The following is a 110,145-nucleotide window of genomic DNA, read 5'->3' on the forward strand; positions in this document are numbered from 1 at the left end:
CGGTTGTAGCTCAGTTGGTTAGAGTACCGGCCTGTCACGCCGGGGGTCGCGGGTTCGAGCCCCGTCAACCGCGCCATCACCAGCCAAAATCGTCATGAAAAGCGCGGTTGTAGCTCAGTTGGTTAGAGTACCGGCCTGTCACGCCGGGGGTCGCGGGTTCGAGCCCCGTCAACCGCGCCATTTTCACCCTGTCATCATCCAGACCGCAATCAGCGCCATGCAGGCCGCGAAAACGCGATTCATCTGCCGGGCCATGGCCGGATTTAAAAAGATCGCAGCAAGGCATGTCCGGCGCTTGCCCGGATCAGGAAAGCCACCAGATTGTTCAGGGTGAAGATGACGCTGATGGTCACCGGTGAAAGACGGCTGGAAAACTGTGTCAGCATCAATGCGATGATGGCCCAGGCTTTGGGGTTCAGCAGCAACAGCAAAACACCGTCACAAAAGCCGATCGCGCGGGCCGGTGCGGCCCCGGCCGCCCCCGCCGTCCAGAAGCCCCATGCGATCCGCAGCACCCACAGCGCCCCCGCGATCTGGATCAGCCCGGCACTTCCCGGCAGGCCCGTCAGGGCCGCGCCCGAAGCCTGCGCCAGCAAAACCGTCACAGCCAGGGTCGCAAGGCTGTATCCGGCCAGCGCGGGGATCAGACCGGTCACGCCAAAGCGCGCGCCATTTGCCGCAAAGGTCAGGTTCCCCGGACCGGGGCTATAGGCCAGTGGGATCAGAAATATCAGCAGCGCGATCATCGTTTCGCCATTCATTTGCAACATATCGCGAACGTGGCATAAGCCGGGGGTTACAGCGCCGCAGAATCGGGCGTTTCATTCACAAGGGGACAAGGCAATGAGCGATATGGATGCAGCAACGCTGATCGACACCATGGGCCATGCTGCGCGCGCGGCAGCGGCGGACCTTGCCTTTGCGCCCGCCGCCAGCAAGGACGCGGCGCTGAATGCGGCGGCGCAGGCGCTGCTGGCGCGCAGCGATCAGATCATCGCGGCGAATGAACGGGATCTGGCCTATGCCCGCGACAAGGGGCTGTCAGAGGCGATGATCGACCGGCTGCGGCTGGATGCGGGGCGCATTGCCGCCATTGCCGACGGGCTGCGCGCCATTGCGGCACAGCCCGATCCGGTGGGCCGGGTGCTGGCCGAATGGGACCAGCCCACGGGGCTGCATATCCAGCGCGTCGCCACGCCGTTGGGGGTGATCGGGGTGATCTATGAAAGCCGCCCCAATGTCACCGCCGATGCGGGCGGGCTGGCGCTGAAGGCGGGCAATGCCGTGATCCTGCGCGGCGGGTCCGACAGCATCCATTCCAGCACCGCCATTCATGCCTGCATGACCGAAGGGCTGCGCGCCGCCGGCCTGCCCGAGGCCGCGATTCAGATCGTGCCCACCCGCGACCGCGCGGCGGTGGCGGCAATGCTGCGCGCGCAGGGGCTGATCGACGTGATCATCCCGCGCGGCGGCAAGGGGCTGGTCGGTCTGGTTCAGGCCGAGGCCCGCGTGCCGGTCTTTGCCCATCTGGAAGGGGTCTGCCACGTCTATGCCGATGCCGATGCCGATCTGGACAAGGCCCGACGCGTGGTGCTGAACGCCAAGACCCGGCGCACCGGCATTTGCGGCGCGGCGGAATGCCTGCTGATCGACCGCGGCTTTTTCCAGCGTCACGGCGATGTGCTGATCCGCGACCTTCTGGACGCCGGGGTCGAGGTCCGCGCCGGGGACGGGCTGGCCGATATTGCAGGCACCGTCCCGGCGCAGCCTGACGATTTCGGGCGCGAATATCTGGACAGCATCATTGCCGTGCGGCTGGTCGATGGGGTCGATGACGCCATCGCGCATATCCGCCGCTATGGGTCCGGCCATACCGAGGCCATCCTGACCGAAAACGACGCCACCGCGCAGCGGTTTTTCCAGCGCCTCGACAGCGCGATCCTGATGCGCAATGCCTCGACCCAGTTTGCCGATGGCGGCGAATTCGGGATGGGGGCGGAAATCGGCATTGCCACCGGCAAGATGCACGCGCGCGGGCCGGTCGGGGCGCAGCAACTGACCAGTTTCAAATATCTGGTCACCGGCGATGGGACGGTGCGGGCCTGATCCGCCGCCGCGACCGCAAACCGGCTGGCCCCCGCGCAGTCGCGCGGGGGCTTTGCGTTACAGCGTCAGCTCGGCCCCCTTGTCATCCAGCTCGACCACGGCCCGGCGCCCGGCCCCGGCCAGCGCGGCGGCCAGCAGCGGGAACTGCACCTCGGACGGGCGGCAGGCGGCCTCGGGCGTGGCGTCAAGCCAGCGCCACAGGCCGGTATCGGGCTTCATCCGCTCGGCCTCGGCCACCAGCCGCCAGCGCGGGCCGCTGCGGGCCGCCAGCACCCGCCCGCCCCAGGGCATGGCGTCTTGCAGGCACAGCAGTGCCAGAATCAGGATGCGCACCTCGGACCGGGGCAGGTCGGCGGGGTCGGACAGCTCGACCCGCAGGCGGCTGTCGGTTTGCAGATCGTCCAGCGCGTGGCGGATCTGGGCGCCGGACATGCGCTGATCGCCGGCGGCCTGCCCGAAAGCGATGCGAAAGATCTGCACCCGCGCCCGCGCCGCGCGCAGGCTGTCCGCGATCAGGGCCATTTCCGGGCTGTCCTTCAGCCCCGGCAGACCGGCCATTTCCAGCAATTCCACGCCGTTGCCGATGGCCCCCAGCGGCGACACCAGATCGTGACACAACCGGGAGCCGATCAACCCCGCCAGCATCGTCGCATCGGGGGCGGGCTGACTTGCCGCGCCGCTCATGCCGCTTTACCTTGTGCCGGCAGCAGAACAGGGGCCGCCATGAACGATTTTCTGGAACCCGGCATGATCGTGCGCCACCCCGCAGCGCCCGATTGGGGCGATGGGCAGGTGCAATCGCGCATTGGCAACCGCATCACCGTCAACTTTACCCAGGCGGGCAAGCAGGTGATCGACGGCACAAAGGTGGCGCTGGAACTGGTGGCGCTGGACAAGGGCTGATCCTCCTTCACGGTTTGGGGCAGGGTAATACAACCTATGCGATAGTCAACCGGGCGCAGGCGGATTTCCCGCCCGCCCGCCGCAGTTGCAATAACGGGCCGCTTTGCCTAGACAGTGCGAAACCACCGGAAACAAGGGCCTGCCATTGACCACGACCGATCCGTCCTATTTCCGCATCTGCATCGCGACCTCGCCCGAGGATCTGGCAGCGGCCCAAAGGTTGCGTTACCGCGTCTTTGTCGAGGAACTGGGGGCTGACGGCCCGCTGGTCGACCATCAGGCGCGGCTGGAACGGGATGAATTCGACGATGTCGTCGATCACCTTGTGTTGATCGACACCCGCCGGTCCAGCGCCGATCTGGACCATGTGGTCGGGGTTTACCGGCTGTTACCCGGCGCGCGCGCTGCGGAATTTGGCCGATTTTATTGCGACGAGGAATATGACCTGTCGCGGCTGCGCGCCTGTGGGCGGTCGCTGCTGGAACTGGGCCGGTCCTGCGTGCATCCCGATTACCGGGGCGGTTCAGCGATGTTCCTTCTGTGGAATGCGCTGGCCGATTACGTTCTGGATCTGGGGGTGGAATTGCTGTTCGGCGTGGCCTCGTTCCACGGCACCGACACGCAGGCGCTGGCCCAACCGCTGGCCTGGCTGCATCACCACCACCTGGCCCCCGAGGCGATCCGCCCCGTGGCCCGCCCCGCGGGCTTTGCCGCGATGGATATGATCGCCCCCGGGGCACTGGACCGGCGCGCGGCGATGGTCGGGATGCCGGCGCTGATAAAGGCCTATCTGCGCCTTGGCGGCATGGTTGGCGAGGGGGCGTTTATCGACCGCGCCTTCAACACCACCGACGTGTTTTTGCTGATGGACACCACGGCAATGTCGGCCAAGCACAAGCGGTATTACGAAAACCGCCATCAGAATGGCTGACGGCACCGGCCCGCGTCGCGACGATCCGCGCGCCGGGCGCGGCACGGCGACCTGGCGCGGGGCGGAACCGCCGGTTCTGGCGCGCCCCGGCCTGTCTGGCTGGCTGCGGGTGGCGCTGCGCGGGACGGCGCTGGCATCCTGGCTGATGCTGTGCGTGTTGTTGATCCTGCCGCTGCGGGGGTTGGAATCCCTGGTCGCGGGCAGGCGCCGGCCGCTGACCGGGCCTTATGTCCAGATGGTGTGCCGGGTGGCGCTGTGGCTGATCGGGCTGCGCTGGCAGCGCGTCGGCCAGCCTTTGCGCGGCCCCGGCGCGGTGGTCGCCAATCACGCCAGCTGGCTGGATATTTTCGTGATGAACGCGGCCCTGCCGGTGTTTTTCGTCGCCAAGGCCGAGGTCGCGGGCTGGCCCGGCATCAACATCCTGACCCGCGTGACCGACACCCATTTCGTGCGCCGCGATCCCCGGCTGGCGCGTCAGCAGGCGGCGGAATTTGCCGCGCGGGTCGAGGCCGGGCACCGGCTGTTATTCTTCCCCGAGGGCACCAGCACCGATGGCCATCGCGTCCTGCCCTTCAAGCCGACGCTGTTTCAGGGCTTTCTGGACCCGGCCTTGCCCGCCGATCTGGCGATTCAGCCGCTAAGCGTGTGCTATCACGCGCCCAAGGGGCAGGATGCGCGGTTTTACGGCTGGTGGGGCGATATGGATCTGGGGCCAAGCCTGCTGGCGGTGCTGGCCGCGCCCCGGCAGGGGCAGGTGCGGGTGGTGCTGCATCCGCCGGTCGCGGTCGCCGGGCAGACCCGCAAGACGCTGGCCGCGCAGACCGAGGCCGCCGTGCGCAGCGGGCTGGCGGGCGCTGTGACGGGGGCTGTGACGGGGTAACGCCGTCGGGGGCGTGGGCATTGGGTGGTTGGGCCGGTCCTCCGGCGGGGATATTTGGGCCAGGATGAAAGGCCACGCGCCGCCGCTGCGGCAACCGCCCTGATCAGCGCCGCAATGTGTCCAGCACGAACAGCCGCAGTGCCGTGGCCAGCCCTACCTGAGGCGGGCGGCCATGGTCGATGGCCGCGATCAGCGCGCCAAGCGACATGGACCGGCGGCTGGCGATCTGGCGCAGCTGGGTCCAGAATTCATCTTCAAGGCTGACCGATGTGCGGTGCCCGTCAATAGTGACCGAGCGTTTGACCGGGACCGACATGGGGGGCAGGTCAATCATCGTCGCGCCTGTGCTGGTCAAGGTGGTGACGGGCCTGTTCGGCGGTCTTTTCCTGAAGCTGTTTCTGCGCCCGGCCAAGGCCAAAGCGGGCGGCGTTTTCATCGCCTTTCCGGCGCTTGTCAGTGCGGGCCTTTTGTTTGCGAAACCGGGTCAGGTTGGTGATCTGGGTCATGGCGCCAGCATAGCCGCAATCGCGGGCTGTGGGAATGGCCGATCTGCGGGGCGTGGCATCCTTGATTGTTATAGTATAACAAACCCCTTGGGTCGCCCGTTGCGGCCCGGTGCAATGAGGAACCACGATGAGCAAGATGTTTTTCGCCCCCACTGTCGCGCTGGCCTTTGCCGCCGGGCTGGCGCTGAGCGCGCCTGCCATGGCCGAGGCCAGGCACGATCATGACCATGCCGCCCACGACCACGATCACAGCCCGGCGCAGGCCGAGATCGCCAAGGGCTATTTCGAGGACAGCCAGATCGCCCCGCGCGCGCTGTCGGACTGGGAAGGGGAATGGCAGTCGGTCTATCCGTTTCTGGTCGATGGCACGCTGGACCCGGTGATGGCGCATAAGGCCGAACATGGCGACAAGACCGCGCAGGAATATCGCGATTATTATGGCATTGGCTACAAGACCGATGTCGACCGCATCACCATTGCCGGCGATCAGGTGACCTTTGCGCGCAAGGACGGCGCGGTGACCGGGCAATATGCCGATGACGGGTTCGAGGTGCTGACCTATCCCAAGGGCAATCGCGGGGTCCGGTTCATCTTTAAAAAGGTCGCAGGTGATGAGGCCGCCCCGGCCTTTATCCAGTTCAGCGATCACCATATCGCACCGGAAAAGGTGGGGCATTACCACCTGTATTGGGGCGATGACCGTGCCGCCATTCTTGAGGAGCTGACCAACTGGCCGACCTATTATCCGGCTGCGCTAAGCGCGCAGCAGGTGGTTCAGGAAATGCTGGCGCATTAAGGCGCGGCAGGCAATTGCAGGGCGCGTTTGCGATGCGCCCTGTCGGCTGGCGGGCCGGGCAAGGCCCGACGCAAAGCGACGCAACACATTGCCCACCAGTAGGCGATGCGCGATTCCGACCGGCAGCATATAACGGCGCCTGAACCTGTGATGGACCTGAACCGAAGATGTGATGGCCACCCGGTCCGCCTGTGTCGACATGCAGGTCATCACGTCAGGATGCCGGTCCCTGCCGGTCAGCACCGGACTGTTGCCATCGCGATAATCGACCAGAAAGAAATCCAGCCGGTCGCCCGCCTGAACATATTCGCGTGGCGACCGCTGAAACCGCCGATCCGCCTGACCCCGAAACCTGCGGAAATGGCGTCGCGCAGCCGGAAGGTCAGACGCAGCGGGGGCTGTGGATGCGCCATAACGCTGTTGCTGACGAATACGGGGTCATGAAACCCGGCAAATCTGATGCTTTGGCTGTCGTAATTATCCAGACTGTCAGGCGCGGCCAGAACCCGGACGGCGGGGTCGCCCGGACAGACCATGGTCATGCGCCCTTCTGCCGTGATGGCAGAAATGAAAAACGCGCCCGAAGGCGCGTTTTCAGGGTGTGTCGGGATCAGTCTTTCGGCCCGATCATATCCTCGGGGCGGACGATGCGGTCGAACTCTTCCTCGGTGACGAAGCCCAGACCCACGGCCTCTTGCTTCAGCGTGGTGCCGTTCTTATGCGCGGTTTTCGCCACTTTGGTGGCATTGTCATAACCGATGGTGGGGGCCAGTGCGGTGACCAGCATCAGGCTTTCCTTCATCAGCTTTTCGATGCGCGCCGTGTTGGCCTGCGTGCCCGCGACCATGTTGTCAGTAAACGACCCCGCAGCATCGCCCAAAAGCTGCATGGATTGCAGCACGTTATAGGACATCATCGGGTTATAGACGTTCAGTTCGAAATGCCCCTGAGAGCCGGCAAAACCGACCGCGGCGTCATTGCCCATGACATGGGCGCAGACCATGGTCAGGGCCTCGGCCTGGGTCGGGTTGACCTTGCCCGGCATGATCGAGGAACCGGGTTCGTTTTCCGGCAGGATCAGTTCCCCCAGACCGGAGCGCGGGCCAGACCCCAGCAGGCGCAGGTCATTGGCGATCTTGAACAGGCTGGCCGCAACGGTTTTCAGCGCGCCCGAGAACATCACCATGGCGTCATGCGCGGCCAGTGCCTCGAACTTGTTGGGGGCGGTGACGAAGGGCAGGTCGGTGATGCTGGCGATTTCCGAGGCCACCGCAGTGTCCCAGCCCTTTTTCGTGTTCAGCCCGGTGCCAACGGCGGTGCCGCCCTGCGCCAGTTCGTAAATATCGGGCAGGCAGGCTTTCACCCGCTCGATCCCCTTGGCGACCTGATGGGCATAGCCGGAAAATTCCTGACCCAGCGTCAGCGGCGTGGCATCCTGCGTATGGGTGCGGCCAATCTTGATGATGTCGCGAAATTCATCCGATTTCGCGGCCAGTGCTTTGTGCAGCTTTTCCAGACCGGGCAGCAGCACGTCACGCGCCACCATGCCGATGGCGACATGCATCGCGGTCGGGAATGTGTCGTTCGAGGATTGCCCCATATTCACATGGTCATTGGGGTGAACCGGGTCTTTCGAACCCTTTTCGCCCCCCAGAATCTCGATCGCGCGGTTGCTGATGACCTCGTTGGCATTCATGTTCGACTGGGTGCCGGACCCGGTCTGCCAGACGACCAGCGGGAAGTTGTCGTCGAACTTGCCCTCGAACACCTCGGTCGCGGCCTGTTCCATGGCGCGGCCGCGTTTTTCGTCCAGCTTGCCCTCGGCCATGTTGATGCGCGCGGCGGCCAGCTTGATCGCACCCAGGGCGCGGATGATCGCGACCGGCTGACGTTCCCAGCCGATGGGAAAGTTCTGGATCGACCGCTGGGTCTGCGCGCCCCAGTATTTATCGGCGGGAACTTCGAGCGGGCCGAAGCTGTCGGTTTCGGTGCGGGTCGCGGTCATACAGGCCTCCTTGCGCCAAGATGCCCCGCCATGGGGGCGCGTCCTGCCCCGCGTTTTAGGCGGCGGGGCAGGGCTTGGCAATAATCATGCGGGGCGATTGCCGCCTTGTCCCAACAGGTTAGCGCCAACGGCCCGCCCCCGTCACTGCTGGCGAAAGGTATAGACCTGCGCCGGGGGCAGGTTGGCCCAGATACGGCGGCTGCGGGTATGGGTCAGGCCGAAATCGCGGCGCACACGTTCCGACAGCGGCGGCACGGTGCCATAGGTGATCTGGACAAAGGGCGCACCGGGGCGCAGCATTTTCAGCGCCGCGCCGACAATGGCGGCCTGTAATTCGTAAGGCATTGGCAGGGTCGGCACGCCCGAGATCACGGCCTCCAGCCCCTTGCGCCCGACATTGACCATTTCCTGCGCGGGCAGGTTATGCACGGTGCAGCGTGGAAAGCGCTGGCGCAGATGGGCGCAAAAGGCGGCGTTCAGTTCGTAAAGCTCAAGGTTTTCGGGGCGCAGGCCCTGCCGCAGGATGCCTTGGGTGATGGTGCCGGTTCCGGCGCCGATTTCAGCGACGGGGCCGGTGTCAGGCCCGATCAGCCGCGCCATTTCAGTGGCGCACACGCGCGAGGTCGGGGCGATGGCGCGGATCTGTGCGGGTTTGCGCAGGAACTGGCCGAAAAACAGCGACAGGTCGGACATGGACATCTCCGGTATCAGTGACCCGACCGTCTTATGTCCGTGTCGTGACAGGAATGTGACCGCCTATCTGCGCCACTGATCCAGGCTGACGACCTCGGCCCCTGCGGGGGCGTCGCTGTCGGCTTCGGCCCCGGCCTCGCCCCCGGTCTCGGGCGGGGTGTCGGCCTCGGGGTCGGGGTCATCCTCGGGGTCGGGCTGGCTGTCAAAGCGCAGGCCGAATTCGACCGAGGGGTCGACAAAGGTGCGCAGCGCGTCAAAGGGAATTTCCAGCCGTTCCGGGCTGTTGCCGAAATTCAGCGTAATGCCGAACCCGTCCGGGCGCACCGTCAGCGCGTCGAACCAATGCTGGATGACGATGGTCATATCCTCGGGATAGCGTTCGCGCAGCCAGTCCGACATTTCCACGCCGGGCTGGCGGGTGTCGAAGGTGATATAAAAGTGATGCGCGCCGGGCAGGCCACCATCGGCGATCACGGTCAGCACATCCGCGATCAGCCCCTGCATCGCGCGGTGCATCATCCCGCCATAGTCGATCTGACCGGTCATTCCCGAACCTCTTGTCTGTGCTGCCCGCGCCGGGGCCTTTGGCCGTCACAATAGGCAAAACGCGGGCAAAGAAAAGGGGCGGTGTCAGCGGCGGCGCTTGCTGCGCTTGTTGCCGCCGCGCTGACCGGCGCGGCCCGCCGTGGACCGGCCGCCGGCCCTGGTGGCGGTCTCGACCGCCTCGTCAATGGCCGATTGCCGGGCCAGCGGGTCATCTGCCACCGCCAGTTCGACCGCCTCAAGCCGCTTGACCTCGTCGCGCAGGCGCGCGGCCTCTTCGAATTCAAGGTTTTCGGCGGCTTTGCGCATCTGCGCGCGCAGGGCGTCCAGATGGGCGGCCAGATTGGCGCCAACCATCGGCTTATCAACTTTGGTTGTAATGCGCGCCTGATCGGTGTCGCCCTGCCACAGCCCGGCCAGAACGTCATCGACATTCTTGCGCACGGTTTGCGGGGTGATGCCGTGTTCTTCGTTATAGGCCGTCTGTTTCTGGCGGCGACGCTCGGTCTCGGCCATGGCGCGTTCCATGCTGCCGGTGATGCGGTCGGCATACATGATCACCCGGCCATCGGCATTGCGCGCCGCGCGGCCAATGGTCTGGATCAGGCTGGTCTCCGACCGCAGAAAGCCCTCTTTGTCGGCATCCAGAATTGCCACCAGCCCGCATTCGGGAATATCCAGCCCCTCGCGCAGCAGGTTAATGCCGACCAGCACGTCAAACGCCCCAAGACGCAGGTCGCGCAAAATCTCGATCCGTTCGATCGTGTCGATATCGCTGTGCATATAGCGCACGCGCACACCCTGTTCGTGCAGATATTCGGTCAGATCCTCGGCCATGCGCTTGGTCAGCACGGTGGCCAGCGTGCGATACCCTGCGGCGCTGACCTTGCGGATTTCGTCCAGCAGGTCGTCGACCTGCATCTCGACCGGGCGGATTTCGACCTGCGGGTCCAGAAGGCCGGTCGGGCGGATGATCTGTTCAGTGAACACGCCGCCCGCCTGATCCATTTCCCATTGGGCGGGGGTGGCGCTGACGAAAACCGATTGCGGGCGCATGGCGTCCCATTCCTCGAATTTCAGCGGCCGGTTATCCATACAGCTTGGCAGGCGGAACCCGTGTTCGGCCAGCGTGAATTTGCGGCGATAGTCGCCCCTGTACATGCCGCCGATCTGGGGCACGCTGACATGCGATTCGTCCGCGAAAACAATGGCGTTATCGGGAATGAATTCGAACAGGGTGGGGGGCGGCTCGCCGGGGGCGCGACCGGTCAGATAGCGGGAATAATTCTCGATCCCGTTGCAGACGCCGGTGGCCTCCAGCATTTCGAGGTCGAAATTCGTGCGCTGTTCCAGCCGCTGCGCCTCCAGCAGCTTGCCCTCATCATTCAGCTGCGCCAGCCGCTGTTGCAGCTCGGCCTTGATGCCCTTGGTGGCCTGCTGAAGGGTCGGGCGCGGGGTGACATAATGGCTGTTGGCATAGATGCGGATCTGTTTGTAATCGCCTTCCTTTGCGCCGGTCAGCGGGTCGAATTCGGTGATGCTTTCCAGATCGTTGCCAAAGAAATCGAACCGCCATGCCCGGTCTTCCAGGTGGGCGGGCCAGACCTCGACCACGTCGCCACGGACGCGGAAACTGCCACGGATGAAATGCGTGTCCAGCCGCTTGTATTGCTGCGCCACCAGCTGCCCCAGAAAGTCGCGCTGGTCATAGCTTTGGCCGACGACCATGTCCTGCGTCATCGCGGAATAGGTCTCGACCGAGCCGATGCCATAGATGCAGGATACCGAGGCCACGATGATCACATCATCGCGTTCCAGAAGCGCGCGCGTGGCGCTGTGGCGCATCCGGTCGATGGCCTCGTTGATCTGCGATTCCTTCTCGATATAGGTGTCCGAGCGCGGGACATAGGCCTCGGGCTGGTAATAGTCATAATAGCTGACGAAATATTCGACCGCGTTATCGGGAAAGAAGCCCTTGAATTCGCCGTATAATTGCGCGGCCAGTGTCTTGTTCGGGGCAAGGATGATGGCGGGGCGCTGGGTTTCCTCGATCACCTTGGCCATGGTAAAGGTCTTGCCGGTGCCGGTCGCGCCAAGCAGCACCTGATCGCGTTCGCCGTCCCGCACGCCCTGCGCCAGTTCCGTGATGGCGGTGGGCTGGTCGCCTGCGGGGGCGAACTGGCTGTGCATCACAAAGCGTTTGCCGCCTTCCAGCTTGGGGCGGGTCACCTCGGAAAAGCGCATCACCGGGGCGTTGGTGTTGTTGTGACCCATGGCGTCCCCCTGCAAGTCAGTTTCGGCTTTGTTCCGTTATGTGGGCGCAGGCCGGCGCATTGCAAGGGCAAAGCCGCGCAGGCGGCGGAAAGGCCGCGACAGGGCGCGGCCTTTCGACATGGGGGCGGTTATTTCGTGGCTTCGAACACACCACAGGCCGAGCGGTCGCCGGCATGGCCAGCGGGGTGGCTGGCATAATCATCGGCCCCGGCATGGATGATCACGGCCGAACCATCCTGATCCATGATCATCTCCTCGGTCAGGGCGGGGACGAAATATTCCACCGTCAGCTTGCCGTTTTCGGGGATGTGCAGGTTTGGCATATCGCCGGCATGAGGCCCGTTTTCCGACAGGATGCCATGTTCCTTCCCGCCGGTCAGATGCCCGCCCGAGGCCTTGAAATCGGGCGCGCAGGCCCCGGTTTCGTGGATGTGGATGGCCTGAACGCCCTGCGGCAGGCTGTGGACGTCGATCACCACATGCATCACCCCCGATGCGGTCGGGTCGGCGGTGACGGTGCCGACCTCCTGACCCTCGGGGTTTTTCAGAACGGCCATCATTTTCGGGGTGTGATCGGCGGAATGATCTTCGCCGCCATGGGCCAGCACGGGACCGGCGATCAGGGTGGCGGCCATGGCGAAAATGGTCAGTTTGGTCATCTTTTATCTCCTGAATGACTGAAATGATCATCAATCTTATGCGCGCCGGGGCCGCAAAGGCCTAGTCCCGGCGGGTCACAAGCGCTTGAAACATGCTTGAAATACCCGTGATGTTTGGCGATAACGCATCAGCCAGTCTGACAAGGAAAGCCGTCATGCGCGCCCGTATCTATCAGCCCGCCCGCAATGCCATGCAGTCGGGGACCGCCAAGACCAAAGGATGGATTCTGGATTTCCCGCAGGCCGATGCCCGCCGCATCGACCCGCTGATGGGCTGGACCAGCAGCGACGACACCCAAAGCCAGGTGCGCCTGCGCTTTGACACCCGCGAGGCGGCCGAGGCTTATGCCCGCGAAAAAGGTCTGGATTATCAGGTCGTTCAGGGCCATAGCCGCGCGCCGAACATCCGCCCGCGCGGCTATGGCGAAAACTTTGCCACCGACCGCCGCGCGCCCTGGACGCATTGACGCGGTGGGGCAGGATGCGGTGCGCATTGCGCAGGAATCGCCGCTGGGGGACGATCTGACGCTGCTGTTTCAGCGTCACACCGCCGATATGCACGCCGACACGCCGCCGGACTCCATCCACATGATGCCGCGCGAGGAACTGGAGGCCCCGCAGATCGCGTTTTTCGTCATGCGCGATGGCGACAGGCCGGTGGCGATGGGGGCGCTGAAAACCATCGAACCCGCCCATGCCGAGATCAAATCCATGCATGTTCTGGCCGAGGACCGGGGCCGTGGCCTGTCGCGCCAGATGCTGGACCACCTGATCGGCCATGCCCGCAAGGCGGGATTGGCGCGCATCAGTCTGGAAACCGGCATCCAGCCGACCTTTGTCGCGGCGCGGGGCCTGTATCGGCGCGCGGGCTTTGACGAATGCCCGCCCTTCAAAGGCTATGGCCCCGACCCCAACAGCGTGTTCATGACGCTGGAATTGCCTCCGCAGACCTGACGGCCCTTGCCTTTCGGGGCGGGGGACGGCAGATCAGGGGCAGCGGTCCCATAGCTCAACTGGATAGAGCAGCCGACTTCTAATCGGCAGGTTCGGGGTTCGAGTCCTCGTGGGATCGCCAACCAGCATTTCGGCCATTGTTTTTATTCAGTTTTCTGCCATTTTTGTATCAGCTTCGGCGGGTGATACTCTGTTCTGTTCCTCTTCCCCCGTTGTTTCCGGCAGCGTGCCGTGACGGCTGATCTGCCCGGCATTGCTGTGCCTTTTGGCGATTGCGGGGTTGGCATTGCGGCAAACTGTCGCTAACCAGCGGCCATCCATCTGGACCCGGTGAAATTCCGGGTGGCTCTTCCGGCCGCCGATCCGCCGGACAAACCTTGCCTGTTTGCGCGCCGGCCGCCCTGCGGACCCCTGACGGCGCAGCCTTGGAACGCTTATGATCTCACAGAATTACCGCGAAGAGTGGTTCGGCAATATCCGGCCTGACCTGTTATCGGGGCTGGTGGTGGCGCTGGCGCTGATCCCCGAAGCGATTGCCTTTTCCATCATTGCCGGGGTTGACCCGAAGGTCGGGCTTTATGCCTCGTTCTCGATTGCGGTGATCACCGCTTTTGTCGGCGGGCGACCGGGGATGATCTCGGCGGCGACGGCGGCGACGGCGGCGACGGCGGTGCTGATGGTGACGCTGGTGCGCGATCACGGGCTGCAATACCTGCTGGCGGCGACCGTGCTGGCCGGGCTGATCCAGATCGGCGCCGGGATGCTGCGGCTGGGGCGGTTGATGCGCTTTGTGTCGAAATCGGTGATGACCGGCTTTGTCAACGCGCTGGCCATCCTGATCTTTATCGCCCAATTGCCCGAGCTGGACCCGGCACGGGTCGGCCTGCTGACCTATGCGCTGGTGGCGGCGGGGTTGGCGATCATCTATCTGTTTCCGCTGCTGACGCGGGCGGTGCCCTCGCCGCTGGTGACGATCGTGATCCTGACGCTGGTGGTCTGGCTGACCGGGTGGGATGTGCGCACGGTTGGCGATATGGGCGCGCTGCCCGATACGCTGCCGGTGTTTCTGATCCCCGAGGTGCCGCTGAATCTGGACACGCTGCGCATCATCCTGCCTTATTCGGTCGCGGTGGCGGTGGTCGGGCTGCTGGAAAGCCTGATGACGCAAAATCTGGTGGACGAGCTGACCGACACTGCCTCCAGCCGCGATCAGGAATGCATCGGGCAGGGGGTGGCCAATGCCGCGACCGGGTTTATTGGCGGCATGGCGGGCTGTGCCATGATCGGGCAGTCGATGATCAACGTCAAATCAGGCGGGCGCGGGCGGTTGTCGACCTTTGTCGCCGGGGCGGTGCTGCTGGTGCTGGTGGTGTTTCTGTCCGATCTGGTGCGCATCATTCCGATGCCGGCGCTGGTGGCGATCATGATCATGGTGTCGGTGGGGACGTTTTCGTGGTCCTCGGTCGGTAATCTGCGCCACCATCCGCTGTCGTCATCGGTGGTGATGCTGGCCACCGTGGTGACGGTGGTCTGGACCCATAACCTTGCCATCGGGGTGCTGGCCGGGGTGCTGCTGTCGGGCAGCTTCTTTGCTGCCAAGATCGCCACCTTCTTTCGCGTCACGTCCGACCTGTCCGGGGATGGCCGGCACCGCACCTATCGCATTCAGGGTCAGATCTTTTACGCCTCGGTCGAGGATCTGATGAAGGCCTTCGATTTCCGCGAAGCGGTCGAGCGTGTCACCATCGACGTCAGCCGGGCGCATATCTGGGATATTTCCGCGGTTCAGGCGCTGGATTCCGCGGTTCTGCGCTTTCGCCGCGACGGCGCCGGGGTCAGTATCACCGGCATGAACGCGGCGTCCGAGACACTGATGGACCGGCTGGCGCTGCATGACCGGCCCGATGCGCCGGACCTGCCATCCGGCCATTAAGGCGCGCAGAAAAGAAAAGGGACAGACCATGAGCGACAAGATCATTGCCATGATTGATGGCTCGGCGTTTTCGACATCCGTGCTGGACCTGTCGGCCTGGGTGGCGCTGCGCAACAGGGTGCCGGTGCATCTGTTGCATGTTCTGCCGCCCAAAGAGGCACCGCAGGCCGACCTGTCCGGGGCGCTGCGGCTGGGGGCGCGGACGGCGCTGCTGGGGGAACTGGCGGCGCTGGACGAACAGCGCGCCAGGGTCGCCATGGCACAGGGCCGTGCCCTGCTGGATGACGCCACGGCGCGGCTGCATCAGGCCGGGGTTGAACAGGTCACGGCACAGTTGCGACAGGGCGATGTGCTGGACAGCGTGGCCACGCTGGAAGGCGACAGCGACCTGATCGTGATCGGAAAACGCGGCGTGTCGGCACAGCAGGCGCAGGGGCATCTGGGGTCGCATTTCGAACGCATCGTGCGCGCCAGCCGCCTGCCGGTGTTGATGGCACCACGGGAATGGCGCAATATCGCGCGGGTGGCGATTGCCTGTGACGGCAGCGCCTCGTCGCGGCGGGCGGTGGCGCGGGCGGCGGCGCTGCCGGCCTATCGCGGGCTGTCGGTCGATCTGGTGGGTGTGGGCGGCGATGCGGTGGCCGAGGCGCTGGAACAGGCCCGCGCGCTGTTATCCGGGGTCGGGATTGCCGCCGATACAGTGCTGATCGACGCGGCATCGGCCCGCGCCCATCCCGACCGCGCCATTCTGCGGCATCTGGATGACAGCGGCGCCGATTTTCTGGTCATGGGGGCCTATGGCCATTCGCGCATCCGAAACCTGATGGTGGGGTCAACCACCACGGCCATCCTGCGCGAGGCCCGGATTCCGGTGCTGCTGGTGCGCTGATCCGTCCCGGCAGCGGGCCTTTCCGGCAGATGTGATCACAAACCCCAGGTGCCCGCGCGCCGGGGTTTTTTCCGTGATCACAGGGGACAGCCGGGGGGTGGCGCAAAAAAAAGCCGGGCATGAAGCCCGGCGTAAGTCCAACAGGGAGGTTGAAGGGAAGGGGCGAAGCCGCCGTTTCCTTCACTGCCCGATCTATGGGCAGGGGCGGTGTCCTGCAACCCCGGATTGCCGAAAAAAGCAGCATATCCGCTATGCGAAAATGGAATGGCTTGGTCAGTCCAACTGGGCTTCGGTCTGCCAGCGGCGATGCGACTGGATTTCCTCGAGCACGAAATCACGGAAGGCAGAGACCCGGCGCGAGGTGCGCAATTCCTCGGGGAAGGCCAGAAAAACCGGCACATCGCCCGATTCCAGATCAGGGAAAACCCGCACAAGGCCGGGGAAATCGGCGGTCAGGTAATCGGGCAGGACGCCGATGCCGATATTGGCCAGCACCGCCTGCAAGACGCCGAAATAATTATTCACCATCAGGGTCGAGCGCGGGTTATGCGCCAGCAGCGCCTGCGACAGGCTGGCACCCGATGCGACTTGCGGCACGCTGGGGTTCTGACAGATCACCCGGTGCGCACCCAGATCCTGCACGGTTTGCGGGCTGCCGGCATCGGCCAGATAGGCCTCGGTCGCGTAAAGCCGCATCCGAATGTTCAGCAAACGCCGGCGGATCAGGTCGGACTGGCTGGGTTCCTTCATGCGGATGGCGACATCGGCCTCGCGCATGGGCAGGTCCAGCACCCGTTCCTCGAGCATCAGGTCGATCTTGAGGTCGGGATAGCGCGCATACAGCTTGTGCAGGCGCGGCACCAGCCACAGCGTGCCAAAGCCGGTGGTGGTGGTGACCTTCAGTTCGCCAAAGACGTTTTCTTCGCTGTCGCGAATGCGCGCGGCGGTGGTGTCCAGCTTGCGGGCCATGGCCTTGGTGGCCTCGAACAGCAATTCGCCCTGTTCGGTCAGGATCAGGCCGCGGGCGTGGCGGTGAAACAGCGTCGTCGCAAGCGATTCCTCAAGCGCGCGAATCTGTCGGCTGACCGCCGATTGCGACAGATGCAGCACGTCGCCGGCATGGGTCAGGCTGCCGGCATCGGCAACCGCATGAAAGATGCGAAGTTTGTCCCAATCCATTGTGATCTCGTGATAAAAGCGATTTCGTGATGGCAGCTATGCGGTCAGCGCAAATCTTATCACAGCCTCTGCCCGGCACAACGGGGCGCGGGCAAAAAGATTTTGCTTGTATGGCAGTAAAACTGACCTAAGCTGGGGAAAACAGGGTCCAGCACGGGGAGGGTGCCAGATGACTGTCGAGGGTTTCTCGCTGAATGATCGTTTCGATCTGACCAAGGGTCAGGTCTTGCTGAACGGCACGCAGGCGCTGGTGCGGCTGATGCTGATGCAGGCGGCGCGCGACCGCGCGGCGGGGCTGGTGACGGGGGGGCTGGTCACCGGCTATCGCGGCAGTCCGCTGGGGGCGGTCGACCTGCAAATGATGAAGGCGCAAAAACTGCTGAGCGCCAGCAATGTCCTGTTCCAGCCCGGCCTGAACGAGGATCTGGCTGCCACCGCCATCTGGGGCAGCCAGCAGGCCGAACTGCGCGGCGAGGGCAAATATGACGGTGTCTTCGCGCTGTGGTATGGCAAGGGGCCGGGGGTCGACAGGTCGGGGGATGTGATGCGCCATGCCAATATGGCCGGCACCTCCGCGCATGGCGGGGTGGTCATGGCGATGGGCGATGACCATACCGGCGAAAGCAGCACGGTTCTGCACCAGTCGGATTGGGCGATGATCGACGCCTATATGCCGGTGCTGTCGCCTGCCGGGGTTCAGGAAATTCTGGATTATGGGCTGTATGGCTTTGCCCTGTCACGGTTTTCCGGGCTGTGGACCGGGCTGAAGACGATGAAGGACACGGTCGAGGCGACAAGCGTCGTCAATGGCGACCCGCATCGGATGCGCTTTGTCCTGCCGCCCGATTTCCCCATGCCCGAGGGCGGGCTGAACATCCGCCTTGGCGACACGCCGGTGGTGCAGGAAGCGCGGATGATCGACCACAAGCGCTTTGCCGCCGAGGCTTTTGCCCGCGCCAACCGCATTGACCGCAAGGTCTGGGGGCGGGGTGATGCTAAGATCGGCATTTGCGCGGCGGGCAAGAACTGGCTGGACGTGGTTCACGCGCTGTCGCTGTTGGGTCTGGATCAGGCCGAGGCCGAACGTCTGGGCATCAGCACCTATAAGATCGGGCAGACCTGGCCGATGGATATGCGCAGTTTCCAGGACTGGTCCGAGACGCTGGATCTGGTGATCGTGGTCGAGGAAAAGCGCAAGCTGATCGAGGTGCAGGTCAAAGAGGCGATCTTTGACAACCGCCATGGCCGCCGGGTGATCGGCTGGCGTCATGACCGCACACATGCGGAGGTTTTCCCCACCCGATACGCGCTGGACCCGGTGATGATTGCCGAAAAACTGGGGGCGATCCTGATCGAGGAAGGGCGCGGCACCGAGGGCCTGCGCGCCTGTCTGTCGCGCATTGCCGACAGCCGCCGCGCCGATAACGCGCCCGAAATCGCGCAGCGCACGCCGTGGTTCTGTTCGGGCTGTCCGCACAATACCAGCACCCGCCTGCCCGAAGGCGCGCGCGCCTATGCCGGGATCGGCTGTCATTACATGGTGCAATGGATGGGCCGCGACACCGAGGGCTTTACCCATATGGGTGCCGAGGGCGCGAACTGGATCGGCGAGGCGCCGTTTTCGCGCCGCAAGCATGTGTTCCAGAACCTTGGCGACGGCACCTATAACCATTCCGGCAATATGGCGATTCGCGCGGCTTTGGCGGCGGGCACGCATATCACCTACAAGATCCTGTATAACGACGCCGTGGCCATGACCGGCGGACAGCCCAACGAGGGCGGGCTGACGGCGCCGCAGATCGCGCGCGAATTGCTGGCCATGGGGGTGAAGCCGCTGATCGTCGTGTATGACGAAAAAGAGGATGTCGACCCGCATGATTTCCCGTCAGGCCTGCGGTTCGAGACCCGCGACAAGATGCGGGCCGTTCAGGCCGAGCTGGAGGACGCGCCCGGCGTCAGCGCCATTCTGTATATTCAGACCTGCGCGGCGGAAAAGCGGCGGCGGCGCAAGAAGGGCACGTTCCCTGACCCGGACCGGCGGGTGTTCATCAATACCGATATCTGCGAGGGCTGCGGCGATTGTTCGGTCCAGTCGAACTGTGTCTCGGTGGTGCCGGTGGACACGCCGCTGGGGCGCAAGCGGGCCATCGACCAGTCCAGTTGCAACAAGGATTATTCCTGCCTGAAGGGATTTTGCCCCAGCTTTGTCACCGTCAGCGGCGCCCGGCCGCGCCGGCCCAAGGCGGCGGAATTCGACCTGCCGACGCTGGCCGAACCGGCACTGCCGGCCATTACGGGCACGCATAACGTGGTGATTACCGGTGTTGGCGGCACCGGCGTTGTCACCATCGGGGCGGTGCTGGCGCAGGCTGCCCATATTGACGGCAAGGGCGCGGGGATGATGGAAATGGCCGGTCTGGCGCAAAAGGGCGGTGCGGTGCATATCCACCTGCGTCTGGCCAACCAGCCCGCCGATATTTCCGCCATCCGCGTCGCCGTGGGCGAGGCCGATTGCGTCATTGGCGGCGATCTGGTCGTGTCAGCCGGGGCCAAAACCGTGGGGCTGATGACATCGGGGCGCACCGGCGCGGTGGTCAATGATCACGAGATCGTCACCGGCGAATTTACCCGCAACCGCGATTTCAGGCTGCCGACGGCGGATCTGAAACTGTCGCTGCAATCGCGGCTGGGGGACCGGGTGGCGTTCTTTGACGCCTCAAGCCTGGCGCTGCGGCTGTTGGGGGATTCGATCTATTCCAACATGCTGGTGCTGGGGGCGGCGTGGCAGCAGGGGCTGTTGCCGCTGACCCATCAGGCGATCATGACCGCGATCGAGTTGAACGGTGCCAAGGTGGCCGAAAACCAGCGCGCGTTCCAGATTGGCCGGTGGGCCGTCACCGACCCCGATGCGGTGGCAAAGCTGCTGGCCCCGCCAGTGGTGGCCGAAGTGCCGCGCGATCTGGTGACGGATCTGTCGGCGCGGCTGGTCGATTATCAGGACGACGCGCTGGCCGCACGGTTCCGCGATCTGGTCGATCTGGCACCCGCCGCCCTGCGCGCACCGGTGGCGCGGGGGTTTTACAAGCTGTTGGCCTATAAGGATGAATACGAGGTCGCCCGGCTGCATCTGGCCACCCGTGACCGCGTGGCCGAGGCGTTCGAGGGTGACAACCTGAAGATCACCTATCATCTGGCGCCGCCGGTTCTGCCGGGGCTGGATGCCGATGGCCGCCCGCGCAAGCGCGACTTTGGTCCGTGGATCGAGCCGCTGTTTCGCCTGCTGGCGCGGATGCGGCATTTGCGCGGCGGGGCGCTGGACCTGTTCGGCTATCTGCCCGAGCGCCATCGCGAGCGTGCGGCGATTGACCATTACGAGGCGCTGATGCGCGACATCCTGCCGCGTGTGACCGATGACACCACGGATATTGCGCGCGAACTGGCGGAATTGCCGCTGTCGGTGCGGGGCTATGGCTTTATCAAGGACCGGGCCGAACAGGCCGCGCAGGGGCGTCAGGCCGCCTTGCTGGCGCGGTTCAACGATGGCGGCGACCCGGTGCAGCAGGCGGCGCAGTGAATGTCACGATGCCGCCAGCCCTGACCGAAGTCATGGCCTTCCGGCCCCCCGCGTCGTAAGAGAACGCATCAGAGGGAAAGGACGGACATGGCTGTCGGGGTTTTCGATTCGGGGCTTGGCGGGCTGACGGTCTGGGACGCGATCCAGAAACGGATGCCCGACCTGCCGCTGGTCTATCTGGGCGATAACGCCCACGCGCCCTATGGGGTGCGCACGGCGGATGACATTTACAACCTGACCTGTGCCGGTGTCGAACGGCTGTGGGCCGAGGGCTGTGATCTGGTCATTCTGGCCTGCAACACCGCCAGTGCCGCGGCGCTGCGCCGGATGCAGGAACGCTGGCTGCCCGCCGACAAGCGGGTGCTGGGGGTGTTCGTGCCGCTGATCGAGGCCCTGACCGAACGGCAATGGGGCGACAATTCCCCGCCCCGCAAGGTCGCGGTGGAAAATGTCGCGCTGTTTGCCACCCCGGCCACGGTGGCCAGCCGCGCCTTTCAGCGCGAACTGGCCTTTCGCGCCATTGGCGTCGATGTCGAGGCGCAGCCCTGCGGCGGGCTTGTCGACGCGATCGAGGATGGCGACGAATTGCTGGCCGAGGCGCTGGTGCGGTCGCATGTCGAGGCCCTGCTGCGCCGGATGCCGCACCCGCAGGCGGCAATTCTGGGATGCACGCATTACCCGCTGATGCAAAAGGCATTTCAGTCGGCGCTGGGGGGCGATGTGCAGGTGTTTTCGCAGGCCGATCTGGTGGCGGAAAGCCTGGCCGATTACCTGTCGCGTCATCCCGGCATGATGGGTGCGGGGCAGCAGTCCCGTTGTCTGACCACCGGCGACCCGGCGCGGGTCGGGTCCAAGGCGACCCAGTTTCTGCGCCGCCCGGTCGGTTTTGAAAAAGCATAAAGAAATGGGGTTTGAGGTATGAAATCCCTCAAGAAAAAGCGTCGCATTCAGGTTCTTGTTATTGCCGCGCTGGCGCTTGTGCTGGCGACGGCGCTGATCGGTTACGGGTTTCGCGATGGCATCAACCTTTATCGCTCTCCGACCGAGGTCGCGGCCGAGCCACCCTCGGGCGACGAATATTTTCAGCTTGGCGGGCTGGTCAAGGATGGCAGCATCGTGAATGGCGATGGCGTGACCTTTACCTTCGTCGTGACCGATGGCGCGACCGAGATCCCCGTCGCCTATGTCGGGGCCGAGCCGCGCCCGGACCTGTTCAGCGAAGGCACCGGCACCATCGCCAAGGGCCATTTCGTCGATGGCGTGTTCCGTGCCGACAGCCTGCTGGCCAAGCATGATGAAAACTATATGCCGCGCGAGGTGATCGACACGCTGAAGGCGCAGGGCACCTATCAGGACCCGTCCAGCTGAGGCCCGCGCAACGCGCGCCGCGTTAACCACCGCTTAACCACGACGCCGCACAGTGTGACCCGTTTTCAGGCGAAAATGGGGGTGCGAATGCTGAGTGTCGAGGACATCGCGGCGCAGATCGTGGCGCGCGAGGGGGGATATGTCGACGATCCCGACGATCCGGGCGGGGCGACGAAATATGGGGTCACGATCGGCACGATGCGGCGGCTGGGGCTGGACCTGACCGGCGACGGGCAGGTCGGCAAGGCCGATGTGAAGGCGCTGACACAGGCGCAGGCGCGGCAGATCTTCTTGCAGCATTATTTCCGGCGGCCGGGGCTGGACCGGATGCCCGCCGCCCTGCAACCGGGGCTGTTTGACATGTATGTCAATGCCGGGGCGAATGCGGTGAAGATCCTGCAACGCATGGTGTCGCGCATGGGGTTTGACGCGCGCGATGACGGGGTCATCGGGCCGCGCACCATCGCCGCAGTTCAGGCCGCCGCCCGCGCAGCGCCGGACCATATCGCGGATGCCTATGGGATCGAGCGGCGCAATTATTACTATCGTCTCGCCGATGCCCGCCCGGCCAGCCGGAAATATGCCCGCCGCCGCGATGGCGGCAAGGGCGGCTGGATCACGCGGGCCGAACATTTCATCAGCGCGCGCTATCATCTGACGGATCGCGAACATCGGGAAAGGGTGGCGAAATGGGCATGATCGACAGGTTTCTGGGGGCTGGTCCGGCGATTGGCGCCATCGGGCGGGCGGCCAGCGACGTGGCCGGGGCCTTTACCCCCAACGCTACGCGCGAGATCGAGCTGCTGGCCGAGGCGCGCGCCAATGCGCTGGCGCAGATGCAGGCCGAATTCACGCTGGCCCCGGCGACGTGGTTTGACCGCTTTATCAATGGCATGAACCGCCTGCCGCGCCCGGCGCTGGCGCTGGGGACGATGGGGCTGTTTGTTTACGCCATGGCCGATCCGGCGGGGTTCGGGCTGCGCATGGATGGGCTGGCGCAGGTGCCCGAGCCACTGTGGTGGCTGCTGGGGGCGATTGTGTCGTTCTATTTCGGCGCGCGCGAGGCGCATTACCTGCGGCTGCGCCAGATCGCCCGCCGCCCCGCCGCGCCGGATGCGCCCGCCGACCCGGCGCCCGATCCGGCGGCCTTTACCGGCACGCCCGCGTCTGACGATTTTGCCGATAACGCGGCGCTGCGCGATTGGGCGGCCCGGCGCGGCTGACTATTGGCCCCGCGCGACGATTTGTGACAGCCCCCGCCTGTGCGGGGGCTTTTTTCATCCGGCCCGCGCGGTTAAGCTGCGCGCCAGAACAGGAGACCCCAGCATGATTGCCGAGCTAGGCCATTTCGCCCTGATCCTCGCCTTTGGCGTGGCATTGTTTCAGATGACCGTGCCGATGCTTGGCGCCGCCCGGCGCTGGCCGGTCTGGATGGATATGGCGCGCCCTGCCGCCGTGGCCCAGTTCGGGCTGTGCGGGCTGGCCTTCGCGGCGCTGATGCATGGCTTTGTGACCTCGGATTTTTCGTTGCAGGTGGTGTTTGCCAATTCGCATTCCGCCAAGCCGATGCTGTATAAAGTGTCCGGCCTGTGGGGCAACCACGAGGGGTCGATGCTGCTGTGGGTGCTGATTCTGGCGCTGTTCGGCGCGGCGGCGGCGGTGTTTGGCGACAACCTGCCACCCAGTTTGCGGGCGCGGGTGCTGGGGGTGCAGGCGGCCATCGGGGCGGCGTTTTACGCCTTTATCCTGCTGACCTCGAACCCGTTCGCGCGGCTTGAAATCGCGCCGTTTGACGGGCGAGACCTGAACCCGCTGTTGCAAGACCCCGGTTTGGCCTTTCACCCGCCCTTCCTGTATCTGGGTTATGTCGGGTTAAGCATGGCATTTTCCTTTGCCGTTGCCGCCCTGATCGAGGGGCGGGTCGATGCCGCATGGGCGCGCTGGGTGCGGCCCTGGACGCTGGCGGCATGGGTGTTTCTGACCATCGGCATCGCGCTGGGGTCGTGGTGGGCCTATTACGAACTGGGCTGGGGCGGGTTCTGGTTCTGGGACCCGGTGGAAAACGCGTCCTTCATGCCGTGGCTGCTGGCCGCCGCGCTGTTGCATTCGGCCATCGTGGTCGAAAAGCGCGAGGTGCTGAAAAGCTGGACCATCCTGCTGGCGATCATAGGCTTTGGCTTTTCGCTGATCGGGACGTTCATCGTGCGGTCGGGGGTGATTACATCTGTCCACAGCTTTGCCAGCGATCCGGCGCGGGGGGTGTTCATTCTGGCGATTCTGGCGGTGTTTGTCGGCGGCGGGCTGACGCTTTATGCGGCGCGGGCGGCACAGATGCAGGCGCGGGGCGTGTTTGCCCCGGTCTCGCGCGAGGGGGCGCTGGTGCTGAACAACATCCTGCTGGCGGTGTCGGCCTTCGTGGTGTTCATCGGCACCATGTGGCCGCTGATTGCGGAACTGTTCTGGGGGCGCAAGCTGTCGGTCGGGGCGCCATTCTTTAACCAGGCATTTACCCCGTTCATGGTGGCGCTGGCGCTGGTCCTGCCGATTGGCGCGATCCTGCCGTGGAAACGCGGCAATATCGCCCGTGCCATCCGGCCATTGCGCGGGGCGCTGGTGCTGACGGCGGCGGCGATGCTGGCGATCTTTGCGGTCTCGACCGGGCATTCGGCCATGGCGGTGATCGGTGCCGGGCTGGGGTCCTGGCTGATCTTCGGGGCCGGGGCCGAGCTGTGGCACCGCACCGGCAGTGGCGGCGCGGGGCGTTTGTTGCGCCTGCCGCGCGCCGACTGGGGCAAGGCGCTGGCCCATGCCGGTCTGGGGGTGGTGTTTATCGGCGTGTCGCTGTTGACGGCGTGGCAGCTGGAAAGCATCCGCACGCTGAAAACCGGCGAGGGGTTCGATATTGGCGCTTATCACGTCACCCTTGACGCAGTGTCCGACCAGCCCGGCCCGAACTATACCGCCACCCGCGCCACCATGACCGTGACCCGCAATGGCAGCCCGGTCGCGGTGATGCAGCCCGAAAAGCGCGTCTATCCGGTGCAGGCCATGCCCACCACCGAGGCCGCGATCGACAGCAATCTGTGGCGCGATATCTATCTGGTGATCGGGGATGCGCAGGAAAATGGCGGATGGGCGGTGCGCGCCTATGTCAAGCCTTTCGCGGGCTGGCTGTGGCTTGGCTCGGCGCTGATGGCGCTTGGCGGGCTGGTCAGCCTGTCGGACCGGCGCTGGCGGGTGGCCGCCGGGGAACGGCGCGCGCGTCGTCAGGCGGGGGTGGTGGCATGAAGCGGCTTTATCTGCTGGCGCTGCTGGCGCTGATCTGCGGCCCCGCCGCGGCGGTTCAGCCGGATGAGGTTTTGCCCGACCCGGCGCTGGAGCAGCGGGCGCGCGAGATCTCGCGCGATTTGCGCTGTCCGGTTTGTCAGGGCGAATCCATCGACGATTCGAATGCCGCGATCAGCCGTGACCTGCGGCTGTATGTGCGCGAACGGCTGGTTGCGGGTGACAGCAATGCGCAGGTGATCGACGCTGTGACCGACCGGTTCGGGGAATTCGTGCTGTTCGATCCGCGCCCCAGCGGCATCAACCTGATCCTGTGGCTGGCCGGGCCGGTGATGGCGCTGGTGGCGCTGCTTCTGGGCTGGCGCTATGTCCGTGCGCGGCGCAGCGACGATCAGGTCGCCCCCCTGACCGAGGCCGAACAGGCCGAGCTGGACCGCATTCTGTGCGACCGGTGACGTCGGGGCATCGCTTGCCCATCCTTTCCGCGCAGGTCAATCTGTCCCCCAACCAAGGAGGGACGAGATGAGCGATTACACCACCATCCGCTTTGATGTTGCGGACGGGATTGGCACGCTGGTGCTGAACCGCCCCGAGATGATCAATGCCCTGAACAGCCAGATGCGGGCCGAGATTACCAAGGTGCTGACCACGCTGCCTGCCGGTCTGGGCTGTGTGGTGCTGACCGGCGCGGGGCGCGGGTTCTGTTCGGGGCAGGATCTGACCGATGCATCGGCGGCGGCGGATATCGGCGGCACGCTGCGCCGCGAATACGAGCCGATGCTGCGCGCGATTACCGATTGCCCGGTGCCGGTGATTGCAGCGGTCAATGGCATCGCGGCAGGGGCGGGGGCCAATCTGGCGCTGGTGGCCGATGTGGTGATCGCGGCGCAATCTGCGGCCTTTGTGCAGGCGTTTTCGAAAATCGCGCTGATCCCGGATGCGGGCGGGACGTGGTTCGTGCCGCGCGCCGTGGGCCATGCCCGTGCCATGGGGATGATGCTGTTTGCCGACAAGATCAGCGCGCAGCAGGCCGCCGACTGGGGGCTGATCTATGAGGTGCTGCCCGATGACGAATTCGTCGCCGGTGTGGCGGCGCGGGCGCGGCATCTGGCCGATGGCCCGACCGGGTGTTTCCTGTCGATCCGGCAGGCGCTGCGGCAATCGGCGGTGAATGATCTGGACGCGCAACTGGCGCTTGAGGCCGATTTGCAGGATAAGGCCGGGTCCAGCGCCGATTTCCGCGAAGGTGTGATGGCATTTCTGCAAAAACGCCCGCCGCGCTTTGGCGGTCGTTAAGGCAGTTGCACGAAACGCGGCTGGTGGCCGCGATTGTCAAAGAAAGGCACGGTTGGCGGCGGCATCAGCGCCGCCCCGCGCCGGGCCAGGGCGTCGACCTCGGCCAGCACGACCTCGGTGATGAAGGGCAGGTTCAGCGCCCGCGCCTGTGACATCGGCACCCAGTGCAGATGCGAAAGTTCGTCACAGGCGGCGGAAAAATCGTCAGGATCGCCGGTGATCTGTGCCGCGTCCCCGACAAAGAAGCGCGCATCGAACCGGCGTGGCCGGCCCGGCGGGGTGATGGCGCGGAACACAAAGCGCAGCGCCGCCGCGCCGTCGCGCAGATGCAGGCCGGTTTCCTCGTGCAGTTCACGCAGCGCGGCGTTCAGCAGCGCCTCGGGCGGGGTGTCGCTGTCGTCGCGTGGCTCGGCGCGCAGGCGCGACAGGCACAGCGGATCGGCCTGCGGGGGTGCCATGTCGCGGTCCTCGGGGTCGACGGCCCCGCCGGGAAAGACATATTTCGACGGCATGAAGGCCGCCTTGGCGCCGCGCATTCCCATCAGCACCGACAACCCCGCCGCCTGACGGCGCAGCAGGATGATGGTGGCGGCATCGCGGATGCGGGTCTTGTCGTCGCTGGCTGTCATGGGGACCTCAGGAAGCGGTGTCGGGGCGGGGGCTGCGGTCAAAGCCATGCATCTGCCGCGCCCATTGCCAGCCGATCATGGCGCCCTTGATGCGGGGCAGCAGCAGAAGCGACAGCACCACCGCCCCCAGCGAAAAGCCGATCAGCATTGAGACCGCCGAAGGCCGGTAAAGCATGAACACCCACAGCAGCAGCGGCGCCCCCAGATGCGAGACCAGCAGGATGGTCAGATAGGCCGGGCCGTCATCGGCACGCTGGTGGTGCAGCGCCTCGCCGCAATTGGGGCAATGATCGTTAACAGTCAGATAACCGCGCAGCAGCCGACCCTCGCCACAGGCGGGACAGCGCCCCAGCGCCCCGCGCCGCATGGCCTGACCCAGCGGGCGTTCATCCGCTTGCGGGGCGGAACTGGCGCGGTGGGTCTGGGGATCGGGGTCGATCATGTCTGGCCTGTCGCTGTGAAACCGGTTGGGTTGGGGCAGGATGCGGTCTGGCGGCGGGTTTGACAAGCCCATCCGCGGTCCTGTCGCGGCCCTGTCCCGCGTGGCGGCGATGTCTGATGCGCCGCGGCGGGCCGGTGGGACGCGCCGGGGGACGAAAGCGGGTGTGACCTCAGGCGGCCTGCGCGGGGTCGTCGGTCATCACCCGGTTGCGACCGCCCTGTTTGGCCGCCATCAGCGCACGGTCGGCGCATCCCAGCGCGGCCTCGGGGTCGGTGCCGGTTGCCGGGTGGCCGGCGCGCTGATGGCTGACCCCGACCGAAACCGTCACCGCGATCCGGGTGCTGCCCTGGGGCTGGGGCACCTCGAACGGGCGGGTGCGGATGGCGGTGCACAGATCATGTGCCAGATCAAGGGTTTGCGCGGCGGAATGGCCGGGCAGAAGGACCATGAATTCTTCACCGCCGATCCGCGCCAGCAGCGCATCCTCGGGCAGGCAGCGGGCCAGACGGCGCGCGGCCTCGCGCAGGACGGCATCGCCGGCGGGGTGGCCATAGCGGTCATTGACCGATTTGAAATGGTCCAGATCCAGCGCCAGAATGCCGGTCCCCTGCGGCAGCGGTGTCGCCAGCGCCCGGCGCAGCGCGGGCATGGCGGCGCGGCGGTTGGCGGTATCGGTCAGCGGGTCGATATAGGCCAGCTGAAGCTGTTGCCGGGTGCGCGCCTGCATCGCGTCGCGCTGGTGTTTGCGGTGCAGGTGGCGGGCAATTAGCAGGGCGGCGATTTCGGCGTTTTCTGGGCTGTCAGGGTCGATCCTGACGATGTCGGCGGCGCCCAGATCCAGCGCCACCGGCACCAGCGGGTCGTTGTCTTGCCGGGTGGCGACCAGACACACCCCCCCGCGCGAGGCCGGGCGGGCCTGCAATTCTGCCAGCAGCCGCAGCCCGTCGCCGGGGCTGTCAAGCGTGCTGGCCAGCAGATAAAGGTCGGCGGCGCGGCCATGGGCGACCGAGGCCAGAACCTCGTCTGGGGCGGCAAGGGTAAAATCGGCGGGGCAGCTGCGCGACAGGTGGCGCTTCCAGTTCAGCCCGGTGACCCGGTCGGGGGCCAGCAGGGTGATCCGGGGCCGCGCGGGCGGGGCAAGGGGGGCAGGCGGGGCCTCTTCGGGCATTGCGGCGGGGGGCTGGCGATTACGCAGGCAGGCGCGCAGCCGCGCAAAGATGGCCATTTCGTCGCCTTTGGGGGGCAGGACGGTTTCGGCGCCGGCGTGAAGGCAGGCCAGTTCCTCGGGCGGGTCGGCCAGCACCAGCAGGTTGGGCTGGCCCAGACCCGCCAGCACCGCGCAGGTCTGGGCGCGCGACATCCCGTCCAGACCCGCCATCACCAGCACCGCGTCATGTTGCTGCGCCACGATGCGGCGCCCGGCCTCGGCCAGCGAGGTCGCGGTCGTGGTTTCGTGACTGGCGGCGGCCAGACGCACCTTCATCATGATTCGGCGCGCGGGATCGGGGTCGCAGATCAGAACGGTCGATGCCATCATGCCCTCGGGGACTCGCTTCCCGGACGAAGATGGCGCAAAAAGGTTAACAAAAGGTTTCCAGAACCGGGATGAACAGATGATTTCACGACAGGCGGCCCTGGATCTGGCGCAACAGGCCTTCTTGTTTCTGGCCGATGACCCCGAGACTCTGGCGGGCTTTCTGGGGGCCAGCGGGCTGGATGCGGGGCAATTGCGCGACCAGATCGGGCGGGCAGAATTTGGCGAATCGGTGCTGGATTTCCTGTTGCAATCGGACCAGCAGGTGCTGGCCTTTGCGCAGGTCTGCGGCGTGCCCGCACAGCAGGTCTTGCAGGCGCAGGCCGTGCTTTCACAGCGTGTCGGGTCGGATTTTTGAAAAAAGATCGCTGCGGTTGAGGGAATTTTAACGTCTTGGCGCTAAGCCGGTGGGGCAAGGAGGCGTCATGATCAGTTTTCTCAGCCGCTCGGTCGAGGCATTTTTGCGCCATACATATGGCCGGACCTTCGCTGAAGGGACGGGTGCCGCGCCGGACCGGCAGGCCATAGACGGGGATGCAATGGGCTTTGTGTTGCCGCTGTTACAGGCGGCGGGGGCGCAATTACACAAACCGGTCGAGGAATTGACCGAGGATTGGGCCGCCTGGCTGGCCCGGCACGAGGCCGTGCGCCGCTTGCTGCGCTTCAGCGGGGCAGAGTTTCGCGATTTCATCGCTGCACTTGGGGAATTGCCGGGCCGGGTGCGGATGGTGTTGCCGGCCAATGCGCCGCCCCGCGTCCGGGTGGTGCCGCAGGGCGAAGGGCCGCAGCAACTGGTTGTGGAAGGGGCGGACATCTGGGCGCATTTTCTGGCCGGAATGGTGCGGGCCATGGCCGATGATTATGGCTCGCTGGCGTTGGTCTCGGTCGAGGGCAGCACGGTGATGGTGGATGTGTCGCTGGATCGTTTCGTGTCCGGGCGCGGATTTGACCTGGTCAGCGATGTCGCCTGAGCGGATCGTGCTGGACGACGCGGCGCTGGCGGTGCTGATGCCGATGCATCTGCGGCTGAATGCCAGCGGGCGCATAACCGGCACCGGGCGCACCGCAGCGCGGTTCTTTCCCGGTCACAGCCGTTTTGGCACCGACTGGTTTTTGCGCACCAGCAGTGGCCAGATCCGCGACATGCCCGCGCTGGCGGCGGCGATCGGGTCTGGGGCGCGGCTGTTTCTGCGGCTGCGCGGTCTGGATCTTGATGAAATGCGCGGGCATGGTGTCCGGCTGGCTTCGGGGGCGCTGTTGCTGAATTTCGGCTTTGCTGTCGGGCTGCGGGATGCGGTCAGGACGGCGGCGCTGACGGATGCCGATTTTGCGCCCTCGGAACTGGCGATGGAGCTGTTGTTCCTGCAAGAGGCCAACAGCGCCGTCATGGATGAGCTGGCGCATCACAATCACCAACTGGAACAGGCGCGGATCGCTGCGGAACGCGATGCCCAAAGCGACCCGCTGACCGGGTTGGCCAACCGCCGCGCCCTTGACGAGGCGCTGGCGAGGGCTGTGCATCACAGCGCCGGGGGCGGTCCGGGATTTGCCTTGGTTCATCTGGATCTGGACCTGTTCAAACAGGTCAATGACACCTTCGGTCATGCCGCCGGGGACAGTGTGCTGCGCCATGTTGCCGGCATTCTGCGCCATGCGCTGCGCAGCGTGGACACGGTGGCGCGCATCGGTGGCGATGAATTCACGCTGATCCTGTCGGGTCTGTGCAACCGGGCCGATCTGACACGCCTGTCGCGGCGCCTGATCGCGGATATCGAAAAGCCGATCCATCTGACCGAGGGGGTCTGTCAGATTTCGGCCAGCCTTGGCATTGCGATTTCGACCGATTATGCGATGCCTGATCCGCAGCGCATGTCTGCCGATGCGGATGCCGCGCTGTATGATGCCAAGCGTGCCGGGCGCGGGCGCGCGGGCTTTCTGGAGGTGCCTGACGGATGACGGTCAACATCAGATCGGCCCTGCCGGTAACGGTGCCGGGGATGCGTGTCGGGCTGTTGGGCGGGTCGTTTGATCCGGCACATGCCGCGCATCTGGCGATCAGCCAACAGGCGCTGGTCCGTTTCGGTCTGGACCGGGTGTGGTGGCTGGTGTCGCCGGGCAATCCGCTGAAGGCGCGTGGGCCGGCTGCGCTGGCGGCACGGATGGACTGGGCGCGTGTGGTGGCCCGCGATCCGCGGATTTTTGTAACCGATATCGAGGCCCGGCTGAACACGCGGCGCACCATCGACACCATTACCGCGCTTCAGAACCTGTGCCCCGCGCTGCGTTTCACTTGGCTGATGGGCGCCGATAATCTGGCCCAGTTCCATTTGTGGGAGGATTGGCGCGGCATCGCGGCACGGGTGCCCATCGGGGTGTTGGCACGACCGGGGTCGCGTATGGCGGCGCGGCGTTCACCGGCGGCGCGGGTCTTGTGGCAGTCGCAGTTGCGCGGACAGGCGGTGCGCGGGCTTGGCGCGGCGCGGCCACCGGCCTGGGCGATGATAAACGTGCCAATGTCGGGGCAGTCGTCGACGCGGATCCGGGCGCAGCTGGCGCGCGATGGGCAGGACTGGACAGCCGCGGGACCGGCGATGCGGCACAAGGTTGTGGGTGATGGCTGAACCGTCGCGACGTGCGTTTTTGTGGGGGGCAGGGCTGTGCCTGTCAGGGATGGGGGTGCGTGCGGAGCCGTTGCGGCAATCACTGTGGCCGCCGATCGCCCCGCCGCCACGGCTGGACGATCTGTTGTCGGCTCAGGCGTTCTCGGGGCACGTCGGCTGTTTGGCGTTGGCGGGCGATGGCCGGGTTCTGGCGGCACAGTCACAGGATCAGGCCTTCGCGCCGGCCAGCACGCTGAAAATCGTCACCGCGCTTTTCGCGCTGGACCGGCTGGGGGCCGGCCACCGCTTTGCCACGCGGGTGCTGCGCAAGGGTGATACGCTGATTCTGGCGGGGGGTGGCGATCCGGTTCTGGACAGTGATGGGCTGGCCGTTCTGGCCGCGCGGCTGGCCGCGCTGCGGCCCGAAGGGGTTCGCCAGCTGCTGGTCTGGGATGGTGCGCTGCCGCATCTGCCGCAGATCGCGCCGGGTCAGCCCGAATATCTGGCCTATAACCCGGCTGTGTCCGGGATCATGCTGAATTTCAACCGTGTCGAATTAAGCTGGCATTGTCAGTCATCCTGTCGTTTCGAGCTTCAGGCCAGTGCGCAACGCCACCGCCCCAAGGCGTGGACTGTGTCGGCTGGTCTGGGGGGCGGGCCGATCAGCCATCACCAGACCCCGCAGGGCGAGCACTGGAGCCTGCCGCGCTGGATGCTGGGACAGCAAGGGCGTCGCTGGCTGCCGGTGCGCCAGCCGGCGCTTTATGCCGGGGATGTGTTTCAGACGCTGTGCCGGGCGCGGGGACTGGGGCTGCCACGCCCTGAGGTTGTGACGGAGCTGCCCGAGGGCGATGAACTGGCGCGGATCGACAGTGTGCCTTTGTCAGATATCCTGAGGGATATGCTGGCCTATTCGACCAATCTGACCGCCGAGGCGGTCGGGCTTGCCGCCAGCGGCGCGCCGGATCTGGCGGCATCGGGGCGGGCAATGCGGGACTGGGCTGCCGGTCAGGGCGCGCAGGGTCTGGTCTGTGCCGACCATTCCGGTTTGTCGGCCCAAAGCCGGGTCACGGCGCGGGCGATGGTGGCGCTGCTGGAGGGCGCCGGGCGGAGGCAGGGACTTGCGGGGTTGCTTAAGTCCGGGGCGGTCTGGCCCAAAGCGGCGTCCGGCTGGGCCGGTGCTGGCCTGTTGGCGAAAACGGGAACGCTGAATTTCGTCTCGAACCTGGCGGGGTATGTTCAGGCTGGCGGGGATATGGCGGTTTTTGCGATTTTTTGCACCGATCCGCTGCGCCATCGGGAAAGCTCGGGTCGGGATCTGCCGGGTGGGGTTCTGGGCTGGACGGGGGCGGCGAAGGCGATGCAGCAACAGATGGTGGATAGCTGGGCAATGGCGCTGAGCCGTCGCCAGCGGCAGGCAGTGACGCCGCCTTTGCCAGAGGGGGCGGGGTAATGGCTGTGGCGTCAGATCTGGCGGTGGCGGGCCTTGGCTGCCAGTTCGATCGCTGCGGCATGAAGCCGGTCGATATCCAGCTCGGCCCGGATTTCGGCCAGCATCTCAGCCTCGGCATCGGTCAGGCGGCCATCGGCAGCCGCCACGTCGCAGGCCAGCGCATAGGCGGTGTCGAACAGAATATCCGGCAGGCTTTCGCGGATCAGTCCGAAAAAAGCGGCAAGGCCGTCCTCTTCTTCAAAGAGCGAGATGACGGTTTGCGAAACGGCGCGGATGCGGTCGATATCGTAGGTGGCAAAGATCGGGGTGTGGTCGACGATCCGTTCGATGGCGATCAGTTCGGAGGTGCGGATATTGCTGTCAGAGGCCGACACCGCGACCATCAGGGCCACAAGGGCATCGCAATGCGACAGCGAGGGCAGGTCGAAGGTCATGGCGTCAATCCCCGGTTCAGATCGGGGCAGATTATTGACGATCGGGGATTTGTTCAATACGGGGGCGGTTTGAACACTTCCCCATATTCCGTAACGGAGATGCAAAGATGACCGCGCTGCGCGATGCCGCCATGAAGAGCAAGGCCTGGCCTTTCGAAGAGGCGCGCCGGGTGCTGAAACGTTACGAGAAGAAGCCGCCGGAAAAGGGGTATGTGCTGTTCGAGACCGGCTATGGCCCGTCGGGGCTGCCGCATATCGGCACGTTCGGAGAGGTCGCCCGCACCACGATGATCCGGCGCGCGTTCGAGATGATCAGCGACATCCCCACGCGTCTGTTCTGTTTTTCCGACGATATGGACGGGATGCGCAAAGTGCCAGATAACGTGCCGCAGACCGATATGCTGCGCGGCCATTTGCAGGAACCGCTGACCACGGTGCCTGACCCGTTTGGGCAATATCCCAGCTTTGGCGATCACAATAACGCGATGCTGCGGCGGTTTCTGGACACGTTTGGTTTCGAATACGAATTCATCAGCGCCACCGATTTCTATAAATCCGGCCAGTTTGACGAAACGCTGCTGCGTGCCGCCGAGAAATATGACCAGATCATGGAGGTCATGCTGGCCAGTCTGCGTGAAGAGCGTCAGCAGACCTATAGCTGCTTTTTGCCGATCAGCCCCAAAACCGGGCGGGTGTTGTATGTGCCGATCAGGCATGTCGACGCCAAGAATGGCACGATCACTTTTGACGACGAGGACGGGCAGGAAATGACCCTGCCGGTCACCGGCGGGCAGGTCAAATTGCAGTGGAAGCCCGATTTCGGCGCGCGCTGGGCGGCGCTGGATGTCGATTTCGAGATGTATGGCAAGGATCATTCCACCAATACCCCGATCTATGACCGGATCTGCGAAATTCTGGGCGGTCGTAAGCCCGAGCATTTCACCTATGAACTGTTTCTGGATCAGCATGGGCAGAAGATCAGCAAATCCAAGGGGAACGGCTTGTCGATTGACGAATGGCTGACCTATGCCGCGACCGAGAGCCTGTCTTATTTCATGTATCAGAAGCCGAAAACGGCCAAGCGCATGTATTTTGACGTCATTCCAAAGGCCGTGGACGAATATCATCAGCAATTGCGGGCCTATGCCGGGCAATCGGTGGATCAGCAACTGGCCAACCCGGTCTGGCATATTCATGGCGGGGATGTGCCGGAATCGAAAATGGTGGTGCCGTTCGCGATGCTGCTGAATCTGGCTTCGGTGGCTGGTGCCACTGATAAAGACGGGCTGTGGGGCTTTATTCGCCGCTATGCGCCCGAGGCCAGTCCCGAAACCCACCCTGATCTGGATGCGGCGGCGGGTTTTGCCGTGCGCTATTTCCAGGATTTCGTGGCCCCGCAGCGTCAGTTCCGCCTGCCCAATGATGTCGAGCGTGCGGCTTTGACAGATCTGCGCGACAAGCTGGCTGCCTGGGACGGGCCGGTGGATGCGGAAGCGTTGCAAAGCATGGTGTTTGCCGTTGGCAAGGCGCATGGGTTCGAGCCGCTGCGCGATTGGTTTTCGGCGTTGTATCAGGTGTTACTGGGGGCCGATCAGGGGCCACGTTTTGGTGGCTTCATCGCGCTTTACGGGATCAGGGAAACGCAAGATCTGATCGACAGGGCACTTGCGGGCGAGCTGGTCTGACACAGGCAGGACAGGGTAGAAAAAAGGCGGGATATGTCCCGCCTTTTTTGAATCCGCTTAACGGTTTTTTCAGGGTTTTGTGGCAGTGTTTGGGTATGGGGCCAAAAAAGATGTCCTTTTGAAAGGAGGTGTTTGTGATGTGAGGGGTGCAACGCGCGCATGGTTCAGGTTTTGTTAACCCTTGCAGATCATTCTTCCGGCGATGTTGCGGCTGCGTGCCGAGTTGTCAGGGGAGAATGGAATGAACATTGCCATCACGGATGGGGTTCTGCTGTCGCCGCCGGATTTCAGTGCCGGTCTGAAAGTCTGGTCACGGCAGGATGGGACGCCGGGGTCGGCCACATGGCATGGTGCGGCAAACGCAGCCATCGTGCCCGCAGATCAGGATTTCGGCACCTGTCTTGAGATTGCAAAGACCGACAGTGTAACCCGCCTGCGGTTCATGGGTGAGACACCGCTGCTGCCGGGGTGCTATCTGCGGGTCTCGGCGCGGGTCAAGATGGTGGCGGGGACGCTGTGTTCGGCGCGAATCGCGGCCTTTGCCGGTAATGGCGCGCGCCAGCCGGTGCCGGGTGTGGTGACCACCGGGACGCAGGTGGCGCTGCCGGGCTATGGCAAGGTGGTCGAGGTTTCGGCCATTGTCGGCACAGGTGCGCGAAAAGGCGTGGATCTGAGCTGGGGCAGTCAGGCGGTCTATGGTCATTTCGGTCTGGACCTTACCGGGGCCAATGGCGGGTCGGTGCGTATCGAAAGCGTGAAGATCGAGGATATCACCGCGGCGTTTTTGCCGGGGCGGCTGGACTGGGTCGATGTGCGCGATTTCGGTGCAGTGGGCGATGGCGTTACCGATTGCCACGCGGCCTTCATGGCGGCGGATGCGGCGGCCAATGGGGGCGGTGTCATGGTGCCGCGTGGCGAATATCGTATTGGTCAAAGCCTGTCGATGAACAATGCGGTGCGCTTTGCCGGTCAGTTGAAAATGCCACGCGAGGCGCGGCTGGCGCTGCTGAAAAGCTTTGACTTTCCGACCTATGCCGATGCGTTTGGCGATGAAACCGAGGGTTTGAAACGGGCCTTGCAGGCGCTGTTCGGCTATACTGATCATACCACGCTGGATTTGTGCGGTCGCCGGGTCGAGCTGACCGAGCCGCTGGATATGGCTGCGCTGTCGCCGGGGCTGAGCAGTTTCAGCAATCGCCGGGTGATTGCGAACGGGTCCATTAATGTGATTGACGGCCCGGCCTGGGCAACCGGGACGGCGACCTCTCAGGGGAGCTATGATCCGGCGGCGCCGCGACAGCTGAGCAATGTTGCCAATATCGCCAATATCGAGATTGGCGCGCGGGTGACCGGGGTTGGTGTCGGGCGCGAGGTTTACGTCAACGGCAAGAACATGGCGGCCAAAACGCTGAGCCTGTCGCAGCCGTTGCATGGGGGTGCGGGAACCCGGATTTATGGGTTCGAGCGCTATCGCTATGCCTTCGATTTTTCGGGGGTGCCGCAGATGGACCGGGTCAATTTTGCCGATCTGGATATCAAGCTGAACGGTGTGGCCAGCGGTATCATGCTGCCGGTGGCGGGCAGCATGTTCCACATCCGCGATTGCTATATCGGTGCGCCGAAGGATCGCGGCATCACCTCGATCGGGCGGGGATGTCAGGATTTGCTGGTTGATCGCTGCCAGTTCCTGTCCAATGAAATGCAGGATCTGGCGCAGAACCGGCGCAGCATTGCCATCAATATCAATGCCAATGATTCCAAGATCCGCAATAACCGTTTCGTGCGCTTCGGGGCGTTTCTGGTGGTGACCGGGACCGGTCATATGATTGAGGGCAATCACTGGTTCCAGGGCGACGGTGCCAAGCCGGCGGTGCGGGGTGCGGGCCTGATTCTGGCCGGGCGCAATATGATGACCACCATCACCGGCAATTACGTCGATAACAATTTTATCGAATGGACGAATGAATATGACGCCGACCCGGATTTCGGGAACCAGTATTCCTTTGGCGGGCTGATCATCACCGGCAACACTTTTCTGGTGCATAATGTGGGACCGGATTTTGCCTGGCTGGTGGTCAAGCCTTATGGGCGGGGGCATCACATCCATGGCCTCAGCGTGACCTCGAACGTGTTCCGGGCGGAATATGTCAAGATCGACCGGATCGACCGTGTGGATCGCTCGGTCGCGGATCTGGATTACAGCCGGATGCGCAATATCCAGTTCGAGGCGAATATGTTCAACGGCGTGCGCACCTATGTTGCCAACCCGCTGATGATGACGGTGCAGCAGGCAACGGCGCAGCGGAACTGGCTGGTCCAGACCGAGGGGGCGCTGCCCTTTGGCGGCTGGACGCAGAAGGTGGAATCGGTGGTGGCCGAGGCGCCGCTGCTGAATGGCGCGGGGGCGCGGGTGGCCGATTTCCCGGTGATTTCCACGCGGCAGGGGGCGGATAAGCGCGCCTTGCAGGTTGGCTGGACGCAACCGGTGCAGGGGCAACTGGCCTTGCGGGTGCGCATGGACAGCCCGGACTGAGGCGCCTGAACCGGGCCTGATGGGGCCTGTCAGCGCGTATCCCCCGGCGGTTTCGACCGCCGGGGCTTTTTGCGTTACCCCTTGCGTCAGGCGGGCGGGCTGTCTGATGCGGGTGCCGGGGGCAGGTTTGTGTGCGTCAGCCGGAAGGCGCGACCGAACCCGGCGTTCCACAGCCCGGCCGTTACCGTCAGATGCCACAGCGCGAAATCGGGCAGGTCGATAAAGACCTGCGCCAGCGGGTCGCGCGCCAGCCAGTCATGGCGCTGTGCGGCGGTTGGCGGACCCTCTTTGCGGGCGCGGCATTGCAGCGACAGCCGGGCCGCGGCCATCGGGTTGCGGCTTTGGCCTGCCGCGGGTGTGATGAACAGCCCGGCGCGGGGGTCGGCGGCAAGGGCGTGGCTGTGCCCCGCAAGCCCCGACAGCAGCGCCATGATCCGGCCATCCGGCAGGCGCTGGCAGGCAATGCGCGACATCAGCGGGCCGTGGCCGGCGGGGTCATGGCAGGCCAGTATGGCATGGGTCATGCCGGCAATCGCGGTGTCGATCCGGGTCAGCGTTTCGGGGTCTGGCGTGCGATAAGGGTCTGGCGTCATGGCGGATCTTTCAGGCAGCGGGTGGAAAAGGGCAAAAGCGACATTTTAATGGCTTCGCGACAGATTATTGCGTCAGGCGGGCTTTACGCGACAGGGAAAACACCGTTTACTCGCCCATGGAAGGAGCAAGGCGTGACGCTGCGTCGCAGCGTGGCATCTTGCCAGCACATGCTGAGAGAGGGAGCAGCACTATGGCCGCAGAAACGATTGCCAAACAAGCCATTCCGGCCGGGGGCGAGGGTGCCCATGCAGGACCGGAGGATTACCAGCGGCTGTATGACGAATCGATTCGCGACCCCGAGGCGTTCTGGGCGCGCGAGGGCAAGCGTCTGGACTGGATCACCCCCTTCACCAAGGTGAAAGACACCGATTTCACCATGGGCAATGTCCATATCAAGTGGTTCGAGGATGGCGTCCTGAATGCCAGCGTGAACTGCATTGACCGTCATCTGCCCACCCGCGCCAACCAGACCGCCATTATTTTTGAGCCCGACGACCCCGAAACACCAGCACAGCATATCACCTATGCGCAGCTGTCCGACAAGGTGAACCGGATGGCCAATGTGCTGTTAAGTCAGGGCGTGATGCGGGGCGACCGGGTGGTGATCTATCTGCCGATGATCCCCGAGGCGGCCTATGCCATGCTGGCCTGTGCGCGGATCGGCGCCATCCATTCCATCGTGTTTGCCGGGTTCAGCCCCGACGCGCTGGCCAACCGCATCAATGATTGCGGGGCCAAGCTGGTGATCACCGCCGATACCGCGCCGCGCGGTGGCCGGCGCACGGCGCTGAAATCGAATACCGATGCGGCGCTGCTGCACTGTTCGGACCGGGTGCGCTGTCTGGTGGTCAAGCATACCGGCGACCAGACCACCTGGATTCAGGACCGCGACGTGGACCTGCTGTATCTGATGAGCCATGCCAGCCCCGAATGCCCGCCGCGCCCGATGGGGGCCGAGGACCCGCTGTTCATCCTGTATACCAGCGGCTCGACCGGCAAGCCCAAGGGTGTGGTGCACAGCACTGGCGGTTATCTGGCCTATGCGGCGATGACGCATGAATATGTGTTCGATTACCGTCAGGGCGATGTGTTCTGGTGCACCGCCGATGTCGGCTGGGTGACGGGGCACAGCTATATCGTTTATGGCCCGCTGGCCAATGGCGCCACCACGCTGATGTTCGAGGGGGTGCCGACATGGCCCGATGCCGGGCGGTTCTGGGCGGTCTGTGAAAAGCACAAGGTCAACCAGTTCTATACCGCGCCCACCGCCATCCGCGCGCTGATGGGGCAGGGGCCGGAATGGCCGGCGAAATACGACCTGTCCAGTCTGCGCATCCTTGGTTCCGTCGGCGAGCCGATCAACCCCGAGGCCTGGACCTGGTATAACGACCATATCGGCAAGGGCCGCTGCCCCATTGTCGACACGTTCTGGCAGACCGAGACCGGGGGCCATATGATCACCTCGATCCCCTATGCGATCGAGACCAAGCCGGGGTCAGCGACGCTGCCCTTCTTTGGTGTGCGCCCGGCGGTTCTGGATGCCAGCAGCGCCGAGGTGATCGAGGGGAACGATGTCGAGGGGGTGCTGTGCATCGCTGACAGCTGGCCCGGCCAGATGCGCACCGTCTGGGGCGATCACCAGCGCTTCATGGAGACGTATTTCCAGCAATATCCGGGCTTTTACTTTACCGGCGATGGCTGTCGCCGCGATGCCGAGGGCTATTACTGGATCACCGGCCGCGTCGATGACGTGATCAATGTCAGCGGTCACCGCATGGGCACGGCCGAGGTCGAATCGGCGCTGGTGGCCCATGCCAAGGTCGCCGAGGCGGCGGTGGTGGGCTATCCCCATGACCTGAAGGGGCAGGGGATTTACGCCTATGTCACGCTGATGAACGGGGTCGACCCCAGCGACGATCTGCGCAAAGAGCTGGAGCAATGGGTCCGCACCGAGATCGGGCCGATCGCCAAGCCCGACCTGATCCAGTGGGCGCCGGGCCTGCCCAAGACGCGGTCGGGCAAGATCATGCGCCGCATCCTGCGCAAGATCGCGGAAAACGATTTCGGCAGTCTTGGCGATACCTCGACCCTGGCCGAGCCGGGTGTGGTCGACGAGCTGATCGAAAACCGGATGAACCGCGGCTGATACCGGCTGCGCCGTCATACCCCCGCCCGGTGCCGTCGCGGGACGGGGGTTCACGAGGACAGGCGGCAACTGACCAGAGAGGGAGGGTCAAACCTGATGAGGGACAAACACGCCACAAATGCCTATTGGAAGGCGAACTTAAGGATCATCTATATCTGCCTGGCGATCTGGGCGCTGGTGTCGTTCGGCTTCGGCATTCTGTTCCGCCCGCTGCTGGCCGGCATCCCGGTCGGCGGGGCCGATCTGGGCTTCTGGTTCGCGCAGCAAGGCTCGATCCTTATCTTTATCGTGCTGATCTTCTGGTATGCCGCGCGCATGAACCGGCTGGATCGCGAACATGGCGTCGAGGAGTAAGCCATGGACCAGTTTACCCTTAACCTGATCTTCATCGGCCTGTCCTTTGCCGTCTATATCGGTATCGCCATCTGGGCGCGGGCTGGCTCGACCGCGGAATTCTATGCCGCCAACCGGGGCGTTCACCCGGTGATGAACGGCATGGCCACAGGTGCCGACTGGATGTCGGCGGCGTCCTTCATCTCGATGGCGGGTCTGATCGGTTTCACCGGTTATGACAACTCGACCTATCTGATGGGCTGGACCGGCGGTTATGTGCTGCTGGCGCTGCTGCTGGCGCCTTACCTCCGCAAATTCGGCAAGTTTACCGTGCCGGAATTCATCGGTGACCGGTTTTATTCCAAAACCGCCCGCATCATTGGCATGGTCTGCCTGCTGATCGTGTCGATCACTTATGTGATCGGGCAGATGACCGGCGTCGGCGTGACCTTTGCGCGTTACCTTGAGGTCAGCAACGAAACCGGCCTGTGGATCGGCGCGGCGCTGGTCTTTGTCTATGCCGTGCTGGGGGGGATGAAGGGCATCACCTATACGCAGGTGGCGCAATATGTGGTGCTGATCATCGCCTATACCATTCCGGCGGTGTTCATCTCTTTGCAGCTGACGGGCAATTTCCTGCCGCCGCTGGGGCTGTTTGGCACCCATGACGGCACCGGCGTGGCGTTCCTGACCAAGCTGGATCAGGTGGTCACGGATCTGGGCTTCAAATCCTATACCGGGCACCACAAATCGACGCTGGACATGGTGCTGTTCACGCTGGCGCTGATGATCGGCACCGCGGGTCTGCCGCATGTGATCATCCGCTTCTTTACCGTGCCGAAAGTGTCGGATGCGCGGTCTTCGGCGGGGTGGGCGCTGGTGTTCATTGCGCTGCTTTACACCGTGGCCCCGGCTGTGGGGTCGATGGCGCGCTTTAACCTGACCGCGACCATGTGGCCGGGCGCGCAGACCGGCGATACCTTCAGCCAGCCCGCCGTTTCGCTGTCCGATATCGAGACCCGCCCCGACCTGCAATGGATGCGGACCTGGGCCGATACCGGCCTGCTGGGCTGGGAGGACAAGAACGGCGACGGCCTGATCCAGTATTACAATGATACCGGCGCTGACGGGAACGAGACCCTGACCGCCAAGATCGCTGAAACCGGCATGACCGGAAACGAACTGACCACCGTGAACAATGACATCATGGTGCTGGCCAACCCCGAAATCGCCAACCTGCCGGGTTGGGTGATCGGGATCGTGGCTGCGGGTGGTCTGGCGGCGGCGCTGTCGACGGCGGCAGGTCTGTTGCTGGCGATCTCGGGCGCGGTGTCGCATGACCTGATCAAGGGTGCGCTGAACCCGACGATCAGCGAAAAAGGCGAGCTGATGGCCGCCCGCGTCTCGATGGCGGTGTCCATTCTGGTGGCGACCATTCTGGGTCTGCACCCGCCGGGGTTTGCTGCGCAAACCGTGGCGCTGGCCTTTGGTCTGGCGGCCAGTTCCATCTTCCCGGTGCTGATGATGGGCATCTTCTCCAAGCGCGTGAACAAGCAGGGCGCGATCTGGGGGATGCTGGCGGGGATTATCTCGACCCTCGTTTACATCTTCACCTATAAGGGCTGGTTCTTCATTTCCGGGACCAACCTGCTGGAAGATACGGCTGCCAACTGGGTGATGGGGATTTCCCCCGCCAGCTTTGGCGTGGTCGGCGCGGCGCTGAACTTTATCGTCGCATATGTCGTCTCGAACGCGACCGAGGACCCCCCGCTTGAGGTTCAGGATCTGGTCGAATCGATCCGCACTCCCGCCGGTGCCGGCGCGGCGGTGGATCACTGACACTGACCGGGTCGCGCCTTGCGGGGCGCGACCCATTTATCGGGGGCGTGGACCATGACCGACATTCTTGATTTCATTTCCGGCATTCACCCCTATGACGCCCTGTCGCGGGACGAGCTGGCGCGCGTCGCCGGTTCCTTCAGCCGCAGGGATTTCGCCGCTGGCGAAACCGTCTATCGCCATGGAGAGCCGCTGTCGGGCCTGTTCCTGATCGACAGCGCCGGGGTCGAGGTGACCGACCGCAATGGCGGGCTGGTCTCGGTTCTGGGGCGGGGCAACAGCTTTGGTGAACGCGGGCTGATGGGCGACGGGCTGGCGGTGACCAGCGCGCGGGTCACGCAGGCCGGCACGATGCTGATGCTGCCCAAGGCCGAATTTCTGCGCCTGCTGCATAATTCCCGGCCCTTCGCGCGGTTTTTCCGCCGGGGCCGCGCCGCCGAGGGGCGCGGGGCCGAGGTGGCAACGCTGAAAGTGGCCGACCTGATGGCCCATGCGCCGGTATCCTGCCCGCCCGACACCCCCATCGTTCAGGCCGCGCGGATGATGCGCGATGATCGCATCAGCAGCCTTGGGATCACCGATCCGCAGGGCGCGCTGCTGGGGATTGTCACGGTGCGCGATATGTCGGGCAAGGTGGTGGCGGGGGGCGTCGATCCGGCGCGGCCGGTCGGTGACATCATGACCGCCGACCCGATTGCGCTGACGCCGCAGGATCTTGGCTCGGACGTGCTGCACATGATGCTGGAACGACATATCGGGCATCTGCCGGTGGTCGAACATGGCCGTTTCGTCGGTATGGTGACACAGACCGATCTGACGCGTTTGCAGGCGGTCAGTTCGCAGGTGCTGTTGCGCGACATTGCACAGGCCAGCGACCCCGCCGCCATGGCGCAGGTCACGGCGCGCATTCCTGACCTGCTGGTGCAGCTGGTCGCCGCCCATCAGCGCCACGAGGTCGTGACCCGGCTGATCACCGATCTGGCCGACAGCGTCACCCGCCGCCTGTTGACGCTGGCCGAGGACAAGCTGGGACCGCCGCCCGCGCCCTATCTGTGGGCGGCCTGTGGCTCGCAGGGGCGGCGCGAACAGACCGGGGTCAGCGATCAGGATAACTGCCTGATTCTGGCCGATAGCGCCGACCCGGACCATCCGTGGTTCGCGAATCTGGCGAAATTCGTCAGCGACGGGCTGAACCGGGCGGGCTATGTCTATTGCCCCGGCGATATGATGGCGACCAACCCGCGCTGGCGGCAGCCGCGATCGGTCTGGCGCGACTATTTCCGCGGCTGGATCGAGCGCCCATCCCCCGAGGCGCAGATGCTGGCCAGTGTCATGTTCGACCTGCGCGCGATTGGCGGCGATGCCGGCCTGCTGTCGGGGCTTCAGGCGGAAACGCTGGATATGGCGGCGAAAAATTCCATCTTCGTGGCCCATATGATCGGCAACAGCCTGAAGCACCGCCCGCCTTTGGGGATGATCCGGGGCTTTGCGACCATCCGTTCGGGCGAGCATCGCAACCATATCGACATGAAGATGAACGGGGTGGTGCCGGTGGCCGATCTGGCCCGCGTCTATGCGCTGCAAGGCCGGATCGAGGCCGTCAACACCCGCGAGCGCCTGCTGGAGGCCGAGGATCGCGGCGTGATCTCGGGCAGCGGGGCGCGTGACCTGATTGCGGCCTATGACCTGATCCAGACGCTGCGGCTGGACAATCAGGCGCATCTGATCCGGTCCGGGCGCAAGCCGGATAATTACCTTTCGCCCTCGGATCTGCCCGATTTCGAGCGCAGCCACCTGCGCGACGCCTTTGTCGTGGTGCGCACGATGCAATCTGCCGTGGGGCATGGAAAAGGGGCCCTGACATGAGCGGACTTGCATGGGATTTCCTTGGCCTGCTGGCCGTGGGCATCGGGGCGGCGGCGCTGGTTTATGCGGCCATGCACGCGGCGCGCAAGGCCGGGCGGCCACTGCCGCGCATCCTGTTGCCGCTGGCCATTGGCGGCGCGATGCTGGGGTTTGCGGTCTGGAATGAATATACATGGTTCGACCGCGTGCGCGCGCAACTGCCCGACCGGGTTGTGGTTCTGGATCAGGGGGTTGCGCGGCAGGCCTGGCGGCCATGGACGCTGGCCTTTCCGGTGGTGGCGCGCTTTACCGCGCTGGACCGCGCGGCTTTGGTTCGGGGCACGGGGGCGATGCGCAGCGGCCAGATCCTGTTCGTGGAACGCTGGCAACCCACCCGCGCCGTCACGCTTGAGGTCGATTGCGACAGCGGACGCCAGCGCATGGTCGGGCCGTCGGGCGCGACCGGCGACTGGCTGCCCGCACAGGCCGACCACCCGGCGTTGCGCGCCATCTGTGACGCCGATCTGCCGGCGCCGGGGGCGGTGTGATGGCGGCGGCGTGGCATGACCGTCTGTCGCTGCGCCTGCGGGTTTTTCTGATCTTTGCCGGGCTGGCGCTGGGGGTTCTGGCGGTGATCGGCGCCGGGCTGTATGCGGCGGCGGACCGGCTGGCCAGCAGCGGCGTGGCGTTTCTGGGCCAGGCCGCGCCGGGGTCGGTCGATGCGCTGGCGCTGGCGGCGGTGATTGGCTGTTTCGGCGCGCTGGGGCTGATCGTCTGGGTCTGGTATCTGTTCGACCACCATGTCGCCCGCCCGATCGAGACCCTTGCCGGCGGCTTGCGCACCGGGGCTGCGCCAGCGCAGGGCGAGGGCCGCTATCTGGCCGATCTGGCCCCGGCGGCGCGCGATGTGTGTTTCCCGCCTGCGAATGCCGACAGCGAACAGGTTGCCGCGGTGATGGCCGATATTCTGGCCGATTGCGGCGCCGGTCTGGTGCTGCGCGATGCGGGCGGTCGTGTGGTGCTGGCCAATGCGGCGGCGCGCGCCGCCATGCCGGGCCTGCACCTGGGTGATCAGCCGCAGGGCTGGCCGGATGGCACCCGTCACCGTGTGCTGGCAGAAGGGGGCGGGCTGGCCATCATCCCCGCGCCCCCGGTCGCAGAGCCGCGTCTGGACCACCGGCTTGAGGCCGCCTTTTGTGCCCCGCCCGATGGTCTGGCAGGCGAAAGTTTCGTGGTGTTCGACACCGAAACCACCGGTCTGGACCCGGAAAATGACCGCATCGTTCAGATCGCCGGGGTCCGGGTCGAGGCCGGTCGCCTTGCCAGCGCGCATTTCGACATGCTGGTCAATCCGGGTCGCCCGATCCCGCCCAAATCGACGGCGGTGCATGGGGTGACCGACCAGATGGTGCAGGGCGCGCCCGACATCACCCACGCCATGCAGGCGTTTCGCGATTTCGCCGGCGACGCCATTCTGGTGGCGCATAATGCGCCCTTCGACATGGGGTTCCTGCGCGCCTGTCGCGACGAAACCGCCTGTCATTTCGATAACCGCATTCTGGATACGGTGCTGTTATCGGCCATGGTCTGGGGGCAGTCGGCGCCCCATTCGCTGGACGCGCTGCTGACCCGGCTGGGGATTGAATTACCCCCCGAACGCCGCCACACCGCGCTTGGCGATGCCGAGGCCACGGCACAGGCGCTGCTGCGTCTGTTACCGGCGCTGCGGGCCAAGGGGCTGGTTCATTTTCAGGATGTAACCGCGCAGGCCCGCAAACATCGCCGCCTGCTGGAGGACGCCAACACCCCCAAACCTGAACCGGCGCGGCCTTAGGCGATCAGGCAAGGGCGTGGTTTTGGGACGCGCCGACGGGCATGATGCCAGCGGTGATGCGCGCCAGCGCAGGTTGCGGCGGCGGTGCCGATGGGCGCTGTCTGATCCTTTCCGGCGCCGCCATGGTGCCGCATTTGATGCGGCTGGTCAGTTGCGGGGGCGGGTTTGGGGTTTCGCCGCCGCAATCTGCGTATCGGCGCACGGGGTTACAGGTTGATGCCGTTTTCGGGCAGTTGCCGCAGCAGGTCGCGCAGGCGGCCGCGCCCCTCGGCGTCAGGGGCGGGGGCGGATGGGGCCGGGCGGGTTTCGTGCGGCGTGACCATCCGGTTCAGGCGGTCGCTGACCGGGGGTGACGGCGGCGCGTCGCTGCGGCGGCGGATCAGGATGTCGCCGTTTTCCAGCCGCTGCGGCATCTCGTAATTGCGGATGTCGTCGATCAGTGTGCCGATGTCGCGCAGCGTGGGCGCCAGCGCATTGGCCGCGCCTTCCATGTCGCGGCCAAGATTTTCCAGATGCGGGGCCATATCACGCATCAGGTTTTCCATGAAATTGGTTACCCCGCGCTCCAGTGCATCGGGGGCCAGGGCATCGGGGGCCTCGGTGCTGGCGGGCGGGTCGGCGGGGGGCATGTCAAAGCCTTGGGCCAGTCCGGCCATGGGGGTGACAAGCGCGCACAGGGCAAGGGCGGGGGTCAGACGGGGCATGGCGATCCTTCGGGCGATGGCGTGGCGATGGCTGTGGGCGTCTGTCAGACCAACCTCGCCGCCGCCCGCGCGGTTCCCGGTTACCGCGCCGCGCGGGCGATCTGGTCGGGGCCAAGGCCGTGGCGCGGGCCAAAGCGCAGGCGGGCGGCGATCAGGCGCGGATCGTCTGGCGGCATCCCCAATGTGCGCATGAATTCCGCCCGCTGTGCTGATTTCAGGCTGTCGCGGTCAATGGCGGTGCCCATCGCCTTGTCGATCACCTCGCCCCCCGGCGAGACGTGGAACCAGCGGTTGAAATCGCGGAAATGATGCTGGTTATGCAGGGTGGTAACGTGACGCTCGACCCGTGTTTTGGGGACAGGCAGATGCGCGGTCATGTGAAACCATTCATAAGACAGAAAGGTGCCCACGCCCCCGGTCAGGGTCAGCGCACAGGCGATGCGCAGGCCAAAACCGGGCAGAACCGCCTCGGCAATCAGGGCGGCAAGGGCGAAATGCGCCGCCAGCATCGGCAGCGCCACCCACCACGGCACAAAGAACAGCCCCGGCACGGTCGGGAAATCGTGATGGCCGTAATGCGCCTGATAAAGCAGGTCAAAAGCCCATTGCCGGCGCGGCGGTGGCAGATGGAACAGAAAACGGTGCATGGCATATTCATTGCACATTTGCAGTGCCACGCCCAAAGGCACCAGCGCCCACAGCCAAAGCGGCCCGGTCAGCGTGACCGCCAGACCGGCCAGAAAGGCCAGCGCCATCACGGCGACCGGCCAATGCGACAGCATCATCGCAAGGCGATTAGTGTTCGGTGACATTGCACCCCCCCCCCTGTTTTCCCAAGGCTCGGGGGCGGGGTGGGGCGCTGTCAAGCCTGCCGTTACGTCCGCCCGGCCTGAAAATCGCGCCAGGCGGCGTTCAGGCGTTTGGTGCGGGCCTCGGCCAGACGCACGGCCTCGGGGGGCAGGCCGCGGGCGATGGCGCGGTCGGGATGCGATTCCCGCACCAAGTCGCGCCACCGCTTGCGGGCGACGGGCAGGGGGGTGTCGGGGGCGATCCCCAGCATCTCGCACGGGGCGCAGAAATTGCGCGGGTCGTGGCGGCGGCGGATGGCCAGCACGGTGTCGTCCGACAGGCCGAAGCGCCGGGCGACCTCGTCGATAAAGATCATCTCGGCCTCGTGGATGTCGCCATCGGCGGCGGCAATGATGAACAGCCCCTCGATCACGTCGGCCAGCACCGGATCGGCGGGCGGGAACAGGCGGGCGATGCGGTCTGCCCACAGCTCGAACCCGGCGACGTCCTGACGGGCCAGGTCAAAGACGCGGGCGGCGTTGGCCTCTTCTGCGCGGGGGATGACAAAGACCCGGCGAAAGGCCGCAACCTCGGATCGGGCGACGGTGCCGTCGGCCTTGGCCAGTTTGGCCCCCAGCGCGATCACGGCGATGGTGAAGGCGACCGATTTTTCCGGTGGCGAGGCCGGGCGCGCCACCGACAGCCACACCGCCAGACGGTCACCGATGCGCTGCCAGAAGCTGCGCGGGCGCGGCAATTCGGGCGCGGCAGGGCTGCCGTGCAGGGGGGTGCGGATATCCAACATGCCCCCAGTTTAGCGCAAAAGCGCCCTGCGGCCAGCGACAAATTCGTGATGCGACAACGGGTGGCAGCGGCGGCTGGGGCGGGGGCGTGTGGTGTGGGGGGCGGTGTGGGGGCGGTCAGGCGGAATGGGCGCCTGCGGCCAGCGCGCGCACGCGGTCCAGCACCTCGGGGACGGGTTTTCCCTCTCCGATCAGCTTGACGATGGCGCTGCCGACGACACAGCCATCGGCGGTGGCGGCAATCTCGCGCGCGGCTTCGGGGGTTGAAATCCCAAAGCCCACCACCACCGGCAGGCCCGCCGCCTTGCGGATGCGGGCGACCTGCGGGGCCACGGTATCGGCCTGTGCCGCCGCGCCCCCGGTGATGCCCGTGACGCTGACGTAATAGACAAACCCGCTGGTGTTTTGCACCACGGCGGGCAGGCGCGCATCATCGGTCGTGGGCGTGGCCAGACGGATGAAGTTCAGCCCCGCATCGCGGGCGGGCAGGCACAGTTCGGCGTCTTCCTCGGGGGGCAGGTCGACGATGATCAGCCCGTCCACCCCGGCGCGGGTGGCGCGGTCCAGAAACCCCGGCACGCCCCCCTGACCGGCATAGATCGGGTTGTAATAGCCCATCAGCACGATCGGCGTGGTGTCGTCGGTGTCGCGAAAGGCGCGCACCATGTCCAGCGTGGCCTGAACGCTGCCGCCCGCCGCCAGCGCGCGCTGGCCCGCCGCCTGAATGGTGGGACCATCGGCCATCGGGTCGGTAAAGGGCAGCCCCAGTTCGATAATATCGACCCCGGCGCCGGGCAGGCCGCGCATGATGTCAAGCGCGGTGTCATGGTCGGGGTCATTGGCCATGATATAGGCGACAAAGGCCTTTTTGCCAGCGGCGGACAGGCGGGCGAAAGTGTCGTCGATTCGGGTCATGGCGGCCTCTGGCGTTGGTATGCTGGGGGCAAGGGTTAGCGCGGCGCGGGGGTCAAGATCAACGCCGCAACCGCAGGGTGGCTGGACTTGGTGCGGTTTGGCCCATAAAAGCGCGGCGACCACACAGGAAAGGGTGCATCATGGGCTTTCGCATGGGGATCGTCGGGCTGCCGAATGTCGGCAAATCGACGCTGTTCAACGCGCTGACGAAAACCGCCGCCGCGCAGGCCGCGAATTTTCCGTTCTGTACCATTGAACCCAATGTTGGCGAGGTCGCGGTGCCCGACCCGCGTCTGGACAAGCTGGCCGAAATCGCGGGCAGCAAGCAGATCATCCCCACCCGCATGACCTTTGTCGATATTGCCGGTTTGGTCAAAGGCGCCAGCAAGGGCGAGGGTCTTGGCAACCAGTTTCTGGCCAATATCCGAGAGGTCGACGCCATCGCCCATGTGTTGCGTTGCTTCGAGGATGGCGACGTGACCCATGTCGAGGGGCGCGTGGACCCGCTGGCCGATGCCGAGACCATCGAGACCGAGCTTATGATCGCGGATATGGAATCGATCGAAAAGCGTCTGGCGAACCTGACCCGCAAGCTGAAAGGCGGCGACAAAGAGGCGGCCGAGCAGGAACGCCTGCTGAAAGCCGCGCTGGCCGTGCTGGAGGATGGCCGCCCCGCGCGCACGGTCGAGGTCGCGGAAGACGACCGCAAGCAATGGAACATGCTGCAATTGCTGACCGCCAAGCCGGTTCTGTATGTCTGCAACGTGGCCGAGGATGAGGCCGCCAACGGCAATGCGCTGTCTGACAAGGTGGCTGAAATGGCCGCCGCGCAAGGTGCCGGCCATGTGGTGATTTCGGCCAAAATCGAGGAAGAGATCAGCCAGCTGGACGACGAGGAAGCGCAGATGTTCCTGTCCGAGATGGGTCTGACCGAGGCCGGTCTGGACCGGCTGATCCGCGCCGGGCATGACCTGCTGGGGCTGCAAACCTATTTCACCGTCGGCCCGAAAGAGGCCCGCGCCTGGACCATCCGCAAAGGCACCGCCGCCCCGCAGGCCGCCGGGGTCATTCACGGCGATTTCGAAAAGGGCTTTATCCGCGCCGAAACCATTGCCTTTGACGATTACGTCCTTGGCAATGGCGAGGCCGGCGCGCGCGAGGCCGGAAAGCTGCGGGTCGAGGGCAAGACCTATATCGTCAAGGATGGCGACGTGCTGCATTTCCTGTTCAACGCCTGACCGGCATTGGGTCGCGGCATTAGGTCGCGGCTGCACCATCCGGGTCAGCCGCCCGGGGCCGCGCAGGATGTGCATGAAAAAGGGGCGCCGCCGGGCGCCCCTTTGTTTTGACGGTCAAGACCGATCAGAACTGATAGGACACGTTCACGCCAAAGGTGGTGGCGTCCAGATCCAGATTGTCGGTGTCGTTGAAGTCTTTGAATTTGTGCTTCAGGACTTCGGCGCCGACCAGAACATTGTCGGTAGCTTTGAATTTCGCACCGATACCATACAGATAGCCGTCGCCATCGACATCGCCCGATGCGCCGAAATCGTTTATTTTGGCTTTGGCGTAACCGATGGTGGCATAGGGCAGGAAGCGGCCCGCGTCATAGCCGGCCAGAACCTTGGCGCTGACTTTGCTGCCATCGACCTTGTCCGACAGACCGTCGATGTCCAGACCGTCCAGCTTGTCATAGGCGATTTCGCCACCCAGCACGAACTGGCCCATGTCATGCAGGTAACCGGCATGGATACCATAGGCATTGCCGGTGGCATCGCGGTCAGCGGTGTTGGGGAAGCTCAGCGAACCATCGAAGCGACCGAATTGCGCACCGGCATAGAAACCGGTCCAGTCGGTCATCGGATCGGTCACGACGACCGGGGCCACGACAGGCTCGACCACCGGGGCGACATAGCCACCGGCGAAAGCGGTGCTGCCGGTCAGGGCGGCGATGGCGAAGGCGGTGTAAGACAGTTTCATCGTCTTTCTCCTTAGTTTTGGTTTGATGGGTAAACGCACCTTTCCGGGGTCGGTTGCAACTCACGTTGTCGCGACAAAACGTGGTTGCGTTTTGGCCACATCTGCGCCGGGGTGACAGTTGTCCGGGACCTGCGCACAATGCTAAACCGCGCCGGAAACAGGGTGCGCGATGTATCATTATGACGATTTGCGCGTGGTGCATGTGGCCACGCATCACAAGACCGGGTCGGTGTGGTATTCGGCGGTGTTTCGCGATTTTGCCCGCAGAACCGGGCATTATTTCGTGCCGCACCGCGCCTTTCGGGCCGATCCGGGCCAGCATCTGGACCGGGCGCGGCGGGCGCGGGGGGTGCTGATCACCCTCAGCCAGCAAGGTGGTTATACGCCCGAGGAGGTCGCGCTGGGACGCGTCTTGCACATGGTGCGCGACCCGCGCGACCTGCTGGTATCGGCCACGAATTATCACCTGCACGCGACCGAGGGCTTTTTGTCGCGGCCCTGGCGGGATGCGACCGGCGGGGTCAGCTATCGGCAGCATCTGCGCGCCCTGCCGCGCGGCGAGGCCCGGCTGCGGTTCGAGATGTCGGCCCATACCGACACCACGCTGGCGCAATTGCGCGACTGGCTGGGGGCCGGGGCGCGGGTGATGACCCTGCGATACGAGGATTGCATCGACGATCCGCAGATGCGGGTCTTTGGTCAGGCGCTGCGCTTTGCCGGGTTCAGGGGCGCCGATTTCGCGCACGGGCTGGCGGCGATGCAGGCCAACAGCCTGTTCGGCGGGCTGCGGTCGGCCCGCCGCCGCGCCGTCATCCGCCCGGCCGGCACACCGCATATCCGGTCGGGCCGGGCAGGGGACTGGTGCCGCGCCTTCACCCCGGCGCTGGCCCGCGATTTCGCCGCGTTGCATGGCGATTTGCTGTCGGGCTATGGCTATGCGGCGGACGACACCTGGACCCGCGCCCCGGAACTTGTGGAAAACCGCTAAAAAGATGGCGCGGCGTCTTGCCATGCCCCGGAGCCATCGCTAAACGGGTCGGCGGAGACGTGGCCGAGTGGTCGAAGGCACACCCCTGCTAAGGGTGCAGGCGGGAAACCGTCTCGAGGGTTCGAATCCCTTCGTCTCCGCCACTTGCCCCAGCGAAAGCGTTCTCCCTATCCGGCTGCGGCCGGATTTCTCCGTTGTTTTCGAGGGTTATGCGGGAGGGGCTGAGCACTGGCGCAGGCGCCAGGAGGGCCGGAAGCGGTCTCTCAGGGCCGATATTCTCCCGACCTGTTAACCGATGGCTTTCCGGTGAACAGCCTTATACCATTGAAACAAATACGTAATTTATAAATGTCGCGTGAGGCAGGTTCTCAGTTCATTCCCCTCTCGGTCGGGTCTGGCATCGAACTCGTGAAGGATTAATGCCCACTTGACCTATGATTGTCGAGCGATGGTCAGATTAGCCCCACGATCCGGTTAGTTGCGACGGTGCCCAAGCGAAATAGCGTCTGCCGCTGGGCCGAGGCCAGCCGCCATGAGCGGGCGAGATCTGACTCCCAGGGGGTCACGATGAGTTCAAACGAGCCATCGGTCAGGCGGCGGAACATAACGGCTGTGTCGGGATATTCAAATCCACCCTGCGCGGCCGTGGGCAGATTCATCCGCTCCATCTTGTTGTTGCCGTGCCACGTCAATCGCCTGTCGTCCCATACGCGCGCGCCGCTGCGGAGGACGGGCTCACCAATCGTTAGATTATGCGGATAGTCATACTGGTCGAACACAAAGCCGAAGAACCGATGGCCCCCGCGCGGAAATTCCAGTTGGTTGCTCGATCCGCCCTGAAGGGCCTCACCGTGGACCCACATGGCCGCGTAATCGGCCGGGTTGATGGCTCCGTTCGCGATAGCGAGCCTGAACAGGGGCAGCGCGGCAGCGGCGACAGGTGCCGGCGCTGCTACAGGCTGCGCCTCCTGCTCGATCTCGGGCGGCGGCGGCTGGGCCTGGCGCAGAGCGGTATAGGCTGCGAGCAAGTCGTCGGTGAGAGCGGTCGTTTCAAAACGCGCCTTGTCAAAGGCGGCATCGGCATCGGCACGAGGAATGCTCTGCTGCACCCATGCCACCTCCGTGTTCACGCTAAAGCCACGGCTCGTAAGGTTCGCCGAGCCGACCAGCGTGCTGCATGTTTGGGGATCGCGGCCAAAGACATAAAGCTTGGGGTGAAAGGCACGCGGCGGCATAAGCGAACCCTGCGCCAGTCTCTGCGCGCCGGAGACGAAAACTGTGGCGTTCGCCAGCGCGCGCCAATGCTGCAATGTCTGTGGTTCGGTGAGGCCGAAATCGAAGGATGTAACAAGAGTCTTGGGCATCGCCGCGAACGCGGCAGGACCCACAGCGTTCGCGACGGCGGACAGCAGTATGTTTGCGCCGCCGAGCGTGACGTAAGCCGAGGCCACGCGAATATCGACCGTCCCCGCCGTGACGATATCGACGAGAGCGTTACGCAAGCTCGCCGGTTCCGCGGCATTCTGGACGATCAGCATGCCGGTGCCTGCGCCCCGCTGCCGCTCCCGCCGGTCGACGCGGTGGATGTGCCGGCAAGAGCAGACCGGGCCAGCGTTTCAAGCTGCACCAGGAGCGGCGATCCTTCGAGCAGCGCGCGCAATTTGCGGCGGCGCGCTGTCAGCGCTTTGGCAGGGTCGGCCAGATAGGGGTCGGTCGTGCAGTGGCCCTCGGCAAGTACGGCAATGTCCTTCGCGAGGGCCGCGATCTTCCGGTGGTCGCCATTGCCGGCATCGTATGCGGGCATCATCCTGTACGGCAGCGTGTGAAGATGCCTTTCGCCGAAATCTCCCTTCGGGTTGAACGCGAGGGTGGCGTTGGTCAGGGCCACGCTGTTGAGCATGCCGACCTGGTACCAGGCCTCGTCCGCGTCCACCACGACCTTCCAGTAGAGGGTCTGATCGACAACAAGATCCAAGGCCTGCGCCACCGGAAGGCACGCCGCGCAGATTATCTTGCCGCCAGCCCCGGCCAGAATGAGATGCCCGGCCGCCCCGAACACCTGTTTGGACAGCTTGCCCCGTTCGTCTATGCGCTGCTGGAGCGTTTTTCCTTTCCCGACCGTTTTGAGCTTCTGGTTGATCGCGGCGAAGCGCCGCGCGGTCTGGGTAAATCCCTGTCGGCGGATTTCAGACTCGTCGAGAATGCTCCATGTCCCGCCGGCCGCGCGCAGCGCCGGCAAAGCCATGGGCGCGCGATGGGCACCGAGAACGAATGGCAGCAGGTTTTCCGACTGCGCCATGCGATAGATAAAGCGCGGCGCGACATGGCCGGGAAAGCGCTCGGCCGCCATCTCCTTGGCGGATTTGATCGTAAACCCCCATGCGGAAGCGCGGGTCGGCGTATCGACACGGTATTCCGGCCCCGCATTCTGGACGATGTCCACGCATACCGCCGTGCGCGGCATAAGATCGGCCCCCTGCTGCGGCAGGTCTGCCCCGCCGCTGGCCACGGCCGCACCGCCGCCCTTTTCGAGCACCCAGGCGCTGCGCGCCGACCCGATGGTGCGAACTGAAAAGCCTGCGGCATCCAGCCCCGCATCGGTCGCGACGAAGCCCGCGAACGCGTTCTGCGGAAGCCCGGTCGTGTCCGCTCTCTTGTGTCCGACCAGCGCCGCGCCGGGATACTTGAAGGTGCCGGGCGCGACCTGCCAGACTTCTGCGATGTCGAACGGCACGGGACGGTCGCTTGCCAGGAAGTCATGCCGCCGCAGCCGCTCGTGATGGTTTCCGTTCAGCACAGTGCCGGGCACGAGACAGGCGACGCAGGCATCCGGCCCGAGATAGCGGTCGATGGCGTGAAGCATGTGCATCGTCCCCAGCTCAAGATGAAGGAAGGACTGTCCCGCCGGCTGGATGCCGTAGAGTTTCGCCCTGCCTTTCAGCAGGTCCCGGTAGGGATTGTCGGCCAGCCCGCTCATGGCGAGCCATGGCGGATTGGACACAAGCCCGTTGAAGTGGCCGGTCAGGAGTCCCGGCCTGTATGTATTGCGCAGGATGAACGCCCAGATGCCGTTGCGCCCTGCGACCGCCAGTTCAGCCATGCGATGCGCCAGCGGGAAAAGCGCGCCGGAAAGCTGTTTGTAAAGCTCCGGCGGCAATGTGATCCCGAACGCCTCGATCGTGCCGTCGAGAAAGCTGTCCGCGTCGGCCTTGCTGAAGCCCGCGACGGTCCCGCGACGCTGCGCATCGCGCGCTTCGTCGTAAGCCCAGTCCACGATCCGGTCGAAAAACTCCCGGTAGGCCGGCTGCACCAGCGCCGTCGGCAGCTGGATGGTCGTGCCGTCGAGGGAAACCGGAATGGTGTCGCTTTCGCCGACCAAGGGAACTGACGCGGAAACCGGCGTAACGGCGAACAGCGAGTCCGCGTGATAGACCGGGATGACGATTGGTTTCGTCGCCGCCTTGATCTCGGCCGACAGGCTGACGACCCATGTCGCCTTCGCGAGGCTGACGGCCAGCGGGTCGATATCAAAGCCGGTCGCAGCGTCCTCAAGCTGTTCGATCGCGACAAAGCCGAACCGGTCCCGCGTCGCTTTTATGATTTCCGCGAGCATCGTGCCGGACCCGCAGCACATATCGACGATCCGGGGGCTTTCCCCTGCCGGGAGGCCGTCGATGCAACGGTCGGCAAGCAGGCGGGCGAGCCAGTGCGGGGTCCATTCCTGGCCGAGCAGCTTGCGCTGGCTGCGCCGGGCGAGCTGCGCCATGAGGCGGCCGAACAAATCCTCTTCGGGATACCAGCTGAAATCGTAAGCATAGAGATCGCGCTGGAGGTCGCGGGCCACCGCGACGAGCCGGTCGATGTAGGACGGGCCGAGAAGCCAGCCGAAATAGTCCTGTTCGACCACATTCTCCAGCTGGAAATTGTTGCGGAAGAATGCGCCGTTCAGCATCGCCTTCAGCTCGTCGTCCGTGCTGAGCAGCGCCTTGCCCGTCAGCACGTTCGCGCTCAGCAGCCGCGCGAGCAGCGTCACGTAGGCTTCATCGACATACGCGGCGGTCCGGAAGGTGCCCGCCGGCCCCTCCAGGTGATCGACGAAGCGGGACCAGAGGTCGGTCGCCAGGCTCGCCGACGGATCGGCCTTGCGCCCCTCGTTCACCAACAGCGACAAAGGCCCCGCGCTGCTCTTATATGCGGCCGAATCCATGCCAAGATCGGAAGCGAGGAATTCGGCGCGCAGGGGCCGGGACTGTTCGCGCGCCAGATGCTTCCTGATGAAAGCGCCGAGCTGCTCGGCGGACAGGACGCTGTCATCGGCCAGCGTCAGTTCGTCAACGACGACGAGCGTGATATCGGCAGCGGTGCAGGCGGACGGATCGACACCCGGCGCAAGCACGGCATCGTAGGCGTACCATTCGACCGTGTCGGATAGCACGCCCCGGACCGTGGAAACCGGCATGCCTGCGCGGACGAGCCCCGCCGCCTGCTCCTGCACCTGCGCGTAGCCGGTGTCGCGCTTGGCCGTGTTGCGCAGGTCGGATTCGTATTCGATCGTGGTCGATCCCACGAGATTGTCTATGAACCGGGACGCGGCCTTGCCCGATCCCGTGCCGACCTTGGTGTGCGCCTCGGTCCCTTCGGTGTAGTTGTTGATCCAGGTTTCATGCGCGGTGTCGGGGAACATAAGCCGCAACCGTCCCTGGAACTCGCTGCGCAGAACCGCCTCGACACGGCCCGCGTCCCGCAGCATGCGGCAGCGACCGATGGTTTCACGAATGCGGGCAATGTCAGCTGTCATGGACGGTCCTTTGACGGGCGGCGCACGCGGCCTCGAGTCGGGAGTCGATATGGCGCGCCGCCTCTTTTAGGTCGTTTTCATCGCTGCCGGGCAACGCAGCGGCCAGGATGAACATGTCGATCTGGTCCCGGGCTGACGGCACGGCCGCGGCCAACTGCTGTCCTAGCGTGGCGAGTCTCTCGCAGTCCCGGTCGGACAATGGCGGAATCGGCACCTGGCGGATGTGCGTCGCTTCGAGTTTGAGCGCGCCGCCGCCAAGCGGCGTGCCGGCGGATTCCATCGCTGCCCGGCACCAGCTGCTGTGGAACAGGGCGTAGAGCGCGTGAACTGTCCATCGCCTCTCTTCCGCCCACAGGGTCGAGAAATTGGCATCGATCAGGATGGGCGGCTGGGTATTGAGCGCGACGGCCGGTGTCCCGTGATTGATCCGCGGAGTGAAGATCACGGGCAAGTGGCGCGCGGTGAAGGCTGGCAACATGTACCAGAAGCGCGGAACGTCGCGGCCGTTGGCCGGCCGGCGGACATTGGTGCGCACCGCCGATAGGTCGGGAATGCACCGTGCCGGCTCTTTGGGGTCCGGCGCATACCGGGCGGCGAGCCGCACGAACGATGCCAGTTCGGGCGGCATGACGCGCGGCACGGACATGCCCCGCCTGCGGTAAGCCTCCGCCGCTTCAGCGACGGCCGGCTGGTCTTCCGGCAGGACCCAGTCCGACAAATCGAGCACGCGTGTTACCGGAAGGTAGCCGCTCGCAAAGGCCTCAATATCCGCCTGGCGATGGAGAACGGGCCGCAGCGCCGCCGCCGGAACGCGGAAACGCATGTTCTGAAAGCTCTCCGACGCTTCGACGGTAACGGTTTCGTTCTCATCCTCACCGGCAAGCGTCACATAGAAAAACCGGTTGCAACCCGAACGCAGGCCCTGGCTGACCCGGATGCCCGCCCGTTCAAGCGTCTGGAGACGAACCGGCGTCGCGCCGGGCGGCAGCATTTCGCGCAATCCTTCCGGCATCGCCGCCGACCGTGCCTCCGCGACTGAAAAGAGCGGCAGCGCGTCGCGCCGGTTTTCGGCGTTCTGAAACCAGCTCTTGCGTCCAAGGCGCTGCTCCAGTGTTCGCCATTCCTCATCCAGCGCAAACGGGCGGCTCTCGATGCTCGGAACCTCCCGGTTCGCCGCGCTCGCCCAGGTTGCGAAATCCCGCTCTGGTTCCGGCCCGGGGAAGGCACGCCCCACCAGGGACCCTCCGCCCGCAGCCGCCGGCGTCACTTGCAGCCAGTGTGCGGCAGGCAAGGACGACCGATCCGACACGGGCGCTTGCGCTTCGTCCCATGAGAGCCGCCGCGCGATCACAAGATGCGTGCGCACCAGCGCGTCCGAAAACCAGCCGGGCTGCGTATCGGCGACGATGAATTCAAGGCGAAACGCCCGCAGCAGCACGTAGCGCACGACATTGGCGTAGTCGCGCGAGCGCCAGGTGGCGGGAACGACCAGGGCCAGGCGGCCGCCCGGACGCGTCAGCAGGGCGGACAGGAGCCAAGCCGGCACCGAAAGGTCGGCAAGGCCCGAATATCCTTCAACCAGCGCCTGCCAGAGCGCGCGTTCGCCGCCGGTCACGCGCGCGTCCACGATAGCGGACAGGCCCCGGCGCACGTCACCGATACCGGCACCGTTCCCGTTTTGCGACTGGTATCTCACATACGGGGGATTGGTAATGACAAGATCGTAGCCGGGCGCGTCTAGCTCAGCGACGATTGCTGGATCAAAGGCGCTGCCCGTGACAATGCGGGCAGCGGCGACGGCACCGTCCGCCTGCAACGCCGCGGTCCTACGGCCGCAGAAGGCGGACGTCTCAGGGTCGAGCTCGATGCCGTCCAGCCGGCCGAGCCGGGCACCTCGCGCCCGCGCCGTCAATGCAGCCGCGTCGAGTAGGTCGCCGTGACCGGCCATGGGATCGATTACGGCGCGCGCATCGGGGTCGAGCGCAATGTGCGCCAGCAGTGTCCCCAGCGGCAATCCGGTGAAGAACTGCCCTAGGCGCTTCCGCTGGGCGGGCGGCAGGCTTTCCTCGAAGGAGCGCGCCGAGGACCTGATCGCGCTGACCGCGTCAGTCGCCGGCACTGCATAAAACTCCCGGCAGCTTTTGTTCTGCATACCAGCGATAGAAGACATCAGCGTCGAGCGGGACTTGCTGATGATGGCTGAGGAAATGCGTTACGAGGCGGGAGTACAGCCTTTGCGCCGTCGCTTCGGCCGGATCTTGCGCGGCGGTCGCCGCGCGGTGAAGGGCCGTCGCGACGGTCCATACACAGTCGTCCGCCCCGGCCTTGCTTTCGATCCGGGCCTCGGCCTTGCGGCGCGGCCCCAAAAGGAGCACGGGGTCGCCGCGCACGGCCCCTTCGGTCGTGACCTGCTTGAAGCTGCCCTGCTTCTTGTCGAGAACCCCCGCGTATTCAACGTCGAAGCCGGCATCCTGGTAGGCGCGCTGCAAGGCGTTCCACACTTCGGCGGACGCGGAATGAAACACCATCGTGGCTTTGCCGGACGGTTTCAATATCCGGCGGGCCTCGCTGAACGACCGGGTCAGCAATTCCCTATACTCGTCGATGGCCTTGCCCTGATCCGGGCTCACGATGGCTTCGTCCGTGCGGTCGGTAAACGTCTTGAGCCAAGCCTCGTTTATGAAACTGAGTTCGGCATAGGGTATGTTCGCCCCGAAGGGCGGGTCCGTGAACACATAGTCGATGCTCCCTGATGGCAGCGCGACATCGCAACTGGAACCGTGGACAACTTCGACCTTGCCGCTGCCGCCGTGAATGGTCTCGAACGCCTGCGCAATCGTCGTCAGCTTGCGCCGCAATCCTGCAAAAAAGTTCTTCTCGACCGGCAGGCCGCTGACATACAGCACGCCGGGCTGGGCGCTGGTGACGACCAGGTCCTTCTGACCGGACTTCGCCACGACGCGCGTCATGATCGTGCCGTGCGCCGCGTTGTAGCTCAGCAGCCAGAAGCGCAGCCCCTCGCGGAGCGCGCCGCGATAGGATTCCACGCGCTCCCACATGCGGGCGAAAACGATGAGATTGCGCCGCGTGTAGAAATGATGAACGTGCGTAATGCCCTGATGGTAGCCCTTCCGGTAGAGGTCGCCCCAGGGGATCAGCGCCTGCGGCACGCATGACGGGATCGGCTCGGCCTCGATCTTCTTGATAAGCGTCAGGTCGGCGGCTGTGGCCGGACGCGACCAGCGTTTTTTCCCAGTCGAACCATAGACGCGGGCCATCGCCCGCCCGCGTAGGGCGCGCTGTTCGCCCAATACGTCGTCAAGTTCCTGCACCGTCACCCGCTGCACATCGTCCAGCGGCTCTTCATGGCGGCATTTCGGGCAGGAGAAGGTGGAGGAAATCTCCGCCGGATCGAGCGCGACGCACGCATCCCACAGGGTGACAACGCCCCGGCAAGCAGGGCAGCGCAGCTTGTCGCTCCAGATCAGATGACGAAGGGAGCCTTTCGCGCCGGAGGGGTCGCGCGCCTCGTACATCCAGCCGTCTTCGCTCTCGCCTGCGGCCAATACGTCTTCGGCCGCCTTCCTGAACGCGGCGGGATCGGGCGGATTGGTCAGGGTCCGTCCGACAAACGAGCCGAGCGCGCCCAGCTCATAGAGAACGGCGTTGCGGGCACCCCATTGAACGTTAAGGCCGAGGCGGACCGCTTCGGCGCGCAGTTCCGCGGTCGGCCGCTCACACAGCAACGCTGCAAGGCCGGTCGTCCCGCTGCCCCCGAACCCGTCAAACACGGTGTCGCCGGGTTTGGTGTGGGCGGCGATATACAGAGCGATTGCTTCTGGCGATATCTTTGTTGGATATGGAAAGGCGCCGTATAGGGCGCCAGTCCTCTTTGCAGCTAAGGGCCGCCTGTATAGCGCGTCCAGAGAAGCCTCCGACATCGAATGGGCCGATTTGGATGGCTCGGGCTGAATGTGAAGCATGTGGTAACTGTCCCCGGAAATTCTTCTTTTTTGTTACGTCAGTTGCGACGCGGTCGGTTGTTTTTCGGACGCAGGACTCTGTGCTGCCCGCACCGGCTGCCGATGCCGGCGCAGATACTCATCTATCGCGCGCCTTACCACCCAAGAGACAGACACATCATCCTTGTTGGCCAGCATGTTCAGGGCGTCGAAGTCTCCGGACGTAACGCTGACGGTGACCCGGGGACCGAGTTTCTTAGGTCGACGGTTCATGGAGCCCTCCGAATGTTCTACCAATGTTCACACTAACGATTCGCACGGTGATTGCAACAGAGTGCATCACTTTGACTCATTATTCGTCGGGTTCTAGCCGTGTGCGATGGCGCTGGGCAACGGATGGCTAGCGCGCTACGAAACTTTTCGATTTCGATGCAACCAACTCATCTGCTCTTGCCACTGAGCCGGGGCAGGCTCTCGCAGGGTCTCTAATGTGAGGTCTGCGGGCTGCCGTCCGTCTAGGATCGCCTCCACGATGTTCGGCGCAAGCAGTGTCATGCGAAGACTGCGGGAGAGAAAGGAGGGCGCGATTCCCTCGCGCTCGGCAAGCTCGGCTACGGTTGCGAACTCGCCAGACTCGAGTAGCCGCTTCCATCGAAACGCCCGTGCCAGCCCCTTGACCAGCGTGTTGTCGGTCCTGCGCGTCTGCGCGGCGCCGTCAGGTAGCCGCATCTCCTTGCGACCGCCGCGCTTCACGAGGCGGAACGGGACATGGAGCGTCACCGTCTCCGGGATCGTGGCCCGGCGAGTCACGCCGCTTCTCCAACGTTGCCAGCCAGCATTTCGCGCGCGAGGCCGCAGAGCCCGTCCACCCGGAGCCGGACGTTGAACCCGCCTGTGCCGATGCCCACACGCTCGACCAGCAGCGCCACTATGCGGGCCTGCTCGGCGGGGAAGAGTTCGTCCCACAACGGATCGAGCTTCTGGAGGGCTGCGCGAGCGTCGGCCTCGGAGATGTCGTCGGCGTGGGCACGCGCCGCCTTCCAGGTTCCCGCAACAATCTCCGGGTGGCGGAATACGGCGCGGAGCTGGTTGATGACCGCTGCCTCGATCTCGCCCGCGGGCACGCGACCAACCGGACACGCCCCAGCTCCATGCTTCAGAACCGTCTGGCTGACATAGTAGCGGTACAACCGCCCGCCCTTGCGGGTGTGGGTCGGCGAGAAGGCTGCGCCATCGGGACCGAACAGCAGCCCCTTCAGCAGCGCGGGCGTGTCGGCGCGGGTTCGCGCGGCGCGCGTGCGCGGGCTCTCCTGAAGGATGGCATGGACGCGGTCCCATGTCTCGCTGTCGATGATTGCGTCATGCTCGCCGGGGTAGCTGTCGCCCTTGTGCACCGCCTCGCCGAGGTAGGCGCGGTTCGAAAGCATCCGGTAGAGGTACTTCTTGTCGATCCGGTTGCCGCGCGGCGTGCCGAGGCCCCGTGCGCAGACCTCGCGGGCCAGAACCGTGCAGGAGCCGATCTCGATGAAGCGGGCGAAGATCCAACGGACATGCGCGGCGGCGGTCTCGTCAACCAGCAGCTTCCGGTTCTCGACACGGTATCCGAAGGGCGGTACCCCACCCATCCACATGCCCTTCTTCCGACTCGCGGCGACCTTGTCGCGGATGCGTTCGGCCGTCACCTCCCGCTCGAACTGGGCGAAGGACAGCAGGATGTTCAGGGTCAACCGCCCCATCGACGTGGTCGTGTTGAACGACTGCGTGACCGAGACGAACGTCACGCCGTTCCGGTCGAATACCTCGACCAGCTTGGCGAAATCGGCGAGAGAGCGGCTGAGGCGGTCGATCTTGTAGACCACCACCACATCGACCAGCCCGTCCTCGATGTCGGCCATCAGTCGCTTCAGGCCGGGGCGTTCCAACGTGCCGCCGGAGATGCCGCCGTCGTCATACTGATCGCGGACCAGCACCCATCCCTCGGACCGCTGGCTGGCGATGAATGCCTCGCACGCTTCGCGCTGGGCATGCAGGCTGTTGAACTCCTGCTCCAGCCCTTCCTCGGAGGATTTCCGGGTGTAGACCGCGCAGCGCAGCTTGCGGACGACGGGCTTCGTCATGTCCGCCCCCTGTGGTTCTTGAGGCCGAAGAACACCCAGCCGTTCCAGCGGGTTCCGGTGATGGCGCGCGCGATGGCGGACAGCGACTTGTAGGGCCGCCCCTGCCATTCGAAGCCGTCTGCGGTGACGGTCACGATGTATTCGACGCCCTGCCATTCGCGCAGGAGGCGCGTGCCGGTGATGGGACGGTCACGGTCGAGGCGAATTCCGCGCTTCTTCTTGTCGCCGCCGTCCAGTTCTTCGCCCAGCCGTTCCAGCCGCCGGACGGTCTCAGGCTTCAGCCCGCCATAGGCGAGTTCCTGGATGCGGTAAGCCAGGCGGGATTCAAGGTAGCGGCGGTTGAACGGCGGCGGCTCGCTGTCGAACAACTCGCGCCACTGCTGCTTCAGGTCGGGCGTCGGCGTGGTCTTCAGCGCCGCCAGGCGCCCGGGGATGGGATCGTGCGTCGTCATGCGTTCTCCGTTGGGTTCGGGGTTGCATGACGGCATTGGTCAGGCGGATAGTGTAGGCAACTTCCTCTAGTATCGTCAGATACTTCGCCCCCATCCCGCATCCGCAACCGAACCAGCCCGAGCGCCAGCAGGCCACACAGCTCGGCGCGGCGCTCAGCGGGCCTCATCTGATTGGGTGGGAGTGGATTGGGGCGTTTCATGCGGGCCTCGGAGCGGTCGTCTCCTTGGGCCTCTACTCACCGGGTTCGGCGACCGTCCCAACGATGGTCTTGAAAAGACACAAGAGGATCATGGGACTCGACTCTCGGTTGATTTCGCGGCAGGAACACAATAAGAACATTTTTCCTCCTCCCGAGGTGAATCGGCGTTATTGCACCCTTCGGTCCCCAGCGCGGTATTTCGCGCCCTGGCGTGCCGACCGGCGGTTCCTGAGCCGTGTTCTTTGTTCGGAATGAAGGGTTCAGGATCGTAGGAAGCACAAATGTCCAAAAGGATCAGGAATTTCGTCGACCGCGCGTTCTCGAGAACTGTGGATCTCGGGATGCTTCACCGTTTTCTTTCCCCGTATCTCGGGCAGATCGGATTGGACTGGGATTCGCTCCCCGATGACGAAGCGAAAAGGCGCGAGGCCATCTTCAATCTCTTCGCCAAAGCCGATCTGAATTTTCCGGCAAAGCTTCAATTCGCCCTCTACAACATTTCCACACTGTCCACGGAAGCCGGTGCCCGGATCATCCAGGAAATCGCGTCGGAATCGGGCGTCGACGTCCTGGCGGCCCATCGTGTCGATGGCAGCGCCGACGATCTGCGTTTCACGCCGCGCTTCATGGCCTTGGCGACATGGCTGGATCATCGTGTGCTTTTCGACAAGGCGCTGAGCGCGGCGGCCTTCCTCGCGCATTCGACCAAGCTCGAGCGCGACGCCGACCGCGAAGACGTCGAACCCCGGCATCAGGAAATCGGCGTGAAGGAAGCCTTCTCGGAAGCCGTGCGGCTGCATTTTGCCGGACGGTACAACGGGCATTACTGCGACGTGCGGTGGTTCGAGGAGGAGGATCTGCTGCGGGTGCTGATCCTGCATGGCTCCAAGCCGGAGACGAAGAATGTCGATCAGGAAGGCGCCGAGGATACCCTGAAGTTTCGGGAAATCGTCCAGTCGACCATCGAATACGATCCGCGCCAGGGGGCTATCGCCGTCGGCTCGAAGTCGGCAACCGATGCCAAGAAGCTTGTGAAGCTCTTCGGCGGCCACGTTCTGGGGGATGAGGATATCTTCGAGGCGTCGGCGAAGGAGCAGCTCTACACGCTCGTGCCGCTTCAGAAACAGGGCGCGGCGTTCAAGTTCCACTTCGACCCCGAAGGCGAAATTACCCATGTCGCCCTGCGCGAGGTGCGCGTCGATGAGGCCCAGATCACCACGACAGGTCGGTTGCGGCGCTCGCCGTGGTTCCTGACGCTCGGCGACTCCGAGAACGCGCTGAAGCGCCTGAAGGTCGTCGCACCGGAAATCGAGATCGACGATGTCCGCATTGTCCACGCAAAGATCGATGTGACGATCGAGGTGGACGACAGCGAGATTGTGGTCCCGGTGACGATCCGGCCGCCGCGCACCGTCAGCATGCGCGACCACTCGCACGAACGGCTCATTCTCGAGATGCTGGAAAACAATGACATTCGCAAACGCCGCAGAACTGATCAGGCTGCTGCTGCGGCAGAGTGATCGTCATCCGATCCGTGCCGTCGGTGCGGCCGAGCTTGAGCCCTATGATCCGCGCTTCGTCCGATCGCTGCGCAATATCGGGATCCTGGCAGACCGGGAGGATCAGCGCGACGATGGCACTGCAGTTCTCCAGGTGGTCGACAGTGAACTGATCGTCGTCGACCCCGAGACAGGCGAGTGCGAACGTCACGTCGATGCGCTGGATATCCAGTCGTTCGACATCGACATCGCTGCCCTCTGCCGCGCAATCCGTGAGCAGTCGGGACTGAAAGGGCCGGGTCCGGTTGCGATCTCGGCCAGGATTTGGCGGCTCGGTCGCCACGAACAGCATGGTCGAACTGCCGAAATCTGCCTCGTGCGGCGACTGCGGGAGGAGACGGCGCAAGAAATCGTGGACCATGCGCGCGGGGCCATCGACAGCGAAACGCCTGTTGCCCTGATCAGCCTCGGCGATTGCGACTTGCCGACGGCGGTCGTTCGCCAGCTCGACGGCCTCCGCCTGACGGTCACCCGTACCCTCGATCTGCTGCGCGACGACCCGGATCGCCCCTTCGCGCTCGACCTCGGTCGGGTTCGGGTGCCGACGGGACAGCAGGCCCCGGACGCGCGCCTCCAGATCGACCGTATCGGCCGCCGGGTTATCTTCGAAGGCATCGAAATCGACATCGAACCGCGAGACTTCGACGCCTTCGCCCTGCTCGCGGAGGAAGCCATGGCCGCCGGTGGCTGGGTGTCAAAGGACGCTCTGGCGGCAACGCTTCAGGCGAGCACAGGGCGGGAAAGCAATCCCGAACAGGTCGATCGCTGCATCAACCGGCTGCGCGACGCGTTCCGAAAGAACAAGCGGCTGAATGCGGTCCCGAGCAACGGATTCATCGATCGCAAGTCCAAGGTCGGCGCACGCCTCGTTCTCGCATCCTCCGGGATCGCGTTCATCGCGTAGACCCGTTTTCCGGCACCGGGAGGTTTTCGGGAGGTTTTCGGGAGAAGCCCGAGAGATAAAGTATTTCAACAGGTTGCATCTTCGACTGGTCAACGCAAACGACCAGGATCGAAACAGATGCTCCCTCCCATTTCCCACGACGACCTTGCCACGCTGATCGACGAGGCGGCCGTTGCCGCGCGCCGCCTGCATCGCAAGCTGGTACTGCCCGCCGCCGATCTCGACGATCTCCGGCAGGACCTGCTGGTCGATCTGATCTGCCGGTTGCCCGGCTTCGATGCGCGCCGGGGCAGCATCGGCGCCTTCGCCAACATCGTCCTGCGCAATCAGTCGTCGCGCATCGCGATCCGCCATCATCGCCAGCGTCGCGCGCAGGGTGGATCGCTGCTCTCCCTCGAAGTCCCGCTCGCCGGGAGCAAAGAGCCGGTCGGCGACACGCTGACCGAGGATGACGGGCTGGCCGCCTGGCATGGCCAAAGCTGCTGCGCCGTTTCCGTCAGCAATGAGCGCCGCGCGCTGGAGACAGCGCTCGCGCGGCTGCCGGTAGAGGACCGCCACTTCTGCGCGGCGCTGGCCGATCGCCCTGTTTCCGCGCTGGCGGCCGCGGGGTTCGCGAGCCGGTCGGCCCTCTACCGCCGCCTTGCCGATCTCCGCCACGTCCTCACCGCCCACGGTCTCGGTCCCGCCTGGGACGATCTCGTGGCGGCCTGAGTAGAGCTCGTGGCGGCCTGAGTAGAGGCGAAAGGAGGAGATCATGTTCATGGGCACCACCCCCTTCGTCACGGTCCGCGTCAGCCGACCGATCACCGAAATCGAGTTCTGCGCCTGGGTGGCGCAGGCGGTTCCGGGAGACCGGCTGGAATACCATCGCGGTTTTCTGGTCCTCGACATCTTCCCGATGCTCGGCCGCCTGTCCGACCAGCAGCGGGCGGAACTGTCGAGGCTGGGCTCGCGGGCCTTCTGGGCCGCCGAACAGGGCCTCGTGCATCTCGTGCAGCATCGCACGGGACCGGACCAGTTCGCCTACATCGCGGTCGCCCGCCCCAAGCCCAAGGCCGCTGCCGTCTCGCTGTCCGCGCTTCTGCTCGCCGAACGCGAGGCCGCCTGATGACCGCCTTCCATTCCCTTTTCGCCGATCATGGAGACCCTTTAATGCCGTTCCCCGAGAACGCCCCAACCTGCGACGACCTGCCGGGCCTCATCCTGCAGGACATCGCCCAACTGCCCGTCGAACTGCTCGCCATCCTGCAGCGAGAGGTCGACGAGCGCATGGCCCGGATCAAGGCCGCGAAGGCTCGCCTCGATGGCGCGTTGACGGTCCGCTACGCCACCCGCGCTGACGAGGAGCGGCGGGCCGCAGGCAAGGATACCGGGACGATCCGATTTGACGATGGCGACTTCACCGTCGTCGCCAATCTGCCGAAGCGGGTCGATTGGGACCAGGATCGCCTCACCGCCGTGGTCGAGCGCATCCGTGCCGCCGGGGACGATCCGTCCCAGTATGTCGATATCGCCTTCAAGGTGCCCGAGCGGAAATTCACCGCCTGGCCGGACGCGATCCGGGCGAGCTTCGAGCCCGCGCGCACCGTGCGTCCCGGCACCCTGAAGATCGAGATCCTGCCGCAGGGGGGCGACGCATGAGCCTCCCGATCATCAGCGCCGATCAGCGGCTGGCAGAACAACGCGGCATCAAGGGCTGCATCTTCGGAAAATCCGGCATCGGGAAGACCTCGCTGCTCTGGACCCTCGATCCGGGCCGCACGCTGTTCATGGATCTCGAGGCGGGCGATCTCGCCATCGAGGGCTGGGCAGGCGACAGCATCCGGCCGCGGACCTGGACCGAATGCCGGGACTTTGCCGTGTTCATCGGCGGGCCCAACCCTGCGCTGCGCGACGAGCAACCTTACAGCCCCGCGCATCACGCCGCCGTCTGCCAGAAGTTCGGCGATCCCGCCGCGCTCGACCGCTACGACACGATCTTCGTGGACTCGATCACCGTGGCGGGACGGCTGTGCTTCGGCTGGTGCAAGGGCCAGCCCGAGGCGCTGTCGGAGAAGACCGGGAAGCCCGATGTGCGCGGCGCCTACGGCCTCCACGGCCGGGAGATGATCGGCTGGCTCACCCATCTCCAGCACACGCGGGCGAAGAACGTGTGGTTCGTCGGGATCCTCGACGAGAAGCTCGACGACTTCAATCGCAAGGTGTTCCAGCCGCAGATCGACGGCTCGAAGACCGGGCTCGAACTGCCGGGGATCGTCGACGAGGTGATCACCATGGCGGAACTGAAGTCCGAGGGCGGCGAGCCCTACCGGGTCTTCGTCTGCCAGACGATCAATCCCTGGGGCTTTCCGGCGAAGGATCGCTCCGGCCGTCTGGACCGGATCGAGGAACCGCATCTCGGCCGCCTGATGGCGAAGATCCGGACGCCCGTGAGCCCGGCCTCCGCCCGGCTGACCTACACCCCGCCGCCCGCCGATCCGGCGCCGGCCGATCAACCCAACACGCAAACCTGATCAGAGAAGGAGGTTCCCCATGGGTTCCTGGAACGATTTCAACGACGCGCAGTTGAACACCAACCTCATCCCGAAGGGCACGCTGGCCAAGGTGCGCCTGACCATCCGCCCCGGCGGCTTCGACGACTCCTCGCAGGGCTGGACCGGCGGCTATGCCACGCGCGGCTCGACCGGCGCGGTGTATCTCAACGGCGAGTTCACGGTCACCGAGGGCCAGTTTGCCCGGCGCAAGATCTTCACGCTGATCGGGCTCTACAGCCCCAAGGGGCCGGACTGGGGCAACATGGGCCGTGGGCTGATCCGCGGCATGTTGAACTCGGCGCGCGGGATTTCGGACAAGGACCAGTCGCCGCAGGCTCAGGCGGCACGGCGTATCGGCGGTTTCGCCGATCTCGACGGGATCGAGTTCGTCGCCCGGATCGATGTCGGCACCGATGCAAACGGCGACGACAAGAACGAGATCAGGGCGGCCGTCACCCCGGATCACCGCGACTATGCCGCTGTCATGGGCACGGCGGGCCTCCAGTTCGGCGGTGCCGGAAGCACGCCCCAGCAGGCCACAACGGCCACCCAGCCCAGCCAGCCCGCGTCCGCCCCCGGCGCCGCCGGTCGGCCGAGCTGGGCGCAGTAGGGGGAGACCTGCCATGCGTCTGCGCCCCCGCCAGAAGACCTTCGTCGAGCGCAGCGTGGCTGCGCTCGCCTCCCGCGGCAACACGCTGGGCGTGGCGCCTACCGGTGCGGGCAAGACCATCATGCTCTCGGCGGTCACCGGCGAGATGATCGGCGAAGGCGCCAAGGCCTGCGTGCTGGCGCATCGCGACGAGCTGACGGCGCAGAACTGCGCCAAGTTCCAGCGCGTGGTGCCGGGCGTCGCCACCTCGGTGATCGACGCCACGGAGAAATCCTGGGGCGGCCAGGTGGCCTTCGCCATGGTGCTGACGCTGGCGCGGGCCTCGAACCTCGCGGACATGCCGCGCCTCGACCTGCTGGTAGTGGATGAGGCGCACCATGCCGTCGCCGACAGCTACCGCCGTATCATCGACCGCGTGCGGGAGGCCAATCCCGACGCCCGCATCTTCGGGGTCACGGCGACGCCGAACCGGGGCGACAGGAAGGGCCTGCGCGAGGTCTTCGACAATGTCGCCGACCAGGTCCGGCTGGGCGAGCTGATCGCCTCGGGCCATCTGGTGCCGCCGCGCACCTTCGTCATCGACGTGGGCGTGCAGGACGAGCTGCGTTCTGTCCGCAAGACGATGTCGGATTTCGACATGGCGGAGGTGGCGGGCATCATGGATCGCGCCCCCGTCACTGAAGAGGTGATCCGCCACTGGAAGGAGAAGGCGGGCGACCGGCAGACCGTGGTGTTCTGCTCCACCGTCGCGCATGCCGAACACGTCACCGACGCGTTCAGGGCAGCTGGCGTTTCCGCCGCGCTGATCCACGGCGATCTGACGGCCGAGACTCGGAAGGCGATCCTCGCCGACTACGCCACGGGGGACATCCGCGTCGTGGTCAACGTGGCGGTGCTGACCGAGGGCTGGGACCATCCGCCCACCTCCTGCGTCGTGCTGCTGCGCCCCAGCTCCTACAAGTCCACCATGATCCAGATGGTCGGGCGCGGCCTGCGCACTGTCGACCCCGAGGAACACCCCGGCATCGTCAAGACCGACTGCGTCGTGCTGGATTTCGGCACCTCGAGCCTGATCCACGGCACGCTGGAACAGGACGTCGATCTCGACGGCAAGACCGAGACCGGAGAGGCGCCGACGAAGACCTGTCCGACCTGCGAGGCGGAGATCCCGCTCGCCGCCACCGAATGCCCGCTCTGCGGCGAGGTGTTCCCGCGCGAGGATCTGGATGCGGGCGAAGGCGACGGTGCCGCGCCGCTCTCTGAGTTCATGATGACCGAGATCGACCTGCTTAAGCGGTCCAGCTTCGCCTGGGTCGACCTCTACGGAACGGACGATGCGCTGATGGCCACGGGCTTCGCGGCCTGGGGCGGCATCTTCTGGCTGGACGGGGTCTGGTACGCCATCGGCGGCGCGAAGGGCGAACGCCCCCACCTGTTGGGCGTCGGCGAGCGCACGGTCTGCCTCGCGCAGGCGGACGACTGGCTGAATACCCACGAGACGGACGAAAGCGCCTTCAAGACCCGCTCCTGGCTGCGCCAGCCCCCCACGGAAAAGCAGCTCCAATACCTGCCGCCCGAGTGCCGCCACGACTTCGGGCTGACGCGCTACCGCGCCTCCGCGCTGATGACCTTCGGCTTCAACAAGCGCGCCATCCGCCAGCTGATCGACACGGCCGCCCGGCCCGAACGGAGGGCGGCATGACCCATGTCCACCTGCACCACCATCAAGGCCGAGGACCGGCGGCGGCTCTGGCATCCGCGTGGGACGCTTTGTGCTGTCTGCCGGCAACCCACCCGTGGTTTTGGCTGGTTCGATCCGCACCGAATGAGGCGACCCCGGCCCTCGGTCTGGTTCTGCTCGATGCCCTGCCAGTCCTTCTGGACGCGCTTGGCGCGGGAGCGTTTCGCCATGGTTGACCTGACCGAGGAAGAGCGCGCCGCGATCACCGTCACCATGAAGCGCGTGGCGCTGCTGATGGACGAGATCGGCTGGGCCACCCCGCTCGGCGAACTGACCGAGGCGCAGGTGCGCGCGCTGATCGAGGAAGCCGTCGAGGGCTTCCGCGAGGCCATGTCCGACATCGTCCGGGCGCAGACGCCGGAGGTGCCGTTCTGATGTTGGACTACAATCACCGCCCCAGCTTCGCCGACCGGGTCAACGCCGCCGTCGATCGGGCGCTCACCGCGGAACAGGCGACGCGGCCGCCGCGCGAGTACCTTGGCGGCTCACGCCTTGGCCATGCCTGCGAGCGCGCCCTGCAATTCGAGTTCACGGCAACGCCGAAGGACGAGGGTCAGGACTTCAGCGGCCAGTCGCTGCGGATCTTCGCCATCGGCCATGTGCTCGAGGATCTGGCCGTCGCCTGGCTGCGCGGCGCGGGTTTCGACCTCTACACCCGCAAGGGCAACCGGCCCGATGGCGGCCAGTTCGGCTTCTCGGTCGCGGGCGGGCGCATCCGCGGTCATGTCGACGGCATCATCGCTGCGGGGCCCGAAGGCTTCGGTCTAGCCGTTCCCGCACTGTGGGAATGCAAGACCATGAACGCGAAGAACTGGCGGGCCTGTGTCAAGGACGGCGTGACGAAATCAAAGCCGGTCTATGCCGCCCAGATCGCGCTCTACCAGGCCTACATGGAAGGAACGGTCCCCGGCATCTCGGCCGCGCCTGCCCTCTTCACCGCAATCAACAAGGACACCGCCGAGATGCACCATGAGCTGGTGCCTTTCGACGCCGATCTCGCGCAGCGCATGTCCGACCGCGGTGTGCGGATCCTGCAGGCGACCGATGCGGGCGAGCTTCTGCCACGCGTCGCGACCACGCCTGACTTCTTCGAATGCCGCTTCTGCCCGTGGTCCGAGCGCTGCTGGGGGCTGCCGGCATGAGCGACGGGCCCAGCGATCCATCGAATCCCGGCGAGGACACACCCATGCGCGACGACAAACCGTCAGACGAACCGAAGGAAAATATCGTCCATTTCAACCCGTGGCGCGATTTCAACGATGCCGTGCCGCAGATCGATGTGTTCGGCGATGAGCCTGACCCGGAGCAGATCGCCCGGTTCGTCGACGTGGTCGTCGGCTATTGCGACGGGTTGCTTCCGGTCCGCAGCTTCATCGACAAGGGACAGGGCTTCGACGGCCGCCCACACAACATCTGGATCGAGGCTGACGCCTCGGCGTCCGAGAAGCTCTCGACCTTTGCCGCCTGGGCGGCGCGCGAAGGCGCGGCGGTCTATGTCATCCCCGGTACCGTCGCGGAGCCCGGACAGGCCAAATCGGCGGATGTTCTGCAGATGCAGACAGTGGTGGTCGATCTCGACACCGGCGACATCGCGGGCAAGCGCGCCCATCTCGAGCGCCATCTTGGCCCGCCAACCATGGTCGTGGAGAGCGGCGGCGTAACGCCAGAGGGTCAGCACAAGGCCCATGTCTGGTGGAAACTGACCGAACCGGCCGAGGGCAGCGACCTCGCGCGGGTAACGAAGCTGCGCGGCGACATTGCCGCCAGGGTCGGCGGCGACATGCATTTCCGCTCGGCGCACCAGCCGATCCGGGTGGCGGGGTCCGTCTATTACAAGAACGGCCTCAAGACGCAGGTGCGGATCGTCGAACTGAACGCCGACAACGAACGCGACCTGTCCGAGTTCATCGACGCCGTAGCTGACATGCCACCGGCGCAGGGCATCACGATGCAGCCGACGTTCACACATGCCGACAAGCCCGCAATGGACAAGGTTCTGGTCACGCCCGTGCGCGAGGGCGCGGTCGATGACTGGTCCCGTTTCGAGGGTGCTTCCGCGGCCATCGGCTACTTCATCCGCATGGTCCACGAGGGCCGGATGACGAAGGACGAGGGCTGGGAGGGCATCTGCGGCTACAACGCTGCGATGCTGCGCCCGCAATGGCCGGTCGAGCGGCTGAAGCGGGAATCCGAGCGGCTCTGGGAACGGCATGTCGAGAAATACGGCCCGCCGCTGATCCGGCTGGACTCCGGCGCGCCGGGACCGGTCGAAATACTCACCTTCACGTTGGGCGCATTGCTGGACGATCAGAGCCCGATGCCTGTGGACATCATCGCGCCCCGCGTGCTGACGCCTGGCGGACTGCTGGTGCTGGGCGGTGCGCCCAAGGTCGGCAAGAGCGACCTGCTGATCTCCTGGCTTGTCCACATGGCCGCTGGCGTGCCGTTCCTCGGCTTCACCCCGCCACGACCGCTGCGGATCTTCTACCTGCAGGCCGAGATCCAGTATCACTATCTGCGCGAGCGGCTGAAGAAGATCGCCCTGCCGGCCGACGTGCTGGGCGCCGCTCGCGACACCTTTGTCGCCACACCCAAGCTGAAAATGCTGCTCGACAACGAAGGCAGCGTTCGGGTGGCGCGGGCGATCCAGACGGCCTTTCCGGACTCGCCGCCGGATATCATCTGCGTCGATCCGATCCGCAACCTCTTCGACGGCGGGCCCGACAGCGGTGGCGAGAACGACAACGCCGCCATGATGTTCTTCCTGAAGGAACGGATCGAGGTGCTGCGCGACCACATCGACCCGGACTGTGGCGTCATCCTCGTTCACCACACCAAGAAGCTCTCGAAACACCAGGTGAAGGAGGACCCGTTCCTCGCCCTCTCCGGTGCCAGCGCGCTCCGCGGTTTCTACACCACCGGGCTGATCCTCCACCGTCCCGACGAGGAAAGCCCCGAACGCAAGCTGGAAATCGAGCTGAGGAACGGCCCCGCGCTGCCCGCAAAGCTCATCGATAAGCGGCATGGCGCGTGGGTTGAGATCAACCCCATGAACGAGCGCCTGGTGCGACAGGAGGTCGGCGCGAAACACGACGCCGAGCGCAATCGCAAGGGCGACGTCATCCTGAGCATCCTTTTCGAGGAGGCTGCCGAGGGGCGTCTCTACACCTCGACGCAGTTCGGGGCCGCCTTCGAGAACCAGCATGGTCTGGGAAGCGAGTTCACTATCCGGCAGCGCCTGAACGTTCTGGCGACGAAAGGTTTCGTGAAGTTCCGTCGCGATCTGGCCGAACATGGCTACCCGGCGACCCGCTCGCATTTCGGCTACCTCTGTGTCGAGAAGATGCGTTTCGGCCGCGATCCGGTGATCGATCCCGACACCGGCGAGGTCCTGGCGGAAGGCGCTCCGGTCCTGCCGACCCACTTCAAATGCCCCCATTCCGGTCGCGCGCGGGAGGTCGAGAACCCCGCGGTCTGGGTCTATCCGGAGGGTCTGGAGGAATGACTTTGTCATATGACAGAGGCCTCTCTCATCTTCATGCCTCTGTCATATCCGCAATGAAATCAATGGCTTGAGGATGAGCCATGACAGAGACCACTGTCATGCCCTCTGTCATCAAAATCAGGAGAAAACACCATGGAAACAGACACTTGCCGGTCCCGGATGAGGAAGAAGAGCAAGCCCCATACTTCGTATGGGGGCCACCCGAGGGGTGTGGCCCCCGATACGGCGCCGGGTGTTCCTGCAGGTGCCCAATCCTGACCACCCCAAGATCCGACGACGACGACCCGACACCGTCAGGCACCACGTCGCCGTCGTCCTTCCAATCGAGCAGCCAACCAGAAGAGGAGATCACCCATGGCTGACCTGACACCCGCCACCACCGGTCATGCAGCGGTTCCTGACATGCCGCCCGTTCTCCATTCCAGTCGGGTGATGCTTGCGCTCGATCTCGGCACCATGACGGGCTGGGCGTTGCGCTCCGCCGATGGGCTGATCACCTCGGGCACGGCGTCCTTCCGCCCAGGTCGCTTCGACGGCGGTGGCATGCGTTATCTCCGCTTCACCAATTGGCTGGCGGAGATCGACCGGCTGTCCGGTCCCATCGCTGCCATCTGGTTCGAGGAGGTCCGTCGCCACGCGGCCACCGATGCGGCCCACGTCCACGGCGGGCTGATGGCCACACTGACCGCATGGGCGGAGTTGCGCGGCATTCCCTACGAGGGCGTCCCGGTTGGAACGATCAAGCGCCATGCCACCGGCAAGGGCAACGCCCCGAAGGAGGCGATGATTGCTGCAGCCCGTGCGCGCGGGTTCTCGCCCGCCGACGACAACGAAGCCGATGCCATCGCGATCCTGCTCTGGGCCATCGAGACCTGCGGAGGTGCGCAATGAACGGCATGCGGTTCACGCCGAAGGGCTATGGCGGCCAGCGTCGCGGTCCCGACGAGGTCAAGCGCGACAGCTGGCGCGAACAGGGTCTCCTGGCCGTCGCCCTCGACGACGGCCGGCTGACCTGGCCGGAACGGGAACTCGTCCGCCAACTCGGCGAACGGCTCTACGGCAAGCGGGAAGAGGAGGCGCGCCATGGCTGACTGGACGACGACACGGGTTGAGGACCGGCTCGACGCGGCCGCCGATGTGTTTCGGTCGTTGCCGGAGGTGAAGCCGCAGGGCTTCTTCAATGCGTGGCCCGAGTATTTCCACAGCTTCGCCGATCAGGTCGGCCAGGAACCCCGAATGCGCAAGCCTCGGCCCGGCCCCCGCGACATCACGCAGGCGGAAGAGGCGCTGCTGTGGTTGCGCTGGCTCGAGGTCGACGACGCCCGGATCGTTTGGCTGCGTGCCAACCGCACGCCGTGGAAGCCGATTTGCTGGCAACTCGGCATCAGCCGTGCAACCGCTAACCGGCGATGGCAATACGGCATCGCGGTTATCGTGTGGCGGTTGAACGGCAAGCAGGTGCCAAAGAAGCGATCGATGGAGTTCGTAACTCGCGGCGTCACACAGTCGAGGCAATAATTTCGGCATCAAATCGTTTTATTGCCGCCTCGCCAAGACTCGTTGTGGGCTCCCCGTCACGCCGGAAATTTCTTCTGATGAACCTCACAGAGCATGATCTCGAATCGGAGTAGGTTGATTATTTGCAGAAAGAGTGTCGAGCACTTCGCGAGATATGCGGCGTAGCCCAATTCCTGCTCCGGGCCGGACCCGCCCTTCCCGGAGCGGTAAACAATCTTGTTTTCTGGCGTGATCAGCTTGATGGAGGCATGATGGGACGCATTCCTAATCTGGTTGTCTCTCTCCGAACAAAGATTCGCGAGCGCAGGCGTTCCATCAAAGGGGCCAAACCTACTTGATTTATCGAGTTCAAGGTACTTCTTCCGGGTCAAAGACTGAAATTGGTCAAAAGGACGTCCAGAGGCCACGTTGTTAAGGTAGGCTAAAATATCAACCAATGATGAGAAGGTTTCGAACGCGTTTCCATAGAACATCTTTGTCTTGCCGAATTGAGCCGAGGTCACTGTAGATGCGGCATCAACATCAAGACCTTTCTTGACGCGGAAAATGACTTGGGAGAAGTCGTCGTATGCGACAAAGAACTCTCGAATAATTGAAAGATACAGCTCCGCACGATTAGGTGCCAAGTTTTCTTCGTACTCTTTGAAAAAGGTCTTGAGCTCCGGCTTATCTCGATTGTCCTGCACGATTTTGAACGCCTTGCGAAATGGGTCTTCAAATGCGGGCTGACTGAAAAATAGACAGAAGCGCCAAAGCCAGTCGTTCAAGTTGTTGAGCGGGTCGTTGGCATAAAATTCCGCAGATCCTTCGGCGATCTTTCTTTCGCTAAGTTTCCTGTGGCCGTTTCTATGCAGGTTCCAAGCCTTCTTTAGAAGTTGCCACTCACCAGAGAAATCTGCGGACCGGTAAGGGCGAGAGTTCTGCCATTTATCGGGGAAGTCCTTGAAAGCAACTAGTGAACCATGCTCCTCAGCCACTTTCATCATTTCTTGCATTTGCGTAATGCGAGGGAATGAGACGTCCCTATGCCTTTCTTCCAAGGGTACAAGGAAGTTTGCATCGACGTTCACAACAGGTGAAGCAGCTTCTTCCTCTGAAAGTTCCACGTTTTCAACTGGCTCCCCAACAAAATGAGGGATGGGGCTTCCTTCGGGCCTGACTACACGCATACCCACTGTTAATTCCTCTCCGCATCCGGAGCAATGAAATGTGTGCGTTTGATAGTGACCTGCCCCCCGCGAAATCCCTCGCCTTAATGTAGAGTCTGCGCCAACTCTGAAGGAGCAGACGAATGCGAAAGAGCCGTTTCACCGAGGCGCAGATAATCGGGATGATCAAGGAGCAAGAGGCGGGAATGCCGACTGCGGAGGTGTGCCGCAGGCACGGCCTGAGCAGCGCGACGTTCTACAAGCTGAAGTCAAAGTATGGCGGCCTGGAAGTGTCCGAGGCGGCCAGGCTGAAGGCGCTTGAGGAGGAGAATGCCAAACTCAAGCGCCTGTTGGCAGACACCATGCTGGACAACGTCGTCCTAAAGGACCTTCTGGGAAAGAGCTGACGACATTGATCAAGCGGCGAGACGCGGCGCTCCGGGTGATGCGAGATCATGACATCTCGCAGCGCCGGGCCTGTCGGCTGGTCGGTGTCGATCCCAAGACAGTCCGGCGAGAACGTCCGCCGGACTGTGCTGGCATCCGCAAGGAGATGCAGGAGATTGCCGGCAAGCGGCGTCGGTTCGGCTATCGCCGGATCGGCGTGCTGCTGGAACGCAAGGGCATGAGCATGAATCACAAGAAGCTCTATCGCATCTACCGCGAGGAAGGTCTGTCGGTGAAGCGACGACGCGGCCGGAAGCGGGCACGCGGTACACGGACGCCGATGCCGGTTGCCGCGTGGCCCAACGCGCGCTGGTCCTTGGACTTCGTGTCTGACAGCTTCGGCGCCTCGCGGAAGTTCCGGATCCTGGCCGTGATCGATGATTGCACCCGGGAATGTTTGTGCCTCGTAGCGGACACCAGCCTGTCCGGCGCACGGGTTGCCCGTGAGCTCAGCGCGCTGATCCGGATCTACGGCAAGCCCGGTTGCATTGTCAGTGACAACGGGACCGAGTTCACCAGCCGGGCGATCCTGAAATGGGCCGACGAGAACGAGGTGCCATGGCACTACATCGATCCGGGCAAGCCCCAGCAGAATGCTTTCGTCGAAAGCTTCAACGGCAGCCTGCGAGACGAGCTGTTGAACGAGGAGCTCTTTGACAGCCTGGACGATGCGCGGCGGAAGCTGGCCCTGTGGCGCTACGACTACAACGCGGTCAGACCGCACTCCTCGCTGGGCAACCAGACCCCGCAACAAGCGCGCCGAGCGCTTGAGCAATTTGAGGGCTCCGCGCACAGCGCGCTTGCGTCCGACGAGGCGCCCGAATACCAAAATCCAACCAGCAGACTCTCGTTATGAATGAGGGACCCGTGGGGGGCAGGTCAATAGGTCTCATGACCAAGACCGATCCGAACGGTATGGTTTTGACCGCAGGTGGTGCATCGAAAAGAAGTTCGGACAATCATGTTTGGCTCGTTCACACTATTTTTCGGCTGTATTTGCCCTGCGGTCTTGTTGGGCGGATACGCGCTTGACAACCTTTGTTCCAGCCTGCGTCAGCACGCTATGTCTATTGCGGAACTCGAGGCACTACAAGGAAACGGCAAGGTTCGAAATGCTGCGGGGCGAAATGGCCAAGTTGACCGGTCAAGGGTCGCTTCGCGGTCGAGACACTTTCATGTGAGACACTGAACGCCAAGACAATCAGCCGTTCCGAGGCTATCAATGAGGGCATACTCGGGAGAGGAGCGCGCAGGCACTGGCCGCGTAGCCGGCTTCCGGGGTCCAGCGAGGGGACCAGTCAGGGCCCGAACTGCCAAGCCTTTGATATCTTGGTTCCTTCCTGGCCATATTCGTATGCTGGCGGGCGAAGCGCGGGACATCGCCAGCGACAGGGCCGGATTTTTGGGAAGCCACCCGGAAGCCGGAGCCTCGCGCGCCCCGCGCAAACACCAATGAACGCTGACCTTTCGACCGGACATCGCTGGTGGCCGCTGGACCCCCGTGTGGAGTCCAGCCCGGCATCCGGAATCCGCAAGCCACCGGCATCCACCCGACCGAGGAACCCTGCCCACCATGACGCTGAGCTTCGCCCCGGACGCGATAGAGACGTGGCCGCTGTCGCGCCTCCAGCCCTACGCGAAGAACGCGAAGGCGCATGGCGCGGACCAGGTCGCGAAGATCGCTGCCAGCATGGCCGAGTTCGGCTGGACGGTTCCGTGCCTGGTCGCCGAAGACGGAGAACTGATCGCAGGCCATGGCCGCGTGCTGGCCGCAACGCAGCTCGGGCTGACCGAAGCGCCGGTGATCGTGCTCGGGCACCTGACCGAGGCGCAGCGCCGGGCGTATCGGATCGCCGACAACAAGCTGACCGAGCTCGGCACCTGGGACGAGGCGCTGCTGTCGGCGGAACTGAACGATCTGCTGGCCGAGGATTTCGACTTGTCGCTGGTCGGATTTTCCGATGGTGAACTGGACAAGCTGCTGGCCTTCGTGCCGGAGGGGGACGGTGAAGAAGGTGGCGCCGGGGGCTCCGTGCCGCCGGTGACCATCCCCGAACCACCGCGCAATCCGGCGTCGCGGACGGGCGATCTCTGGATCCTCGGCGACAACCGCCTGCTCTGCGGTGACAGCACCAGCGCTGCCGATGTGCGTCGCCTGATGAGTGGCGAGCGGGCGATCCTGTTCGCGACCGACCCACCGTATCTGGTGGACTACGATGGCTCGAACCATCCGACCCGGAACAAGGATTGGTCCGCGTCTTATGGCACGACCTGGGACGACAGTTCGCAGGGGGCGGAACTCTACGACGGGTTCATCGCGGCGGCCGTGGCCGAGGCCATCGCCGAGGACGCCGCCTGGTACTGCTGGCACGCCTCCCGCCGCCAGGCGATGCTGGAAGCGTGCTGGGAGAAGGCAGGAGCTTTCGTCCACCAGCAGATCATCTGGGTGAAAGATCGCGGCGTCCTGACCCGATCGCACTACCTCTGGAAGCACGAACCCTGTTTCATGGGCTGGCGCCGCCCGAACCGGCCGCCGAAGGTGGCCGAGCAGACGCTGCCATCGACATGGGAATTGCCGTCCTTCGCCAGGGACGACCGCCCCGACCATCCGACGCCGAAACCGCTCGACGCGTTCGGGATCCCGATGCGCCAACATGTTGCCCGAGGCGGTCTCTGCTACGAGCCGTTTTCGGGTTCAGGGTCGCAGATCATGGCGGGCGAGGCCAATGGCCGCCGCGTCTTCGCGATGGAAATCAGCCCGGCCTATGTCGACGTCGCCGTGGAACGCTGGCAGGCAGAGACCGGCCGCGACGCGATCCTCGACGGCGACGGTCGGACCTTCGCGCAGGTGAGGACCGAGCGGCTGGGCGACGATGCCGACGCCCCAACCGATGCCGCGGCAACGGACGCCGCCCCCGAACCCGCGCGAAAGCGCAAGACCGCCGCGTGACATGCATGACCTGGCTTTACCTTCCTCCGGAGACGCTTCCGGAGCCAGAGACGTATGCCTCTTCGGCCTCTCCCTCTGCTCCGGCGCGGGCGGTCTCGACCTCGGGCTCGCCATCGCCTTCCCCGGCTATCGTGCTGTGGGCCATGTCGAACGGGAAACCTACGCCGCAGCCACTCTCGTGGCGCGGATGGAAGACGCGTCCCTGGATCAGGCTGTTGTCTGGGACGATGTTGCCAGTTTCGACGGCCGCCCGTGGCGCGGCGCGGTGGACATCGTCACTGCGGGCTATCCGTGCCAGCCGTTCTCGGTCGCTGGCAAGCGCCGGGGCGCGGACGACCCGCGCCACCTCTGGCCGCACGTCGCCCGCATCATCGGCGAGGTCGAGCCGCCCTTCGTGTTCCTCGAGAATGTCGCCCATCATCTCCGCCTCGGCTTCCCCGAAGTCGCCGCAGGACTGGTCCGCATGGGCTACCGCCTTGCGGCAGGCCTCTTCACGGCGGCGGAAGTCGGCGCGCCCCACAAGCGAGAGCGACTCTTCATCCTGGCCATCCGCGAGGGGGACGACCTGGCCGACCCCGCGCGCCTGCTCCGGCACCCGCTCGAGTGGCGGGAACCGAACGGAGCTGCTGCGGCTCTGGCCGACACCGAGGGCCAGCGCCAACGAGAACCGGCAGACGAAGCCGACGCCGTCTCAGGAGGCGGGCCAGCACGGGATGAACCTTGCGACCACGGCCGCGATGTGGCCGACGCCGCAGACCGACAGTTTCCGCAGCCGGGGCGGCGAACGACGAGACGAGAAGGGTCTGGACCGCATGGCGCGGGACTGGCCGACGCCGATGGCGAACGACGGCTGCAAGCCGAGCGCGGGCAACCGCAAGACGGCCGATCTGACCCATGCGGCGGGATTGTGGATGACGCCGACAGCGCGGGATCACAAGGATGGGGCCACGAGCCTTGCGAACACGCCGGTGAACGGGCTGCTTGGCCGCCAGGTCCTGGTGACACCGACGGCTGGGCCGAATACCTCCGACGTGCGCCGAACCTTGAACCCGCTGTTCGTCGAGGCGCTGATGGGCTGGCCCACCGGGTGGACCGGCTTCGCCTCTGTGGCAACGGCGTGGTCCCCCTGGTTGCGGCGCATGCGCTGCGAACTCTGGCGGCTGAATTGCTGGCCGATGGATGAGGTGGAGGCATGAAACAGTCGCGCCTCATGTCGCTGGTCGAAGCCGTCGCCAACGTGATCGTCGGCTACGGCGTCGCCGTGGTCACACAGATCCTGATCTTCCCGATCTTCGGCTTGCACACGACGCTGGCGCAGAACCTGAAGATGGGTGCGGTGTTCACCGTGGTGAGCATCGCGCGGTCCTACGTCCTGCGGCGTCTGTTCGAGGCGATCCGGATGCGGGGCGACTAGATGGAGTAGCTGCCGAAGGGCTTTCCGAACTTCTCAACGCCCGACTTGCCCAGCAACGTCAGCTTGTTGTGCAGCTTGTGCCCGGGAGATGCGTTTCGGGCCTCGCGAGCCCAGACCTTGGCGTCAATTTCCCAGACATCGAAGTTCGTTCCGTCCGGGGTGAAAGCACAGAGAACGACATCGATCCGCTCGAGAAGAGTGTTGAGACATCCCCATTGGGTGTTGCGTCCCTTCGCGGTGCGCAGCGTAGCTCGCCGACCGTCAGGTAGTTTGAGTTCTGTTGCCACAGGGCTGACGAGGTCGCCGATTTTGCTCGCAAGTGCCCGGCCAGCTGAGATGCCAAACTCATACCCCTCGCGGCCGGTGAACTCGTCCTGTCCGCCACCCGGCTTGGAGGGTTTCGTCGATACGACCTTGGGAGCCTTCGGCAGAAATTCGTCCAAGGCACGAGCGGCAACGGATGCAGCCGATAGACTAGGGTTCTGAGTCAAGAATTCGCCGAGACGGGATGCCAGATTGGGATCCAGTCTAACCGTGATCGAGTCTACCATGCGCGCCACCATTCAAGAGGGTTGATGCATCCATCTTGCAGGCCAACGATAGGATTCGTCAAGAGGTATGATTCATACCCCTTGACGTCTCGTGCTTCCGCGAAGCTGCGTCCAATCAAGCGATGCGGTAGACCCGCCCCCGATCCTCGACCTTCTCCGAGGTCACCTCGAGCCCGAGTTTTTTCTTCAGCGCCCCGGCCATCGCGCCGCGCACCGTGTGCGACTGCCAGCCCGTCGCGGCCATGATCTCCTCGATGGTCGCGCCATCCGGCGCGCGCAGCATGGCGATCAGGGTGGCTTGCTTGGTGCCCTCGCGCGACGTGCGCGTCTTGGGTGCGGCCTTCGGTTCCGTGGGAGTGTCCGGCACGGGCTCCTCGGTCGGCGCGTCCGTCGCGCCCGCAGGCGCGGGGTTCGCATCCTTAGTCTCGATGCCGATGGCGGCGAGGCCTGCGTCAGTGGCGACCAGCGTGGTGCCGTGGCCGTCGCCGGTTTCGCGCCACATGGGCTCGCCCTTGCGCATGTCGGTGTCGACCTCCTGCAGGAAACCCTTGGCGAGCAGCGCGCCGACCACCTTGGCGGCGGCCCCGCCGCGCAAGCTCTCGGGCAGCGGCAGGGCAGTGCGCTCGGGCCGCTGGGCGGCGGCGCTCAGGATCAGGGCTTGGGTGTCGGAAAGCTTGTTCATCGTCGTCTCCCGTATCGGGGCGCGCGGGATGCGGGCCCTTCTACGAGGTCGAGCCCGCCAGTCGGCGGGCGGGACCGGGAGCAGGTCGTCTCACTCGGCGTGTTCGCCTTCGCTGAAGGCCATGTCGGTGATCTCGCGCAGCTTGGCGCGGTAGTGGTTCAGGGTGCCGACATGGCCCCAGTTGATCTCGTCGGGGCTGGTCTCGAAGTGGTCGGCGCTGAGGGCGGCGAGCCGCTCCAGCATCGCGTCGATCTCCGTCTTCGCGGCGATGAAGGCGTCGAGGGCTTTCGTGTTGTCGGTCGCGCGGCGGGTCATCGTGGTGGCTCCGTGGTGAGTTGCATCGTCCTTCTGGAGACACGTTCCCTCTGTCGGCGACGCTTATCAACTCGGTAAGCACATGATTTGGAATGATAATCGGAGCTGTCGATGCAGGGCATGAGCGAGCGCCAGTACGCCGCCCATGTCGGGCTATCGCGGGGTGCGATCCAGAAGGCGAAGACGGCCGAGCGGCTGGTCCTCTATCCCGACGGCAGCATCAACGCGGCCGCGAGCGACGCCCGGCGCGCGGAGACGACGGACCCGTCGAAGACGAGGAAGCCGCCCGCGCCGAAGCTGAAGCCCGTCCCCGAGGCGGCGGTGGCGGCCGTCGGCGACACGCTGCGCGAACAGGGTCTGGCGGTGCCGGCGGTCGGCGGCGGCACGACCTTCCTGCAGGCCAAGACCGCGAACGAGGTGCTGAAGGCGCAGGAACGACGCATCCGTCTGCAGAAGCTGAAGGGGGAGTTGATCGAGCGGGCCCGCGCGCTGGCGCTGGTGTTCCGCCTGGCGCGGGAGGAACGGGACACGTGGGTGAACTGGCCCGCGCGCGCGGCGGCTCTGATGGCGGCCGAGCTCTCGGCGGCATCCAGCGACGCGACGGGCAAGCAGATCACCGTGGAGCCAGCCGCGATGCAGAAGGTCCTGGAGAAACATGTACGCGCCCACCTCGACGAACTCGCCGAGGTCCGGCCCGACTTCCGGTGATGATGATGGCCTGACGGACTTCGACGGCGCGGGCGAGATCCTGCGCGCCTGGGGCAGCGGGCTGCGGCCCGATCCGGACCTGACCGTCTCGGAATGGGCGGACCGGCACCGGATGCTCTCGGGCCGCGCCTCGGCCGAGCCCGGGCGGTATCGCACTGTGCGCACACCCTACATGCGCGAGATCATGGACCGGCTGTCGCCCGGCGATCCCACGCAGCGGATCGTGTTCATGAAGGCCGCGCAGGTGGGCGCGACCGAGGCGGGCAACAACTGGATCGGGTTCGCGATCCACCAGGCGCCGGGCCCGATGTTGGCGGTCCAGCCGACGGTGGAACTGGCCAAGCGTAACTCGCGGCAGCGGATCGACCCGCTGATCGACGAGAGCCCGGAGCTGCGGGAGCGGGTCAAACCGGCCCGGTCACGCGACGCGGGCAACACCATGCTGTCGAAGGAGTTCGCGGGCGGCATCCTGATCATGACCGGGGCGAACTCGGCGGTCGGGCTGCGGTCCACACCGGCGCGCTACATCTTCCTCGACGAGGTCGACGCGTATCCCGCGTCCGCCGACGAGGAAGGCGATCCGGTCACGCTGGCCGAAGCGCGGTCGCTGACCTTCGCGCATCGGCGCAAGGTGCTGCTGGTCTCGACGCCGACGATCCGTGGGCTGAGCCGGATCGAGCGCGAATACGAGGCGAGTGACCAGCGCCGGTTCTTCGGGCCCTGTCCGCATTGCGGGGCGATGCAGTGGCTGAAGTTCGACCGCCTGCGCTGGCAGAAGGGCCGCCCGGAGACGGCGGAATACCACTGCGAGGGCTGCGACGCGGCAATCGCGGAACACCACAAGACGGCGATGCTGGAGGGCGGCGAATGGCGGGCGACCGCCACCGCCGCCGATCCGACCACGGTCGGGTATCACCTCTCGGCACTTTATTCGCCGATCGGCTGGCTGAGCTGGGAGCGGATCGTGCGGGCATGGGACGCGGCTCAGGGGTCGGACGAGGCGATCAAGGCGTTCCGAAACACGATCCTCGGTGATACCTGGGTCGAGACCGGCGAAGCCCCCGACTGGCAGCGGCTCTACGACCGGCGCGAGCGCTGGACGTCCGGCATGGTGCCCGCGGGCGGGCTGTTCCTGACCGCCGGGGCCGACGTGCAGAAAGACCGTATCGAGGTCGATGTCTGGGCCTGGGGGCGCGGACTTGAGTCCTGGCTCGTCGATCACGTCGTGATCGAGGGCGGGCCCGACCGGCACGACGCATGGTCCGAGCTGACGGCGCTGCTGGATCGAAGCTGGCCGCATGCACGCGGCGCGCATCTCAGGATCGCGCGGCTCGCCATCGACACCGGCTACGAGGCCCCGGCGGTCTATTCCTGGTCGCGCGCACAGGGGTTTGGGCAGGTATCGCCGGTCAAGGGCGTCGAGGGGTTCAACCGCTCGAGCCCGGTATCGGGGCCGACCTTCGTCGACGCGACCGAGGGCGGGAAACGCCTTCGTCGCGGCGCGCGGCTCTGGACCGTGGCGGTGTCGACCTTCAAGGCCGAGACCTACCGCTTCCTGCGGCTGGCGCGGCCGACCGAAGAGGAAATGGCCGAGGGTGCCGCGTTCCCGCCTGGCTCGGTGCATCTGCCGCATTGGGTCGAGAATGAGTGGCTGAAGCAGTTCGTGGCAGAGCAGCTGGTGACGGTGCGCACGAAGCGCGGCTTCGCCCGGCTGGAATGGCAGAAGCTGCGCGAGCGCAACGAGGCGCTGGATTGCCGGGTCTATGCCCGCGCCGCCGCCTGGATCGCGGGCGCGGACCGCTGGCCCGACGCGAAATGGCGCGACCTCGAGGATCAGCTCGGGGCGGCCCCCACCGACACCGATCCCGCCGGGCAGATCAACCGGCCGGGACAGGCCCCACAGGGCAAACGCCGCTCCGACTGGCTCGGGCGGCGTGGAGGATGGTTTTGACATGACCGACTGGACGGAAACCGAGCTCTCGGCGCTGCGCCGCGCCTATGCCAGCGGCACGACCCGGGTGAGCTATGACGGCAAGTCCGTCGACTACGGCTCGGCCGAGGATCTGCTGGCCCGCATCCGCACCATCGAGCGCGCCATCGCGGGCACCACCCGGCCGCTGCCGATCGCCGGACTGGCTGGCTTCTCGCGCGGGGACCGGTGATGTCGGCGAACTGGTTCGACCACGCCATCGCAACCGTGGCGCCGCGGATGGCCGCGCGCCGCGTGATGGCGCGTCAGGCGTTCGAGACCCTGACGCGGGGCTATGACGGCGCGGCGCGCGGGCGGCGCACCGAGGGCTGGCGCGCGCCGGGATCCTCGGCCGACACCGAGATCGGCGTGGCCGGTGCGCTGCTGCGCGACCGGATGCGCGATCTGGTGCGCAACAACCCGCATGCGGCCAAGGCCGTCGCAGTGCTGGTCAACAACATCATCGGCGCGGGCATCATGCCGCGTGCCGCCAGCGGCGACGACACGCTCGACCGGAAGGTCGACGCGCTGTTTGAACGCTGGACGGCGGAGTGCGACGCCGACGGCCAGCTCGACTTCTACGGCCTGCAGACGCTGATCTGCCGCGAGATGGTCGAGGCGGGCGAGGTGCTGGTGCGCCGCCGCCTGCGGCGATCCTCGGACGGGCTGCCGGTACCGCTGCAGCTGCAGGTGCTGGAGGCAGACTTCCTCGACGCCACGAAATCCGGCGCCGTCGGCTCGGGACGCCTCGTGCAGGGGATAGAGTTCGACCCGGTCGGCAAGCGCCGGGCCTACTGGCTCCATGCCGAGCATCCCGGCGACGCCTACGGGGCCTTGCAGAACGGTCTGCAGAGCCGCCCGGTCCCGGCGACCGAGATCGCCCATATCTACGAGAAGCAGCGCACGCAGGCGCGGGGCGTTCCCTGGGGCGCGCCGGTCATTCGGTCACTGCGCGATCTCGACGATTACGAGGTGGCCGAGCTGGTCCGCAAGAAGACCGAGGCCTGCGTGACCGCCATCGTCTTCGGCGACGACGAGGCGCAGCAGGGCATCGCGCCCTCGGTGGTCGATGCCGATGGCAACCGCGTGGAGCAGTTCGAGCCGGGGCTGATCGCCTATGCCCGCGGCGGCAAGGATATCCGCTTCAACCAGCCCTCGGCCACCGGCGGCTACGGCGAATACAAGCGGGCGAGCCTGCACACGATCTCGGCCGGGTTCCGGGTGCCCTACGAGCTGCTGACCGGGGACCTGTCCCAGGTGAACTATTCCTCGATCCGCGCGGGTCTCGTGGAGTTCCGCCGCCAGATCGACGCCGTGCAGTGGCAGTTGTTCATCCCGATGTTCTGCGCGCCGGTGTGGCGTTGGTTCACCGAAGCCGCATGGGCGGCGGGCCAGATCCCGTCGCCGATCGTGCCGGTCGAATGGTCGCCGCCGAAGTTCGAGGCGGTCGATCCGCAGAAGGACGCGATGGCCAACCTGCTGTCGATCCGCTCCGGCACCATGACGCTGGCCGAGGTGATCGCGAAGCAGGGCCGCAATCCCGATGCGGTGCTGGCCGAGATCGCCGCGACCAACGCCAAGCTCGACGCGCTGGGGCTGGTGCTCGACAGCGACCCGCGCCGCGTCACCAAGACCGGCAGCGCGCAGACCAACGATCCGGCCACCGATCCGGATGCAGACGAACCGGCCGATGACCCCTCCGCCAACGCGGAAACCGACCCGGCGCAGGCCGACCAACAGGACTGACCTTCATGGACACGATGATCGAACTGCCGGCCATGCGCCGGTCGGCGGAGCTTGCGCGGAACACGGCCAACGCCGACAGCCGCACCGTCGAGGTGGTCTGGTCGGCAGGCGCCCGCGTCCGCCGCGCGACCTTCTTCGGCGAGCCCTACGACGAGGAGCTCAGCCTCGACCCGGCCCATGTCCGGCTCGACCGTCTGAACGCGGGCGCGCCGTTCCTCAAGGTGCACGAGCTCGACACGCTCGACGCGGTGATCGGCTCCGTCGTCCCCGGTTCCGCCCGGATCGAGAACGGCCGCGGCATCGCCTTGGTGCGGATCAGCGAACGCGCCGATGTCGAGCCGATCTGGCGCGACATCCAGGCCGGGCACATCCGCGCGGTCTCCATCGGTTACCAGGTCCACCGCTTCGAGGTCTCGAAACCCGAGGCCGCGCGCGAGCTTTGGCGGGCAGTGGACTGGACGCCGTTTGAGGTCTCCGCCGTCGCGGTCGGCGCCGACCCTGCCGCAGGCTTCCGCGCCCAGCACCCCCATCACGACTGCGTCCTCCACCGCCGGGACGCCCCCACACCGCAAGGAGCATCCCCGATGACGGACAAGACCGAGACCCCGGCGAGCGACGCCGCAATTCCCGCCACCCAGCCGACCGAGCCGGTCGAAACCGAGGACACCCCCATGACCGAGCCGAAACCGGCTGCGCCCGACCCGAAGGTCGCCGCCAGCGAGACGCGCAGCCAGCCAAAGACGCAGGCCACTCCCGCGCCCGACACGGAAGCGGTCGCGACGCGCGCCCGCGAGGCGGAGCGCGACCGCGTCTCCACCATCTACGATCTGGCCGGGCGGCTGAACCTCGAGCGCGGCTTCGCAGAGGACCTGGTCAAGCGCGGCGTCAGCGTCGACGAGTCCCGCCGCCTGATCCTCGATCAGGTCGCCGCCAAGTCCGACGAGACCCGGACCTTCGGCAATGTCTCCGTCACTCTCGGCGGCCGGGACGAGCGCATCACCCGCCGCGACGCGGTGGCGAATGCGCTGCTGCACCGATACAGCCCGACGCTGTTCCAGCTGGAGGACGCCGCCCGGCAGTATCGCGGCATGACCCTGCTGGAGCTCGCCCGCGAAAGCCTCGGCAATGCCGGGGTCAACACGCGGGGGCTGTCGCGCGACGAGGTGGCGACCCGCGCGCTGCACTCGACCTCGGACTTCCCCGAGATCCTCTCGGCGGTCACCAACAAGACCCTCCGGCAGGCCTACGAGGCCTATCCCCGCACCTTCATGCTGTTCTGCCGCCAGGTGCTGGCGACCGACTTCAAGGCCATGCACCGGGTCCAGCTCGGCGAAGCGCCGCAGCTGCTCGAGGTCGGCGAGAGCGGCGAATTCAAGCGCGGCACGCTCGGCGAGAGCAAGGAGAGCTACAAGGTCAAGACCTATGGCCGGGTGGTCGCCATCACCCGTCAGACGCTGATCAACGACGACCTCGACGCCTTCACCCGCATCCCGGCGATGTACGGCAACTCCATCGCCCAGCTGGAGTCGGACGTGGTCTGGGGCATCATCACCGCCAACCCGGCGATGGCCGACGGCAACGCGCTGTTCCACACCACGCACAAGAACCTCGCAGGCACCGGCGCGGCGCTCGATGTCGGCAGCGTCGGTGCGGCGCGCGCCGCGATGGCCAAGCAGACGGGTCTCGACAAGAAGACGGTGCTGAACGTCCGTCCGGCCTTCCTGATCGTGCCCGCTTCGCTGGAGCTGAAGGCCGAGCAGCTGGTGGCCCAGAACCTGGTGCCCGCCGCGACGTCCAGCGTGGTGCCGCAGTCGATCCGCACCCTCGCGCCGATCAGCGAGCCCCGGCTCGACGCCGCCAGCGAGACCGCCTGGTATCTGGCGGCCAGCCCGAACCAGATCGACACCATCGAGTACGCCTATCTCGAGGGTCAGCAGGGCGCCTACATCGAGACCCGCAACGGCTTCGACGTCGACGGGGTCGAGATCAAGTGCCGCCTCGACTTCGGTGCCAAGGCGATCGACTGGCGCGGTCTCTACAAAAATCCTGGAGCATAGGATCGGATGGCCGCAATGACGATCGATGATCGGCATGGCGCGGTGCCGATCCCCGGGTTCCCCGGATACCACATCGACCGGGTCGGTCGGGTCTGGAGCGCGCATCGCAAGGGCAGGATCCCGCACGGTGCACGCTCTGCCTGGCTGGATCGCCACGAGTGGACGCTGCGCAAGCCATGGTGTGACCCCGACGGATATCTGCACCACACGCTGGTCCGCGACGGCGAAGGCAACCGTCAGCGGATCGCCCTGCACATTCTGGTCGCGGCCGCGTTTCTGGGACCGCGACCGGAAGGACTGGTCGTCGCTCATCTCGACGGCGACAAGGCTAACAATCGGGTCGACAACCTCGCCTATGTAACGCAGCGCGAGAACATCGAGCACAAGCGCATCCACGGCACGATGCCCTGCGGCGACCGCTCGCATCTCTCGCGCATGACCGATCGCCAATGCACCCGGATGCTCGATTGCCTCGATGTGGGGTTCTCCCGTCGCGAGGTCGCCGGGGCTTTCGGCGTCACCGTCTCGCATGTCGCGGCCCTGAAAACAGGCCGCATCCGAAAGCACCTGACCAACCAGCGCACCTGAGAAAGGATCCTCCCCATGAAAAACTTCGTCCAGCCAGGCAACACCATCACCCTGACCGCGCCCTATGCCGTCGCCTCCGGCGATGGCCTGCTCGTTGGCTCCATCTTCGGCATCGCCGCAGGCGCGGCCGCTCTCGGCGAGACGGTCGAGACCGCGCTCGTCGGCGTCTTCGACATCACCAAGGTCGGCTCCCAGGCCTGGACCGTCGGCGCCAGGGTCTATTGGGACGACACCAACAAGCGCTGCACCACGGTGGCGACCGACAACACTCTCATCGGCGTGGCCGTCGAGGCGGTGGCGAGCGGCGCGGGCGACACCATCGGTCGGGTGCGCCTGAACGCGACGTTCTGATGAGCGCCTTCGCCGCCGCGGTTGGCGCGCTCTTCGCCGATCCGAACATCGGCCGGGACGCGGTCTACATCGCCGACGGCGGCGCGCCCGTCCTGGTGCGCGTCGTCGCCCGGCGTGCCGATGCGATCAGCGATTTCGGCGACGCGCGGCTCTGGTCCGAGACCACCCGCATTGACCTGCGCGTGGCTGAGGTGCCGACACCGCGTCCCGGCGACAGGATCGAGATCGACGGGGACGCATTCCTCATCCAGGGAGAGCCGGTTCGCGACCGTGAGCGCCTGGTCTGGACCGTTGATCTGCGCCCGGCATGAAACTGAAGCTCGACATCGATCCCGACATCGTCGCGATGATGGCGGCCGAGGTCGCGGCCGGCGAACGCGCGGTGACCGCCGCGATGCGCGAAGCGGGGACCGGGCTGAAGACGGCGTGGCGGCTGCAGATCACCGGTGCGGGGCTCGGCACACGGCTGGCCAACTCGATCCGCAGCCAGAACTTCCCAAGGTCGGGCGAAAGCCTCGACGCCGCAGCTTTGGTCTGGTCCAAGGCCCCGGTGATCGTCGGTGCCCATGACACCGGGCCGCTGATCCGCTCCAAAGACGGGTTCTGGCTGGCGATCCCGCTGCCTGCGGCGGGCAAGTCCCTGCGCGGCGGCCGGATCACGCCCGGCGAGTGGGAGCGGCGACGCGGGCTGCGCCTGCGCTTCGTCTATCGCCGCACAGGGCCAAGCCTGCTGGTCGCCGAGGGACGGCTGAACACTAAGGGCCAAGCGGTCGTATCGCGCTCGAAGACTGGTCGCGGCAGAATCACCGCGCCGATCTTCCTGCTGGTGCCGCAGGTCAAGCTGCCGAAGCGGCTGGACCTCGCGCGGGATGCCGAGCGAGCGGCGGACGGTGTGCCGGGGTTGATCGTGACGAATTGGGTTGAAGGTCGATTATCGTGAGGCCGTCGTTGCAGTCCTTTCCACATGACATCTGGAGACGCCTGCCTTGGATGTCGCTCAACCGGACCGGTGGTGCGTTACTCCGTCAGGCCCCAGAAATCCGCGATCCGGCGGGTCGAGGAAATACCGACCTCCAACATGTACTTGCCCTCTTCACCGAGGCCTTCGTCACCCTCACTGCTGATCGGCGTACCGTGGCCCATGTTCTCGATTATGTACTCCTCGATCACCACTCTTTCGTCAGTGTCGCACCAGACCCACCGCGGGACGCCATCGACTTTCTCCACGCGGGTGGGCGGTCCCTCGACATTGTGGATTTTTTGCCACTGCCGGACGATTGCGTCGGCATTGGAACTATCGACCGTCCGATCAAGGGCGCCGTGCCAGACCGAGATCGTCGGCCAAGGCCCGGCGAATTTCGAGGCATCGCGCACAAGCGCGTTGAGTTTTCGATCTGACGGACTGCCATACCCCTTCATGCGGACAATCGCCTGCATCAGGCTGTCTGCGCTGCCGTAAGCCAGACCAGCTATAATCGCGCCGCCCGCAAACACTTCGGGATAGGTCGCCAGCATCACGGATGTCATGGCCCCGCCCGACGACATCCCGGTGATGAAGACGCGCGCCGGATCAACGAGGTGATCATCAACGACCTGCTTGATCATGTGACGGATCGAAAGTGCTTCACCCTTGCCGCGGTGAATGTCGCCTGACTCGAACCAGTTGAAGCTGCCGAGGATGTTGTTGCTCTGCCTTTGTCCCGGAAACAGCAGCGCAAATCTCCGCTCGTCAGCGAGCTCAGACCAACCTGATCCGAGATCATAGCTCTCCGCTGATTGTGTGCTGCCATGCAGCACAACGACAAGAGCGCCGTTCTTTGTAAACTTTTCCGGAACATAGACGTCGGCACTTAGCGAGCCGGGGTCGGTTCCGAAGCTGTCCATCGACTTCAGGCGTGAAGACAGTTTCATATGACCTCATGTGCTAATCGACTATTTGTTCCGGATAAAGTCTACGCACCGAAGCGAAGAAGGTTCCTTTCGTGAATTGAATCTAGCGGTCAAAAACTGCCCTTCGCCTTTTGTTGGGGTGAGGAAAATCTGCGTTATGTCCGGCTAAGGGCAAACGCTAGCGCACTTTGGATCAGCGAATGCCCACCCCTCGCGAAACCATCCTCGCCGCGCTGTACGCGCGGCTTTCGGCGCTGCCTGCGACCGCCCTGCGCGGCGACGTGCTGCCCGAGCGCGTGCCGGCCGAGGGCCTGCTGATCCTCCGCGACGGCGAACCGGGGGAGCCGGAGGTGACATTGTCGCCGCTGCGCTATCACTACCAGCACCGTGCCGAGATCGAGGCAGTCGTGCAAGGCGCCGGCCGAGAAGCCGCCTTCGACACGCTGACCGCCAGCATCGGCGCAGCGCTCACCGCCGACCGCACGCTGGGCGGACTTTGCGACTGGGTCGAGGCGGAAGCGCCGCGGCCCGTCGATCTGCCGGTCGAGGGCGCGGGGAGCCTGAAGGCCGCCGTGATCCCGTTGGTGCTGCACTATTCCACGGCCGACCCGCTGGCCTGACCCCGACAACCCTAGGAGAACACCATGGCACGAGCCCAAGGGGCGCGGGCGCTGATGGCGCTTGCGTTCGAGACGACCTATGGAACGCCGCCCGTGGGAGGCTTTACCCGCATGCCTTTCGCCAGCACCTCGCTCGGCGCCGAGCAGCCGCTGCTGAACTCGGAGTTGCTGGGCTACGGCCGCGATCCGCTGGCGCCGATCAAGGATGCGGTCACGGCCGACGGCGACGTCGTGGTGCCGCTCGACGCCGAAGCCTTCGGCTTCTGGCTGAAGGCGGCCTTCGGCACGCCGACGACGACGGGCGTGGAAGCGCCGTACACCCACGAGTTCCAGTCCGGGTTCTGGACGCTGCCCAGCATGTCGATCGAGACCGGCATGCCGGAGATCCCGCGCTACGCCATGTATTCCGGCTGCGTGCTCGATCAGATCACCTGGCAGATGCAGCGCTCCGGCCTGCTGACCGCGACGGCGCGGCTGGTCGCGCAGGGCGAGACGGTCGGGACCACGACCAGCGCCGGAACGCCCGCCGCGCTGGAACTGAAGCGCTTCGGCCACTTCAACGGGGCGATCACGCGCAACGGGTCCGCGCTCGGCAATGTGGTCTCGGCCGAGATCACCTATGCCAATAACCTCGACCGGATCGAGACGATCCGCTCGGACGGGCGCATCGACGGGGCGGACCCGTCTATCGCGGCGCTGACCGGCCGGATCGAGGTGCGCTTCGCCGACCAGATGCTTGTGACGCAGGCCATCAATGGCGAGTCCTGCGAGATGGAGTTCGCCTACGTCCTGCCGTCCGGCGAGAGCTTCACCTTCACCGTGCACGCCGTCTACCTGCCGCGCCCGCGCATCGAGATCTCCGGGCCGCAGGGTGTGCAGGCGACGTTCGACTGGCAGGCCGCCCGCGACAGCGTGGTCGGGCGGATGTGCACCGCAACCCTGATCAACGACATTGAGGTGTATTGACGATGCTCACGCTCGACCTGACGAACGCGCCACGCTGGCATGACCTAGCAACCGGCGTCCGCGTGCAGCTGCGCCCGCTGACCACCGCCCTGATGGTGGCGACGCGCAGCGATCCCGCTGTCGAGACGGTGCCCGAAGAGGCAGCGGACGAGGAGCGCGCCGTCGCCTTCGCCAAGGCGCTCGCGCGGCGGGCCGTGCTCGCCTGGGAGGGCATCGGCGATGCTGGAGGCAAGCCCATCGATCCGAGCCCCGATGCCATCGACGCGCTGCTCAATGTCTGGCCAATCTTCGAGGCCTTCCAGCTGACCTACGTCTCCAAAGGCCTGCTGCTGGAGCAGGAAAAAAACGTCTCCGCGCTCTCGCCGAGTGGTCCTTCGGCGGGGGCGAAAGCTACTGCAGCGCCTGTGAAGCGAGCTGCCCGGACTGCCCGGCGCGGCTGAACCGTCCTGAAACTCCGGAGGGTTGGCAGGTCTGGGACCTGGTCGGCCGCCTCGGCGGTCAGCTGCGTGTCCTGCCCGCCGCGGTGATCGGCTGGGACATGTCGGCGGCGCTCGCGCTCGGTGACGCGCTCGGGGTCTCGCCGCTCGCCATGGCCGAACTGCTGCCCGTCATCGAGGCGGTGATGATCGCCAAGCTCAACGAACAAATGGATCAATCCCATGGCGGAAAAACGGGTTAGCGTCCGCCTCGCGGCTGTGGGCGGACGGCAGGTGCGCGCCGAACTGGAAGGTGTCGGCGAGGCCGGGTCACGCGGCTTTGGCCGTCTCAGCCGCGAGATGGAAGCGGCCAACGCCCGGCTCGCGGCTTTCTCGCGCCGGGCCCGCGTAGCGCTCAGCGCGGCGGCTGCGGGCGTCACCACGGCGCTTGCCGCCATGACCCGCGCCACCATCCAGGTGGCCAACCAGACCCAGCAGTTTGCGCAGGTGGCCAACACCGCCCCCGAGGCGTTCCAGCGGTGGGCGGGCGCCTCGCGCACCGTGGGCATCGAGCAGGAGAAGCTCGCCGACATCCTGAAGGACGTGAACGATCGCGTCGGCGATTTCCTGAGCACGGGCGGCGGCCCGATGGCCGATTTCTTCGAGCGGGTCGCGCCCCGCGTCGGCGTCACTGCCGATCAGTTCGCGCGTCTGTCCGGACCCGAGGCGCTGCAGCTCTATGTGGACACGCTGGAGCGCGCAGGCCTCAGCCAGCAGGAGATGACCTTCTATCTCGAGGCCATGGCCTCGGACGCCACCCGGCTGCTGCCGCTTCTCAGGAATGGCGGAGCCGAAATGGAACGGCTCGGCAACCAGGCCAACGACCTCGGCGCGGTGCTGGACGCCAGCGCCATCCAGGCGCTGCAGCGCACCCAGATTGCCCTCGTCGGTGTCTCTCAGGTCTTCGAAGGCATCCGCAACCGGATCGGCGTGGCGCTCGCCCCGGCGGTGGAGTGGATGGCGAACGCCTTCGTCAGCCTTGCTTCCGAAGGCGGGGCGCTCCGCGGCGCACTGGACGCTCTGATCGGCAACATCGGGCGGCTGGCCACCTATGCCGCGACCTTCGTCGCCCTCATGGCGGGCCGCTGGGTGGCGGGATTCGTCGCCGCAGCGCTTTCCGTGCGCGGGCTTGCCACGGCGCTCGTGCTCCTGCGCGGTGCGCTGATCCGCACCGGTATCGGGGCGCTGATCGTCGGCGTGGGCGAGCTTGTCTACCAGTTCACCCGCCTCGTCTCCGGTGCGGGCGGCTTTGGCGAGGCGATGTCGCTCCTGAAGGACCTCGCGGTCGAGGTCTGGGAGCGGATCAGGATGGGCGCGGCGGCGGCTGGGGCCGCTGTCACCGCGATGTTCCTCGACCTGAAGGCCGATGCTGCCTCGGCCATGCAGAGCGCCATCGAGAGCGTCGTCGGTTTCGGGAATACGGCGGCGAACACGTTCGAAGGCGCCTACGAAGCGATCAAGGCGATCTGGGGTCTGCTGCCCGCCGCCATCGGCGATCTGGCGTTCCAGGCGGCCAACAGCCTGGTCGACGGCGTCGAGGCGATGCTGAACGGCGTGGTCTCGCGCATCAACGGCTTCATCGGCGGGATCAACCAGGGGCTCGAAGCGCTCGGGTCGGAGCGGCGCATCTCCCTGGTGCCCGACCTCGACCTCGGCGAGATCGAGAACCGCTTCGAGGGCGCGGCGACTGCCGCCACGACAGCGGCACAGGCAGCCTTTGATCGGGCATTCGAGGACAACCCGCTGACCGCGCCCGATCTCGGTCTGACCGAAGCGGCGAACCGGGCGCTCGAATCCGCGAACCTCTATCGCGGGGCCGCGCGCGATCTTGCGGAAGGCGCGCGTGCGCCACTGGAAAGCTGGCGGGCGCTGCGCGACGCCGTGCGCGGCACCGACGAAGCCAGTGCCGATGCACTGACCGAGGCTACCGGAGCAGCCGAGCGGCTCGAGACGGCGCTCGGCGATGCCGGACGTGCCGCGACTGGTGCGGGTGCTGCGGCCGGAGCTGCTGCCGCTGCCGCGGAGCCCGCGACCGAGGCCGCCGTCACCGGGTGGCAGGCGGTCACGGCGGCGCTGTCGGATTACGCCAGCAAGGCGCGCGAGATCGGCGGCGACATAGGCCAGAGCCTCGTCGGCGCCTTCCAGTCGGCGGAGAACGCTGTCGGCGAATTCGTGAAGTCCGGCAAGCTGAACTTCCGCGATCTGGTCACCTCTCTGCTGGCCGACCTCGCTCAGCTGGCGGCGCGGCGGTTCATCCTCGGACCGATCGCAAACGCGCTCTCCGGCGTGTTCTCCGGGGCGGGCGGCATCTTCGCCAACGTCCTGCATGCGGGCGGCATGGTCGGATCGGCCGGGCCCTCGCGCATGGTGCCCGCCATAGCCTTCGCCGCCGCGCCGCGGATGCATGGCGGCGGCATGGCCGGACTTCGCCACGACGAGGTGCCCGCAATCCTGCAGCGGGGCGAGCGCGTGCTGTCGCGCCGGGAAGCGCAGGCCTACGGCGCGGGCGGCGGGGTCAACGTCACCATCATGGCCCGTGATGCCGAGAGCTTCCGGCAATCCCGCACGCAGGTCGCGGCGGACATCGCCCGGGCGGTCTCGCTCGGGCGGAGGGGCATGTGATGGCGTTTCACGAGGTTCGGTTCCCCGACAACATCAGCCGGGGCGCGCGGGGCGGGCCGGAGCGGCGCACCCAGATCGTCGAGCTCGCCTCCGGCGACGAGGAGCGCAACGCCAGCTGGGCCAATTCGCGCCGCCGATACGACGTCGCCTACGGCATCCGCCGCGCCGACGATCTGGCGGCGGTCGTCGCCTTCTTCGAGGCGCGCAACGGTCGCCTCCATGGCTTCCGGTTCAAGGATTGGGGCGATCACAAGTCCTGCCTTCCCTCGGGCACGCCGTCCCCGACCGATCAGGTCATCGGCACCGGCGACGGTGCGACCACCGCCTTCCAGCTGGTGAAGCGCTACGCATCCGGGGCGCAATCCTGGACGCGCGCCATCGCCAAGCCGGTAGCGGGCAGCGTGCGCATCGCGCTGTCGGGCGTCGAGCAGCCCTCCGGCTGGTCCGTCGACACTGCGACAGGCATCGTCACCTTCAGCACCGCGCCGGACGCTGGCGTCGCCATCACCGCAGGCTTCGAGTTCGACGTGCCGGTCCGCTTCGACACCGATGCGCTCGATGTGACGCTCGACCTCGATCGGCTCGGCTCGATCAACTCCATTCCGCTTCTGGAACTGCGCCGATGAAAACACTCGACCCCGCCCTGCAGGCCCATCTCGACGAAGGCACGACCACGCTCGCGTGGTGCTGGCGGATCGCCCGCGCGGACGGTGTCACCTTCGGCTTCACCGATCACGACCGGACGCTGAACTTCGAGGGGACCGACTTCGAGCCCGAGAGCGGTCTGACCGCCTCCGAGGTGCGCTCGGGCTCGGACCTCTCGGTCGATGCGCAGGACGCCGAGGGCGTGCTGACCTCGGACCGGGTCACCGAGACCGACATCCTCGACGGCCGCTGGGACAACGCCGAGGTCGAGGTCTGGCGCGTGAACTGGGCCGACACGAGCCAGCGCGTACTCATGCGCCGGGGCGCCATCGGCCAGATCCGGCGCGGGCGGCTCGCTTTCGTCGCCGAGGTGCGCTCGCTCGCGCATGTGCTGGGCCAGACGGTCGGGCGGACTTTTCAGGCGACCTGTGACGCCGCGCTCGGCGATGCGCGCTGCGGCGTCGATCTCGAGGATCCGGCCTTCAAGGGCACGGGCGCCGTGATCGATCTGTTGCGCGACCGCGCCTTCACCGCCTCCGGGCTCGGCGGCTTCGCCTCCGGCTGGTTCACTTTCGGCACGCTGGACTGGACGAGCGGCGCAAACACAGGGCGGCGCACCGAGGTGCTGGGCCATGACGTCGCGGACGGCGTGGCAATCCTGACCCTGCTCGAGGCGCCGGTGCGCGCGATTGCGGAGGACGACGCGTTCACCATCCGTGCGGGCTGCGACAAGCGGATGGAGACCTGCGGGGCGAAGTTCGCCAACACCGCCAACTTTCGGGGTTTCCCGCACATCCCCGGCCAGGACGCCGTGCTGCGCTACGCCACCAAGGATGGCGGCCACGAGGGCGGCGTGCTGTGACGCAACCCCGCGCATTGGCTGACCCCGCGCGCGTCATCGCCATTGCGCGGTCTTGGCTCGGCACGCCGTACCACGACCAGGCCAGCCTGCGCGGCGTCGGCTGCGATTGCCTCGGGCTGGCACGGGGCGTCTGGCGCGAGGTCGTCGGCCCCGAGCCTTTCCCGATACCGCCCTACAGCCGCGACTGGGGCGAGACGGGGCCGCGCGAGGTGCTGGCCGAGGGCGCGCGCCGGATGATGATCGAGGTGCTGCCCGCCGAAATCGGTCCCGGAGCACTGCTCCTCTTCCGGATGAAGCCCCGGGCCATCGCCAAACATGTCGGGATCCTCACCGGGCCCGGCACTTTTCTGCATGCCTACGAGCGGCTCGGCGTGGTCGAGGAGCCGCTCACCCCATCCTGGCGGCGGCGCATCGCCTTCGCTTTCCTGTTTCCGCAACACTGAGACCCCGACATGGCAACGCTCGTTCTCGGCGCGGCCGGCGCCGCCATTGGAGGTTCGATCGGCGGCGCGATCCTCGGCGTCAGCGCCGCCACCATCGGCGGCTTCATCGGCTCCACCATCGGCTCGGTCGTCGACAGCTGGATCATCTCGTCGTTGGCGCCCACCCAGCGCATCGAGGGCGCGCGGCTCGACAGTCTCCGGATCACGTCCTCAACCGAGGGCGCGGTCATCCCGAGGCTCTATGGCCGGATGCGGATGGGCGGCAACATCATCTGGGCGACGGACTTCCGCGAAGAGACCAAGACCACCACGCAGGGCGGCGGCAAGGGCGGCGGGGGCGGCAAGGTCAGGACCACCGAGTATCTCTACTATGCCAGCTTCGCCGTGGCGCTTTGCGAAGGACCGATCACCGGGATCGGCCGCATCTGGGCCGACGGCAAGCCGATGGACCTCTCCGGCGTTACCTGGCGCTGGTATCCGGGCGACGAGGCGCAGACGGCCGATCCGTTCATCGCCGCGAAGATGGGCACGGCCAGCACGCCCGCCTATCGCGGCACGGCCTATGTGGTCTTCGAGGAGCTGGCGCTCTCGACCTACGGCAACCGCCTGCCGCAGCTCTCCTTCGAGGTGTTCCGGCCGCTCGCCGATCCCGACACCGCCGAGGGGCTGACCCGCGCCGTCACCATGATCCCGGCCTCGGGCGAGTTCACCTATGCGACGCAGGCGATCCGCAAGACCAATGGCGGCGCGACGGTGCCCGAAAACCTGAACGCGCTGGCCGACTCCACGGACATGGTCGAGGCGCTCGACCGGCTGCAGGCGATGGCGCCTGCGGTCGAGAGCGTCAGCCTCGTCGTCGCCTGGTTCGGCGACGACCTGCGCGCGGGCTCCTGCAAGGTGCGGCCGGGCGTCGAGGTCTCGGCCAAGTCCACCACACCGGTCAGCTGGTCAGTGAACGGCGTCAGCCGCGCCAGTGCCTTCCTCGTCAGCCGGGACGATCAGGACCGCCCCGTCTATGGCGGCACGCCGTCCGACTTCGCCGTGGTGCAGGCCATCCAGGAGATGAAGGCGCGCGGGCTCCGGGTGACCTTCTATCCCTTCATCCTGATGGATGTCCCGCCCGGCAACGCGCTGCCGAACCCCTATTCCGACAACGCCGCGGAGACCGGCCAGCCCGCTTTTCCCTGGCGGGGGCGGATCACCTGTTCGCCTGCAGCGGGCTACGCGGGGACCGTGGACAAGACCGCGACGGCCGCAAGCCAGGTCGCGGCGCTGTTCGGCGCGGCGACGCCTGCGAACTTCAGTGTAGCTGGCCAGTCTGTCTCGTGGACAGGCACGCCCGGCGACTGGGGCCTGCGGCGCATGGTGCTGCACTACGCCCATCTCTGCGCGGCGGCGGGCGGGGTCGACGCCTTCCTGATCGGGACCGAGATGCCGGGGCTGACCACCATCCGCTCGGGTGCCAGCACCTACCCGGCCGTGCAGAGCTATCGGGACCTGCTCGCGGATGTGCGCTCGATCCTCGGGTCGGGGACGAAGATCGGCTATGCTGCGGACTGGAGCGAGTATTTCGGGCACCAGCCCGGCGACGGCAGCGGCGACGTGTTCTTCCACCTCGATCCACTCTGGGCCGATCCGGACATCGATTTCGTCGGGATCGACAACTACATGCCGCTCTCCGACTGGCGGGACGGCTTCGAGCATGCCGACGCGGTCGAGGGCTGGCCCGCGATCTACGGCCGCGCCTACCTGCAGGGGAACATCGCGGGCGGCGAAGGCTTCGACTGGTTCTATGCCAGCGCGGCGGATCGCTCCGCGCAGGTGCGCACCCCGATCACCGACGGTGCCGCCAGCAAGCCATGGGTCTTCCGCTACAAGGATCTGCGGGCCTGGTGGTCGAACCCGCACTACAACCGCCCCGGTGGGGTCGAAGGCGCGACGCCAACGGCGTGGGCGCCGCAATCGAAGCCTATCTGGTTCACCGAGCTCGGCTGTCCGGCAATCGACCGGGGCAGCAACCAGCCCAACGTCTTCTTCGACCCCAAGTCCTCCGAGAGCTTCACGCCGTATTTCTCGCGGGGCTGGCGCGATGACGCGATCCAGCGGGCCTATCTCGAGGCGACATATCTCTGGTGGGGCGAGGCCGCGAACAACCCGATCTCCGCCGTCTTCGGCGGCCGGATGGTTCACGTCCCCGAATGCGCCGCCTGGACCTGGGATGCGCGGCCCTATCCGTTCTTCCCGGCGCTGACCGACGTCTGGACGGACGGCGCGAACTGGCGGCTCGGGCACTGGTTGACCGGTCGGCTGGGAGCGGTGTCGCTGGCCGCGCTCGTGCGGCACCTCTGCCTGCGCGCCGGGCTGCCCGAGTCCCGGATCGACGTCACCGGGCTTTGGGGCGCGGTCGAGGGCTATGCCATCACGGCGCTGGAAAGCCCACGCGCCTCGATCACGACGCTGTCGCGGCATTTCGGCTTCGATGCCGTCGAGACCGAGGGGGTGATCCGCTTCGTCATGCGCGGCCGGGCCTCTGTCGCCACCCTGATGCCCGACGATCTGGTGGCCGGTCGTGAAGGCGACGTGCTGGAACTGACGCGCGGCCAGGAGACCGAACTGCCGCAGGCCCTGAAGTGGCAGGTCGCGCGGGCGGACGAGGATTACGACGCGGCCCTCGTCGAGGCGCGGCGCATCGCGGTGGACACGACGCGGATCGCCTCGGAGTCCTTCCCGGTGGCGGTGCCGCCCGAGGAGGCCGAGCGCCGCTGCCGCCGTGCGCTGATGGAGGCGTGGGTGGGGCGCGAGACGGCGGTGTTCCGACTGCCGCCGTCACGGCTCGCGCTCGATCCGGCCGACGTGATCCGGCTCGCGCATGAAGGGCGGCTGGTCGATCTGCGGCTCGTCTCCATCGCCGATGCCGAGGCGCGCGGCATCGAGGCGGTGCGCCAGGACCGGGCGACCTACGACCTGCCGCCCGGCGATCCCCGCGCAGCCTCGCTGACGCGCGCCGTGGTGTTCGGCGCGCCGGATGCGGTGCTGATGGACCTGCCGCAGCTGACCGAGGACCAGCCCGCGCATCGACCGTTTGTGGCGGCGCACGCTTTTCCCTGGCCGGGCGAGATGGCCGTGTTCCGCAGCCCCGCGACCGATGGCTTCGAACTGCTGACCACGTTCGGCAGCCGCGCCCGGATCGGCGCGCTGGTCTCGGACCTCTATCCGGGCCCCACATCCCGCTTCGACCTCGGAAATGCGCTGGTGGTCGATTTGCTGACCGGTACGATGGAAAGCGTCACCGACTTGACGCTGTTCGGCGGGGCCAACGCGCTCGCCATCGAGAGCGCGCCCGGCGTCTGGGAGATCGTGCAGGCAGGCGCGGCGGAACTGCTGGCGCCCGGTCGGTATCGCCTGACCCGGCTCCTCCGCGGTCAGCGTGGCACGGAAGGTGCCATGGGCGATCCGGCGCCCGCGGGCGCGCGGGTCGTGGTGCTCGACGAAAGCCTCGCATCTCTGCCGATCGCCGAGGCCGACCTCGGCATCCCGTGGAACTGGCGCATCGGCGCCGCGAGCCGCCCGGTGACCGACGAGACCTATGTCGCGCAGGCCTTCACGCCAGCAGGCGTCGGGCTGCGGCCGTTCTCGGTCGCCCATGTCGAGCAGCCGTGGCGCACTCCGCGCACGTCCGGTGATCTGAGGATCCGCTGGACACGCCGAGCCCGCGCGCTCGCCGCCGACAGCTGGGGCGGGCTCGAGGTGCCGATGGCCGAGGAGCTAGAGGCCTATGAGGTCGAGGTCCTCGACGGCGAGACGGTGAAGCGGGTGCTTAGCACAGCCACGACCAGCGTGGTCTACACCGCCGCCCAGCAGACCGCCGATTGGGGTGCGCCGCTCGGCCCCGGCGACACGCTCGACATCCGCATCTTCCAGCTCTCCGCCCTAATCGGGCGAGGAGCGCCCAAGACCGTCACGCTCACGTTCTGAGGCCATCCCATGTCCGACGCCACGACCCATCTCCTGCTGCCCTACATCCTGGCAGCGCAGGCCCAGAAGCACGTCACCCACAACGAGGCGCTGCGGATCCTCGACGGGCTCATCCAGCTCTCCGTCCTCGACCGGGATCTGACGGCGCCGCCCGGTTCTCCCGCCGATGGCGAGCGCTACATCGTCGGCTCGGGCGCGACGGGCGACTGGGCGGGCTGGGACCTGAACGTCGCGCTCTGGACCGATGGTGCCTGGCTTCGCCTGCCGCCACGCACCGGCTGGCGCGCGTGGGTCGAGGACCAGGGACTGCTCCTGGTCTACGACGGCGCGGGCTGGGTTGGGACGACACCGGCTGCGTTGCAGAACCTCGCGCTGCTGGGGCTTGGCACCACAGCGGACGCGTCGAACCCGTTCTCGGCCAAGCTCAACGCCGCGCTCTGGGCGGCGAAGACCGTGGCCGAGGGCGGCACCGGCGACCTGTTCTACACCATGAACAAGGAGGCGGCGGGCGACGATCTCGGCCTGACCCTGCAGACCGGCTTCGTGACCAAGGCGCTGGTGGGCCTCTTCGGCTCAGACCGCTTCCGGCTCGCGGTCTCCGCCGACGGCAGCACCTTCTTCGATGGCCTCAGCGTGGACAACGCCACCGGCGTCGTCGACCAGCCTCGGCTGCCGCGGTTCAAGGCGTACACGAACTACGACAACTACGTCGGCGTGGGCGCCTGGACGAAGATTGGCCTCAACAACACCGACACCAACGATCAGGGTGCGTTCGACGCCGCAAACAACCACTTCGTGGCACCCGTGGACGGCACCTACCTGTTCGGCGCGACGCTCCTCTACAAGATCAACACCAGTGCCACGGCGCGTATGCGCGGGCGGCTCGTCCTGAACGGCACGACCGAAATCCGCGGCTCCCTCGGCGAAATCTCGGCCACCCACGTCTCGCTCGCCACCGCGATCTGGCTGCAGACCATGGTCCCGCTCACCGCAGGCGATACCGTCGAGCTGCAGGGGTATTTCCGGGTCGCGGACGGCTACTTCGCAGCCGACCACACGTCCTTCTGGGGCTGCAAGGTCGGCTGAGCGGCGGAAGGAGGATCCTATGAACCCACCCCGATCCGAGGGCTTCGTGCGCATGCCCGACGCCGAGTTCGAGGCGATCCTGACGCGGGCGGCCGAGGAAGGCGCGAAGCGCGCACTGGCCGATGTCGGTCTCGACGGCGACGAGGCCGCGCTCGACATCCGCGACCTGCGCTCCCTGGTCGACTGCATCCGCTTGGTGCGCCGCACCGCGATGCAGACCGCCGTCCGCATGATCACCACCGGCGTCATGCTGGCGCTGCTCGCTGGCATCGCGATCAAGCTCAAGATCTTCGGCGGCAGCCCATAGCCGCGCCCCATCCCCATTCATCAGCCCGCAATGACCCGCCTTGAAGGCGGGTTTTTCGTTTCGGAGGACCCCCATGACGACGACCTTCCACCGCCATTGGCGCGACGTACCCGAGAGCGGCTGGCGCTGGCCTAACTTCTCGCCAGCCGAGATCGCCTGCCGAGGGACGGGCAAGCTACTCGTCAACGAACCCGCGCTCGACAAGCTGCAGGCGCTGCGCGACCGGCTTGGCAAGCCGCTGATCGTCCGCTCGGCCTATCGCAGCCCCGAGCACAACCGTGCCGTCGGCGGCGCGACCCGGTCGAAGCACCTCGACGGCGCCGCCTTCGACATCGCCATGGCGAACCACGACCCTGCGGCCTTCGAGGCGGCGGCGCGCGAGGTCGGGTTCCTCGGCTTCGGCTTTTATCCGCGCTCGGGCTTCATTCATGTCGACCTTGGGCCCGCGCGGCAGTGGGGCGAGCGGTTCCCGGTACAGGCGACCGCATTTGCAGCCGAGACGCCGCCCGCGCGCGAAAGGCTGGCCGACAGCCGCACCATGAAGGGCGGTGGCGCGGCCGGTGTGGCGACGCTGGGCGCCGCGGGCGTCGAGGTCGCCCAGAGCGTCCTGGCTGAGACCCAGTCCGCCATCCTGCCGCTGGTGCCGTACCTCGACACGCTCCGCTGGGTGTTCATCGCCGTGGCGCTCGGCGGGATCGCGGTCACCATCTATGCCCGCGTCGATGACTGGCGCCGAGGGCGGCGATGATCGCCGCGCTCCTGACCGGGTTCGCCGCCAGCCCGTGGATGCGGGCGGCGCTGCGCTACGGAGCCATCGCACTGGCAGTGCTCCTGTTCCTGGTTTTGCTTCGGCGGTCCGGCGAGCGAGCGGGACGCCTCGCCGAACGCCTTGAAACCACGGAGAAGGCCAATGATGTCCAACGCCGGATGCTGGAGGCTGCGGCGCGCCGTCCTCGTTCTCGCGACGATCTCGCTGAGCGGCTGCGCGACGGTCGGTTTTGACGGGGTCATGCTCGGAGCGTGTCCGCCCGTCGTCGAGCACAGTCGGGAGTTCCAAGTTCGTGCGTCGCAAGAACTGGCGTTGCTTCCGGACGGGTCGGCGGTCGTCGAGATGCTGAGCGACTATGCGGTGATGCGCGAACAAGCGCGTGCCTGCCATGACGCGGCGACGTTTACCGCGCCTCGATGAGCACCGGTCGTCCATCCTCTCGCCATTCCGGCAGACCGCCTTCGAGGCGCCGCGCATTGAAGCCGTGTTTGCGCAGGGCGGCGACTGCCTGGTGGGCATAAACGCAATAGGGACCCCTGCAATAAGCCACGATTTCGCCGGCCGGATCGAGCGTCGGAACGATCCGCTCGATCTCCGTCAGCGTCGTGTTAATCGCTCCGGGAATGTGACCCGCGGCGAATTCATCTGCGGGGCGGACGTCGAGAACGGTCACCGAACCCTCGGCGATCCGCGCCGCGAGGTCTTCCCGGCTGACGGGTTCGGGGGCATCCTCGCCGCCTGAAAGGCCTCGCAGGATACGCTCGACCTGCGCAAGGTTCCGTTCGGCGATGACGCGCAGCAGGTCCATCAGCTCCAGCGTCTTCGCGTCGGTCAGCCTGTAGATCACCGCCTTGCCGTCGCGGCGGCTGGTGACGAGCGCGGCCCGGCGCAACTGCTGCAGATGCTGCGAGCAGTTGGCAATGGTGAGGCCGGTCTTTTCCGCAAGCGCCTCCACACCGCGCTCTCCCTGCGCCAGTTGTTCGAGGAGCGAGAGCCGCGCCGGAGCGGACAGGGCGCGCGCGACGAGCGCGTATTCCTCGAGAAGCGCTGTCTTCGGGCTGATTGACACTGGACGTCTCCAGACTGTAGATCATTCAAGTCCAGACTGTAGATCATTCAAGCGAGCGTTTGAATAATAGCCATTCCATCGCTTCCCACAACCCCGAAGTCGAAAACCCATGTCCGAGACCATCCTTGCCGCCGAACCGACGATCCGCCTTGCCGCCTTTCTGGGTGTTCTGGCGGCGATGGCGCTTTGGGAAGTGTGGGCACCCCGGCGTCGGCGGGAAATTCCTCGGGTGATCCGCTGGACGAACAACCTTGCGCTCGTCGTGGTCGACACGGTTATCCTGCGGCTTTCATTTCCCATCATCGCGGTCGGCCTTGCGGTCATGGCCGAGGACCGTGGCTGGGGGCTGTTCAACAACATCGACGTGCCGGTCTGGCTGGCCATCGTAGTCTCGATGCTGCTGCTCGATCTGGCGATCTATCTGCAGCACGTGATGTTCCACGCGGTTCCGGGGCTCTGGCGGCTGCACCGGATGCACCACGCAGATCTCGACTTCGACACTACGACTGGCCTGCGGTTCCACCCGATCGAGATCCTGATCTCCATGGGGATCAAGCTCGCGGCGGTCGCGGCCCTTGGCCCGCCCGCCATCGCGGTGCTGCTGTTCGAGGTGATCCTGAACGCCACGGCCCTTTTCAACCACGCCAATATCGACCTCCCGCGTCCGGTCGACCGTGTGCTGCGCCTGTTCGTCGTCACCCCCGACATGCACCGCGTCCACCATTCCGTCGATCCGCGCGAGACCAACTCGAACTACGGCTTCAACCTGCCGTGGTGGGACTGGCTGCTCGGCACCTACATCGCTCAGCCCGCCAAGGGGCACGAGGGGATGGAGATCGGGATCGAGCAATTCCGCACACGTCGCGACCTGTGGCTCGACCGGATGTTGATCCAGCCCGTCCGCGGCCCGGCATCGGGCCATGCGCTTGATCCCCGAAACACGAAAAAGGAGCCCGCCGAATGACCGCAAGCGACTTCACGCGCGGCATCCGTGAGAACCGGGTTCAGGTCGCGCACCAGCTGATCCAGGTGATGCTGGTGGGTTTCGCCATCGGCATGACCCGCACGGTGGTCCCGGCACTGGCCGAGAGCGAGTTCGGACTCGAGCGCGGCTCGTTCCTGCTGCTCGCCTCCTTCGTGGTGGCCTTCGGTGCGGTGAAGGCGGTGATGAACTTCGTCGCCGGGCGCTGGTCGGAGCGGATCGGGCGCAAGCGGGTGCTGTTCTGGGGTTGGGTGGTGGCGCTGCCGATCCCGGTGATGATCTGGTATGCGCCCGACTGGAACTGGATCGTCGCGGCGACCGTGCTTCTGGGCGTCAATCAGGGTCTCTGCTGGTCGATGACGCAGACAGCGAAGCTCGACATCACGAAAGCCGAGGAACGCGGGCTCACCATGGGGCTCAACGAGTTCTCCGGCTATGTCGGCGTCGCGATCGCGGGGATCCTGACCGCCTATGCCGCCGAATGGCTGGGGGCACGTGTTGGCTTGTTGGTCTTCGGCATGGCCGTGGTCCTTTTGGCTCTGCTGCTGACCGTGGTCTGGGTCAAGGACACGCTCCCGTGGGCCAAGGCGGAGACAGCAGCGCACAAGGCAGCACCACCGAAATCCCTGCCGCGCTACCCCGAAGGCGTGTCCGAGCATCCCACAACGGGCGAGGTCTTCGCGCTGATGAGCTGGCGCGACCGCCGCCTCTTCGCGATCTCCCAGGCGGGGCTTGTCGAGAAGTTCGTCGATGCGCTGGTCTGGGCGCTCTTCCCGGTCTTCCTCGTGACGCAAGGCGCGACCTTGACCGAGGTCGGCTGGATCGTCGGCGTCTACGGCTTCGTCTGGGGCGGCTCGCAACTCTTCACAGGGCGGCTGTCGGACCATGTCGGCCGGTTCTGGCCAAACGTGCTCGGCATGTGGATCTGTGGCGCGGGCGTGGCGATGGTGGTCATGGGCACAGGCGCGCTCTGGTGGCCGGTCTCGGCGGGCGTGGCGGGCTTCGGCATGGCGCTCCTTTACCCGAACCTCTCCGCGGCGGTCGCGGACATCACGCCGCCCGCCTGGCGCGGCTCGGCCATCGGCATCTACCGCTTCTGGCGCGACCTCGGCTACGCCATCGGCGCGCTCGGCCTCGGGCTTGCCGCCAGCCTGACGGGCGCGGCCGAGGCCGCCTTCTGGTTCGTCGCGATCTCCATGTTCGTCTCCGGTGGTCTGCTGTTCTGGCTCGGTGAGGAAACGCACCCGCGGCTGAACCCCGCCGAAAAGCCGGAGACCGCCCATGCATGACACGTCCGTCGCCCGCCTCGGATGGGGGTCAGTTCTCTTCGGGGTGGCTTCGATCCTGCTGCTCGCGGCCTCCTCGCTTGGCTACCGACAGGACTGGTGGCCCGTGCTGCGCGCGCTCGACGTGGCGACCTGGGGCGCTTGGGCCGCCGTTGCGGGCGCAGCGCTGGCCGTTATGGCGTTGGGCCTGTGGCTCGCTCGCAGACGTGGCGGCGGCGGCATCGCGGCGCTCGGCCTCGTGCTGTCGCTGCCGGTCCTGATCGCGGCTGGGGCCTGGCAATATGCCACGCTCACCACGCCGCCGATCAACGACATCTCGACCGACACCGAAGATCCGCCGGTCTTCTGGTTCACGGCCACGCCCAGCGATTACCCGGCGCAGAACGCCGAGCCTCAGCGCGCCGCATATCCCGATGTGCGGCCACTGGAGCTGCCGGTCTCCGCAGACGAGGCTTTCGCGGCGGCGC

At 65.7% G+C, this 110,145-nt stretch carries 110 protein-coding genes, 3 tRNA genes, 1 pseudogene and 1 other annotated feature (1 of these 115 only partly in view); of the genes and pseudogenes, 79 read left to right on the forward strand and 35 right to left on the reverse strand.

The genetic code is table 11. The features are described from left to right. Positions 1-103 precede the first annotated feature (103 nt). Positions 104-180, forward strand: a tRNA-Asp gene (locus tag ACFXP9_RS11905). Between the two features lie 83 nt (positions 181-263). On the opposite strand, the gene ACFXP9_RS11910 is transcribed toward ACFXP9_RS11905, so the two are convergent. Then, positions 264-746: a LysE family translocator gene (locus ACFXP9_RS11910; protein WP_397205233.1), complete on the reverse strand. Its 483-nt coding sequence runs from the start codon at positions 744-746 to the stop codon at positions 264-266. Positions 747-843: 97 nt separating this feature from the next. Here ACFXP9_RS11910 and ACFXP9_RS11915 point away from each other — a divergent pair, with 97 nt between their 5' ends. Next, the gene (locus ACFXP9_RS11915; RefSeq protein WP_397205231.1) at positions 844-2,106 is read left to right on the forward strand and encodes a glutamate-5-semialdehyde dehydrogenase; all 1,263 of its coding nucleotides are present in this window, start codon (positions 844-846) and stop codon (positions 2,104-2,106) included. A 57-nt stretch (positions 2,107-2,163) separates the two neighbouring features. On the opposite strand, the gene ACFXP9_RS11920 is transcribed toward ACFXP9_RS11915, so the two are convergent. Further along, positions 2,164-2,790, reverse strand: coding sequence for a histidine phosphotransferase family protein (locus tag ACFXP9_RS11920; protein WP_397205229.1), 627 nt, complete (start codon positions 2,788-2,790; stop codon positions 2,164-2,166). A 39-nt stretch (positions 2,791-2,829) separates the two neighbouring features. Here ACFXP9_RS11920 and ACFXP9_RS11925 point away from each other — a divergent pair, with 39 nt between their 5' ends. From ACFXP9_RS11925 to olsA, 3 genes are all read left to right on the forward strand, one after another. Next, positions 2,830-3,009: a DUF3553 domain-containing protein gene (locus ACFXP9_RS11925; protein WP_397205227.1), complete on the forward strand. Its 180-nt coding sequence runs from the start codon at positions 2,830-2,832 to the stop codon at positions 3,007-3,009. 145 nt (positions 3,010-3,154) lie between these two features. Continuing rightward, a complete protein-coding gene (olsB, locus tag ACFXP9_RS11930; RefSeq protein WP_397205225.1) occupies positions 3,155-3,940 on the forward strand; it encodes an L-ornithine N(alpha)-acyltransferase in 786 nt (261 codons plus the stop codon). After that, positions 3,933-4,820, forward strand: coding sequence for a lyso-ornithine lipid O-acyltransferase (olsA, locus tag ACFXP9_RS11935; protein ID WP_397205223.1), 888 nt, complete (start codon positions 3,933-3,935; stop codon positions 4,818-4,820). Before olsB ends, olsA begins: the two co-directional genes overlap by 8 nt. A gap of 103 nt (positions 4,821-4,923) precedes the next feature. Here the strand turns inward: olsA and ACFXP9_RS11940 are convergent, their stop codons facing one another. After that, positions 4,924-5,154 (reverse strand): ribbon-helix-helix domain-containing protein, encoded by a 231-nt coding sequence (locus tag ACFXP9_RS11940; protein ID WP_397205221.1) that lies wholly within the window; start codon positions 5,152-5,154, stop codon positions 4,924-4,926. Continuing rightward, positions 5,147-5,326, reverse strand: a complete 180-nt coding sequence (locus ACFXP9_RS11945; RefSeq protein ID WP_397205219.1) for a DUF4169 family protein — start codon at positions 5,324-5,326, stop codon at positions 5,147-5,149. The genes ACFXP9_RS11940 and ACFXP9_RS11945 overlap by 8 nt, the downstream gene beginning before the upstream one ends. A gap of 127 nt (positions 5,327-5,453) precedes the next feature. Between ACFXP9_RS11945 and ACFXP9_RS11950 the strand changes: the two genes are divergently transcribed. Beyond that, positions 5,454-6,122, forward strand: a complete 669-nt coding sequence (locus ACFXP9_RS11950) for a ZinT family metal-binding protein (protein ID WP_397205217.1) — start codon at positions 5,454-5,456, stop codon at positions 6,120-6,122. Here ACFXP9_RS11950 and ACFXP9_RS11955 read toward each other — a convergent pair. The 6 genes from ACFXP9_RS11955 to ACFXP9_RS11980 form a co-directional block, all read right to left on the reverse strand. Beyond that, entirely contained in the window at positions 6,081-6,554 is a 474-nt protein-coding gene (locus ACFXP9_RS11955; protein ID WP_397205779.1) for a DUF2867 domain-containing protein, read from the reverse strand. The genes ACFXP9_RS11950 and ACFXP9_RS11955 overlap by 42 nt on opposite strands. A 178-nt stretch (positions 6,555-6,732) precedes the next feature. Further along, on the reverse strand, positions 6,733-8,127 hold the full coding sequence (gene fumC, locus ACFXP9_RS11960; RefSeq protein ID WP_397205215.1) for a class II fumarate hydratase: 1,395 nt from the start codon (positions 8,125-8,127) through the stop codon (positions 6,733-6,735). A gap of 141 nt (positions 8,128-8,268) precedes the next feature. Next, positions 8,269-8,820, reverse strand: a complete 552-nt coding sequence (locus tag ACFXP9_RS11965) for a class I SAM-dependent methyltransferase (protein WP_397205213.1) — start codon at positions 8,818-8,820, stop codon at positions 8,269-8,271. Positions 8,821-8,883: 63 nt separating this feature from the next. Further along, positions 8,884-9,366, reverse strand: coding sequence for an SspB family protein (locus ACFXP9_RS11970; protein ID WP_397205211.1), 483 nt, complete (start codon positions 9,364-9,366; stop codon positions 8,884-8,886). Between the two features lie 84 nt (positions 9,367-9,450). Beyond that, on the reverse strand, positions 9,451-11,637 hold the full coding sequence (gene uvrB / locus ACFXP9_RS11975; RefSeq protein WP_397205209.1) for an excinuclease ABC subunit UvrB: 2,187 nt from the start codon (positions 11,635-11,637) through the stop codon (positions 9,451-9,453). 128 nt (positions 11,638-11,765) lie between these two features. Then, the gene (locus tag ACFXP9_RS11980) at positions 11,766-12,296 is read right to left on the reverse strand and encodes a superoxide dismutase family protein (protein WP_397205207.1); all 531 of its coding nucleotides are present in this window, start codon (positions 12,294-12,296) and stop codon (positions 11,766-11,768) included. Between the two features lie 155 nt (positions 12,297-12,451). On the opposite strand from ACFXP9_RS11980, the gene ACFXP9_RS11985 reads away from it, so the two are divergent. The 3 genes from ACFXP9_RS11985 to ACFXP9_RS11995 all read left to right on the forward strand — a co-directional run bounded on the left by ACFXP9_RS11985 (position 12,452) and on the right by ACFXP9_RS11995 (position 13,371). Continuing rightward, the gene (locus tag ACFXP9_RS11985) at positions 12,452-12,763 is read left to right on the forward strand and encodes an ETC complex I subunit (RefSeq protein WP_397205205.1); all 312 of its coding nucleotides are present in this window, start codon (positions 12,452-12,454) and stop codon (positions 12,761-12,763) included. 19 nt (positions 12,764-12,782) lie between these two features. Continuing rightward, positions 12,783-13,250, forward strand: a complete 468-nt coding sequence (locus tag ACFXP9_RS11990) for a GNAT family N-acetyltransferase (RefSeq protein ID WP_397205203.1) — start codon at positions 12,783-12,785, stop codon at positions 13,248-13,250. A gap of 44 nt (positions 13,251-13,294) precedes the next feature. After that, positions 13,295-13,371 (forward strand) — tRNA-Arg (locus tag ACFXP9_RS11995). Between the two features lie 26 nt (positions 13,372-13,397). On the opposite strand, the gene ACFXP9_RS12000 is transcribed toward ACFXP9_RS11995, so the two are convergent. After that, positions 13,398-13,571 (reverse strand): hypothetical protein, encoded by a 174-nt coding sequence (locus ACFXP9_RS12000; protein ID WP_397205201.1) that lies wholly within the window; start codon positions 13,569-13,571, stop codon positions 13,398-13,400. Continuing rightward, positions 13,571-13,626, forward strand: a sequence feature (sul1 is cis-regulatory element that is thought to sense ions involved in sulfur or methionine metabolism; They are found in Alphaproteobacteria). It overlaps the preceding gene by 1 nt. 60 nt (positions 13,627-13,686) lie before the next feature. Between ACFXP9_RS12000 and ACFXP9_RS12005 the strand changes: the two genes are divergently transcribed. After that, positions 13,687-15,183, forward strand: coding sequence for a SulP family inorganic anion transporter (locus ACFXP9_RS12005; protein ID WP_397210238.1), 1,497 nt, complete (start codon positions 13,687-13,689; stop codon positions 15,181-15,183). Positions 15,184-15,211: 28 nt separating this feature from the next. Continuing rightward, positions 15,212-16,072, forward strand: coding sequence for a universal stress protein (locus ACFXP9_RS12010; RefSeq protein ID WP_397205197.1), 861 nt, complete (start codon positions 15,212-15,214; stop codon positions 16,070-16,072). Positions 16,073-16,345: 273 nt separating this feature from the next. Here ACFXP9_RS12010 and ACFXP9_RS12015 read toward each other — a convergent pair whose 3' ends face one another. Further along, entirely contained in the window at positions 16,346-17,251 is a 906-nt protein-coding gene (locus ACFXP9_RS12015; RefSeq protein WP_397205195.1) for a LysR family transcriptional regulator, read from the reverse strand. A gap of 169 nt (positions 17,252-17,420) precedes the next feature. Here ACFXP9_RS12015 and ACFXP9_RS12020 point away from each other — a divergent pair, with 169 nt between their 5' ends. From ACFXP9_RS12020 to ACFXP9_RS12055, 8 genes are all read left to right on the forward strand, one after another. After that, positions 17,421-20,825: an indolepyruvate ferredoxin oxidoreductase family protein gene (locus ACFXP9_RS12020; protein WP_397205193.1), complete on the forward strand. Its 3,405-nt coding sequence runs from the start codon at positions 17,421-17,423 to the stop codon at positions 20,823-20,825. An 87-nt stretch (positions 20,826-20,912) separates the two neighbouring features. Beyond that, the gene (locus tag ACFXP9_RS12025) at positions 20,913-21,725 is read left to right on the forward strand and encodes a glutamate racemase (RefSeq protein ID WP_397205191.1); all 813 of its coding nucleotides are present in this window, start codon (positions 20,913-20,915) and stop codon (positions 21,723-21,725) included. 18 nt (positions 21,726-21,743) lie between these two features. Next, positions 21,744-22,193 (forward strand): cytochrome c maturation protein CcmE, encoded by a 450-nt coding sequence (gene ccmE / locus ACFXP9_RS12030; protein ID WP_397205189.1) that lies wholly within the window; start codon positions 21,744-21,746, stop codon positions 22,191-22,193. 87 nt (positions 22,194-22,280) lie between these two features. Further along, a complete protein-coding gene (locus tag ACFXP9_RS12035; RefSeq protein WP_397205187.1) occupies positions 22,281-22,892 on the forward strand; it encodes a holin-associated N-acetylmuramidase in 612 nt (203 codons plus the stop codon). Next, complete coding sequence (locus ACFXP9_RS12040) at positions 22,883-23,416, forward strand: holin family protein (RefSeq protein ID WP_397205185.1); 534 nt, start codon at positions 22,883-22,885, stop codon at positions 23,414-23,416. Before ACFXP9_RS12035 ends, ACFXP9_RS12040 begins: the two co-directional genes overlap by 10 nt. A gap of 103 nt (positions 23,417-23,519) precedes the next feature. Further along, the gene (locus ACFXP9_RS12045; protein ID WP_397210240.1) at positions 23,520-25,481 is read left to right on the forward strand and encodes a heme lyase CcmF/NrfE family subunit; all 1,962 of its coding nucleotides are present in this window, start codon (positions 23,520-23,522) and stop codon (positions 25,479-25,481) included. After that, positions 25,478-25,933 (forward strand): cytochrome c-type biogenesis protein, encoded by a 456-nt coding sequence (locus ACFXP9_RS12050; RefSeq protein ID WP_397205181.1) that lies wholly within the window; start codon positions 25,478-25,480, stop codon positions 25,931-25,933. The genes ACFXP9_RS12045 and ACFXP9_RS12050 overlap by 4 nt, the downstream gene beginning before the upstream one ends. A gap of 67 nt (positions 25,934-26,000) precedes the next feature. Continuing rightward, the gene (locus ACFXP9_RS12055) at positions 26,001-26,774 is read left to right on the forward strand and encodes an enoyl-CoA hydratase-related protein (RefSeq protein ID WP_397205179.1); all 774 of its coding nucleotides are present in this window, start codon (positions 26,001-26,003) and stop codon (positions 26,772-26,774) included. Here the strand turns inward: ACFXP9_RS12055 and ACFXP9_RS12060 are convergent. The 3 genes from ACFXP9_RS12060 to ACFXP9_RS12070 all read right to left on the reverse strand — a co-directional run bounded on the left by ACFXP9_RS12060 (position 26,771) and on the right by ACFXP9_RS12070 (position 29,379). Then, positions 26,771-27,403 carry an NUDIX hydrolase gene (locus ACFXP9_RS12060; RefSeq protein WP_397205177.1) on the reverse strand — a complete coding sequence of 211 codons (633 nt, stop codon included), beginning with the start codon at positions 27,401-27,403 and terminating at the stop codon, positions 26,771-26,773. The genes ACFXP9_RS12055 and ACFXP9_RS12060 overlap by 4 nt on opposite strands. A 7-nt stretch (positions 27,404-27,410) precedes the next feature. Beyond that, the gene (locus tag ACFXP9_RS12065) at positions 27,411-27,845 is read right to left on the reverse strand and encodes a DUF983 domain-containing protein (protein ID WP_397205777.1); all 435 of its coding nucleotides are present in this window, start codon (positions 27,843-27,845) and stop codon (positions 27,411-27,413) included. A gap of 169 nt (positions 27,846-28,014) precedes the next feature. Further along, positions 28,015-29,379, reverse strand: coding sequence for a diguanylate cyclase (locus tag ACFXP9_RS12070; RefSeq protein ID WP_397205175.1), 1,365 nt, complete (start codon positions 29,377-29,379; stop codon positions 28,015-28,017). A gap of 79 nt (positions 29,380-29,458) precedes the next feature. Between ACFXP9_RS12070 and ACFXP9_RS12075 the strand changes: the two genes are divergently transcribed. The 5 genes from ACFXP9_RS12075 to ACFXP9_RS12095 all read left to right on the forward strand — a co-directional run bounded on the left by ACFXP9_RS12075 (position 29,459) and on the right by ACFXP9_RS12095 (position 33,432). Further along, positions 29,459-29,737, forward strand: coding sequence for a DUF3572 family protein (locus ACFXP9_RS12075; protein ID WP_397205173.1), 279 nt, complete (start codon positions 29,459-29,461; stop codon positions 29,735-29,737). A gap of 67 nt (positions 29,738-29,804) precedes the next feature. Then, positions 29,805-30,350: a heme NO-binding protein gene (locus tag ACFXP9_RS12080; RefSeq protein WP_397205171.1), complete on the forward strand. Its 546-nt coding sequence runs from the start codon at positions 29,805-29,807 to the stop codon at positions 30,348-30,350. Then, a complete protein-coding gene (locus tag ACFXP9_RS12085; RefSeq protein WP_397205169.1) occupies positions 30,340-31,335 on the forward strand; it encodes a diguanylate cyclase domain-containing protein in 996 nt (331 codons plus the stop codon). Before ACFXP9_RS12080 ends, ACFXP9_RS12085 begins: the two co-directional genes overlap by 11 nt. Beyond that, positions 31,332-32,000 carry a nicotinate-nucleotide adenylyltransferase gene (locus tag ACFXP9_RS12090; RefSeq protein ID WP_397205167.1) on the forward strand — a complete coding sequence of 223 codons (669 nt, stop codon included), beginning with the start codon at positions 31,332-31,334 and terminating at the stop codon, positions 31,998-32,000. The genes ACFXP9_RS12085 and ACFXP9_RS12090 overlap by 4 nt, the downstream gene beginning before the upstream one ends. Further along, on the forward strand, positions 31,993-33,432 hold the full coding sequence (locus ACFXP9_RS12095) for a D-alanyl-D-alanine carboxypeptidase (protein WP_397205165.1): 1,440 nt from the start codon (positions 31,993-31,995) through the stop codon (positions 33,430-33,432). The genes ACFXP9_RS12090 and ACFXP9_RS12095 overlap by 8 nt, the downstream gene beginning before the upstream one ends. 11 nt (positions 33,433-33,443) lie before the next feature. Here ACFXP9_RS12095 and ACFXP9_RS12100 read toward each other — a convergent pair whose 3' ends face one another. Then, the gene (locus ACFXP9_RS12100) at positions 33,444-33,866 is read right to left on the reverse strand and encodes a tellurite resistance TerB family protein (protein ID WP_397205163.1); all 423 of its coding nucleotides are present in this window, start codon (positions 33,864-33,866) and stop codon (positions 33,444-33,446) included. Between the two features lie 107 nt (positions 33,867-33,973). Between ACFXP9_RS12100 and ACFXP9_RS12105 the strand changes: the two genes are divergently transcribed. Both ACFXP9_RS12105 and ACFXP9_RS12110 read left to right on the forward strand, forming a co-directional pair. Next, on the forward strand, positions 33,974-35,551 hold the full coding sequence (locus ACFXP9_RS12105; protein ID WP_397205161.1) for a lysine--tRNA ligase: 1,578 nt from the start codon (positions 33,974-33,976) through the stop codon (positions 35,549-35,551). A 241-nt stretch (positions 35,552-35,792) separates the two neighbouring features. Next, entirely contained in the window at positions 35,793-38,084 is a 2,292-nt protein-coding gene (locus ACFXP9_RS12110; RefSeq protein ID WP_397205159.1) for a glycosyl hydrolase family 28-related protein, read from the forward strand. A gap of 86 nt (positions 38,085-38,170) precedes the next feature. Here ACFXP9_RS12110 and ACFXP9_RS12115 read toward each other — a convergent pair whose 3' ends face one another. Then, positions 38,171-38,677 carry a pyridoxamine 5-phosphate oxidase gene (locus ACFXP9_RS12115; protein ID WP_397205157.1) on the reverse strand — a complete coding sequence of 169 codons (507 nt, stop codon included), beginning with the start codon at positions 38,675-38,677 and terminating at the stop codon, positions 38,171-38,173. Between the two features lie 191 nt (positions 38,678-38,868). Between ACFXP9_RS12115 and acs the strand changes: the two genes are divergently transcribed. The 6 genes from acs to ACFXP9_RS12145 all read left to right on the forward strand — a co-directional run bounded on the left by acs (position 38,869) and on the right by ACFXP9_RS12145 (position 46,675). After that, a complete protein-coding gene (gene acs / locus ACFXP9_RS12120) occupies positions 38,869-40,824 on the forward strand; it encodes an acetate--CoA ligase (RefSeq protein ID WP_397205155.1) in 1,956 nt (651 codons plus the stop codon). Between the two features lie 96 nt (positions 40,825-40,920). Then, the gene (locus ACFXP9_RS12125; protein WP_397205153.1) at positions 40,921-41,178 is read left to right on the forward strand and encodes a DUF4212 domain-containing protein; all 258 of its coding nucleotides are present in this window, start codon (positions 40,921-40,923) and stop codon (positions 41,176-41,178) included. 3 nt (positions 41,179-41,181) lie between these two features. Further along, the gene (locus ACFXP9_RS12130) at positions 41,182-42,996 is read left to right on the forward strand and encodes a sodium:solute symporter family protein (RefSeq protein WP_397210243.1); all 1,815 of its coding nucleotides are present in this window, start codon (positions 41,182-41,184) and stop codon (positions 42,994-42,996) included. Between the two features lie 54 nt (positions 42,997-43,050). Further along, a complete protein-coding gene (locus tag ACFXP9_RS12135; RefSeq protein WP_397205149.1) occupies positions 43,051-44,862 on the forward strand; it encodes a DUF294 nucleotidyltransferase-like domain-containing protein in 1,812 nt (603 codons plus the stop codon). Next, positions 44,859-45,389, forward strand: a complete 531-nt coding sequence (locus ACFXP9_RS12140) for a hypothetical protein (protein WP_397205147.1) — start codon at positions 44,859-44,861, stop codon at positions 45,387-45,389. The genes ACFXP9_RS12135 and ACFXP9_RS12140 overlap by 4 nt, the downstream gene beginning before the upstream one ends. Next, complete coding sequence (locus tag ACFXP9_RS12145; protein ID WP_397210245.1) at positions 45,389-46,675, forward strand: PolC-type DNA polymerase III; 1,287 nt, start codon at positions 45,389-45,391, stop codon at positions 46,673-46,675. Before ACFXP9_RS12140 ends, ACFXP9_RS12145 begins: the two co-directional genes overlap by 1 nt. Before the next feature lie 206 nt (positions 46,676-46,881). On the opposite strand, the gene ACFXP9_RS12150 is transcribed toward ACFXP9_RS12145, so the two are convergent. From ACFXP9_RS12150 to trpA, 4 genes are all read right to left on the reverse strand, one after another. Beyond that, a complete protein-coding gene (locus ACFXP9_RS12150; protein WP_397205143.1) occupies positions 46,882-47,379 on the reverse strand; it encodes a hypothetical protein in 498 nt (165 codons plus the stop codon). A gap of 80 nt (positions 47,380-47,459) precedes the next feature. Next, a complete protein-coding gene (locus tag ACFXP9_RS12155; RefSeq protein WP_397205141.1) occupies positions 47,460-48,191 on the reverse strand; it encodes a sterol desaturase family protein in 732 nt (243 codons plus the stop codon). A 62-nt stretch (positions 48,192-48,253) separates the two neighbouring features. Beyond that, positions 48,254-48,973, reverse strand: coding sequence for a TerB family tellurite resistance protein (locus ACFXP9_RS12160; protein ID WP_397205139.1), 720 nt, complete (start codon positions 48,971-48,973; stop codon positions 48,254-48,256). A gap of 115 nt (positions 48,974-49,088) precedes the next feature. Further along, a complete protein-coding gene (trpA, locus tag ACFXP9_RS12165) occupies positions 49,089-49,886 on the reverse strand; it encodes a tryptophan synthase subunit alpha (protein ID WP_397205137.1) in 798 nt (265 codons plus the stop codon). A 140-nt stretch (positions 49,887-50,026) separates the two neighbouring features. On the opposite strand from trpA, the gene ychF reads away from it, so the two are divergent. After that, positions 50,027-51,124: a redox-regulated ATPase YchF gene (gene ychF, locus ACFXP9_RS12170; protein WP_397205135.1), complete on the forward strand. Its 1,098-nt coding sequence runs from the start codon at positions 50,027-50,029 to the stop codon at positions 51,122-51,124. Positions 51,125-51,248: 124 nt separating this feature from the next. Here ychF and ACFXP9_RS12175 read toward each other — a convergent pair whose 3' ends face one another. Next, positions 51,249-51,866: an outer membrane protein gene (locus ACFXP9_RS12175; RefSeq protein WP_397205133.1), complete on the reverse strand. Its 618-nt coding sequence runs from the start codon at positions 51,864-51,866 to the stop codon at positions 51,249-51,251. A 169-nt stretch (positions 51,867-52,035) separates the two neighbouring features. On the opposite strand from ACFXP9_RS12175, the gene ACFXP9_RS12180 reads away from it, so the two are divergent. Continuing rightward, complete coding sequence (locus ACFXP9_RS12180; RefSeq protein ID WP_397205131.1) at positions 52,036-52,854, forward strand: sulfotransferase domain-containing protein; 819 nt, start codon at positions 52,036-52,038, stop codon at positions 52,852-52,854. 53 nt (positions 52,855-52,907) lie between these two features. Then, positions 52,908-52,997: transfer RNA gene (locus tag ACFXP9_RS12185), tRNA-Ser, on the forward strand. A 309-nt stretch (positions 52,998-53,306) separates the two neighbouring features. On the opposite strand, the gene ACFXP9_RS12190 is transcribed toward ACFXP9_RS12185, so the two are convergent. From ACFXP9_RS12190 to ACFXP9_RS12220, 7 genes are all read right to left on the reverse strand, one after another. Then, positions 53,307-54,392, reverse strand: coding sequence for a phospholipase D family protein (locus tag ACFXP9_RS12190; protein ID WP_397205129.1), 1,086 nt, complete (start codon positions 54,390-54,392; stop codon positions 53,307-53,309). Beyond that, positions 54,386-57,652 (reverse strand): N-6 DNA methylase, encoded by a 3,267-nt coding sequence (locus ACFXP9_RS12195; protein WP_397205127.1) that lies wholly within the window; start codon positions 57,650-57,652, stop codon positions 54,386-54,388. Before ACFXP9_RS12195 ends, ACFXP9_RS12190 begins: the two co-directional genes overlap by 7 nt. Then, entirely contained in the window at positions 57,642-59,771 is a 2,130-nt protein-coding gene (locus ACFXP9_RS12200; RefSeq protein WP_397205125.1) for an Eco57I restriction-modification methylase domain-containing protein, read from the reverse strand. The genes ACFXP9_RS12195 and ACFXP9_RS12200 overlap by 11 nt, the downstream gene beginning before the upstream one ends. Further along, positions 59,758-61,635, reverse strand: a complete 1,878-nt coding sequence (locus ACFXP9_RS12205) for a DNA methyltransferase (RefSeq protein ID WP_397210247.1) — start codon at positions 61,633-61,635, stop codon at positions 59,758-59,760. Before ACFXP9_RS12205 ends, ACFXP9_RS12200 begins: the two co-directional genes overlap by 14 nt. A gap of 33 nt (positions 61,636-61,668) precedes the next feature. Continuing rightward, positions 61,669-61,887, reverse strand: coding sequence for a ribbon-helix-helix protein, CopG family (locus tag ACFXP9_RS12210; protein ID WP_397205123.1), 219 nt, complete (start codon positions 61,885-61,887; stop codon positions 61,669-61,671). A gap of 533 nt (positions 61,888-62,420) precedes the next feature. Continuing rightward, entirely contained in the window at positions 62,421-63,731 is a 1,311-nt protein-coding gene (locus tag ACFXP9_RS12215; protein ID WP_397205121.1) for a recombinase family protein, read from the reverse strand. Beyond that, a complete protein-coding gene (locus ACFXP9_RS12220; RefSeq protein WP_397205119.1) occupies positions 63,728-64,183 on the reverse strand; it encodes a DUF2924 domain-containing protein in 456 nt (151 codons plus the stop codon). Before ACFXP9_RS12220 ends, ACFXP9_RS12215 begins: the two co-directional genes overlap by 4 nt. Positions 64,184-64,664: 481 nt before the next feature. On the opposite strand from ACFXP9_RS12220, the gene ACFXP9_RS12225 reads away from it, so the two are divergent. The 14 genes from ACFXP9_RS12225 to ACFXP9_RS12290 all read left to right on the forward strand — a co-directional run bounded on the left by ACFXP9_RS12225 (position 64,665) and on the right by ACFXP9_RS12290 (position 76,754). Continuing rightward, positions 64,665-65,903 carry a hypothetical protein gene (locus tag ACFXP9_RS12225; protein WP_397205117.1) on the forward strand — a complete coding sequence of 413 codons (1,239 nt, stop codon included), beginning with the start codon at positions 64,665-64,667 and terminating at the stop codon, positions 65,901-65,903. Next, on the forward strand, positions 65,851-66,846 hold the full coding sequence (locus ACFXP9_RS12230) for a hypothetical protein (RefSeq protein ID WP_397205115.1): 996 nt from the start codon (positions 65,851-65,853) through the stop codon (positions 66,844-66,846). The genes ACFXP9_RS12225 and ACFXP9_RS12230 overlap by 53 nt, the downstream gene beginning before the upstream one ends. A 117-nt stretch (positions 66,847-66,963) precedes the next feature. Next, positions 66,964-67,557 (forward strand): hypothetical protein, encoded by a 594-nt coding sequence (locus tag ACFXP9_RS12235; protein WP_397205113.1) that lies wholly within the window; start codon positions 66,964-66,966, stop codon positions 67,555-67,557. 43 nt (positions 67,558-67,600) lie between these two features. Next, complete coding sequence (locus ACFXP9_RS12240; protein ID WP_397205111.1) at positions 67,601-67,954, forward strand: hypothetical protein; 354 nt, start codon at positions 67,601-67,603, stop codon at positions 67,952-67,954. Beyond that, a complete protein-coding gene (locus ACFXP9_RS12245) occupies positions 67,954-68,487 on the forward strand; it encodes a hypothetical protein (protein ID WP_397205109.1) in 534 nt (177 codons plus the stop codon). The genes ACFXP9_RS12240 and ACFXP9_RS12245 overlap by 1 nt, the downstream gene beginning before the upstream one ends. Next, positions 68,484-69,359 carry an ATP-binding protein gene (locus tag ACFXP9_RS12250; RefSeq protein WP_397205107.1) on the forward strand — a complete coding sequence of 292 codons (876 nt, stop codon included), beginning with the start codon at positions 68,484-68,486 and terminating at the stop codon, positions 69,357-69,359. Before ACFXP9_RS12245 ends, ACFXP9_RS12250 begins: the two co-directional genes overlap by 4 nt. 19 nt (positions 69,360-69,378) lie before the next feature. Beyond that, positions 69,379-69,990 carry a hypothetical protein gene (locus ACFXP9_RS12255; RefSeq protein ID WP_397210249.1) on the forward strand — a complete coding sequence of 204 codons (612 nt, stop codon included), beginning with the start codon at positions 69,379-69,381 and terminating at the stop codon, positions 69,988-69,990. 13 nt (positions 69,991-70,003) lie between these two features. Further along, complete coding sequence (locus ACFXP9_RS12260; protein WP_397205103.1) at positions 70,004-71,692, forward strand: DEAD/DEAH box helicase; 1,689 nt, start codon at positions 70,004-70,006, stop codon at positions 71,690-71,692. Between the two features lie 123 nt (positions 71,693-71,815). Beyond that, a complete protein-coding gene (locus tag ACFXP9_RS12265) occupies positions 71,816-72,106 on the forward strand; it encodes a DUF6511 domain-containing protein (protein WP_397205101.1) in 291 nt (96 codons plus the stop codon). Beyond that, entirely contained in the window at positions 72,106-72,873 is a 768-nt protein-coding gene (locus tag ACFXP9_RS12270) for a hypothetical protein (protein ID WP_397205099.1), read from the forward strand. The genes ACFXP9_RS12265 and ACFXP9_RS12270 overlap by 1 nt, the downstream gene beginning before the upstream one ends. 44 nt (positions 72,874-72,917) lie before the next feature. Continuing rightward, positions 72,918-75,236 (forward strand): AAA family ATPase, encoded by a 2,319-nt coding sequence (locus ACFXP9_RS12275; protein ID WP_397205097.1) that lies wholly within the window; start codon positions 72,918-72,920, stop codon positions 75,234-75,236. A 354-nt stretch (positions 75,237-75,590) separates the two neighbouring features. Further along, positions 75,591-76,127, forward strand: a complete 537-nt coding sequence (locus ACFXP9_RS12280) for a crossover junction endodeoxyribonuclease RuvC (protein WP_459253778.1) — start codon at positions 75,591-75,593, stop codon at positions 76,125-76,127. A 5-nt stretch (positions 76,128-76,132) separates the two neighbouring features. Beyond that, positions 76,133-76,327, forward strand: coding sequence for a hypothetical protein (locus ACFXP9_RS12285; RefSeq protein WP_138579500.1), 195 nt, complete (start codon positions 76,133-76,135; stop codon positions 76,325-76,327). After that, positions 76,320-76,754 carry a DUF6362 family protein gene (locus ACFXP9_RS12290; protein ID WP_138579462.1) on the forward strand — a complete coding sequence of 145 codons (435 nt, stop codon included), beginning with the start codon at positions 76,320-76,322 and terminating at the stop codon, positions 76,752-76,754. The genes ACFXP9_RS12285 and ACFXP9_RS12290 overlap by 8 nt, the downstream gene beginning before the upstream one ends. Before the next feature lie 56 nt (positions 76,755-76,810). Here ACFXP9_RS12290 and ACFXP9_RS12295 read toward each other — a convergent pair whose 3' ends face one another. After that, complete coding sequence (locus ACFXP9_RS12295; protein ID WP_397205095.1) at positions 76,811-77,929, reverse strand: hypothetical protein; 1,119 nt, start codon at positions 77,927-77,929, stop codon at positions 76,811-76,813. A gap of 116 nt (positions 77,930-78,045) precedes the next feature. Here ACFXP9_RS12295 and ACFXP9_RS12300 point away from each other — a divergent pair. The 5 genes and pseudogenes from ACFXP9_RS12300 (at position 78,046) to ACFXP9_RS12320 (ending at position 82,713) form a co-directional block, all read left to right on the forward strand. Then, a protein-coding gene (locus ACFXP9_RS12300; protein ID WP_397205093.1) for an IS3 family transposase occupies positions 78,046-79,205 on the forward strand; the annotation gives its coding sequence in 2 pieces (ribosomal slippage) (positions 78,046-78,295 and positions 78,295-79,205; 1,161 coding nt in all). A gap of 717 nt (positions 79,206-79,922) precedes the next feature. Further along, entirely contained in the window at positions 79,923-81,299 is a 1,377-nt protein-coding gene (locus ACFXP9_RS12305) for a site-specific DNA-methyltransferase (protein WP_397205091.1), read from the forward strand. A gap of 1 nt (position 81,300) precedes the next feature. Further along, positions 81,301-81,807 (forward strand): annotated as a pseudogene (locus ACFXP9_RS12310) (DNA cytosine methyltransferase); the annotation flags it as partial. A gap of 205 nt (positions 81,808-82,012) precedes the next feature. Further along, entirely contained in the window at positions 82,013-82,495 is a 483-nt protein-coding gene (locus tag ACFXP9_RS12315) for a hypothetical protein (RefSeq protein WP_397205806.1), read from the forward strand. After that, positions 82,492-82,713 (forward strand): DUF7220 family protein, encoded by a 222-nt coding sequence (locus tag ACFXP9_RS12320; RefSeq protein WP_397205089.1) that lies wholly within the window; start codon positions 82,492-82,494, stop codon positions 82,711-82,713. The genes ACFXP9_RS12315 and ACFXP9_RS12320 overlap by 4 nt, the downstream gene beginning before the upstream one ends. Here ACFXP9_RS12320 and ACFXP9_RS12325 read toward each other — a convergent pair. The 3 genes from ACFXP9_RS12325 to ACFXP9_RS12335 all read right to left on the reverse strand — a co-directional run bounded on the left by ACFXP9_RS12325 (position 82,710) and on the right by ACFXP9_RS12335 (position 84,261). Further along, positions 82,710-83,264 (reverse strand): hypothetical protein, encoded by a 555-nt coding sequence (locus ACFXP9_RS12325; protein ID WP_397205087.1) that lies wholly within the window; start codon positions 83,262-83,264, stop codon positions 82,710-82,712. The two genes, ACFXP9_RS12320 and ACFXP9_RS12325, sit on opposite strands and share 4 nt — an antisense overlap. A gap of 115 nt (positions 83,265-83,379) precedes the next feature. After that, on the reverse strand, positions 83,380-83,946 hold the full coding sequence (locus ACFXP9_RS12330; protein ID WP_397205085.1) for a DUF3489 domain-containing protein: 567 nt from the start codon (positions 83,944-83,946) through the stop codon (positions 83,380-83,382). A gap of 90 nt (positions 83,947-84,036) precedes the next feature. Continuing rightward, the gene (locus tag ACFXP9_RS12335) at positions 84,037-84,261 is read right to left on the reverse strand and encodes a hypothetical protein (RefSeq protein WP_085378164.1); all 225 of its coding nucleotides are present in this window, start codon (positions 84,259-84,261) and stop codon (positions 84,037-84,039) included. A 111-nt stretch (positions 84,262-84,372) separates the two neighbouring features. Between ACFXP9_RS12335 and ACFXP9_RS12340 the strand changes: the two genes are divergently transcribed. Genes ACFXP9_RS12340 through ACFXP9_RS12380 form a run of 9 tightly spaced genes read left to right on the forward strand, consistent with a single transcriptional unit; the run spans position 84,373 to position 92,620 of the window. Beyond that, positions 84,373-84,969, forward strand: a complete 597-nt coding sequence (locus ACFXP9_RS12340; RefSeq protein WP_397205083.1) for a hypothetical protein — start codon at positions 84,373-84,375, stop codon at positions 84,967-84,969. Further along, on the forward strand, positions 84,917-86,920 hold the full coding sequence (locus ACFXP9_RS12345; RefSeq protein ID WP_397205081.1) for a phage terminase large subunit family protein: 2,004 nt from the start codon (positions 84,917-84,919) through the stop codon (positions 86,918-86,920). The genes ACFXP9_RS12340 and ACFXP9_RS12345 overlap by 53 nt, the downstream gene beginning before the upstream one ends. 1 nt (position 86,921) lies before the next feature. Next, the gene (locus tag ACFXP9_RS12350; protein ID WP_037207673.1) at positions 86,922-87,131 is read left to right on the forward strand and encodes a phage head-tail joining protein; all 210 of its coding nucleotides are present in this window, start codon (positions 86,922-86,924) and stop codon (positions 87,129-87,131) included. Then, positions 87,131-88,684 (forward strand): phage portal protein, encoded by a 1,554-nt coding sequence (locus ACFXP9_RS12355; protein WP_397205079.1) that lies wholly within the window; start codon positions 87,131-87,133, stop codon positions 88,682-88,684. The genes ACFXP9_RS12350 and ACFXP9_RS12355 overlap by 1 nt, the downstream gene beginning before the upstream one ends. A gap of 5 nt (positions 88,685-88,689) precedes the next feature. Next, positions 88,690-90,741 (forward strand): prohead protease/major capsid protein fusion protein, encoded by a 2,052-nt coding sequence (locus ACFXP9_RS12360; protein WP_397205077.1) that lies wholly within the window; start codon positions 88,690-88,692, stop codon positions 90,739-90,741. Between the two features lie 15 nt (positions 90,742-90,756). Continuing rightward, positions 90,757-91,329: an HNH endonuclease signature motif containing protein gene (locus ACFXP9_RS12365; RefSeq protein WP_397205075.1), complete on the forward strand. Its 573-nt coding sequence runs from the start codon at positions 90,757-90,759 to the stop codon at positions 91,327-91,329. 15 nt (positions 91,330-91,344) lie between these two features. Further along, positions 91,345-91,680, forward strand: a complete 336-nt coding sequence (locus tag ACFXP9_RS12370; protein ID WP_397205073.1) for a DUF2190 family protein — start codon at positions 91,345-91,347, stop codon at positions 91,678-91,680. Beyond that, entirely contained in the window at positions 91,680-91,991 is a 312-nt protein-coding gene (locus ACFXP9_RS12375; RefSeq protein ID WP_108502779.1) for a head-tail joining protein, read from the forward strand. Before ACFXP9_RS12370 ends, ACFXP9_RS12375 begins: the two co-directional genes overlap by 1 nt. Further along, the gene (locus ACFXP9_RS12380; RefSeq protein WP_397205071.1) at positions 91,988-92,620 is read left to right on the forward strand and encodes a DUF6441 family protein; all 633 of its coding nucleotides are present in this window, start codon (positions 91,988-91,990) and stop codon (positions 92,618-92,620) included. Before ACFXP9_RS12375 ends, ACFXP9_RS12380 begins: the two co-directional genes overlap by 4 nt. 77 nt (positions 92,621-92,697) lie before the next feature. Here the strand turns inward: ACFXP9_RS12380 and ACFXP9_RS12385 are convergent, their stop codons facing one another. Further along, on the reverse strand, positions 92,698-93,591 hold the full coding sequence (locus ACFXP9_RS12385; protein ID WP_397205069.1) for an extracellular catalytic domain type 1 short-chain-length polyhydroxyalkanoate depolymerase: 894 nt from the start codon (positions 93,589-93,591) through the stop codon (positions 92,698-92,700). A 179-nt stretch (positions 93,592-93,770) separates the two neighbouring features. On the opposite strand from ACFXP9_RS12385, the gene ACFXP9_RS12390 reads away from it, so the two are divergent. From ACFXP9_RS12390 to ACFXP9_RS12450, 13 genes are all read left to right on the forward strand, one after another. Next, positions 93,771-94,190, forward strand: coding sequence for an acyl-CoA transferase (locus ACFXP9_RS12390; RefSeq protein WP_397205067.1), 420 nt, complete (start codon positions 93,771-93,773; stop codon positions 94,188-94,190). A gap of 24 nt (positions 94,191-94,214) precedes the next feature. Further along, complete coding sequence (locus ACFXP9_RS12395) at positions 94,215-95,156, forward strand: phage tail tube protein (protein WP_397205065.1); 942 nt, start codon at positions 94,215-94,217, stop codon at positions 95,154-95,156. Between the two features lie 2 nt (positions 95,157-95,158). Beyond that, entirely contained in the window at positions 95,159-95,596 is a 438-nt protein-coding gene (locus ACFXP9_RS12400; protein ID WP_397210253.1) for a hypothetical protein, read from the forward strand. A gap of 98 nt (positions 95,597-95,694) precedes the next feature. Continuing rightward, positions 95,695-95,835: a DUF7697 family protein gene (locus tag ACFXP9_RS12405; protein WP_397205061.1), complete on the forward strand. Its 141-nt coding sequence runs from the start codon at positions 95,695-95,697 to the stop codon at positions 95,833-95,835. Next, the gene (locus tag ACFXP9_RS12410) at positions 95,816-98,254 is read left to right on the forward strand and encodes a phage tail tape measure C-terminal domain-containing protein (protein ID WP_397205059.1); all 2,439 of its coding nucleotides are present in this window, start codon (positions 95,816-95,818) and stop codon (positions 98,252-98,254) included. Before ACFXP9_RS12405 ends, ACFXP9_RS12410 begins: the two co-directional genes overlap by 20 nt. Next, positions 98,254-98,880: a phage distal tail protein, Rcc01695 family gene (locus ACFXP9_RS12415; protein WP_397205057.1), complete on the forward strand. Its 627-nt coding sequence runs from the start codon at positions 98,254-98,256 to the stop codon at positions 98,878-98,880. Before ACFXP9_RS12410 ends, ACFXP9_RS12415 begins: the two co-directional genes overlap by 1 nt. After that, positions 98,877-99,761 (forward strand): DUF2163 domain-containing protein, encoded by an 885-nt coding sequence (locus ACFXP9_RS12420; protein ID WP_397205055.1) that lies wholly within the window; start codon positions 98,877-98,879, stop codon positions 99,759-99,761. The genes ACFXP9_RS12415 and ACFXP9_RS12420 overlap by 4 nt, the downstream gene beginning before the upstream one ends. Then, positions 99,758-100,204, forward strand: a complete 447-nt coding sequence (locus ACFXP9_RS12425) for an NlpC/P60 family protein (protein WP_397205053.1) — start codon at positions 99,758-99,760, stop codon at positions 100,202-100,204. The genes ACFXP9_RS12420 and ACFXP9_RS12425 overlap by 4 nt, the downstream gene beginning before the upstream one ends. A 9-nt stretch (positions 100,205-100,213) precedes the next feature. Next, positions 100,214-104,179 (forward strand): baseplate multidomain protein megatron, encoded by a 3,966-nt coding sequence (locus ACFXP9_RS12430; protein WP_397205051.1) that lies wholly within the window; start codon positions 100,214-100,216, stop codon positions 104,177-104,179. Positions 104,180-104,188: 9 nt separating this feature from the next. Then, positions 104,189-105,265, forward strand: coding sequence for a DUF2793 domain-containing protein (locus ACFXP9_RS12435; RefSeq protein WP_397205049.1), 1,077 nt, complete (start codon positions 104,189-104,191; stop codon positions 105,263-105,265). 19 nt (positions 105,266-105,284) lie between these two features. Further along, positions 105,285-105,572, forward strand: a complete 288-nt coding sequence (locus tag ACFXP9_RS12440; RefSeq protein WP_036708271.1) for a DUF6127 family protein — start codon at positions 105,285-105,287, stop codon at positions 105,570-105,572. A 73-nt stretch (positions 105,573-105,645) separates the two neighbouring features. Then, positions 105,646-106,320 carry a YcbK family protein gene (locus tag ACFXP9_RS12445; RefSeq protein WP_397205047.1) on the forward strand — a complete coding sequence of 225 codons (675 nt, stop codon included), beginning with the start codon at positions 105,646-105,648 and terminating at the stop codon, positions 106,318-106,320. After that, positions 106,317-106,574, forward strand: coding sequence for a hypothetical protein (locus ACFXP9_RS12450; protein WP_397205045.1), 258 nt, complete (start codon positions 106,317-106,319; stop codon positions 106,572-106,574). The genes ACFXP9_RS12445 and ACFXP9_RS12450 overlap by 4 nt, the downstream gene beginning before the upstream one ends. Before the next feature lie 170 nt (positions 106,575-106,744). Here ACFXP9_RS12450 and ACFXP9_RS12455 read toward each other — a convergent pair whose 3' ends face one another. Beyond that, positions 106,745-107,410: an ArsR/SmtB family transcription factor gene (locus ACFXP9_RS12455; protein ID WP_397205043.1), complete on the reverse strand. Its 666-nt coding sequence runs from the start codon at positions 107,408-107,410 to the stop codon at positions 106,745-106,747. Positions 107,411-107,519: 109 nt separating this feature from the next. Here ACFXP9_RS12455 and ACFXP9_RS12460 point away from each other — a divergent pair, with 109 nt between their 5' ends. The 3 genes in view from ACFXP9_RS12460 to ACFXP9_RS12470 are tightly spaced (each overlapping or abutting the next) and all read left to right on the forward strand, a layout consistent with a single transcriptional unit that may run on beyond the window. Beyond that, positions 107,520-108,374 (forward strand): sterol desaturase family protein, encoded by an 855-nt coding sequence (locus tag ACFXP9_RS12460; protein WP_397205041.1) that lies wholly within the window; start codon positions 107,520-107,522, stop codon positions 108,372-108,374. Then, positions 108,371-109,681: an MFS transporter gene (locus ACFXP9_RS12465; protein ID WP_397205039.1), complete on the forward strand. Its 1,311-nt coding sequence runs from the start codon at positions 108,371-108,373 to the stop codon at positions 109,679-109,681. Before ACFXP9_RS12460 ends, ACFXP9_RS12465 begins: the two co-directional genes overlap by 4 nt. Further along, a protein-coding gene (locus tag ACFXP9_RS12470) for a DUF1499 domain-containing protein (RefSeq protein ID WP_397205037.1) crosses the window boundary here: on the forward strand, positions 109,674-110,145 show its 5' portion. 248 nt of this gene lie beyond the right edge of the window; 472 of the gene's 720 nt are visible here — the first part of the coding sequence; the start codon lies at positions 109,674-109,676; the stop codon falls past the right edge of the window. The genes ACFXP9_RS12465 and ACFXP9_RS12470 overlap by 8 nt, the downstream gene beginning before the upstream one ends.

The sequence above is a fragment of the Paracoccus jiaweipingae genome (assembly GCF_044335505.1).
Lineage (GTDB): Bacteria > Pseudomonadota > Alphaproteobacteria > Rhodobacterales > Rhodobacteraceae > Paracoccus.

Excerpts from the sequence above, each read along its gene's own strand:
- ACFXP9_RS12440 (WP_036708271.1), top strand. The coding sequence starts at position 105,285 with ATGAACCCACCCCGATCCGAGGGCTTCGTGCGCATGCCCGACGCCGAG.
- ACFXP9_RS11920 (WP_397205229.1), bottom strand. The coding sequence starts at position 2,790 with ATGAGCGGCGCGGCAAGTCAGCCCGCCCCCGATGCGACGATGCTGGCG.
- ACFXP9_RS12085 (WP_397205169.1), top strand. The coding sequence starts at position 30,340 with ATGTCGCCTGAGCGGATCGTGCTGGACGACGCGGCGCTGGCGGTGCTG.
- ACFXP9_RS11965 (WP_397205213.1), bottom strand. The coding sequence starts at position 8,820 with ATGTCCGACCTGTCGCTGTTTTTCGGCCAGTTCCTGCGCAAACCCGCA.
- ACFXP9_RS12180 (WP_397205131.1), top strand. The coding sequence starts at position 52,036 with ATGTATCATTATGACGATTTGCGCGTGGTGCATGTGGCCACGCATCAC.
- ACFXP9_RS12290 (WP_138579462.1), top strand. The coding sequence starts at position 76,320 with ATGGCTGACTGGACGACGACACGGGTTGAGGACCGGCTCGACGCGGCC.
- ACFXP9_RS12055 (WP_397205179.1), top strand. The coding sequence starts at position 26,001 with ATGAGCGATTACACCACCATCCGCTTTGATGTTGCGGACGGGATTGGC.
- ACFXP9_RS12160 (WP_397205139.1), bottom strand. The coding sequence starts at position 48,973 with ATGTTGGATATCCGCACCCCCCTGCACGGCAGCCCTGCCGCGCCCGAA.
- ACFXP9_RS12385 (WP_397205069.1), bottom strand. The coding sequence starts at position 93,591 with ATGAAACTGTCTTCACGCCTGAAGTCGATGGACAGCTTCGGAACCGAC.
- ACFXP9_RS12100 (WP_397205163.1), bottom strand. The coding sequence starts at position 33,866 with ATGACCTTCGACCTGCCCTCGCTGTCGCATTGCGATGCCCTTGTGGCC.
- ACFXP9_RS12225 (WP_397205117.1), top strand. The coding sequence starts at position 64,665 with ATGTCCAAAAGGATCAGGAATTTCGTCGACCGCGCGTTCTCGAGAACT.
- ACFXP9_RS12415 (WP_397205057.1), top strand. The coding sequence starts at position 98,254 with ATGGCGTTTCACGAGGTTCGGTTCCCCGACAACATCAGCCGGGGCGCG.
- ACFXP9_RS12260 (WP_397205103.1), top strand. The coding sequence starts at position 70,004 with ATGCGTCTGCGCCCCCGCCAGAAGACCTTCGTCGAGCGCAGCGTGGCT.
- ACFXP9_RS12370 (WP_397205073.1), top strand. The coding sequence starts at position 91,345 with ATGAAAAACTTCGTCCAGCCAGGCAACACCATCACCCTGACCGCGCCC.
- ACFXP9_RS12090 (WP_397205167.1), top strand. The coding sequence starts at position 31,332 with ATGACGGTCAACATCAGATCGGCCCTGCCGGTAACGGTGCCGGGGATG.
- ACFXP9_RS11945 (WP_397205219.1), bottom strand. The coding sequence starts at position 5,326 with ATGACCCAGATCACCAACCTGACCCGGTTTCGCAAACAAAAGGCCCGC.
- ACFXP9_RS12140 (WP_397205147.1), top strand. The coding sequence starts at position 44,859 with ATGAGCGGACTTGCATGGGATTTCCTTGGCCTGCTGGCCGTGGGCATC.
- ACFXP9_RS11925 (WP_397205227.1), top strand. The coding sequence starts at position 2,830 with ATGAACGATTTTCTGGAACCCGGCATGATCGTGCGCCACCCCGCAGCG.
- ACFXP9_RS12405 (WP_397205061.1), top strand. The coding sequence starts at position 95,695 with ATGTCGGCGGCGCTCGCGCTCGGTGACGCGCTCGGGGTCTCGCCGCTC.
- uvrB (WP_397205209.1), bottom strand. The coding sequence starts at position 11,637 with ATGGGTCACAACAACACCAACGCCCCGGTGATGCGCTTTTCCGAGGTG.
- ACFXP9_RS12035 (WP_397205187.1), top strand. The coding sequence starts at position 22,281 with ATGCTGAGTGTCGAGGACATCGCGGCGCAGATCGTGGCGCGCGAGGGG.
- ACFXP9_RS12240 (WP_397205111.1), top strand. The coding sequence starts at position 67,601 with ATGTTCATGGGCACCACCCCCTTCGTCACGGTCCGCGTCAGCCGACCG.
- ACFXP9_RS12255 (WP_397210249.1), top strand. The coding sequence starts at position 69,379 with ATGGGTTCCTGGAACGATTTCAACGACGCGCAGTTGAACACCAACCTC.
- ACFXP9_RS12135 (WP_397205149.1), top strand. The coding sequence starts at position 43,051 with ATGACCGACATTCTTGATTTCATTTCCGGCATTCACCCCTATGACGCC.
- olsA (WP_397205223.1), top strand. The coding sequence starts at position 3,933 with ATGGCTGACGGCACCGGCCCGCGTCGCGACGATCCGCGCGCCGGGCGC.
- ACFXP9_RS12040 (WP_397205185.1), top strand. The coding sequence starts at position 22,883 with ATGGGCATGATCGACAGGTTTCTGGGGGCTGGTCCGGCGATTGGCGCC.
- ACFXP9_RS11950 (WP_397205217.1), top strand. The coding sequence starts at position 5,454 with ATGAGCAAGATGTTTTTCGCCCCCACTGTCGCGCTGGCCTTTGCCGCC.
- ACFXP9_RS12005 (WP_397210238.1), top strand. The coding sequence starts at position 13,687 with ATGATCTCACAGAATTACCGCGAAGAGTGGTTCGGCAATATCCGGCCT.
- ACFXP9_RS12195 (WP_397205127.1), bottom strand. The coding sequence starts at position 57,652 with ATGACAGCTGACATTGCCCGCATTCGTGAAACCATCGGTCGCTGCCGC.
- ACFXP9_RS12400 (WP_397210253.1), top strand. The coding sequence starts at position 95,159 with ATGCTCACGCTCGACCTGACGAACGCGCCACGCTGGCATGACCTAGCA.
- ACFXP9_RS11915 (WP_397205231.1), top strand. The coding sequence starts at position 844 with ATGAGCGATATGGATGCAGCAACGCTGATCGACACCATGGGCCATGCT.
- ACFXP9_RS12365 (WP_397205075.1), top strand. The coding sequence starts at position 90,757 with ATGACGATCGATGATCGGCATGGCGCGGTGCCGATCCCCGGGTTCCCC.
- ACFXP9_RS12080 (WP_397205171.1), top strand. The coding sequence starts at position 29,805 with ATGATCAGTTTTCTCAGCCGCTCGGTCGAGGCATTTTTGCGCCATACA.
- ACFXP9_RS12205 (WP_397210247.1), bottom strand. The coding sequence starts at position 61,635 with ATGCTTCACATTCAGCCCGAGCCATCCAAATCGGCCCATTCGATGTCG.
- ACFXP9_RS12150 (WP_397205143.1), bottom strand. The coding sequence starts at position 47,379 with ATGCCCCGTCTGACCCCCGCCCTTGCCCTGTGCGCGCTTGTCACCCCC.
- ACFXP9_RS12360 (WP_397205077.1), top strand. The coding sequence starts at position 88,690 with ATGGACACGATGATCGAACTGCCGGCCATGCGCCGGTCGGCGGAGCTT.
- ACFXP9_RS11940 (WP_397205221.1), bottom strand. The coding sequence starts at position 5,154 with ATGATTGACCTGCCCCCCATGTCGGTCCCGGTCAAACGCTCGGTCACT.
- ACFXP9_RS12050 (WP_397205181.1), top strand. The coding sequence starts at position 25,478 with ATGAAGCGGCTTTATCTGCTGGCGCTGCTGGCGCTGATCTGCGGCCCC.
- ACFXP9_RS12395 (WP_397205065.1), top strand. The coding sequence starts at position 94,215 with ATGGCACGAGCCCAAGGGGCGCGGGCGCTGATGGCGCTTGCGTTCGAG.
- ACFXP9_RS12275 (WP_397205097.1), top strand. The coding sequence starts at position 72,918 with ATGCGCGACGACAAACCGTCAGACGAACCGAAGGAAAATATCGTCCAT.
- ACFXP9_RS12450 (WP_397205045.1), top strand. The coding sequence starts at position 106,317 with ATGATCGCCGCGCTCCTGACCGGGTTCGCCGCCAGCCCGTGGATGCGG.
- ACFXP9_RS12350 (WP_037207673.1), top strand. The coding sequence starts at position 86,922 with ATGACCGACTGGACGGAAACCGAGCTCTCGGCGCTGCGCCGCGCCTAT.
- ACFXP9_RS12000 (WP_397205201.1), bottom strand. The coding sequence starts at position 13,571 with ATGGATGGCCGCTGGTTAGCGACAGTTTGCCGCAATGCCAACCCCGCA.
- ACFXP9_RS12075 (WP_397205173.1), top strand. The coding sequence starts at position 29,459 with ATGATTTCACGACAGGCGGCCCTGGATCTGGCGCAACAGGCCTTCTTG.
- ACFXP9_RS12020 (WP_397205193.1), top strand. The coding sequence starts at position 17,421 with ATGACTGTCGAGGGTTTCTCGCTGAATGATCGTTTCGATCTGACCAAG.
- ACFXP9_RS12340 (WP_397205083.1), top strand. The coding sequence starts at position 84,373 with ATGCAGGGCATGAGCGAGCGCCAGTACGCCGCCCATGTCGGGCTATCG.
- ACFXP9_RS12215 (WP_397205121.1), bottom strand. The coding sequence starts at position 63,731 with ATGACGAAGCCCGTCGTCCGCAAGCTGCGCTGCGCGGTCTACACCCGG.
- ACFXP9_RS12155 (WP_397205141.1), bottom strand. The coding sequence starts at position 48,191 with ATGTCACCGAACACTAATCGCCTTGCGATGATGCTGTCGCATTGGCCG.
- ACFXP9_RS12375 (WP_108502779.1), top strand. The coding sequence starts at position 91,680 with ATGAGCGCCTTCGCCGCCGCGGTTGGCGCGCTCTTCGCCGATCCGAAC.
- ACFXP9_RS12130 (WP_397210243.1), top strand. The coding sequence starts at position 41,182 with ATGGACCAGTTTACCCTTAACCTGATCTTCATCGGCCTGTCCTTTGCC.
- ACFXP9_RS12325 (WP_397205087.1), bottom strand. The coding sequence starts at position 83,264 with ATGGTAGACTCGATCACGGTTAGACTGGATCCCAATCTGGCATCCCGT.
- ACFXP9_RS12070 (WP_397205175.1), bottom strand. The coding sequence starts at position 29,379 with ATGGCATCGACCGTTCTGATCTGCGACCCCGATCCCGCGCGCCGAATC.
- ACFXP9_RS12250 (WP_397205107.1), top strand. The coding sequence starts at position 68,484 with ATGAGCCTCCCGATCATCAGCGCCGATCAGCGGCTGGCAGAACAACGC.
- ACFXP9_RS12025 (WP_397205191.1), top strand. The coding sequence starts at position 20,913 with ATGGCTGTCGGGGTTTTCGATTCGGGGCTTGGCGGGCTGACGGTCTGG.
- ACFXP9_RS12435 (WP_397205049.1), top strand. The coding sequence starts at position 104,189 with ATGTCCGACGCCACGACCCATCTCCTGCTGCCCTACATCCTGGCAGCG.
- ACFXP9_RS12410 (WP_397205059.1), top strand. The coding sequence starts at position 95,816 with ATGGCGGAAAAACGGGTTAGCGTCCGCCTCGCGGCTGTGGGCGGACGG.
- ACFXP9_RS12460 (WP_397205041.1), top strand. The coding sequence starts at position 107,520 with ATGTCCGAGACCATCCTTGCCGCCGAACCGACGATCCGCCTTGCCGCC.
- ACFXP9_RS12015 (WP_397205195.1), bottom strand. The coding sequence starts at position 17,251 with ATGGATTGGGACAAACTTCGCATCTTTCATGCGGTTGCCGATGCCGGC.
- ACFXP9_RS12010 (WP_397205197.1), top strand. The coding sequence starts at position 15,212 with ATGAGCGACAAGATCATTGCCATGATTGATGGCTCGGCGTTTTCGACA.
- ACFXP9_RS12065 (WP_397205777.1), bottom strand. The coding sequence starts at position 27,845 with ATGATCGACCCCGATCCCCAGACCCACCGCGCCAGTTCCGCCCCGCAA.
- ACFXP9_RS12110 (WP_397205159.1), top strand. The coding sequence starts at position 35,793 with ATGAACATTGCCATCACGGATGGGGTTCTGCTGTCGCCGCCGGATTTC.
- ACFXP9_RS12420 (WP_397205055.1), top strand. The coding sequence starts at position 98,877 with ATGAAAACACTCGACCCCGCCCTGCAGGCCCATCTCGACGAAGGCACG.
- ACFXP9_RS12285 (WP_138579500.1), top strand. The coding sequence starts at position 76,133 with ATGCGGTTCACGCCGAAGGGCTATGGCGGCCAGCGTCGCGGTCCCGAC.
- ACFXP9_RS11970 (WP_397205211.1), bottom strand. The coding sequence starts at position 9,366 with ATGACCGGTCAGATCGACTATGGCGGGATGATGCACCGCGCGATGCAG.
- ACFXP9_RS11980 (WP_397205207.1), bottom strand. The coding sequence starts at position 12,296 with ATGACCAAACTGACCATTTTCGCCATGGCCGCCACCCTGATCGCCGGT.
- ACFXP9_RS12125 (WP_397205153.1), top strand. The coding sequence starts at position 40,921 with ATGAGGGACAAACACGCCACAAATGCCTATTGGAAGGCGAACTTAAGG.
- ACFXP9_RS12210 (WP_397205123.1), bottom strand. The coding sequence starts at position 61,887 with ATGAACCGTCGACCTAAGAAACTCGGTCCCCGGGTCACCGTCAGCGTT.
- ACFXP9_RS12305 (WP_397205091.1), top strand. The coding sequence starts at position 79,923 with ATGACGCTGAGCTTCGCCCCGGACGCGATAGAGACGTGGCCGCTGTCG.
- ACFXP9_RS12380 (WP_397205071.1), top strand. The coding sequence starts at position 91,988 with ATGAAACTGAAGCTCGACATCGATCCCGACATCGTCGCGATGATGGCG.
- fumC (WP_397205215.1), bottom strand. The coding sequence starts at position 8,127 with ATGACCGCGACCCGCACCGAAACCGACAGCTTCGGCCCGCTCGAAGTT.
- ACFXP9_RS12345 (WP_397205081.1), top strand. The coding sequence starts at position 84,917 with ATGTACGCGCCCACCTCGACGAACTCGCCGAGGTCCGGCCCGACTTCC.
- ACFXP9_RS12315 (WP_397205806.1), top strand. The coding sequence starts at position 82,013 with ATGAACCTTGCGACCACGGCCGCGATGTGGCCGACGCCGCAGACCGAC.
- trpA (WP_397205137.1), bottom strand. The coding sequence starts at position 49,886 with ATGACCCGAATCGACGACACTTTCGCCCGCCTGTCCGCCGCTGGCAAA.
- ACFXP9_RS12235 (WP_397205113.1), top strand. The coding sequence starts at position 66,964 with ATGCTCCCTCCCATTTCCCACGACGACCTTGCCACGCTGATCGACGAG.
- ACFXP9_RS12145 (WP_397210245.1), top strand. The coding sequence starts at position 45,389 with ATGGCGGCGGCGTGGCATGACCGTCTGTCGCTGCGCCTGCGGGTTTTT.
- ACFXP9_RS12320 (WP_397205089.1), top strand. The coding sequence starts at position 82,492 with ATGAAACAGTCGCGCCTCATGTCGCTGGTCGAAGCCGTCGCCAACGTG.
- ACFXP9_RS12390 (WP_397205067.1), top strand. The coding sequence starts at position 93,771 with ATGCCCACCCCTCGCGAAACCATCCTCGCCGCGCTGTACGCGCGGCTT.
- ACFXP9_RS12445 (WP_397205047.1), top strand. The coding sequence starts at position 105,646 with ATGACGACGACCTTCCACCGCCATTGGCGCGACGTACCCGAGAGCGGC.
- ACFXP9_RS12220 (WP_397205119.1), bottom strand. The coding sequence starts at position 64,183 with ATGACGACGCACGATCCCATCCCCGGGCGCCTGGCGGCGCTGAAGACC.
- ACFXP9_RS12175 (WP_397205133.1), bottom strand. The coding sequence starts at position 51,866 with ATGAAACTGTCTTACACCGCCTTCGCCATCGCCGCCCTGACCGGCAGC.
- ACFXP9_RS12335 (WP_085378164.1), bottom strand. The coding sequence starts at position 84,261 with ATGACCCGCCGCGCGACCGACAACACGAAAGCCCTCGACGCCTTCATC.
- ACFXP9_RS12095 (WP_397205165.1), top strand. The coding sequence starts at position 31,993 with ATGGCTGAACCGTCGCGACGTGCGTTTTTGTGGGGGGCAGGGCTGTGC.
- ACFXP9_RS12045 (WP_397210240.1), top strand. The coding sequence starts at position 23,520 with ATGATTGCCGAGCTAGGCCATTTCGCCCTGATCCTCGCCTTTGGCGTG.
- ACFXP9_RS12355 (WP_397205079.1), top strand. The coding sequence starts at position 87,131 with ATGTCGGCGAACTGGTTCGACCACGCCATCGCAACCGTGGCGCCGCGG.
- ACFXP9_RS12430 (WP_397205051.1), top strand. The coding sequence starts at position 100,214 with ATGGCAACGCTCGTTCTCGGCGCGGCCGGCGCCGCCATTGGAGGTTCG.
- ACFXP9_RS12115 (WP_397205157.1), bottom strand. The coding sequence starts at position 38,677 with ATGACGCCAGACCCTTATCGCACGCCAGACCCCGAAACGCTGACCCGG.
- ACFXP9_RS12230 (WP_397205115.1), top strand. The coding sequence starts at position 65,851 with ATGACATTCGCAAACGCCGCAGAACTGATCAGGCTGCTGCTGCGGCAG.
- ccmE (WP_397205189.1), top strand. The coding sequence starts at position 21,744 with ATGAAATCCCTCAAGAAAAAGCGTCGCATTCAGGTTCTTGTTATTGCC.
- ACFXP9_RS12465 (WP_397205039.1), top strand. The coding sequence starts at position 108,371 with ATGACCGCAAGCGACTTCACGCGCGGCATCCGTGAGAACCGGGTTCAG.
- ACFXP9_RS12330 (WP_397205085.1), bottom strand. The coding sequence starts at position 83,946 with ATGAACAAGCTTTCCGACACCCAAGCCCTGATCCTGAGCGCCGCCGCC.
- ACFXP9_RS11910 (WP_397205233.1), bottom strand. The coding sequence starts at position 746 with ATGATCGCGCTGCTGATATTTCTGATCCCACTGGCCTATAGCCCCGGT.
- acs (WP_397205155.1), top strand. The coding sequence starts at position 38,869 with ATGGCCGCAGAAACGATTGCCAAACAAGCCATTCCGGCCGGGGGCGAG.
- ACFXP9_RS12270 (WP_397205099.1), top strand. The coding sequence starts at position 72,106 with ATGTTGGACTACAATCACCGCCCCAGCTTCGCCGACCGGGTCAACGCC.
- ACFXP9_RS12060 (WP_397205177.1), bottom strand. The coding sequence starts at position 27,403 with ATGACAGCCAGCGACGACAAGACCCGCATCCGCGATGCCGCCACCATC.
- ychF (WP_397205135.1), top strand. The coding sequence starts at position 50,027 with ATGGGCTTTCGCATGGGGATCGTCGGGCTGCCGAATGTCGGCAAATCG.
- ACFXP9_RS12265 (WP_397205101.1), top strand. The coding sequence starts at position 71,816 with ATGAGGCGACCCCGGCCCTCGGTCTGGTTCTGCTCGATGCCCTGCCAG.
- ACFXP9_RS12245 (WP_397205109.1), top strand. The coding sequence starts at position 67,954 with ATGACCGCCTTCCATTCCCTTTTCGCCGATCATGGAGACCCTTTAATG.
- ACFXP9_RS12105 (WP_397205161.1), top strand. The coding sequence starts at position 33,974 with ATGACCGCGCTGCGCGATGCCGCCATGAAGAGCAAGGCCTGGCCTTTC.
- ACFXP9_RS11985 (WP_397205205.1), top strand. The coding sequence starts at position 12,452 with ATGCGCGCCCGTATCTATCAGCCCGCCCGCAATGCCATGCAGTCGGGG.
- ACFXP9_RS12190 (WP_397205129.1), bottom strand. The coding sequence starts at position 54,392 with ATGCTGATCGTCCAGAATGCCGCGGAACCGGCGAGCTTGCGTAACGCT.
- ACFXP9_RS12280 (WP_459253778.1), top strand. The coding sequence starts at position 75,591 with ATGGCTGACCTGACACCCGCCACCACCGGTCATGCAGCGGTTCCTGAC.